84 protein-coding genes and 1 tRNA gene (1 of these 85 only partly in view) are annotated in these 80,762 nt (G+C 58.3%); 41 read left to right on the forward strand and 44 right to left on the reverse strand.

Going from position 1 to position 80,762, the window contains the following annotated elements; genetic code table 11:
- Positions 1-111: the 5' portion of a type I methionyl aminopeptidase gene (gene map / locus AC2FFP_RS08365; protein ID WP_058274999.1), read on the reverse strand. 702 nt of this gene lie to the left of the window's left edge; 111 of the gene's 813 nt are visible here — the first part of the coding sequence; it begins with the start codon at positions 109-111; its stop codon lies off the left edge, out of view.
- A 200-nt stretch (positions 112-311) separates the two neighbouring features.
- Between map and AC2FFP_RS08370 the strand changes: the two genes are divergently transcribed.
- Positions 312-1,127, forward strand: a complete 816-nt coding sequence (locus tag AC2FFP_RS08370; RefSeq protein ID WP_496880892.1) for a class I SAM-dependent methyltransferase — start codon at positions 312-314, stop codon at positions 1,125-1,127.
- Between the two features lie 26 nt (positions 1,128-1,153).
- Here AC2FFP_RS08370 and sfsA read toward each other — a convergent pair whose 3' ends face one another.
- Together sfsA and AC2FFP_RS08380 are read right to left on the reverse strand one after the other, a co-directional pair.
- Positions 1,154-1,870: a DNA/RNA nuclease SfsA gene (gene sfsA, locus AC2FFP_RS08375; RefSeq protein ID WP_496765537.1), complete on the reverse strand. Its 717-nt coding sequence runs from the start codon at positions 1,868-1,870 to the stop codon at positions 1,154-1,156.
- Positions 1,871-1,909: 39 nt separating this feature from the next.
- On the reverse strand, positions 1,910-2,665 hold the full coding sequence (locus AC2FFP_RS08380) for an SDR family NAD(P)-dependent oxidoreductase (protein ID WP_496765535.1): 756 nt from the start codon (positions 2,663-2,665) through the stop codon (positions 1,910-1,912).
- Between the two features lie 99 nt (positions 2,666-2,764).
- On the opposite strand from AC2FFP_RS08380, the gene AC2FFP_RS08385 reads away from it, so the two are divergent.
- From AC2FFP_RS08385 to AC2FFP_RS08405, 5 genes are all read left to right on the forward strand, one after another.
- Positions 2,765-3,328 carry a TetR/AcrR family transcriptional regulator gene (locus tag AC2FFP_RS08385; protein ID WP_496844959.1) on the forward strand — a complete coding sequence of 188 codons (564 nt, stop codon included), beginning with the start codon at positions 2,765-2,767 and terminating at the stop codon, positions 3,326-3,328.
- Between the two features lie 70 nt (positions 3,329-3,398).
- The gene (locus AC2FFP_RS08390) at positions 3,399-4,121 is read left to right on the forward strand and encodes a competence/damage-inducible protein A (protein WP_496765519.1); all 723 of its coding nucleotides are present in this window, start codon (positions 3,399-3,401) and stop codon (positions 4,119-4,121) included.
- Entirely contained in the window at positions 4,118-4,837 is a 720-nt protein-coding gene (locus tag AC2FFP_RS08395) for a GNAT family N-acetyltransferase (RefSeq protein ID WP_496844961.1), read from the forward strand. Before AC2FFP_RS08390 ends, AC2FFP_RS08395 begins: the two co-directional genes overlap by 4 nt.
- 5 nt (positions 4,838-4,842) lie before the next feature.
- Positions 4,843-5,415 carry a peroxidase-related enzyme gene (locus AC2FFP_RS08400; RefSeq protein ID WP_496844962.1) on the forward strand — a complete coding sequence of 191 codons (573 nt, stop codon included), beginning with the start codon at positions 4,843-4,845 and terminating at the stop codon, positions 5,413-5,415.
- Positions 5,412-6,314 (forward strand): OmpA family protein, encoded by a 903-nt coding sequence (locus AC2FFP_RS08405; RefSeq protein ID WP_496844963.1) that lies wholly within the window; start codon positions 5,412-5,414, stop codon positions 6,312-6,314. The genes AC2FFP_RS08400 and AC2FFP_RS08405 overlap by 4 nt, the downstream gene beginning before the upstream one ends.
- A gap of 82 nt (positions 6,315-6,396) precedes the next feature.
- Here the strand turns inward: AC2FFP_RS08405 and AC2FFP_RS08410 are convergent, their stop codons facing one another.
- Positions 6,397-7,302, reverse strand: a complete 906-nt coding sequence (locus AC2FFP_RS08410; RefSeq protein ID WP_496726385.1) for a LysR family transcriptional regulator — start codon at positions 7,300-7,302, stop codon at positions 6,397-6,399.
- A 228-nt stretch (positions 7,303-7,530) separates the two neighbouring features.
- Between AC2FFP_RS08410 and AC2FFP_RS08415 the strand changes: the two genes are divergently transcribed.
- The gene (locus AC2FFP_RS08415) at positions 7,531-7,971 is read left to right on the forward strand and encodes a DUF4399 domain-containing protein (protein WP_496765511.1); all 441 of its coding nucleotides are present in this window, start codon (positions 7,531-7,533) and stop codon (positions 7,969-7,971) included.
- Positions 7,972-7,997: 26 nt separating this feature from the next.
- On the opposite strand, the gene AC2FFP_RS08420 is transcribed toward AC2FFP_RS08415, so the two are convergent.
- From AC2FFP_RS08420 to AC2FFP_RS08430, 3 genes are all read right to left on the reverse strand, one after another.
- On the reverse strand, positions 7,998-8,375 hold the full coding sequence (locus AC2FFP_RS08420; RefSeq protein WP_496739545.1) for a hypothetical protein: 378 nt from the start codon (positions 8,373-8,375) through the stop codon (positions 7,998-8,000).
- The gene (locus AC2FFP_RS08425) at positions 8,372-8,623 is read right to left on the reverse strand and encodes a hypothetical protein (RefSeq protein WP_496844964.1); all 252 of its coding nucleotides are present in this window, start codon (positions 8,621-8,623) and stop codon (positions 8,372-8,374) included. The genes AC2FFP_RS08420 and AC2FFP_RS08425 overlap by 4 nt, the downstream gene beginning before the upstream one ends.
- A gap of 95 nt (positions 8,624-8,718) precedes the next feature.
- On the reverse strand, positions 8,719-10,746 hold the full coding sequence (locus AC2FFP_RS08430) for a 2,4-dienoyl-CoA reductase FMN-binding domain-containing protein (RefSeq protein ID WP_496765507.1): 2,028 nt from the start codon (positions 10,744-10,746) through the stop codon (positions 8,719-8,721).
- Between the two features lie 138 nt (positions 10,747-10,884).
- Between AC2FFP_RS08430 and AC2FFP_RS08435 the strand changes: the two genes are divergently transcribed.
- The 5 genes from AC2FFP_RS08435 (at position 10,885) to AC2FFP_RS08455 (ending at position 14,973) form a co-directional block, all read left to right on the forward strand.
- On the forward strand, positions 10,885-11,370 hold the full coding sequence (locus AC2FFP_RS08435) for an RNA pyrophosphohydrolase (RefSeq protein WP_496765505.1): 486 nt from the start codon (positions 10,885-10,887) through the stop codon (positions 11,368-11,370).
- A 6-nt stretch (positions 11,371-11,376) separates the two neighbouring features.
- Complete coding sequence (gene sigZ / locus AC2FFP_RS08440; RefSeq protein WP_496765503.1) at positions 11,377-11,916, forward strand: RNA polymerase sigma factor SigZ; 540 nt, start codon at positions 11,377-11,379, stop codon at positions 11,914-11,916.
- Between the two features lie 64 nt (positions 11,917-11,980).
- Positions 11,981-12,691 (forward strand): glutathione S-transferase family protein, encoded by a 711-nt coding sequence (locus tag AC2FFP_RS08445; RefSeq protein ID WP_496765501.1) that lies wholly within the window; start codon positions 11,981-11,983, stop codon positions 12,689-12,691.
- Between the two features lie 72 nt (positions 12,692-12,763).
- The gene (locus AC2FFP_RS08450) at positions 12,764-14,137 is read left to right on the forward strand and encodes a radical SAM protein (RefSeq protein WP_496880893.1); all 1,374 of its coding nucleotides are present in this window, start codon (positions 12,764-12,766) and stop codon (positions 14,135-14,137) included.
- Positions 14,134-14,973 carry a DUF547 domain-containing protein gene (locus AC2FFP_RS08455; protein WP_496880894.1) on the forward strand — a complete coding sequence of 280 codons (840 nt, stop codon included), beginning with the start codon at positions 14,134-14,136 and terminating at the stop codon, positions 14,971-14,973. The genes AC2FFP_RS08450 and AC2FFP_RS08455 overlap by 4 nt, the downstream gene beginning before the upstream one ends.
- Before the next feature lie 8 nt (positions 14,974-14,981).
- On the opposite strand, the gene AC2FFP_RS08460 is transcribed toward AC2FFP_RS08455, so the two are convergent.
- Together AC2FFP_RS08460 and nth are read right to left on the reverse strand one after the other, a co-directional pair.
- Positions 14,982-15,971, reverse strand: coding sequence for an adenosine kinase (locus tag AC2FFP_RS08460; RefSeq protein WP_496880895.1), 990 nt, complete (start codon positions 15,969-15,971; stop codon positions 14,982-14,984).
- Positions 15,968-16,612 carry an endonuclease III gene (gene nth / locus AC2FFP_RS08465; protein WP_496880896.1) on the reverse strand — a complete coding sequence of 215 codons (645 nt, stop codon included), beginning with the start codon at positions 16,610-16,612 and terminating at the stop codon, positions 15,968-15,970. The genes AC2FFP_RS08460 and nth overlap by 4 nt, the downstream gene beginning before the upstream one ends.
- 118 nt (positions 16,613-16,730) lie before the next feature.
- On the opposite strand from nth, the gene AC2FFP_RS08470 reads away from it, so the two are divergent.
- The 3 genes from AC2FFP_RS08470 to AC2FFP_RS08480 all read left to right on the forward strand — a co-directional run bounded on the left by AC2FFP_RS08470 (position 16,731) and on the right by AC2FFP_RS08480 (position 19,140).
- A complete protein-coding gene (locus AC2FFP_RS08470; RefSeq protein WP_496726374.1) occupies positions 16,731-17,582 on the forward strand; it encodes a methylated-DNA--[protein]-cysteine S-methyltransferase in 852 nt (283 codons plus the stop codon).
- A 51-nt stretch (positions 17,583-17,633) separates the two neighbouring features.
- On the forward strand, positions 17,634-18,527 hold the full coding sequence (locus AC2FFP_RS08475) for a cation diffusion facilitator family transporter (protein ID WP_496726373.1): 894 nt from the start codon (positions 17,634-17,636) through the stop codon (positions 18,525-18,527).
- A 178-nt stretch (positions 18,528-18,705) separates the two neighbouring features.
- The gene (locus AC2FFP_RS08480) at positions 18,706-19,140 is read left to right on the forward strand and encodes a glyoxalase superfamily protein (RefSeq protein ID WP_496880897.1); all 435 of its coding nucleotides are present in this window, start codon (positions 18,706-18,708) and stop codon (positions 19,138-19,140) included.
- A 58-nt stretch (positions 19,141-19,198) separates the two neighbouring features.
- On the opposite strand, the gene AC2FFP_RS08485 is transcribed toward AC2FFP_RS08480, so the two are convergent.
- Entirely contained in the window at positions 19,199-20,638 is a 1,440-nt protein-coding gene (locus AC2FFP_RS08485) for an aldehyde dehydrogenase family protein (RefSeq protein ID WP_496880898.1), read from the reverse strand.
- 206 nt (positions 20,639-20,844) lie between these two features.
- On the opposite strand from AC2FFP_RS08485, the gene AC2FFP_RS08490 reads away from it, so the two are divergent.
- The gene (locus AC2FFP_RS08490; protein WP_496880899.1) at positions 20,845-21,495 is read left to right on the forward strand and encodes a peroxiredoxin; all 651 of its coding nucleotides are present in this window, start codon (positions 20,845-20,847) and stop codon (positions 21,493-21,495) included.
- Positions 21,496-21,551: 56 nt separating this feature from the next.
- On the opposite strand, the gene AC2FFP_RS08495 is transcribed toward AC2FFP_RS08490, so the two are convergent.
- The 4 genes from AC2FFP_RS08495 to AC2FFP_RS08510 form a co-directional block, all read right to left on the reverse strand.
- Entirely contained in the window at positions 21,552-22,274 is a 723-nt protein-coding gene (locus AC2FFP_RS08495; protein ID WP_496726370.1) for a glycosyltransferase family 25 protein, read from the reverse strand.
- Positions 22,275-22,344: 70 nt separating this feature from the next.
- A complete protein-coding gene (locus tag AC2FFP_RS08500; protein WP_496765480.1) occupies positions 22,345-23,034 on the reverse strand; it encodes an outer membrane protein in 690 nt (229 codons plus the stop codon).
- A gap of 150 nt (positions 23,035-23,184) precedes the next feature.
- The gene (locus AC2FFP_RS08505) at positions 23,185-23,706 is read right to left on the reverse strand and encodes a helix-turn-helix transcriptional regulator (RefSeq protein WP_109313601.1); all 522 of its coding nucleotides are present in this window, start codon (positions 23,704-23,706) and stop codon (positions 23,185-23,187) included.
- Positions 23,707-23,729: 23 nt separating this feature from the next.
- Positions 23,730-24,002 carry a PepSY domain-containing protein gene (locus AC2FFP_RS08510; RefSeq protein ID WP_496765475.1) on the reverse strand — a complete coding sequence of 91 codons (273 nt, stop codon included), beginning with the start codon at positions 24,000-24,002 and terminating at the stop codon, positions 23,730-23,732.
- A gap of 237 nt (positions 24,003-24,239) precedes the next feature.
- Between AC2FFP_RS08510 and AC2FFP_RS08515 the strand changes: the two genes are divergently transcribed.
- Positions 24,240-24,875, forward strand: a complete 636-nt coding sequence (locus tag AC2FFP_RS08515; protein WP_496880900.1) for a DUF1326 domain-containing protein — start codon at positions 24,240-24,242, stop codon at positions 24,873-24,875.
- Between the two features lie 30 nt (positions 24,876-24,905).
- On the opposite strand, the gene AC2FFP_RS08520 is transcribed toward AC2FFP_RS08515, so the two are convergent.
- The 5 genes from AC2FFP_RS08520 to AC2FFP_RS08540 form a co-directional block, all read right to left on the reverse strand.
- A complete protein-coding gene (locus AC2FFP_RS08520) occupies positions 24,906-25,391 on the reverse strand; it encodes a PACE efflux transporter (protein WP_496880901.1) in 486 nt (161 codons plus the stop codon).
- A gap of 258 nt (positions 25,392-25,649) precedes the next feature.
- Positions 25,650-27,800, reverse strand: a complete 2,151-nt coding sequence (gene pnp / locus AC2FFP_RS08525; protein WP_496765468.1) for a polyribonucleotide nucleotidyltransferase — start codon at positions 27,798-27,800, stop codon at positions 25,650-25,652.
- 231 nt (positions 27,801-28,031) lie between these two features.
- A complete protein-coding gene (locus AC2FFP_RS08530; RefSeq protein ID WP_496726364.1) occupies positions 28,032-28,400 on the reverse strand; it encodes a DUF1761 family protein in 369 nt (122 codons plus the stop codon).
- The gene (locus tag AC2FFP_RS08535) at positions 28,397-28,819 is read right to left on the reverse strand and encodes an SRPBCC family protein (RefSeq protein WP_282152313.1); all 423 of its coding nucleotides are present in this window, start codon (positions 28,817-28,819) and stop codon (positions 28,397-28,399) included. The genes AC2FFP_RS08530 and AC2FFP_RS08535 overlap by 4 nt, the downstream gene beginning before the upstream one ends.
- The gene (locus AC2FFP_RS08540) at positions 28,800-29,153 is read right to left on the reverse strand and encodes an ArsR/SmtB family transcription factor (protein WP_496880902.1); all 354 of its coding nucleotides are present in this window, start codon (positions 29,151-29,153) and stop codon (positions 28,800-28,802) included. Before AC2FFP_RS08540 ends, AC2FFP_RS08535 begins: the two co-directional genes overlap by 20 nt.
- A 292-nt stretch (positions 29,154-29,445) precedes the next feature.
- Between AC2FFP_RS08540 and AC2FFP_RS08545 the strand changes: the two genes are divergently transcribed.
- Entirely contained in the window at positions 29,446-31,047 is a 1,602-nt protein-coding gene (locus AC2FFP_RS08545) for a BCCT family transporter (protein WP_058277077.1), read from the forward strand.
- A gap of 123 nt (positions 31,048-31,170) precedes the next feature.
- On the opposite strand, the gene AC2FFP_RS08550 is transcribed toward AC2FFP_RS08545, so the two are convergent.
- From AC2FFP_RS08550 to AC2FFP_RS08565, 4 genes are read right to left on the reverse strand one after another with little or no spacing between them, the layout of a single operon-like run.
- Complete coding sequence (locus AC2FFP_RS08550; RefSeq protein WP_496765459.1) at positions 31,171-32,496, reverse strand: aspartate aminotransferase family protein; 1,326 nt, start codon at positions 32,494-32,496, stop codon at positions 31,171-31,173.
- Positions 32,493-34,871: a GcvT family protein gene (locus AC2FFP_RS08555; RefSeq protein ID WP_496880903.1), complete on the reverse strand. Its 2,379-nt coding sequence runs from the start codon at positions 34,869-34,871 to the stop codon at positions 32,493-32,495. Before AC2FFP_RS08555 ends, AC2FFP_RS08550 begins: the two co-directional genes overlap by 4 nt.
- Positions 34,868-37,234, reverse strand: coding sequence for a GcvT family protein (locus tag AC2FFP_RS08560; RefSeq protein ID WP_496844979.1), 2,367 nt, complete (start codon positions 37,232-37,234; stop codon positions 34,868-34,870). Before AC2FFP_RS08560 ends, AC2FFP_RS08555 begins: the two co-directional genes overlap by 4 nt.
- Positions 37,234-38,763, reverse strand: coding sequence for a trimethylamine methyltransferase family protein (locus AC2FFP_RS08565; RefSeq protein WP_496844981.1), 1,530 nt, complete (start codon positions 38,761-38,763; stop codon positions 37,234-37,236). The genes AC2FFP_RS08560 and AC2FFP_RS08565 overlap by 1 nt, the downstream gene beginning before the upstream one ends.
- Positions 38,764-38,843: 80 nt before the next feature.
- Here AC2FFP_RS08565 and AC2FFP_RS08570 point away from each other — a divergent pair, with 80 nt between their 5' ends.
- Positions 38,844-39,812 carry a LysR family transcriptional regulator gene (locus AC2FFP_RS08570; RefSeq protein WP_496844983.1) on the forward strand — a complete coding sequence of 323 codons (969 nt, stop codon included), beginning with the start codon at positions 38,844-38,846 and terminating at the stop codon, positions 39,810-39,812.
- Positions 39,813-39,857: 45 nt separating this feature from the next.
- Here the strand turns inward: AC2FFP_RS08570 and AC2FFP_RS08575 are convergent, their stop codons facing one another.
- The 7 genes from AC2FFP_RS08575 to rbfA all read right to left on the reverse strand — a co-directional run bounded on the left by AC2FFP_RS08575 (position 39,858) and on the right by rbfA (position 44,645).
- Positions 39,858-40,283, reverse strand: a complete 426-nt coding sequence (locus AC2FFP_RS08575) for a VOC family protein (protein WP_496844985.1) — start codon at positions 40,281-40,283, stop codon at positions 39,858-39,860.
- Between the two features lie 224 nt (positions 40,284-40,507).
- Entirely contained in the window at positions 40,508-40,777 is a 270-nt protein-coding gene (gene rpsO / locus AC2FFP_RS08580) for a 30S ribosomal protein S15 (RefSeq protein WP_039543122.1), read from the reverse strand.
- A 144-nt stretch (positions 40,778-40,921) separates the two neighbouring features.
- The gene (locus AC2FFP_RS08585; RefSeq protein ID WP_496880904.1) at positions 40,922-41,929 is read right to left on the reverse strand and encodes a calcium-binding protein; all 1,008 of its coding nucleotides are present in this window, start codon (positions 41,927-41,929) and stop codon (positions 40,922-40,924) included.
- Positions 41,930-42,024: 95 nt separating this feature from the next.
- Positions 42,025-42,528 (reverse strand): DUF1643 domain-containing protein, encoded by a 504-nt coding sequence (locus AC2FFP_RS08590; protein WP_058277070.1) that lies wholly within the window; start codon positions 42,526-42,528, stop codon positions 42,025-42,027.
- A gap of 21 nt (positions 42,529-42,549) precedes the next feature.
- Entirely contained in the window at positions 42,550-43,455 is a 906-nt protein-coding gene (gene truB, locus AC2FFP_RS08595; protein WP_496726354.1) for a tRNA pseudouridine(55) synthase TruB, read from the reverse strand.
- 60 nt (positions 43,456-43,515) lie between these two features.
- Entirely contained in the window at positions 43,516-44,253 is a 738-nt protein-coding gene (locus AC2FFP_RS08600) for a phosphodiester glycosidase family protein (RefSeq protein ID WP_496765441.1), read from the reverse strand.
- Positions 44,250-44,645: a 30S ribosome-binding factor RbfA gene (rbfA, locus tag AC2FFP_RS08605; RefSeq protein ID WP_058274960.1), complete on the reverse strand. Its 396-nt coding sequence runs from the start codon at positions 44,643-44,645 to the stop codon at positions 44,250-44,252. The genes AC2FFP_RS08600 and rbfA overlap by 4 nt, the downstream gene beginning before the upstream one ends.
- A gap of 91 nt (positions 44,646-44,736) precedes the next feature.
- Here rbfA and dapB point away from each other — a divergent pair, with 91 nt between their 5' ends.
- Entirely contained in the window at positions 44,737-45,546 is an 810-nt protein-coding gene (gene dapB, locus AC2FFP_RS08610; protein WP_496777335.1) for a 4-hydroxy-tetrahydrodipicolinate reductase, read from the forward strand.
- Between the two features lie 6 nt (positions 45,547-45,552).
- On the opposite strand, the gene AC2FFP_RS08615 is transcribed toward dapB, so the two are convergent.
- The 4 genes from AC2FFP_RS08615 to tmpA form a co-directional block, all read right to left on the reverse strand.
- Positions 45,553-46,410 carry a hypothetical protein gene (locus tag AC2FFP_RS08615; protein WP_496844990.1) on the reverse strand — a complete coding sequence of 286 codons (858 nt, stop codon included), beginning with the start codon at positions 46,408-46,410 and terminating at the stop codon, positions 45,553-45,555.
- Between the two features lie 107 nt (positions 46,411-46,517).
- Positions 46,518-47,186 (reverse strand): ureidoglycolate lyase, encoded by a 669-nt coding sequence (locus AC2FFP_RS08620; RefSeq protein ID WP_496844992.1) that lies wholly within the window; start codon positions 47,184-47,186, stop codon positions 46,518-46,520.
- Positions 47,183-47,773: a (R)-1-hydroxy-2-trimethylaminoethylphosphonate oxygenase gene (gene tmpB / locus AC2FFP_RS08625; protein WP_496765428.1), complete on the reverse strand. Its 591-nt coding sequence runs from the start codon at positions 47,771-47,773 to the stop codon at positions 47,183-47,185. Before tmpB ends, AC2FFP_RS08620 begins: the two co-directional genes overlap by 4 nt.
- Entirely contained in the window at positions 47,770-48,906 is a 1,137-nt protein-coding gene (tmpA, locus tag AC2FFP_RS08630) for a 2-trimethylaminoethylphosphonate dioxygenase (RefSeq protein WP_496765424.1), read from the reverse strand. The genes tmpB and tmpA overlap by 4 nt, the downstream gene beginning before the upstream one ends.
- Positions 48,907-49,005: 99 nt before the next feature.
- Between tmpA and AC2FFP_RS08635 the strand changes: the two genes are divergently transcribed.
- The gene (locus AC2FFP_RS08635) at positions 49,006-49,860 is read left to right on the forward strand and encodes a LysR family transcriptional regulator (RefSeq protein WP_496726346.1); all 855 of its coding nucleotides are present in this window, start codon (positions 49,006-49,008) and stop codon (positions 49,858-49,860) included.
- Between the two features lie 4 nt (positions 49,861-49,864).
- Here the strand turns inward: AC2FFP_RS08635 and AC2FFP_RS08640 are convergent, their stop codons facing one another.
- Positions 49,865-50,047 carry a DUF1674 domain-containing protein gene (locus AC2FFP_RS08640; protein WP_496726345.1) on the reverse strand — a complete coding sequence of 61 codons (183 nt, stop codon included), beginning with the start codon at positions 50,045-50,047 and terminating at the stop codon, positions 49,865-49,867.
- 89 nt (positions 50,048-50,136) lie between these two features.
- Here AC2FFP_RS08640 and AC2FFP_RS08645 point away from each other — a divergent pair, with 89 nt between their 5' ends.
- From AC2FFP_RS08645 to AC2FFP_RS08675, 7 genes are all read left to right on the forward strand, one after another.
- Positions 50,137-51,393 carry an RsmB/NOP family class I SAM-dependent RNA methyltransferase gene (locus AC2FFP_RS08645; RefSeq protein WP_496726344.1) on the forward strand — a complete coding sequence of 419 codons (1,257 nt, stop codon included), beginning with the start codon at positions 50,137-50,139 and terminating at the stop codon, positions 51,391-51,393.
- 90 nt (positions 51,394-51,483) lie between these two features.
- Positions 51,484-53,223, forward strand: coding sequence for a heparinase II/III family protein (locus tag AC2FFP_RS08650; protein ID WP_496844997.1), 1,740 nt, complete (start codon positions 51,484-51,486; stop codon positions 53,221-53,223).
- Positions 53,224-53,245: 22 nt separating this feature from the next.
- The gene (gene purH / locus AC2FFP_RS08655; RefSeq protein ID WP_496880905.1) at positions 53,246-54,835 is read left to right on the forward strand and encodes a bifunctional phosphoribosylaminoimidazolecarboxamide formyltransferase/IMP cyclohydrolase; all 1,590 of its coding nucleotides are present in this window, start codon (positions 53,246-53,248) and stop codon (positions 54,833-54,835) included.
- Positions 54,835-55,305 carry a signal peptidase II gene (gene lspA, locus AC2FFP_RS08660; RefSeq protein WP_496880906.1) on the forward strand — a complete coding sequence of 157 codons (471 nt, stop codon included), beginning with the start codon at positions 54,835-54,837 and terminating at the stop codon, positions 55,303-55,305. The genes purH and lspA overlap by 1 nt, the downstream gene beginning before the upstream one ends.
- Positions 55,306-55,355: 50 nt before the next feature.
- A complete protein-coding gene (locus AC2FFP_RS08665) occupies positions 55,356-55,874 on the forward strand; it encodes a DUF3035 domain-containing protein (protein WP_109313574.1) in 519 nt (172 codons plus the stop codon).
- An 81-nt stretch (positions 55,875-55,955) separates the two neighbouring features.
- Positions 55,956-57,296 carry a M16 family metallopeptidase gene (locus AC2FFP_RS08670; RefSeq protein ID WP_282170221.1) on the forward strand — a complete coding sequence of 447 codons (1,341 nt, stop codon included), beginning with the start codon at positions 55,956-55,958 and terminating at the stop codon, positions 57,294-57,296.
- Entirely contained in the window at positions 57,293-58,597 is a 1,305-nt protein-coding gene (locus AC2FFP_RS08675; RefSeq protein ID WP_496880907.1) for a M16 family metallopeptidase, read from the forward strand. Before AC2FFP_RS08670 ends, AC2FFP_RS08675 begins: the two co-directional genes overlap by 4 nt.
- Positions 58,598-58,603: 6 nt before the next feature.
- On the opposite strand, the gene AC2FFP_RS08680 is transcribed toward AC2FFP_RS08675, so the two are convergent.
- From AC2FFP_RS08680 to deoC, 4 genes are all read right to left on the reverse strand, one after another.
- Positions 58,604-59,335 (reverse strand): cyclic nucleotide-binding domain-containing protein, encoded by a 732-nt coding sequence (locus tag AC2FFP_RS08680; protein WP_496880908.1) that lies wholly within the window; start codon positions 59,333-59,335, stop codon positions 58,604-58,606.
- Positions 59,336-59,422: 87 nt separating this feature from the next.
- Positions 59,423-60,238 (reverse strand): SDR family oxidoreductase, encoded by an 816-nt coding sequence (locus AC2FFP_RS08685; RefSeq protein WP_496880909.1) that lies wholly within the window; start codon positions 60,236-60,238, stop codon positions 59,423-59,425.
- Positions 60,239-60,262: 24 nt separating this feature from the next.
- Positions 60,263-62,596 (reverse strand): aldehyde dehydrogenase family protein, encoded by a 2,334-nt coding sequence (locus AC2FFP_RS08690; RefSeq protein WP_496765403.1) that lies wholly within the window; start codon positions 62,594-62,596, stop codon positions 60,263-60,265.
- An 11-nt stretch (positions 62,597-62,607) separates the two neighbouring features.
- Positions 62,608-63,606 (reverse strand): deoxyribose-phosphate aldolase, encoded by a 999-nt coding sequence (gene deoC, locus AC2FFP_RS08695; RefSeq protein ID WP_496726335.1) that lies wholly within the window; start codon positions 63,604-63,606, stop codon positions 62,608-62,610.
- Between the two features lie 198 nt (positions 63,607-63,804).
- Here deoC and AC2FFP_RS08700 point away from each other — a divergent pair, with 198 nt between their 5' ends.
- The 6 genes from AC2FFP_RS08700 to AC2FFP_RS08725 all read left to right on the forward strand — a co-directional run bounded on the left by AC2FFP_RS08700 (position 63,805) and on the right by AC2FFP_RS08725 (position 71,109).
- Positions 63,805-64,758, forward strand: coding sequence for a metal ABC transporter solute-binding protein, Zn/Mn family (locus AC2FFP_RS08700; RefSeq protein ID WP_496766089.1), 954 nt, complete (start codon positions 63,805-63,807; stop codon positions 64,756-64,758).
- Positions 64,759-64,761: 3 nt separating this feature from the next.
- Positions 64,762-65,565: a metal ABC transporter ATP-binding protein gene (locus AC2FFP_RS08705; RefSeq protein WP_496765399.1), complete on the forward strand. Its 804-nt coding sequence runs from the start codon at positions 64,762-64,764 to the stop codon at positions 65,563-65,565.
- A gap of 3 nt (positions 65,566-65,568) precedes the next feature.
- Entirely contained in the window at positions 65,569-66,774 is a 1,206-nt protein-coding gene (locus tag AC2FFP_RS08710; protein WP_282119542.1) for a metal ABC transporter permease, read from the forward strand.
- Positions 66,771-67,700, forward strand: coding sequence for a metal ABC transporter permease (locus AC2FFP_RS08715; protein WP_496739593.1), 930 nt, complete (start codon positions 66,771-66,773; stop codon positions 67,698-67,700). The genes AC2FFP_RS08710 and AC2FFP_RS08715 overlap by 4 nt, the downstream gene beginning before the upstream one ends.
- A 282-nt stretch (positions 67,701-67,982) precedes the next feature.
- Positions 67,983-69,827, forward strand: coding sequence for a DNA mismatch repair endonuclease MutL (gene mutL, locus AC2FFP_RS08720; RefSeq protein WP_496765397.1), 1,845 nt, complete (start codon positions 67,983-67,985; stop codon positions 69,825-69,827).
- A 52-nt stretch (positions 69,828-69,879) separates the two neighbouring features.
- On the forward strand, positions 69,880-71,109 hold the full coding sequence (locus AC2FFP_RS08725) for a DNA recombination protein RmuC (protein WP_496765394.1): 1,230 nt from the start codon (positions 69,880-69,882) through the stop codon (positions 71,107-71,109).
- Positions 71,110-71,112: 3 nt separating this feature from the next.
- Here the strand turns inward: AC2FFP_RS08725 and AC2FFP_RS08730 are convergent, their stop codons facing one another.
- The 3 genes from AC2FFP_RS08730 to AC2FFP_RS08740 are packed head-to-tail and all read right to left on the reverse strand — an operon-like array spanning position 71,113 to position 72,893.
- The gene (locus tag AC2FFP_RS08730) at positions 71,113-71,517 is read right to left on the reverse strand and encodes a hypothetical protein (RefSeq protein ID WP_496880910.1); all 405 of its coding nucleotides are present in this window, start codon (positions 71,515-71,517) and stop codon (positions 71,113-71,115) included.
- Positions 71,518-71,575: 58 nt separating this feature from the next.
- Positions 71,576-72,226 carry a ChrR family anti-sigma-E factor gene (locus AC2FFP_RS08735; RefSeq protein WP_496880911.1) on the reverse strand — a complete coding sequence of 217 codons (651 nt, stop codon included), beginning with the start codon at positions 72,224-72,226 and terminating at the stop codon, positions 71,576-71,578.
- A 10-nt stretch (positions 72,227-72,236) separates the two neighbouring features.
- Positions 72,237-72,893 carry a sigma-70 family RNA polymerase sigma factor gene (locus AC2FFP_RS08740; protein WP_496845029.1) on the reverse strand — a complete coding sequence of 219 codons (657 nt, stop codon included), beginning with the start codon at positions 72,891-72,893 and terminating at the stop codon, positions 72,237-72,239.
- Positions 72,894-73,042: 149 nt separating this feature from the next.
- Between AC2FFP_RS08740 and AC2FFP_RS08745 the strand changes: the two genes are divergently transcribed.
- The 4 genes from AC2FFP_RS08745 to AC2FFP_RS08760 all read left to right on the forward strand — a co-directional run bounded on the left by AC2FFP_RS08745 (position 73,043) and on the right by AC2FFP_RS08760 (position 75,684).
- Entirely contained in the window at positions 73,043-73,816 is a 774-nt protein-coding gene (locus AC2FFP_RS08745) for a DUF1365 domain-containing protein (protein ID WP_496765383.1), read from the forward strand.
- Between the two features lie 87 nt (positions 73,817-73,903).
- Positions 73,904-74,221 carry a DUF3775 domain-containing protein gene (locus AC2FFP_RS08750; RefSeq protein ID WP_108860111.1) on the forward strand — a complete coding sequence of 106 codons (318 nt, stop codon included), beginning with the start codon at positions 73,904-73,906 and terminating at the stop codon, positions 74,219-74,221.
- A 128-nt stretch (positions 74,222-74,349) separates the two neighbouring features.
- Positions 74,350-75,423, forward strand: a complete 1,074-nt coding sequence (locus tag AC2FFP_RS08755) for a hypothetical protein (RefSeq protein ID WP_496880912.1) — start codon at positions 74,350-74,352, stop codon at positions 75,421-75,423.
- 171 nt (positions 75,424-75,594) lie between these two features.
- Positions 75,595-75,684, forward strand: a tRNA-Ser gene (locus tag AC2FFP_RS08760).
- 101 nt (positions 75,685-75,785) lie between these two features.
- Here AC2FFP_RS08760 and AC2FFP_RS08765 read toward each other — a convergent pair.
- Positions 75,786-76,886, reverse strand: a complete 1,101-nt coding sequence (locus tag AC2FFP_RS08765) for a Hint domain-containing protein (protein WP_496880913.1) — start codon at positions 76,884-76,886, stop codon at positions 75,786-75,788.
- A 286-nt stretch (positions 76,887-77,172) separates the two neighbouring features.
- On the opposite strand from AC2FFP_RS08765, the gene AC2FFP_RS08770 reads away from it, so the two are divergent.
- From AC2FFP_RS08770 to AC2FFP_RS08780, 3 genes are all read left to right on the forward strand, one after another.
- Complete coding sequence (locus tag AC2FFP_RS08770) at positions 77,173-77,337, forward strand: hypothetical protein (protein ID WP_496880914.1); 165 nt, start codon at positions 77,173-77,175, stop codon at positions 77,335-77,337.
- 27 nt (positions 77,338-77,364) lie between these two features.
- On the forward strand, positions 77,365-77,595 hold the full coding sequence (locus tag AC2FFP_RS08775) for a hypothetical protein (RefSeq protein WP_496880915.1): 231 nt from the start codon (positions 77,365-77,367) through the stop codon (positions 77,593-77,595).
- Positions 77,596-77,715: 120 nt separating this feature from the next.
- Positions 77,716-79,353 carry an adenylate/guanylate cyclase domain-containing protein gene (locus AC2FFP_RS08780; protein WP_496880916.1) on the forward strand — a complete coding sequence of 546 codons (1,638 nt, stop codon included), beginning with the start codon at positions 77,716-77,718 and terminating at the stop codon, positions 79,351-79,353.
- Between the two features lie 233 nt (positions 79,354-79,586).
- On the opposite strand, the gene AC2FFP_RS08785 is transcribed toward AC2FFP_RS08780, so the two are convergent.
- The gene (locus tag AC2FFP_RS08785; protein WP_496845024.1) at positions 79,587-80,582 is read right to left on the reverse strand and encodes a helix-turn-helix domain-containing protein; all 996 of its coding nucleotides are present in this window, start codon (positions 80,580-80,582) and stop codon (positions 79,587-79,589) included.
- Positions 80,583-80,762: the final 180 nt, after the last annotated feature.

Here is an 80,762-nt window from a genome sequence, read left to right on the forward strand (position 1 = left end):
ATCGTCGAGTATCCGCGCGGCCAAAGCCCCTGCCGCATGCATGCCGGCAAAGTCACCCTGTTCGTAAATGCGGATGCCGTCCTTGGTCAGGCGGCCACGATGTTCTTTCATCGACGCTAAGCTCCAAATGTTGCGCGCAGCCTGCCTTTTACGCTGCTTGTGCAGAAAGTTCCAGAGGGTGCGCGTTTGCGGGTGTTAGATGGCGCGGAATGCCCTCGGATCAAGGCTGCAAAGTCTGTCAAATTCGCTCAAAATCATAATTTCAGATAGAATGTTGTTTTTTCGCAGTGAGATCGTTTTGGAGGATCGAAATGTCCAGCAATTCTGCCAATTTTATCGGTGAAATTCCACACCATTACGATCAGGGTCTGGGACCGAACATTTTCGTAGACTATGCCGACAGGTTAACCGGGCTGTGTGGCGGTCTTGAAACGGGTCGCGTTCTGGAGCTTGCCGCAGGAACGGGAATTGTCAGCCGTAAGCTGCGCGACGCGTTAAACCCGTCTGTTTCACTGACGGTTACGGACCTTAATCCGCCCATGTTGGAGATTGCAAAAGCCAAGCTCGCCGGCAGTGAGAATGTCGAGTTTGCCCAAGCGAACGCAATGGAACTGCCCTTCGAAGACAATAGTTTTGACCTGATCGTTTGCCAGTTTGGCGTGATGTTCTTTCCGGACAAAACTGCGTCATATCGCGAAGTCGCCCGTGTTCTGAAGCCGGGTGGCCGTTACGTGTTCAATATCTGGAGTGATATGTCCGAAAACCCGTTTTCCGAGACAGCCCACAAAGCGGCGATGACGTTCTTTCCCGAAAACCCACCGGGATTCTACAAGGTCCCGTTCCACTATGGCGACCCCGACATCGTACACGCAGACCTTGCGGCCGCAGGTTGGGGGACCGTTACGCACGAAACCATCAGGTTGAACAAACCAATCGCCGACCTTGAGAAATTTGCGACAGCCCTGGTGTATGGAAATCCGTTGATTGACGAAATCAGAGCGCGCGGAGGTGTCGATCCGGATGCGGTTGTGGCCGAAATGCTGTCGGCGCTGCGGTCCAGATTTGAGGCCAGTGATATGGTGATGCCCCTTTCAGCAACCCAGTTCGAATGCCGAAACAAGGGGTGAACCGGACCTGACGAGGGCAAGTGATATTATCCGGGCAGGTTAAAGTCCCCGAACCGTGTGGTATCCACCCAAACACCGTCGGGCGAAATTTGCGTACCATACACCAATCGCTCGACACCCTTCGCCTGTGCCGTCTCAAATGCCGCCGCATAGGCCGCGTCTATATCCGCCGCCAAACCAAACCGGTCGCAATCGGTGCGTTGCACCAGATACAACATGATCGCGCGATGTCCTTGGGTCACCATAGCCGTCAGCTCTCCTAGATGTTTGGTACCGCGTGCGGTGACGCTGTCGGGGAACTCTGCCAAACATGGTTCACGGGACAAGGTCACGCTTTTGACCTCGACATAGGCGTTGGGCAGGCCAGGTTGCGTCAGCAGAAAATCAATACGGCTGTTTTCGCCGTACTTCACCTCGGGACGGACGGTTTCATAGGCGGCAAGCTCAGGTATTTCACCGGCTTCAAGGGACGCGCGCAGGGCTTTGTTGGGCACCGAGGTGTCAACACCGGTAAAATGCCCGTTCTCATGATCGACCAGACGCCAGCCGTATTTCAGTTTTTTCTTCGGGTCATCGTTGGGTTCCAACCAGATCTTCTCGCCGGGTTCCGCCAGCCCCATCATTGACCCCGGATTGGCGCAATGGGCGGTTACTTCACGCCCGTCCTCCAACTGGCAATCGGCCAGAAAGCGTTTGTAGCGGCGGATCAGGCGGGCGGGGATCAATGGGGTGGCAAACTTCATGCCACCCGGCTTAACGCGCGCCCGCCCGTATGGGAAGTGTCAGACGAGGCCTGCCATTACGCCACCATCCACATCCCAGACTGCCCCGGTGACCCAACCTGCATCATCGGACAGAAGATGGGTGACGGTATGCGCCACATCCTCGGGCCGACCGACGCGGCCGATCGGGTGGAAAGCGTCGAAAGCATCGGTCAAAGTCGCCTCGATCTGGTCCGGTGCGATGAAGGCGCCATAGATGGGGGTCACCACCACCGCCGGAGAAACCGCATTCACTCGGATCTTATGTTCCGCCAGCTCCATTGCCAGATGCTGCGTCAGGGAATGAAGTCCGGCTTTGGCCATCGAATAGGCCGAGGACGGTGTGGCGCGAACTGCCTGTTTTGCCCACATAGAGCCTATGTTGACGATATTGCCACCTCCGTTGGCTTTCATGTTTTCGACCACGGCCTGTGTGATGAAAAAGGTCGCGCGGTTCAGGTCCAGATAGCTGTCGTAATCCTCGGCCGTGTGTTCCATGAACGGTTTTGGCGCGAATGTCCCGGCTGCATTCACCAATCCTTGAATGTGACGCGTGTCCGATTTGATCTGGTTGATCAGCCTTTCGACGTCTGCCGCATCGAGCAGGTTCGCGCGGTATATGTCCGCGGCGCCGCCAAGTTCCGCTTTCGCCGCGTCCAGCTTGCCAGCGGATGACCCGACAAGGGTCACGTGCCCGCCGCTTGCTATGATTTGGCGCGCTGTGGCCAGACCCATTCCGCTGGATCCGCCGACGATAAGTGTTGTTGTCAGAGTCATGATCAGATTTCCTATCTACTGATAGGTAGATATATTGAGCTTGGAAACTGAAATACAACCCCCTATCTAGTGGTAGGTTATTTTTAGATAGATGTGCAGATGCCCAAAACGGAAAAACCCTTGTCAGAAACTGCCAGCCGTATTTTGGATGTGGCCGAGCGTATGGCGCGACAAGGCGGGTATTATGCCTTCAGTTTTCGCGACATCGCGTCTGAAATCGGCATCAAATCGGCCAGCATTCACTACCATTTCCCCACCAAGGAAGCTTTGGGCGAGGCGCTGGTTACCCGTTACACTGATCGGTTCCTGGGGGCGTTGGGGCGGTTGGACGAAGCCACGCCTTTGGAATCTCTGGAACAATATGTGGCGGCATATCGACAAGCATTGATCGAACAGGACCTGATGTGCCTGTGCGGTATGTTTGGTGCTGAAATCGCAAGGTTGCCAGACCCGGTCGCCAGACGGACTCGCGAGTTTTTCGAGCGCAATCTCGTATGGCTGGAAACGGTTTTCCGGGCCGCAGGGGCCGCGAATCCCGAAGCCCGAGCAGGGGAAACGATTGCCCGCCTGGAAGGGGCGATGATTCTGGCGCGGTCGATGAACGATATGGACCTGTTCCAAAGCGTCACTGCGAATTTGCCTGCCCAAGCGCTGCGGGACTGACAAACGGGCCTTGCGAGGTTCAGCAGGAACGATATCTTGCGGCCTGTGCCATATCAGGAAAGGACAGGTCATGCCGAACCCAACCGCAGCAATGCTTGTGATCGGGGATGAAATCCTGTCGGGACGCACCCGGGATGCGAACATGCATTATCTAGCGCAGGAACTGACAAAGCAGGGCATTGACCTTAAAGAGGTCCGGATGGTCAGCGATGACGCCACTGCTATCGAACAAGCCGTTCGAGCGCTGTCTGAGCAGGTTGATCATGTGTTCACCAGCGGCGGAATAGGCCCGACCCATGACGACATCACCGCAGATTGTATCGCCCGGGCTTTTGGTGCGTCGATCGACGTGCGCGCTGACGCCCGAGCGCTGTTAGAGCGGCACTATGAGAATTCGGGGTTGGAACTGAACGCCGCGCGCCTGCGTATGGCGCGTATTCCCGATGGGGCGACATTGATCGATAATCCTGTTTCGACCGCGCCAGGCTTCACGCTTGGGAATGTGCATGTGATGGCGGGTATTCCCACAATCTTTCAGGCCATGGTCGCCAGCGTTCTGCCCAAGCTGACCGGCGGCGATCCCTTGTTGTCGCAAACGCTGCGGATCAACCGGGGTGAAGGTGATATCGCCTCGATCCTCTCGGCTTTGGCTGAGGATTACCCTGATCTCGCCATCGGCAGCTATCCGTTTCAGGTAAATGGTGTATTCGGCTCTAACGTGGTGGTTCGGGGCACGAATGGGTCGCAGGTCGATGCGGCCACGACCCGGTTGGCAAAAGAGCTGGAGCTTTGAGCCCGAACTGGGCCGACGTTGTCGACGGCACATGGCCGGCGGCTCGGTTCGAAACAATTGGCCCTTTTCGCCTGCGGCAGGGGTTGGGTGGTGGCTCGCGCGTTTCCGCGGCCAGCGCTCTGGCATCTGCGATCGACGCGGATATCAAAGCCGCTGAAGGGGCGATGCGCGCGATGGGGCAGCGACCCATATTCTGCCTGCGACCGGGCGACGAAGGGTTGGATCTGCAGCTTGCGGATCAGGGCTATGACATTCTTGATCCCGTCAACATCTACCAATGCCAGGTCGAGGACCTGACCGATACGCCCATCCCTCGGGTCACCGCCTTTACCATCTGGAGTCCGCTGGCGATCATGAACGAGATCTGGGCGCAGGGCGGGATCGGACCAGAACGGCTGGCCATCATGGACCGCGCCGAGGGGCCGAAAACGGGGATATTCCTACGTCATTCCGATCACCCGGCGGGGACCGGATTTGTCGCCATTCACGACGACGTCGCCATGGTTCATGCGCTGGAAATCTTACCGGCCTATCGCCGTCAGGGCTTGGGAAAGTGGGCCATGCGCGCGGCTGCAATCTGGGCGCAGAAGAACGGCGCAAAAACGCTAAGTGTGATCTGCACCAAAGCTAATAACGGGGCAAATGGTCTCTACCATGCGCTCGGGATGGAGATCACCGGCGAATACCACTACCGTCAGCTTGTCCAAGGAGAGTGACCAACGTGACCGATCAAACCCTGCCCACCGCGCTGGACCTGCCGATGGTGGACCCGCTGCCGCCTGAGACGCAGAAGTACTTTGATATATGTGTCGAAAAACTGGGCTTTGTGCCCAATGTGCTGAAGGCATACGCGTTCGATATCGACAAGCTGAATGCGTTTACGGCGAACTACAACGATCTGATGCTGGGCGACAGCGGATTGTCAAAACTGGAACGCGAAATGATTGCGGTGGTCGTGTCCGCGATCAACAAGTGCTTTTACTGTTTGGTGGCCCACGGCGCGGCCGTCCGACAATTGTCGGGCAATCCGCAACTGGGCGAGATGCTGGTCATGAACTACCGCGTGGCCCCTCTGGGCGACCGCCAACGCGCCATGCTGGATTTTGCTGCCAAGATGACGACCGCCAGTACCGAGATCGAAGAACCTGATCGTCAACGTCTGCGCGATGTTGGGTTCAGCGACCGGGACATTTGGGACATTGCCAATGTGACCGGCTTTTTCAACATGTCGAACCGAGTGGCCAGCGCAACTGCGATGGCCCCGAACGACGAATACCACGCGCAGGCCCGATGATCCGAACTGCTGCCCTATTCCTGATGATCATGGCCGGCCAGGGTCTTGCGCAGAACCTGACAATGCCTTCCGGCGCGCGTCTTGTCAGCGAGCGGACCAGTGAACTGGACAGCTACGAGCTGCCAATCGGGCCCTTTGCGGATGGGGCGGTACCGGCGCGAGAAGTCGAAGGAAAAGTCGAGCGGTTTACCTGGCGGTTGCAATCCGGCTCCAGCACGACGCTGCAATTGCTGGCCCCGTTGCGTGACCAGATCGCAGCGCAAGGGTACGAAATATTGCTTGAGTGCCAGGCCAAAACGTGTGGTGGGTTCGACTTCCGTTTTGGCACCGAAGTTGTGCCCACACCAGACATGTACGTGGCTATTCAGGACTATCGTTTTTTGTCTGCCATCCGAGGGGGAAATGTGGTCAGCCTGCTGGTCAGCCGCAATCCGCCTGACGGGTATGTGCAGATGATCCGGGTCACCCCGGTGGGTGCAGAGGCGTCACCACCGCTTGTGATCGACGAACCGGTCACGTCGCCCGGTGATTTGTTAGCCAGTCTGGAACAAAACGGGCATACAATATTGGAAGACCTGCATTTCCGCACCGGAGAGATGACGTTGGGCGAGGGGCCTTTTTCCTCGCTTGAATTGGTAGCGGAGTTTCTGGCCAAAAACCCAAGTACCCGGCTGGCACTTGTGGGCCACACGGATGACACCGGTGCGCTGGATGCCAACATCTCGGTCAGTACCGGCAGGGCTCAGGCTGTACGCGCCCGATTGATCGAGGCGCATGGGGTCGCGGCAGACCGGGTCGAGGCGCGCGGGATCGGCTATCTTGCCCCGCTCACTTCCAATGCCACGCCGGAAGGCCGGGATCTGAATCGCCGGGTTGAGGCGGTTTTGCTGGTCAACTGAACCCTGCAGTCCTGTTCACATCATGGCCGATAAAAAAAGGCCCAAGCAGCAGGCGCGGGCCGTACAGTTTACCGAGGTTAATTCACCAATCCATCGGGCCTTTTTCGTGAAAGGCATCGACGAGAAAATCTATGAATGCCCGAACCTTGGGCTGAGTAAAGCGTCCGGGCGGGTAAACGGCGTAGACGCCCTGAACCTCGTCCGGAAGCGACGGCATAGCGTCCAGTACAGCACCGGATTTCAGCGCATCTGCGTACAGATAGCTGGGCAAATATGCGATCCCCAGACCAGAGATGGCGGCGTTCAACAGGGATTGCCCATCGTTCACGCTCAGCCACCCTGCGGTGCGAACCTGTCTTTTTTCACCCGAAGGCGCGGTCAGCTTCCATACATTGCCAGAGGACTGGCTGGAGTAATGCAGTAGCTTGTGTTCATTCAGTTCGTCAATTTTCTGCGGCCGGCCGAATTTCTCGACATAGCTGGGTGCTGCGACCATCCGCTTGACGGTTTCAGTCAGTTTGCGTGCGCGCAGGGTGCTGTCTTCCAGCTCACCAATCCGGACGGCTACATCGAACCCTTCAGAAATCAGCTCGACGTAGCGGTTGTTCAGCACCATGTTCACAGTGATATCAGGATAGGCCGCCAGAAAATCCGACAGAACCGGAGACAGGTGATTGACGCCGAAATCTGTTGCAACGCTGATCCGAAGCAGACCCGAGGGGGCGGATTGCATCGAAGTCACAAGCGCATCAGCTTCGCCCGCGTCATTCAGAACACGCCGTGCGCGGTCATAATATGCCAGGCCAATTTCGGTCGGCGACACGCGCCGGGTCGTGCGGTTCAGCAGCCGTGCGCCCAGACGGGCCTCGAGGCTCGAAACATGCTTTGATACGGCCGATTTGGAGATGCCCATTTTCTTGGCCGCATCGGTGAAGCCACCTTGGTCCACCACATTGGCAAAGGCTTCCATTTCGGTCAGTCGGTCCATTCTCGTTCCCCAAGTCTTAGTCCTTTGAGCCAACCTGACGTCCAATCTGGGCGGAAACAGGGCGGACATGGGATAATATCAGGGTTTCAAATCGGATCGTTTGCATATGGGAAACGCGGAAACGATGGTTTCCGAGATGGCCACAATGCCTGTAAGCCAAGGGTTTTGGGTGATTTCGGCCGGATATGCTAGGATGACAATGGCAAATTTGTGACCACGGAGGAGATCATGAAAGCCATTTATACCGTCGCAGTCATATGTCTGTCCGCGACCTTCGCATGGGCTGGTGGCGAGACGCCGTCGAACCCGGACGCACGGGTCTATTTTGTAAACCTGTCAGATGGCGACACGGTTTCATCGCCGGTGACCGTGGTCTTTGGGTTAAGCGGGATGGGCGTGGCCCCCGCCGGAACCGAGGCGGAAAACACCGGGCACCACCATTTGCTGATCGACCGCCCGCCGATTGGTGAGGGTGAGGACGGTGCGGATGAGCTCGCCTATGGTCTGCCTTCAGACGACAATCATTTGCATTTCGGTGGTGGTCAGACTGAAGTGACGCTGGAGCTCGCGTCGGGTGATCACACGCTGCAACTGGTTCTGGGGGATGCAGGGCATGTTCCGCACGCAACCCCGATTGTGTCCCAGGTGATCAGGATTTCGGTCGAGTAATCGAGGTGCCTTCACGGCACAGGAGGCTATGCCACGTCAGGCAATAGGAAAATACGGCGCGCCAGCGCCGAATTTAGCCGTTCTTGTGGATACCATTGGCTGAGGGCTGTCTTGGCCATCAAATCGGGGTTTTCCGCAATGAACGCCTCGAAAGCGCTGGTTTTCGAACTGGCAAGACGCTCTGCGATCAGGCTCATGAACGCGTAGGTGATCGTCAGGTTGAACTTATCCGGGGTGCCAGCCTTGGCTGCAAGTGTTCGGATTCCTTTGGCGTAGATCGCTGCAGCATCGATGAAATCATACTTGCGCAGCAGATCGTAGGCGACCTGTACATGTTCGGCATGTCCGAATGTCGTGTTGTCGATGGCATGTGCTTCAAAGGCGTTGGAGATGTCGGTGCTCATTCTCCGTCCTCCTTGAAGCGGTGGCTGTCATTGGCTGTCCAGTCGAGGTCGTAGACACTTTTGAGTTGTTTGATCTTCTCCAGCGATTCCTCGGAAAACGCTGGCTTGTTCTCAAAGCTATGCAGGGCAATCCCCTCGATCAGATCGCCAAGGGTCATGTCCAGCGACTCTGCCAGCCCCTTGAGGACTTTCAGCAGGCGCTTTTCGATTCGAATTCCCGTCTGGGTGCGCTCTATTTTCTGACTCATTGCGTACATATGTATATTGATAACAAGAGAGTCAAGCGGCACAAAAAAGCCGCCTCTTTCGAGACGGCTTCCTTCAGTTCAATTGAGGTGTTGCTTTAGAACGTTGCCGCCAGTCGCGTACCTTGATTGATCGCCCGTTTGGCGTCCAGCTCTGCCGCCACATCGGCTCCGCCGATCACGTGCGGAGTGATGCCGCGTTCGATCAGCGCATCTGCGAGGCTGCGCTCGGACACCTGACCGGAACACAGAACGATTGTGTCCGCCGCGATCACGGTCGGATCAGCACGTTCTTCGCCAAAGCTGACATGCAGGCCGTCCTCATCGATACGCTCGTAGTTCACGCCGCCCACAAAGTTGACGTCCTTCATCTTGAGCGTAGCGCGGTGAATCCACCCGGTTGTCTTGCCCAGACCCTTGCCATGTGCTTGCTTCTTACGCTGCAGCAAGGTGACATCACGCGCAGGTGCCGCAGGCTGAGGGCCTTCTGGTGCCAGGCCCGAGCGATGCTCGGCCGGATCGGTCACGCCCCACTCCTTCATCCAAGCGGGCAGGTCTGTGGTGATGCTGTGGCCGTCTTCCAACAGGAACTCGGATACATCAAACCCGATGCCGCCTGCGCCGATTACGGCGACAGACTTGCCGACCGCGGTCTTCTCGCGCAGCACGTCGATATAGGTGATGACATTGTCCCGATCCTGGCCCGGGATTTTCGGATCGCGCGGAATGACACCAGTAGCGATAACCACTTCGTCAAAGTCGGTCAGGTCGTCAGCGCTGACTTCGCGGTTCAGCTCTACCTTCACACCCAGATCGGTCATCATGGTGTGGTACCAATCGACTAGTCCCCAGAACTCTTCTTTGCCCGGAACCTGCTTGGCCATGTTCAATTGGCCGCCAACCTCCGAGGCGCGATCGAACAGGGTTACGTCGTGTCCGCGCTGCGCTGCAGTCATCGCGGTGGATAATCCCGCGGGGCCGGCGCCGACAATGGCAATCGTCTTTGGCGCTTCAGCTGTGGTGATTTCCAATTCGGTCTCATGGCAGGCGCGTGGGTTCACAAGGCACGAGGTCAGCTTGCCGCTGAAGGTGTGGTCCAGACAGGCCTGGTTGCAGGCGATGCACGGCGCAATCTGTGCTGCGTTACCTGCAATTGCCTTGTTGACGAAATCCGCATCGGCGAGCATCGGACGGGCCAGAGACACCATGTCGGCGCAACCCGTCGACAGGACCTCTTCGGCGACCTCGGGTGTGTTGATCCGGTTCGAGGTGATGACCGGAATCGAAACCTTGCCCATCAGCTTTTTTGTCACCCAGGCAAAGGCCGCGCGCGGAACGCTGGTGGCAATGGTCGGAATGCGTGCTTCGTGCCAGCCGATGCCGGTGTTGATGATCGTGGCACCGGCCTCTTCGATACGCTGGGCCAGTTCAACGACCTCTTCATGGGTCGAGCCATTGGGGATCAGGTCAATCATCGACAGGCGATAGATGATGATGAAATCGGTGCCCACGGCCTCGCGCGTGCGGCGAACGACCTCGATCGGCAGGCGCATGCGGTTCTCATAGGACCCGCCCCAACGGTCGGTGCGCTTGTTGGTGTGTGTCACAATGAACTGGTTGAGGAAATATCCCTCGGACCCCATGATCTCGACCCCGTCATAACCCGCTTTCCGGGCCAGAACGGCAGCGTTCACGATGTCGCTGATCTGTTTCTCGATACCTTCCTCGTCCAGCTCATTCGGCGGGAAGGGCGAGATCGGGGATTTCACCGGGCTGGGGGCCACACATTTCGGACCATAGGCATAGCGACCCGCATGTAGGATCTGCATCGCGATCTTGCCGCCCGCCTCATGAACGCGTTGGGTCACGATAGAGTGGTTCGCGACCTCTTTGTCATTGGTCATCATTGACGCGCCGGGCAGCACCGATCCTTCAAAGTTCGGGCCAATCCCGCCTGTCACCATCAATGCGACACCGCCACGGGCGCGGTCGGCATAGAATTCGGCCACACGGTTCCAGTCGCCGGTTTCCTCAAGCCCTGTGTGCATCGACCCCATCAGGACGCGGTTCTTCAAAGTCGTAAAGCCCAGATCCAGCGGGGCCAGCATATTTGGGTACGCAGTCATGACGAACTCTCCCTCCCGATTTGTCGACGCTAGATTGACCTTCGCGTCAACGTTGTCACGCGAAACCTAACGTCACACCCTTTGCTGGCGCCTTGGGGCTTGATACAGACGTCTCAAAGCACATTCACGAGGCTGCACATGACCCCCGAAGAGATCGCCAAACTGCCCTATCGCCCTTGCGTGGGGCTTATGCTGATGAATGCCGAGGGCAGGATTTTCGTCGGTCAGCGCAATGACCGCCACAAGGATGCATGGCAAATGCCTCAGGGCGGCGTGGACAAGGGCGAAGATCCACGGGATGCAGCCCTGCGTGAGCTGTGGGAGGAAACCGGCGTAACTTCGGACTTGGTCGAGATCGTGGCTGAGACGGACGGCTGGCTGCCTTATGATCTGCCACACGACATCGTGCCGAAAATCTGGAAAGGCCGTTATCGCGGGCAGGAACAGAAATGGTTCTTTCTGCGGTTCACCGGCCGCGACGATCAGATCGACATCCAGACCAAGCATCCGGAATTCACCCGATGGAAATGGCAGGAGCCAGGCAAGCTGATCGACGAGATCGTACCGTTCAAACGTGAGGTTTACCAGCAGGTGGTTGCCGCCTTTGCGGATCACCTGTCATAAAACAGCATGCGCATTGAAGACATCTGGCCCAAGTACCGCGCACGCCTGAAGGCGTTTCTGCATTCGCGTGTGTCCAACGCGGCAGATGTGGAAGACCTGTTGCAAGAGATCTCGGTCAAGGTCTTTACCGGTCTGCCCAACCTGAAAGACCCTGCCAAACTGCAACCGTGGTTGTTTCAAACGGCCGACCGCACGATAATCGACCATTACCGAAAATCAGGCCGTTCCGAGGCGCACCCGGATGATCTTTGGTATCACCGGGATGATCCGGAAACGCGTCAGGACCTTGAGGGGTGCGTCGAACCTTTCATTCGCGGATTGCCGCAGGAAACCGCGGACATGCTGATGGCAATCGACATCAATGGCGTGTCCCAACAGGATTACGCACAGGCGCAAGGACTGGCGTATTCAACGCTCAAATCCCGGGTTCAAAAAGGCCGGGCAGAGCTGCGAAAAGCGTTCGAGGATTGCTGCAATATCTCGATGGATGTGCGGGGTAATATCTCGGACGTTCAGGAAAAACAGAAAACCTGCAAAAAATGTTGATCCGATCGTCGTCTTTTTGATGCGGGCTTCGTCTGACAGATGAAACCAGCAAAAGGAAAGACAAATGATCCGTATCATCAGTTTCAAAATCTGCCCCTTCGTTCAGCGCGTCACTGCGCTGTTGGAAGCCAAGCAGGTGCCCTATCAGATCGACCATATCAGCCTCAGCGACAAGCCGGACTGGTTTCTGGAATTGTCGCCGACAGGTCAGGTGCCAGTTCTGGTGACCGAAGGCGGTACCGCACTGTTCGAGTCGGACGCTATTGCCGAATACCTCGACGAAGTGACCGCCCCGCTGCAGCCCAACCTGACATCTGAACAGCGCGCCCTGAACCGCGCGTGGAGCTATCAGGCCAGCAAGCATTATCTGGTTCAGTGCAGTGCGATGCAAAGCGCGGATCAGGCGATCTTTGCGGATCGGACGACCAAGTTGAACGCCTCGTTCGCGAAAGCCGAGAAGCAGCTTAGCGGTGGCCCATTCTTTGCGGGCGAGGCGCTGGGCAATGTCGATATGGCTTGGTTACCGTTGCTTCACCGGGCTGCAATCGTGGCCGATCACAGCGGGCACGATATGCTGGCTGACTATCCTAAGGTGAAGGCGTGGCAGCAGGCTCTTCTGGCAACAGGCATTCCTGAGAAAACCGTGTCTGATGACTTTGTCACCCGGTTCACTGATTTCTATCTCGCAGAGCGGACGTGGTTGGGGCGGGGTGCGAACCTGAACGAAGCGCCTGCAACCGCTCAGGTGAAACAATCCGGCGGGTGCTGCGGGTGATTCACTCACTAAGCCGCACGTTGGCGTGAGGGGGCGTGGCCGCATCTGATCGACCTGTCTAGCTTGACGGGTATGAAGGACACGGCCCCAACTCTCTCTTCTGTAAAACCCGCCGGACGCAAGTTTACCGGCACCGACCGTCGCGCGCCTTTGCGCGGCGGTCTGCAAGGGTGCGGGGAATATGGCGCAGGGCAGACGGCGGGCCGGTTCTACCCCATCGCCTGCGTCGCGCTTGAGGTCACCCAACGTTGCAATCTGGATTGCACACTGTGTTACCTCTCGGACCGAGCCGAGATGACCTATGACCCACCGCTGTCGGTTCTGTTTGCGCGTCTTGCCACGATCCACAGCCATTATGGCCCCGGTGTCTCGGTTCAACTGACGGGGGGTGATCCGACACTGCGCAAGGTAGAAGACCTTGAGGCACTGTGCCGCGAAATTCGCCGCCTGGGCATGCGGTCGTGCCTGATGACCAACGGCATTCGCGCCAGCCGGGCGTTTCTGACGCGGCTTGCGGCGGCGGGGTTGGATGACGTGGCCTTTCACGTCGACATGACGCAGGAGCGCAAGGGGTTTAACAGCGAGACTGAGTTAAATGTGGTGCGCCGCGCCTATATCCGCCACACGCGCGGACTGGGCTTGCGGGTATTGTTCAACACGACGGTCTTCGGCGGCAATATTGCTGAAATGTCTGCGCTGGCACGATTCATGCGAGACCGTCCCGAGGTGGCTTTTGTGTCCTTCCAGATGCAAGCCGATACCGGGCGCGGGGTCTTGCGCGAACGTCCCGACGCGATCACGCAGGACAGTGTAATGCGTGCCGTCGAGGTCGGATATGAAACGCCCCTGCATTTTGACACGGCCGCCGTGGGCCATGCAAAATGCAATCGCTACGCAAGTGTTGTGACTGCCGGCGGGCGTGCGGTTTCGGTTCTGTCCGCCAAACGCCTGACGCAGAAGGTGATCGCCGCGCTAAGCCGCGTCGATCAGTCGGCAGACGGCCATATCGACACCCGCGACAGCATCTGGCGCATGGTGAGGCGCAACCCGCTGTTGGCGCTGCGGGCCGGGCTACATCTGTTGGGTTGTGTGCTGCGGTTGGGTCGAGGGTTGTTGCAGGGTCCCGTCCGTCGGCAGTCAGTGTTTATCCACAATTTTATGGCCGCCGATGCGCTCGAAGAAGACCGCTGTGCCTCTTGCGTCTTTACGGTCGCAACCGCGAACGGGCCGTTGTCCATGTGTGTTCACAACGCGCAGCGTGACATGCATCTGGCCGCGCCAGAACGGGTTGACGGGCCGTCTGGACCAAGCTGGTGGAATGCCGCCGTTCCCCGCCTGTCGGGTGGACCCGATCTGCCGGATCTGAGCGATCCCGGGCTGGCCCCGCTCAAGCGGCTCAAGGGGCAGTTGCGGGCCACGCGCCGGAACCAAAAGGACGTATCATGAGAAAACTTCTGATCCTGCTGTTGCTTCCGGTTTTGACCGCATGCGCAAGTGTCGAGCGTCTAGCCTTGCCCGCCGCGGAGGCATTGCCAGGGCAGACCCTGACCAGATTTGCGTCCCCACCGGGCGAAAAGGTCGATCACCGCGATTGGACAGCTTTCCTGCACCGCTATGTCGTGACCGACGGGCAGGGCGTGAACCGGGTAACTTATGGGCAGGTGACACAGGCAGACAGGGCGCGCCTGGACGAATATCTGGTCGATCTGCAAGCCATTGACCCTGCGCGGCTGACACGTGATCAGCAACTGGCGTATTGGATCAACCTGTACAATGCGTTGACGGTGGATGTGGTTCTTGAAAACTATCTCGTTTCTTCGATCCGCGACATCAAGAACGGACGATTTTCGATTGGGCCGTGGAATCAACCTCTGGCGCAGGTGGCCGGGCAGGAGTTGACCCTCAATGACATCGAACACCGCATTATCCGGCCCACATTCGGCGAACCGCGCATCCACTATGCGCTGAACTGTGCCGCTGTAGGTTGCCCCAACCTGATGGACCGCGCCTGGCAGGCCGAGACGTTAGAGCGCGATTTTGCCGCCGCCGAGCACGCCTATATCAACGACCCGCGTGGTGTGCAGTTCGACGCGCGTGGCGGATTGATCCTGTCAAAGATCTTTATCTGGTTCCGCGAGGATTTCGGACCGAATGAAAAATCCGTGCTGGCCTATATCGCGACAGCAGCTGAACCCGAGCTGCGCGCCCGTCTTCAGCAGACGCCGCGTGTCAAAGCGTATCAGTATGACTGGGCTTTGAACGACGCGGCGGCTGGATCTTAATCAGCGGATTACAGCAACCCTTCGGCGCGCAGCAGGTCCTGCATGTTCGCCTCGGGGCGCGGGCCGATGTGGCTGATGACCTCGCGGGCGCAGATATTGCCGATCTTGGCGCAGGTTTCGTGATCGCGGCCTGTGGCCATGCCAAACAGGAAGCCGGCGGCAAACTGATCGCCCGCACCGGTTGCATCCACGGGCACAACTTTCTCGACCGGTACGTCGACGCGTTGCCCGTCGCTTAGGACAGTCACGCCGTCGCCGGAGCGGGTGCATACAACAAGCGGGCAGATCGCGGCGGTTTTGGCCAGCGCCTCTTCCAGATCGTCGGTTTCGAACAGGGATTTGATCTCGGCCTCGTTGCCAATGACGAAATCAAGTTCGTTTTCGATCAGCAGCAGGAAATCAACACGGTGGCGTTCCACACAGAAGGGGTCGGAAATGGCGATACCCGCCTTGCCGCCACCTTTGTGGCACGCGCGCGCGGCCTCAAGAAACGCGGCCTTGCCCTTTTCCTTGTCGAACAAATAGCCCTCAAGGAACATGATCTGGCTGTTGCCTGCGACGTCATCCGATACGTCCTGCGACGACAGTTCCGAGGAAATCCCCAGATAGGTATTCATTGACCGTTCCCCATCGGGCGAGACAAAAATCATCGACCGCGACGTTGGCAGCTCGCCACCCGGTACCGGAGGGTTCACGAAATCAACGCCGTCCTCGTTCATCGCGTCGGCATAGAACCGGCCCAGAGCGTCGTCATGAACCCGCCCGATAAACGCTGAATCCAGCCCCAGCGCACCTGCGCCAGCGATCGTGTTGGCAACCGAACCACCCGGCGTCTGAACCCGGCCTTCCATCGAGGCATAGAGGACTTCGCCACGCTCCTGCTCGATCAGTTGCATGATGCCTTTTTCGATGCCCATCAGCTCCAGGAAACTGTCGTCGGCTTGGGAGATCACGTCCACAACGGCGTTTCCGATGCCGGTCAGTTGGTAGGTTTTCATAGGTTCTTGTCCTCAAATTCGCAGAGATCGCGGATGATGCAGGTACCGCACATGGGTTTGCGCGCCTTGCAATGATAGCGGCCATGCAGGATCAGCCAGTGATGCGCATGCAGCTGAAAGTCGGTCGGGATATTGTCTTCGATGGCGCGTTCGACGGCGTCCACATTCTTGCCGGGGCAAATGCCGGTGCGATTGCCGACCCGGAAGATATGCGTGTCCACCGCCTGCGCCGGATATCGCCACCACATGTTCAACACCACATTGGCGGTCTTGCGGCCCACTCCTGGCAGTGACTGCAGGGCTGCGCGGGAATTGGGCACTTCGCCGCCATAATCGTCGACCAGAATACGGCTGAGTTTAATGACGTTCTTCGCCTTTTGCCGAAACAGGCCAATGGTCTTGATGTGCTCGGTTAAACCTTCTTCGCCCAGATCCAGCATCTTTTGCGGTGTGTCGGCGATCTTGAACAACGCACGGGTCGCCTTGTTCACGCCTAAATCGGTGGCCTGCGCAGACAGCGCCACAGCAACGACCAGAGTGTAGACGTTGACATGCTCAAGCTCGCCCTTGGGTTTGGGGTCGGCTTCTTGAAAGCGCGTAAAGATCTCGCGGATCCGGTGATATCCGAGTTGTTCTGCCATCCGCGTCTTAATGCCGTTCGGGGCGCGTCGATACAAGTCCAAAGCCAATGCGCAAGTTCCGGGTCGCGGGGCCGTGACCTGCGCGCTATGGTTTGGTCAAGACAATGAGGTAATAGCCATGAACGTCCAGACCCCGGAAAGCGGATACCACTACAACGTCATGCGCCGCGCGATCGACCTGATTGATCAGGGCGGCGAGGGCCTGAGCCTGGAAGAGCTAGCCCGCCAGATGGATATGAGCCCGGCGCATTTCCAGCGCTTGTTCTCGCGTTGGACCGGGGTGTCGCCGAAACGCTACCAGCAATATCTGACGCTGGGCCATGCCAAGGCATTGTTGCGGGAACGGTTCACCACGTTGGAAACCGCGCATAACGTCGGCCTGTCCGGCAGTGGCCGTCTGCACGATTTGTTCCTGAAATGGGAATCCATGAGTCCCGGCGAATACGCGCGCAGGGGCATCGGGCTGACCATCTATTGGGGCTGGTTCGAATGCCCATTTGGCCCGGCACTGGTGATGGGAACCGACAAGGGCATTTGCGGCATGGCTTTTGGTGCTGAAACCGGTGAAGAGGCCGCGATGGAGGATATGATCTCGCGTTGGCCAAAAGCGGATTTCATTGAGGATCCGATGCGTCTGCGCCCTTGGGTGCTGAGTGCTTTTGGTGCGGCAAGTGACCGGCTGGAACCTACGCCGCTGTACCTTATTGGTTCGCCCCTGCAAATCAAGGTTTGGGAGGCGCTGATGCACATCCCGTCGGGTCAGGTCACCACCTATTCCGAAATCGCGCAGCGTGTGGGATCGCCACAAGCCGTCCGCGCCGTGGGTACTGCGGTTGGTCGCAACCCGGTTAGCTGGCTGATCCCTTGCCATCGGGCGTTGCGCAAATCCGGTGGGCTGGGTGGCTATCATTGGGGCTTGCCGGTCAAACGCGCAATGCTGGCATTCGAGGCCGCTCAGGCCGACGCATAGTCACGTCAAAAACAAACATTGCGCTGCTGCATCCTGTGATAGTGAGATTCTATGAAGCAGGACAGCAGGCAGATCACACAGACATTCGCGGCGTGGGCCATTCCGGTTTCAGTGGCGGTTTTGCTGCTGAAACTGCTGGCCTGGTGGGTGACGGGCTCGGTCGCCCTGCTCTCGGACGCCTTGGAATCGGTGGTGAATGTGGCGGCTGCTCTGCTTGCATTTTTCGCGGTGCGGATATCTGGCATGCCGCCAGACAAGAAACACCCGTTCGGGCATAAGAAGGCCGAGTATCTGTCGGCCGTGGCCGAAGGGACGCTGATTGTTCTGGCCGCGCTGCTGATCATTCGTGAAGCTGTTTTCGCATTACCTGATCCGCATCTGGCCGGGGAACCGTTCCTGGGCATTGCCATAAATGTGGGCGCGACGTGCCTGAATGGTATCTGGGCGTTTCTGCTGTTGCGGGTTGGGCGACGAGAATCCTCGCCAGCGTTAGAGGCAAGCGGAAAGCACATATTAACCGACATTATGACCTCGGTCGGTGTTGTTGTCGGGTTGCTGATTGCGATGGCGACAGGTTGGTTGATCCTTGATCCCATTATCGCGATTCTGGTGGCCGTTAACATTTTGTGGGAAGGTTGGAAGGTCATCCGTAGCTCGGTCGACGGGTTGATGGATGCTTCGCTGATCGACGGAGAATTGACGTCTGTCCGCGAAACAATCGAAGCCAATTTAGGCCCGGCGCTTGAGTATCATGATCTGCGCGGTCGCAGGTCAGCCAACATGATTTTCGTTGAGTTTCACCTTGTCGTCGACGGTGCCATGTCGGTCGCGGCCGCGCACGACATCTGCGACGATATCGAGGCGGCCCTGAACAGGAAGTTTCCGGGGTCAGTCTTTGTCATCCATCTGGAACCGGACAGCGAGTTGAAAAGTGCCAGCGCCTGATTGACAGATACACTCGCCGGTGCCAAAGGTTTCCTTCAGGTTTGGGTCCCCTGCCGTTCGCAGCCATTTGGCATTGGTGAAACCCGATTAATGAACATCTGTTGCCCTTTTCTGGCGCGCGGATGGTAATGCGAACCCCGTCCTGACTTGGCGCCCGTTTAAGGAAACGAGGCAAGAAATGACACGTTCAAATAGTATTGCTCCACTTGAGGAGCTAAAAGCGCAGGCAAAACGACTGCGCGACAGGCTGCGCGGAGCGGGGGTTACGCTCTCGCATAGTGAATCGCTGGAATTGCTGGCGCATCAACATGGGGTGCGCGATTGGAATACGTTGCACGCAATGGCCGGAAATCGCATGCATTTGCGTGTTGGTGATCGCGTTAAAGGGTTCTATCTGGGGCAGCCGTTCAGGGCGGAGATCCGTGGTATGACCCTGTTGGGTGACGGGTCGCATCGGCGCGTTACCTTACACTTTGACACCCCCGTGGATGTCGTTCAATTCGACAGCTTCTCGGCCTATCGGCAACGCGTAACCGGTGAGATTGGTTGGGATGGCCGATCCACGCGACATACCTCGGACGGCCAACCGCAACTGATCGTGCGACCCAGGTAAAGAAAAAGGCGCGGCGGGTAACCACCGCCGCGCCCTTTTGTTAAGTTCTAGTCTGGCGTCACTCTGCTGCCCAGCCACCGACGGCTTTGACCTCAAGGAAGTCCTCCAACCCCCACAAGCCGCCCTCGCGCCCGTTTCCGGACTGTTTCATGCCGCCAAACGGTGAACCTGCACTGCGCGACTGGCCATTCATTTCAACCATGCCGGACCGCAGTACCCGCGCCATTCGATTGGCCCGCGCGCCGTCTTGTGTCTGAACGTAATTGGTCAGGCCGTATGGCGTGTCGTTGGCAATCTCGACCGCTTCTTCTTCGGTGTCGAAGGGGATCATGGTCAGGACCGGGCCAAAGATCTCTTCGCGCGCGACGGTCATCTGGTTATTGGCATCGGCAAAGACGGTTGGACGTACATAATAGCCCTTGTTCAGCCCCTCGGGCCGACCGGTGCCGCCTGTTACCAGCCGGGCGCCTTCATCGATGCCCTTCTGGATCAGGTCCTGGATTTTGTTCCACTGCACCTCGTTCACGACGGGACCGATATGGCGGCCTTCTTCCTGCGCGCTGCCCACCGAAACCATGCTGGCCACTTCAGCCGCCGTTTCCACGGCCTGATCGTAGATCGGGCGCTGCACCAGCATGCGGCTGGGCGCATTACAGCTTTGGCCGGTGTTGTTCATCATGTGCAGAACGCCACGTTTGACGGCCTTTTCATCGGCATCGGCAAAGACCACGTTTGCACCCTTGCCGCCCAGCTCCAGATGTACCTTCTTCAAGGTGTCTGCAGCACTTTTCGAGATCGCGGTCCCGGCACGGGTCGAGCCGGTAAAGCTGACCATATCCACATCCGGATGCGCGGAAAGCTGGGAACCGACGCCCACGCCATCGCCGTTCACCAGATTGAACACACCGGCGGGGAAGCCGGCCTCATCCATCATCTCGGCAAAAATCATCGCGTTCAGCGGGCTTTGTTCGGAGGGTTTCAGAACCATGGTGCAGCCTGCAATCGCCGCCGCGCCAACCTTGAGCGTGACTTGGTTCATCGGCCAGTTCCATGGCGTGATCAGGGCGGCAACACCGACGGCCTCATAGATGATCCTGTCATTGGGCGCGTGATCGCCCAGCGGGCGGTCGAATTGGAACGCTTTGGCTGCGCGCACAAAGTTCGCAAGGTGATACATGCCCGCGCCAGATTGCTGGGTGCGCGCCATGTCGATTGGAGCGCCCATCTCAAGCGACATTGCCTGTGCCAAGTCCTCGGACCGGGATTGGTAAATCCCGATCAGTTTCTCGACGAGCGCGATGCGATCTTCGACCGGTGTGGCCATCCAGCCGGGCAGGGCGGCCTTTGCGGCAGCAACTGCGGCGTCGGTATCAGCTTGCGCGCCCAGTGAGATCACCGCGCAGGGTTCCTCGGTCGAGGGGTTGATCACCTCGAAATCATTCGCTGCAGATGGGGCGACCCATGTTCCGTCAATGTAGAAATTGCGTTTCTCGATCATCACGTATCCTCCTGATCCCGTGGCCCGGATGGCGGGAATTTGCGCCACTCTGGCACCGGCATATCGGTGTGGCAAGGCGCAATTTGATCAAATTAATTTCCTCAAAAATGAATACCCTTTCAAGCAGCTAATGGTTTAACAATGGCGCAGAGTTATTAGGTTTCCAGCAACCGACTCGGTTTGTTTCACAAAAAAGGAGATGCCCCATGAGTTTGCGCATCAATGACACCGTTCCGAATTTCACCGCAGAAACGGATCAGGGCACTGTTCAGTTCCATGACTGGATCGGTGACAGCTGGGCGATCCTGTTCTCACACCCCAAGGATTTCACGCCGGTTTGCACTACCGAGTTCTCGGCCGTTGCGCAGCTGAACGACGAATGGGCAGCCCGCAACACCAAGGTGATGGGCGTCTCAGTCGATGGCGTCGAGGACCACAAGAAGTGGAAGAAGGACATCGAGGCGTATGGCAACGCCAACCCCGGTTTTCCGATCATCGCTGATGACGGTCTGGCCGTGTCCAAGGCGTTCGACATGCTGCCCGCCGAGGCATACCTGCCCGATGGCCGCACGCCTGCCGACAGTGCAACCGTGCGTTCGGTGTTCATCATCGGCCCTGACAAACAGTTGAAACTGTCGATGACCTACCCGATGACCGTGGGCCGAAATTTTGCCGAAATCCTGCGCGCGCTGGATGGTCTGCAGATGAGTGCCAAGGGCGTGGCCACCCCCGCGAACTGGGTGCCGGGCGAAGACGTGATCATCCCGCCGGCCGTGTCGAATGATGAGGCAAAAGAAAAGTTCGGTGAGTTCGAAACCATCTTTCCGTATCTGCGCAAAACCAAAGCGCCCAGCTAAAGTAGCTCGGGCAGGGCGATAAGCTCTGCCCGATTCCAATCCGCCTTCAAGGGTGACTAAGCTGCGTATCGTTGAGGGTGCTGATACAGTTTCCGACGGTAGGCAGCGCGTTTGAACTCACGCGTTAGCTTGTCGGCCAGCGGCGGGCTTGCCTGTATGGTCGAACCGCCGATTTCTTGTGCGACTTCCTGATTGCCGCTTCCTTGCAAGGAAAGGATCGGCTGCCCAGTCACCCAGTGCATTTGCAGGAACGTGTCGACCGGTCGGTCAATCTGGTCGGTTACGGCAAGCAACCGCTCAGCCGCACGCCGCCCGACCACCTGGCAGACGCATTGCAAGCCAATGACTTTTGGCAGGATCAGACGCAATCCATTTTGCTTTATAAGCGTTCGTGCCGCATCCTCGCGTTGTTTCACGGGAATTCGGATATAATGATCCGGGGTTGCAAGCGGATCCAACATCTCTAACGCATAGGCCATACGACACGGATCTATGCGCAAATCATCCTCGGTAATGATAGCGCGGTCGATCTTTTCATCAACGAGCTTGCGCCAGATTCGCCGATGGCTCGCGAAAATTCCGATCTCCGCAGGGCGTAGCGGAAAAGGGTATCTGGGGCGATACAAATCGCCCGGAAACAATTGTACATCTGCGATCTGAGCGGGGTCCTTCCCATTGACGGCCTCGAACAGTTCCGCATCGGGCAGACTGGCACACAGCCTTTCGGCATTGGGTCGCCGCGCTGTGCTTGCTGTCATATGGATGACAAAAGTCCTCATGCCACAGTGCATAGAACACGATAACGAAAGGGGGAAGAGAAACCCGAAAGAAACACTTCCCCGTGATCCATCAGAAACCGTAACGCAGTCCGACATTGACGCTGAAGGCGTCGATATCATCCTCGACCGTACCCGTAGACGCACCGTTTGGTGCCAAACGTGCCGAGGATACGTCGAATACGCGGGCATATCGGGTGTCCAGGGTCAGAGAGGTATTTGGGCTGATCTCATAGGCTACACCGGCAATAATTTGCGCAGCAAAGGTGGTGTCGGTGTCGTTAAGTTTAACGCCCGGCCCGTAGACAAAGTCCAGATCAGAATAGGTGGCACCCAGACCCAGACCGACATAGGGCGTGAAGGCCCCTGCCTGTTTGAAATCGACCAGCACATTGGCGAACAGCGATGTCTGCGACACGTCACCCGAAATGTTGCCTTCTGCGCCGGGTCCGTTGCCTGAAAAATTGACGCCATCCACGTCGTTGTCGCGGTAGGACAGCTCCAGCTCGATCCGGGCGCCAAACTGATCGTTCGACCACTGCGGGATCTCTTTGCCGACCGCGATGCCCAGCCCATAGCCGCCATCGAAATCGGTATCCACCGACTGCGACGATCCATTGATTGTGCCGCTAAAGTCGCTGTCCTGCAGCTGGCTGTACCCGGCAAAGCCCTGAAGATAGAGATCATCCGACAGGCTCTGCGCGGCCAGCGCGGACGCGCTGATCGTCAAAGCTGTCGAGGCGAGAAGAAGACGCGTAACCATGACCATGTCCTTTGTTCCACATTTGTTATGGCGCACATGTGGGCAGTAGAGGCAGGAATGAAAGGCAACAGCCCTTCACTTCAATTCACAGGATCTTGGGCGTGTGTGAGTGAATAAGATCAGTACCGAGCTAACACTTTGATTCACGGTCTATGTGGTCGAATTCGACCTTTCAGAACTGTTTGTAAGCAAAGGTTCGGAAAGCAACTCATCGATGAAGTAGCTCAGCAATTGCACGCGTCCCGTAACTCCTGCCTTGCGATACACCGCCGCGCATTGCGCTTTGACCGTGCCTTCCTTGGTTTGCCGCAATGTCGCGATGTCCGCGATTGACAGACCCTTGATAGAAAGCAGGGCAACGTCGCGCTCAGCATCACTCAGGTTCCACTCAGTGAATTGAGAGGCAATGAGTTGAGCAAACGCGCCCTGCGCGACGCTCAGCTGTCGCTGCATGTCGCGCACACGCCTGTTCTGGGACCGGATCAATGCAATCGTCGCGGCAAGACCGCCGATCAATGCCAGGGCCAGAACCAGTTCGAAACTATGCAGGTGGCGAAAGCCCGCGCTTTCCCCGCCGGTCCAGTCCAGCATCGCGTCCGTCACGAAAAAGGCGGCGCAGACGGCCTGCACCACCAGAAGGAGCCAAAGCAATGACGTTTGTGAAAGCTTCATGAGGCTCCTGTGATTTTATCCGATCAATCGTCGTCCCCTTCGAGTTCGATGGCAGTTACCATGCCGTCCGTCTCGGACAGGACGAGTTCAGTTTCCACGCCATCCTTGATGAGTTCAACCTCGATCTCGCCATCTTCGAATTCGATCTCTTCGATTTCGTATCCCTGCGCCTCCAGGGCCGTGCGGATATCGGACTCGGTGGTGCCCAGTTTGTCGCCCAGCCCGACATTGGCCAGTGCAAGAACCGGCGCTGTTGCAATCAATCCGGTCAGTGTCAGCAGTTTCAAGGTTTCCATTTTGCATCTCCTTTTTGCGTTGTGGCGATGTTGTGAAACTGGGAACAGGGCGCGTGCGCTGCGATTGGCTTTTGGTTGAAACGCAAGGAATTGGACCAAAGTTTATCCCGGTAAAATGCGGTTTCAGGCCGCCTGGTTCTGCATTTGCCCGAATTGTGTTAGGTTTAGACCGGGGGAGTTCTACAGGCATATAACCAAGACGTCGGGCGTTCAGACTGTGTAAAACAGGAGAAGACGATGGCATTCACAGATTGGTACGTTGAAGGCGATGCATTCGGGAACTGCAATTGCGGCTATGCCTGCCCTTGCCAGTTCGAAGAATTACCAACCCATGGAAATTGCCGCGGCTTTGAGGTGCTTGAGGTTTCCAAAGGGCATTTTGGCGACACCGACCTTGCTGGCACAAAAGCTGCGCTGATCTACGCTTGGCCCGGCCCGATCTTTGAGGGCGGCGGCCAGATGCAGGTGATCATCGACCCTAGCGCCTCGGAAGCGCAACGGGTCGCATTGGAAAAAGTCTTTCACGGTGAAGAGACCGAGGAAATGGCAACCCACTGGCATGTATTCCGCACGATGTGCGACACCGTTCACGAGACCCTGTATGTGCCGATTGATTTTGAGATGGACATGGATGGGCGCACCGCCAAAGTCTCAATCGGTGAGGTGCTGAGCTCAACCGGCCGTCCCATCGAGGCCCCACATGGTGGTGGCCCGCATCGTGTACGGATCGACATTCCCGGTGGTATAGAATTCACCCTGGCCGAGATTGGCAGTGCATCGACCAAGGCAGATGCGGCGATCAAACTGGATTTGAACGACAGTTATGGGCAGTGGCATGTGATGAAACACGGGCCGTCTGGCGTGGCGCACTGACGTTCTGGGTATTTGACTTGTCAGCAAGGATCAGGCAGCAGCGGTTTCACCAGTCAGATGTTCGCTTTGGCCAGCTTCGTTCTTTTCCAAGCTTGGCTTAATCGGCCGCACGCGATCATAGATGATGTGGAACAGGTAGGTGTAAACCGTATAAGTCAGTGTCAGACCGACATTGAGCGCAAGCGCTGATCCCAGAGAATGCCCACCAACCATCATCAAAAGTGGGCAGGTGATCATGACTGCCGTAACCTCATGCAATGTGGCATGAAGAATACGCACCGATTGGGGGCGTTTGCAGGCCAGCCGGGCCGTTTTGTCCCGCTCAATCAGATCGAAAATAGTATTGAAGATCGGGCACCAGATCATGATCACAATCGATAGCATGGCGATCATAGCGAACCCGTGCACCATCGATGCGCCGGTCAAATAAGCGTATACGGGTGAGACAAATGCGATCCCGATCATCTCGAAGCTGCCGGTCTGGATGACGCGTTCCTTGAAGGTCCTCAGGGTCATGTCACGCCTTTCAAAACAAAGGATTACCGTTCAGCCGAGCGGATTGCCCGGCCGCTGAAATACGGGTGGTCTTAAGGGATGGATTGCTTCCCTAGCGTAACCTTTCATGAAGAAATACATCTGACTGTGAACTCGCACACATTCAGATATTTATGGCAATAATTGACCGATCCGTCCTTGGCTGGGCGGTCATAGCTCGAAACGAAAAAAGGCCCCGGCGTTTCCACCGGGGCCTTGATCAATTGAAAGAAGAACAGATTACTCTGCGCTTTCCTCTTTCTTTTCTTTCTTCTCGGGAACGATCTCTTCGCCGGTTTCCTGATCGACCACTTTCATCGACAGGCGGACCTTGCCGCGGTCGTCAAAGCCCAGCAGCTTGACCTTTACTTCCTGACCTTCCTTCAGAACATCCGACGGATGGTTCAGGCGGCGGTTTTCGATCTGGGACACGTGGACCAGACCGTCGCGCTTGCCAAAGAAGTTCACGAAGGCACCGAAGTCGACGATCTTAACGACTTTACCGGTGTAAACTTGGCCTTCTTCCGGCTCAGCGACGATCGAGTGGATCATCTCATACGCCTTCTTGATCGATTCACCATCGGGCGATGCGATCTTGATCACACCATCGTCGTTGATGTCGACCTTGGCGCCGGACACTTCGACGATTTCGCGGATGACCTTACCGCCCGAGCCGATCACTTCACGGATCTTGTCGGTTGGAATGTTCATGGTCTCGATGCGCGGGGCGTGGACCGAGAAATCGTTGGTCTCGGACAGGGCTTTGCCCATCTCACCCAGGATGTGCATCCGGCCGTCCTTGGCTTGTGCCAGGGCTTTCTCCATTATCTCGGGCGTGATGCCTGCGACCTTGATGTCCATCTGCAGCGAGGTAATGCCGTTTTCGGTGCCCGCAACTTTGAAGTCCATGTCGCCCAGGTGGTCTTCGTCACCCAGAATATCCGACAGGATGGCGTATTCGCCGTCATCTTCCAGGATCAGGCCCATGGCCACACCGGCAACCGGTGCTTTCAGCGGAACGCCCGCATCCATCATCGACAGCGAACCGCCGCAGACCGACGCCATCGAGGACGAGCCGTTGGATTCCGTGATCTCCGACACGATACGGATCGTGTAGGGGAAGTCAGTCGCCGCAGGCAGAACCGCCTGCAGGGCGCGCCATGCCAGCTTGCCGTGGCCGATCTCACGACGGCCCGGGCCACCTACGCGGCCAACTTCACCAACCGAATACGGAGGGAAGTTGTAGTGCAGCAGGAAGTTCGATTTGAAATTGCCATGCAGCGCATCGATGAACTGCTCATCGTCGCCAGTGCCCAGCGTGGTTACAGCCAGCGCCTGCGTTTCACCGCGGGTGAACAGGGCGGAACCGTGGGTCCGGGGCAGCATCGAGGTTTCTGCAACGATCGAACGGATATCGGTGGTCGAACGACCGTCGATCCGCTTGCCGCCTTTGACGACGTCGCCACGCAGAATGCCAGCTTCCAGCTTTTTCATAGCCGAACCGAGGTTGCCGTCTTCCAGCTGCTCTTCGGTCAGCGCTGCTTTGATCGCTTCACGCGCGGCGGCAACAGCGGTGGTGCGCTCTTGCTTGTCGGTGATCGCGAAAGCGGCGCGCATCTGCTCTTCCCCAGCAGCTTTGACTGCGGCGGACAGCTCCGAGTAGTCGGGCGCCTGGAAGTCGAACGGCTCTTTCGCGGCGTCTTCGGCCAGAGAGATGATCAGGTCGATGACCGGCTGAATCTGTTCATGTGCGAATTTGACCGCACCCAGCATTTCGGCCTCGGACAGCTCGTACGCTTCCGATTCAACCATCATTACGGCGTCTTTGGTGCCGGCAACAACCAGGTCCAGGCGCTGTTCAGGGTTCAGGCGCAGGTCCTGCATGTCATCGACGGTCGGGTTCAGAACGTATTCACCGTCCTCAAAACCAACGCGGGCACCGGCGATCGGACCCATGAACGGCGCGCCGGAAATAGTCAGCGCAGCCGAGGCAGCGATCATCGCAACCATGTCAGGGTCGTTGACCAGATCGTGAGACAGCACGGTGCACATCACCAGAACTTCGTTTTTGAAGCCGTCAACGAACAGCGGGCGGATCGGACGGTCGATCAGACGCGCAGTCAGCGTCTCTTTTTCGGTCGGGCGCGCCTCGCGCTTGAAGAAGCCACCCGGAACCTTACCGGCGGCATAGTATTTTTCCTGATAGTGGACGGTCAGAGGGAAAAAGTCCTGACCCGGTTTTTGCTGCCGTGCAAAGGTCACGTTCGCCATGACGCTGGTTTCGCCCAGTGTCGCGATCACGCTGCCGTCGGCCTGACGGGCAACCTTGCCGGTTTCCAGTGTGAGCGTCTCTTCGCCCCACTGCATAGATTTTTTCGTTACATCAAACATATGCGTATCCTAGATGGGAGCACTCCCGCCCCTGCGGGTCTCCCGTTTGCATGGCGGCCCCATTGCCGCCGATCCCATTTTAGCTTTCGTCTGAGTGCCGGGATCAGGGCACAACGTCTCAGATACCGCGCGCATACATGAGATTGGTGTAGAAGGAAAGGGGAACCGCGCAGCGCCGGTGGAGGACTGCGCAGCCTACGCCCGATCCATTTTGGACCGGGCCAGAGCCGTTCAAAAGAGTGCGTGCGCGAGGATCATCACCACGCCGCATCCCAGAGCATAGCCAGTGTCGACCATGATCGCGAACACGCTTTTTTGCGCCCAGGCCCCGACCGAGGCCGTCTGCGCCGCCACTGCAAGGATGGCCAGAAGGGCGACGCCCAGGCTGTTGGTGGTTTCGGTGAGCGCGATCACGGTGGCCAGCAAGATCAGGAACACGATCTGCGCGGCCATCTGAGGCAATGGCGGCGATTCCGGCGGTGTCGGATCGATCCGCGTTCCTTCGGCCCAGCGTTTCTGGAATCCGACCGGTCCATAGACCAGCCATCCCAGCAGAAAGGCCGCGATCACCCCCGCTGCAAGGGCCAGCCAGTTGATCATAGCGCTGTCTCCAGCGCTGCAAGGATCGCAGTCCATCCGCCCTCATGATTGTCGCGGCTTTCCTGTGATGGGAATCGGACGTGATGCAGTCGCAATTCGGTCCCTGCATCGGTTGGCGTGAAATCCAGCGTCACGGTGGAATCATCCTGACTGTACGGAGAGTTCCAAGTAAATTGCAGCCGGTTCGGGCGGTCGATGACCTTGTATTCGCCCTCGTGCGGCAGGTCACCCGCTTCGGGTGCACGCATGATGATCTTGAACCGTCCACCGACCTTTGCATCGGAATGCGCCTCTGGCACCGTCATACCCGGCCCCGGCAGCATGAATTTGGCCAGCATATCCGGGTTCAGCCAGGCGTCGAACACCTTTTCAGGCGGGTGCGGGATTGCGCGTGTGATTTCAAGTGACAGATCCGTCATCTTCTGGGTCCTCCAAAGCAGTTTCCAAAGCGTCCAGCCGAAGCGCCCAGATCGAACGCAAACCGGCAAACCATTCATCCACGGCTGACAAGGGATCCATTTGAACCTCGATCAAATGCTCGCGCCATTCCGTCCGGCGCCGCACCAGTTCGGCGTTTTCCAACACCTTGATGTGCTTGGATACCGAATTGAGGCTCATATCGAATTGCCGCGCGATGTCCGTCACCCGCAAGGGTCCCTGCTGCGCTAGCATCGTCAGGATCGCACGGCGGGTCGGGTCGGACGCGGCCTTCAGTATCGCGCTCAGATCAGGGCGACTCTCTCGTTCAACCATATGGATGAATTACATCCTTCTTCTGCTTCAGTCAACCATTTGGGTGAATAACACGGATAAAGCCCCTTGGCCAGAAGTTGGGACCAATGGTCCCGGTGCCGCCCAAAGTTGTTAATCTAGCCAGATAAATTCACTAACGGGAATGCGTTTGGTGAAATTATGTCGTCAGTGTAAGCTGTTATCACGAAGCCCGCGGTCGAATTGACGGAGAAGCGCCAAGGGACAAAATCTCGTTTCCGTCCGCTGGTCGAATACCTTGGCGTTTGCACTTAACGAACAGAAGGGCAGACGAATGGCACAAACCAAGAAAATGCTGGATCCGGACCCCCGGATTTACGACTTCGAGACCGAATACGAGCTTGGGCAAGACAACGTCCGGCCATTCGGTCTGGACATCCACAACCCGGTCTTTTTGATCTCGAGCATCCTGATCTTTGCGTTCGTTCTGATCGCTTTGGCCAACCAAGAGGGTACCGCGGCACTGTTTGGCTGGCTAAGACCATGGCTCACCAGCACGTTTGACTGGTTCCTGGTCCTGTCGGTCGACGCAATCACATTGTTCTGTCTTGTTCTGATCGTGCTGCCGGTTGGCAAGGTGCGGATCGGTGGCAAGGACGCAAAGCCCGACTATTCCTATGCCGGATGGATTGCGATGATGTTCGCGGCTGGTATCGGCATCGGGCTGTTGTTCTTTGGAGTGATGGAGCCCGTCTATTACAATTTTGCCGAAGACGGCAACGCGGTGCCACTGGGCATCGACATCGCCGTTCCGGGCAATGAATATGCTGGAGTCGTCGGTACAATCCATCACTGGGGGCTGGAAGGCTGGGCGGTCTATGCCGCTGTTGGTCTAAGCCTGGCCATCTTTGCCTATAACCTTGACCTGCCCTTGACCCTGCGTTCGGCTTTCTATCCGATCCTGGGCGAACGCGTCTGGGGTTGGTGGGGCCACATCATCGATACCTTGGCTGTGTTTGCGACGCTCTTTGGCCTGACCACCTCGTTGGGTCTTGGTGCGCAGCAGGTTGCGGCGGGCCTGAATGAGGTGTTCGGCATCGAACCCAGCCCAACCGTCACAGTCCTGCTGATCATCGGTATCACGTTGATTGCGTTGGGTTCGGTCCTGATGGGGATGGATGCTGGCGTCAAACGGTTGAGTGAAATCAACATGATCATGGCCGTCGGCCTGTTTATCTTCGTGATTGTTGTTACTGGCGTCGGCACGGCCATCGCACGGTATTTCAACGTGATGGTGGATTATGTGTACCACCTGCCGGCGCTGTCGAACCCGTTCGGACGCGAAGACACCAGTTACTTCCACGGCTGGACGACCTTCTATTGGGCCTGGTGGATCGCATGGTCGCCTTTTGTGGGCATGTTCATCGCCCGCATCTCAAAAGGTCGCACAGTGCGCGAGTTCATCCTTTGCGCCCTGCTCGCACCAACGGCTGTTTGTGCCTTGTGGATGTCGACCTTTGGCGGTGCCGCCATCGACATGTTGAACGCAGGTGGAGCCGAAGGTGTGCGTGCCACAGTGATCGACAGCTACGCCCCTGAAGGTGCCCTGTTCGGATTCCTCAAGGAGCTGCCGCTTTACAGTATTGTTGCGCCAATCGCCCTGGTCCTGATCGTGGTGTTCTTTGTCACCTCGTCGGATTCCGGTTCGCTGGTGATCGACACGATTACTGCGGGTGGCAAGATGGACGCACCGGTGGTTCAGCGGGTGTTCTGGTGCACTTTGGAAGGTCTGGTCGCCATTGCGCTGTTGCTTGGCGGGGGCCTCTCTGCACTGCAAGGTGCTGCGGTTTCGACAGGTATCCCGTTCACCTTGGTGGTTCTGATCATGTGCTACTGCTTGTGGCTGGCGCTGAAATCAGAAAAAGCTAAGATGTAGGGCCTTGATCCGATACATTCTGGACGCCCGCCTTTTGGCGGGCGTTCTTTTGCCGCCGGACAACCGAAAACGCCCGGAAACTTCGCGGAGAAAAAGCAAGGCACAGGCTAGAGGCCCTGAAGCTTAAACTTCTGCGACACTCACAGCAGTTTCGAGCGCTTGATCAAGACTGTTCGCCACCTGATCCACGTCGTCCAACGACAAACACAGCGGTGGCACCATCCGTAGGCATTGTTGAAACGGGCCGGACTTTGACAGGATAATTCCTTGTGCGCGGCAGGCTTCGAAAACTTCTGTGGTCATGTCCTTGTCCGGCGTTTTGCTATCCCGGTCTTTCACGAATTCCAGCGCAAGCATAAGGCCTTTCCCGCGAACATCGCCGATGACCTGATACTTGTCTTTCAAGCCATGCAGCCTTTCCAGCAAGGCGGCCCCTACAACGCGGGCGTTTTCCTGCAACCCTTCGTCCCGCATGACAGCAAGAACCGTACGGGCTGCGGCAGCCGAGGTCGGGTTGGCCCCATAGGTGTGGAACATGAACCTTTCCGCCATCGGTTCCGCAATATGTTTCTTGGCCACAACCGCCCCGATCGGGAAGCCATTTCCCAGACCTTTTGCCATGACGACGATATCGGGCACGACGCCGTCCGCTTCGAACCCCCAGAAGTTTTCGCCAGTGCGGCCAAAGCCGGATTGCACCTCATCCGCGATGTAGAGACCTCCTGCCGCGCGCACGCGCTCGGCTGCGCCGGACATATAGCCGGGGGGCATTTCGATGATGCCGCCATAGCCCTGCACGCTTTCGACAAATATGCCCGCTACATTGCCGGATGTGGCTGTGGCGATTGTGTGATCAATCTCATCCAGATAGGGCTGGGTCCCCTGTCCAAAGATGCCGCGGTATTGATTGGGTTCCGGCACAAAGGCCACGTTGCCGGGCATGCCCGGGTGACGCCAGCCCGAGATACCGGTAATCGACTGCGCCGCAGCCGTTGGCCCGTGATATGCGGTGCGCAGCGCAAGTAAATCCAGATTGCCTGTGTAAGTGCGCGCCATGGTCATCGCCAGATCAACCGCTTCGGATCCGGAGTTGGTCAGATGCACCACCCAGTCATGTCCTTTGGGCATCGTCGCGGCCAGTTCTTCGGCCAGATGTGCTGGTGTCGGGTGGTAGAACATTGTCGTGCAGTGGGTCAGTTCCTGCGCCTGTGCTGCTGCCGCCGCCACCACGCGCGGGTGCGAGTGCCCGACCGAGATACAGACATTCATGCCCAGCAGATCGGTGTATTTCCGACCATCCGTATCCCAAAGGTATTGTCCCTGACCTTTCTTGAAAACGATAGGTTCGCGAAACGGTGTGAACCGCGTTAGTGAGGCAGCATAGTACTGGTCCCGTCGCGCGGCGGTGTTCGAAAAGTCCCAGTCGGTGTGAAGGGCGTGGTCGGTCATTCGGAACCTCCGGTTTTCAAGCGTGAGTTTTCGGGGTCAAAGGGAGCCTTTGGCAGGATGGTTGCCGCACGATGCTGGTCCAGTATTGAGATGGTCAGCCCGTCTCGCGCGGTCTGGTCGCGCAGATAGGCCAGGGCCAGAACTTTTCCGGTCCGGTGGCCATAGGCACCCGAGGTGGCGATCCCAACGGGCAGATCGTCTTTCCAGATCGTGTGGGAGTAGAACGGGTCAATCTCACCGGCCTCGACCTCAAGCAGCACCATATCCCACGTGTTGTCTCGGCCCAGTCCGTGGCGCAGGTCCTTGCGGACAAACGGGGTCAGACCGGCCTCAAGCGGGCTGCGTTCGGTCGTCAGGTCACTGCCCCAACCGCGATACCCTTTTTCAAGGCGCATGGAGTTTGCTGCATAGGCCCCATAGAACCCAAGACCAAGCGGTTTGGCGACCTCTTCCAGCGTCGTGAAAAGCTGCACGGCATTTTCTTTGGCCACATGCAATTCCCAGCCACATTCGCCCAGATAAGACACCCGCAGAGCGCGCAGGGAAATCCCGCCTACATGGGTCTCTTGCGCGGTGAGCCAGGGCATATGGTTCAACTCGGGCAACACATCGGCGGATTTGGGTCCCATGACGCCGATAACTGCCAGATCCTCAGACACGTTTCGAACGGTGACGTCAAAGCCTTTGGCAACCTGTGTCAGAAGATCCTGGTCGATCTGCTCGGCCGCGGCGGCGCTGGTCAGATAGGCGTGATCCTCGGCCAAGCGTGTGACGGTGAATTCCGACAATACGCCGCCTTTGGGTGTCAGCGCATGGGTCAGACCGATCCGGCCCGGCTGGATGGCGCGGTTTGCGCCCAATGCTTGTAGGAAGGCCGCGATATCGGGGCCGGTGACGTCGAATTTCGAAAACACCGACAGGTCGCCCATGGCGACGCGGTTGTGCGCGGCCTCGACCTCTTGCGCCACGGGTTCGAACCAATTGGCGCGACGGAAGGTTTCGTCGGCGACTGCTCCGGGTGTGTCCGAGAACCAGTTTGGACGTTCCCACCCATAGGCCGCACCCATCACCGCGCCGCGTTCGACCATTAGGTCATGCAGTGGAGACAGGCGCAGACCGCGCCCGGCGGGGCGTTCTTCGTGCGGATAGTGCACGCCGAATTGCAGGCCGAAGCACTCGACGGCCTTGGCCACGCGATAATCACGATCAGCCCAGGACCCAAAGCGGCGCGAGTCCACGGCCAGCGCATCCATCGGCGGCGCGCCGTGGGTCATCCAATGCGCAAGGAGCCAGCCCGCGCCGCCGCCTTCCATGACGCCCATCGACGAGCCGGTCAAAAGCCACGCGTTTTGAAGCCCATGCGCAGGCCCGATCAGCGGATTGGCGTCGGGCGTGAACGTGATCGGGCCGTTGATCACCGATTTTACACCACCGGTTTCCAGCGCCGGAATCCGATCCATCGCGGCCATGATGATATGTTCCACACTGTCCAGATCCGGCGGCATCAGATCCGCGCCAAACTCCGGTGGCACACCATCAACGGACCAGACCTTGGCGTCCTTTTCATACGGCCCAAGGATCAGCCCATCGCGTTCCTGCCGCACATACCAGCTTTCTTCGGGGTCGCGGATGATCGGCAGCTCTGGCAATCCCTCTTTGATCCGCGATGACACGGCTTCCACCGTGTCCGTCACCAGATATTGGTGCAGCACCGGAACAGACGGGATGTTGAGGCCCATCATATGTCCGATTTCCCAACCCCAGGTGCCTGCAGCGTTGACCATGTGGGTGGTTTCGATGATCTCTTTCGCAGTCGCAATCCGCCAATGGTCCTGCTGACGCTCAATCGCGGTGACTGCGCAATTGCGTATGATCCGAGCCCCGCCACGCCGAGCAACCTCAGCCATTGCGTGGGTTGCCAGCGTAGGGTCTACATGGCCGTCATCGGGTTCATAGATCCCCCCGATCAGCCCATCCAGTTTGGCCAGAGGGAACAGCTCGGCGATGCGCTCGGGCGTCAGCACCTCCAGCGGGTAACCGGTGAATTCGGACAGGCCGGCCACATGGCGGAACTCGTCCATTCGGTCGGGGTTGCGTGTGATCCGCATCGCACCCGAGCGGTGAAAGCCGCAATCGCGTCCTGTTTCCTGCGGAAGTATATCGCGGTAAAGCCGAACAGAGGTAGCACGCAATTCCTGAATGGTGGGATTATGCGCGAAATGAGTACACAGTCCCGCCGCATGCCAGGTCGATCCGTGGGTCAGGTCGTTTTTCTCGACCAGCAGAACATCGGACCAGCCAGCCTTGACCAGATGATACATCAGCGACACGCCCATGGCCCCGCCGCCGATGATAGTAACCTGCGCCTTGATCATGCGCGCATCCTTTCGCCTGAGGGATCAAAGGGTGGGCGTCGCAAGGGCTGAGCGGGATAGTCCTGCCCGGCGACCCGAACCGTGAATTTTCGATCGCATGTCTGGGCCAACGTCTCGCCCGGTTGGACCGCGACCATGGCAAAACACAGGTTCAGCCCCGTACGCGGCCCGCGCCCGCCCGAGGTTGTCAGCCCCACATGGGTGCCATGCTCGAACACCGGTTCGTCATGCAGCATCAGGGCATTGCCGTGAACCTGCAGAAGGATCAGGCGCTGTTGCAAGCCGTTGGACTTTTGCTGTTCCAGCGCCGCTTTGCCCTGAAACTCCTTGTCCCAGTCGATGGTGAACCCCAGGCCGGCTTCCAGCGGAGTGATCTTGGGGCCAAGTTCATGCCCCCAGTGTTTGAAACCCTTCTCCAACCGGCAGGCATCCACCGCATAGTGACCCAGCGGGCGCGCGTCTGCCTTGTGGAGGGTGTCGAACAGCTGAGGGGCCTGCGCGTTGGGTACGGTTAGTTCCCAGCCCAATTCTCCGACAAAACTAACGCGCGTGCCGCGGCAAGTAATGCCTGCCATTTCGGCGGTGGCGGTATAGCCAAATGCCATTTCTGGTAGGCTGCCAAGACCCTGTAGCAGCGTCCGGCTGCCACCTCCCATTACACCGATTGTGCAGAATGCTTCGGTCAAATCCTCGACAGACACATCGCCCTTCAAATGCCTGCGCAGGAACATCAGATCGCGCATCCGCGTGGCGGCGCCCGAGGTCAGATGAAATGCATCCCGACCCAACCGCGTGATGGTCACATCCATTTCGATCCCACCTCGCGCGTTGAGTATCTGCGTATAGACAGCCCGACCAATGGGCACGTCCATCTGCGCGGTCGTCAGGCGGTTCAGCGTTGCAAGAGCATCCGGCCCGGTGATGTCAAGTTTGGTAAACGGACTCAGGTCAATCAGCGCAGTGCCCTGATCCAAGATTGCCGCTTCGGTCTCAGCCAGCGACCACCACCCCTGATCTGTTGTCGAATAGGGCTGTGCCGGGCCGTAATACAGCCCGCGTTCCCACCCGGCCGTCAGGCCAAAATGCGCCCCAGCCTCAGCCCAGAAATCGTGCAGTGCTGTGGTGCGCAGACCTCGGCCGGCGTTGGGCTGTTTATATGGCCAATGCAAAGCGAAAAGATCCGCGACGGCCTCTTCCATGCGGTCGGCCATATGTTCAGCGCTGGCTGTGTGCGGGTCGACCCGGGCGACATCGACCTCCCACATGTCCATCGGGGGGTGGCCGTCGACCATCCAATCCGCCAGCGCCCGCCCAATCCCCGCCGAAGACATGACCCCGACCGAGTTCATACCCGCAGCCACAAACAATCCATCGACCGTGGTTTCACCAACAAGCGGCCTTGTGTCTGCGGTAAAGCTTTCTGGGCCATTCATGAAATGCTGGATGCCGACCGTTTCAAGGCTGGGGCACAGCTCTAATGCGGCCTTCATGAAAGGGGCAAATTGATCCCAATCCTCGGCCAGTTCAAGAAAGGGTCGGTCGCCTTCGGGGCCGTATGCGTCCCAGCATTTGGCGTTGGGTTCAAAGCCGCCGATCACAAGCTTGCCCGCATCGCCCTTGATGTAGATGCCCCGGTCCAGATCTCGGATCACCGGGAACGGGTTGGGCAGGTCGAGCATGGGTTCGGTGACAACATACATGTGCTCGACCGCCTGTAACGGAAGCGCGACGCCAACATTGGCGGCCAGCTCACGTGACCAAGCGCCGGTGGCAAGAACGACCTGATCGGCGTCCAGTTTCGTCCCATCGGTCAGGGTTACACCCGTGATCCGCTGACCCTTTTTCCGCAGGGACTGAACCCCGGTATGTTCGCGGATTGAAACGCCACGATCCCGTGCACCTTTGGCGTATGCCATGCACAAATCGACCGGATTCACATTGGCGTCTTCCGGCACATGCAGCGCACCGAAATGGTTCCTCAGATCAAGGTGTGACAGGGGCACGTCCGAGGCCTCGATCATGCGTGGTGTCAATCCCAGGGTCTGGCCCAGATCCGCAATCCGGCGCAGCTCGTCCAAACGGGCAGGGTCGCGGGCCAGCCAATAGCCAGAGGTTTGGCGATATCCAGTGGACATGCCAGTCTCGGCCTCAAGGGTCGGAAAAACCTCAAGTGCGGCCATTGCCAATCGGGTCATGTTTGGCGTTGCACGCAGTGGACCGACAATCCCCGCCGCATGCCAGGACGTGCCCGAGGTCAGCTGATTGCGCTCCAGAACAGTGACGTCATTCGAACCGCGTTTGGCCAGATGGTAGGCCAGGCTGAGGCCAATGGCGCCACCACCGATAATCAAGAAACGGCTCATCAGAAGTAATCCTGATCTGGCTTCTCGGCCTTACGCTGCGCGATATAGTCCTGCAGCGCGGCGTCGATGCCGGGGTCGAGACCGGGGTCTTGATATGCGTCAAGCCGCTCTTTCCAGATTGCATTGGAGCGGGCTGCGGCATCCAACTCTCCGGCCGCGTGCCATTGTTCGAAAGAATTGTCATCCGGGGTCCAGGGCCGGAACAATGCGGACATGAAATTGGCCTGCGTATGCTCAGAGCCCAGAAAATGCCGCCCCGGTCCAGTCGCGGCAATTGCCTCCATCGCCTGAGCGTTCTCGCTCATGTCGATTCCATCGAAGAACCGTCCGACTTTGCCACAAAGATCATGATCCAAGATCGTTTTTTCGAACGAGGTCACCAACCCACCTTCGAGCCATCCAGTTGCATGGTTGATCAGATTGGCACCCGCGAACATCGACATCATAAGGCCCCATGTGGCCTCTTGCTGGCTCTGGGCGTCCGAAACTTTTGAGGCGCTGAGCGTGCCAACCGTGTGCATCGGCACCCCCAGCCTGCGAGCAAGCTGTCCGGCCGCCAAAACCATCAACCCGGCTTCGGGCGTACCAAAAGTGGGCGCACCGGATTTCATCGACATGGTCGAGGCGAAACTGCCCATCAAGCAGGGTGCCCCGGGGTTCACCAGTTGGGTCAGCGTCATTGCTGCCATGGTTTCAGCCAGCACCTGAGCCAGCGTCCCGGCAACGGTTGACGGCGACATGGCCCCGGTCAGAACCCAGGGGGTGCAAGCGACCGGTTGCCCGGCCCGGGCATAGGTTTTCAGCGCGCCCGACATGTGACTGTCCATCACCAACGGCGCGTTTGTATTCGAGACACAATACAGGGCGGCGTTTTCCGCCACGAAGTCTTCGCCGAACACAATTCGTGCCATGTCGATTGCGTGGCCCGCGCGTTCGGCCCCGATAAAGGCACCCATGAAGGCTCGATCAGAATAGCGAATATGGCCATAGAGCATGTCGAGATGGCGCTTGTTGGCAGGCAAATCCACCGGTTCGCAGACCACGCCGCCCGAATGGTGCAGCCAGGGCAGGCTGTGATGCAGCTTAATCAGGTCGACGAAATCCTGATGCGAGGCATAGCGCCGCCCGCTGTCCAGATCGTGCACAAAGGGCGGACCCCAAGCCGGGCATAACACGCTGGCGTCGCCGCCCAGCTGAACGTTGTTGGCCGGGTTTCGGGCATGTTGAACGAACTGTGCTGGCGCGGTTGCCATGATCGTATTACGGCAGAACCCCGGCGCGAACCGAACGCGAGAGCCGTCGACGTCACAGCCTGCATCGGCAAAAATGCTCAGGATTTCCGGGTCGTCCTGAAACTCCATCCCGGTTTCGGCAAGGATGGTATCAGCATTGGCCTCGATCTGTTGCAGGCCGGCCTCGCTGAGGACATTGAAAGTCGAAAGCTTGCGCAGAATATACGGCGCGCGCGCCTCGGGAAGAGTGCGAGGTCCAGCGGCCCTACGGCGTCGAGATGAGCGCGAACGTGTCATGGCCAAAGGGTTGACCGAGTGCTTGACGTAAACCAAGAAAATTCCAACAGTATAAAGATTATTTATACTAAGGATGAGCAATGCTGGGTCATCGTAAACTCTCACCAAGTCTGATGCGTTCACTTGAGGTTTTCGTCGCCGTTGCGGAAACGGGTCAGATGCGGGCGGGCGCAAAACTTCTGAATCTGTCGCAGCCGGCGGCTTCCCAGCACGTCACAGCGCTGGAAAAGGCCTTCGGCACTGTGCTTCTGGATCGCAGTACACGTCCGGCGCGGCTGACCTATGCGGGTGCGCGTTTGCATGGAAGAGCGCAGAAAATTCTGGATGCACTTTCCGACATGGAAACGGAGCTGCGCCACGTTGGCCAGAAATCCCTGACGCTGCTGCGGGTCGGCATTCAAGCCTCGATCGCCACGACGCTGACGCCCTCTTTGGTCGATTTCGCGCAGCGTGAGTTCAATGTCGAAGATATTACCCTGCATGCTGGCCAAAGCGGCAACCATGAACACCTGCTGCGGACGAAACAAGCGGACCTCGCGATCACATCTAACCCGTTTCTGGATATGGATGGCTTGGAGCGTCATCACGTTCTGACCGAAAGATACCTTCTGGTTCTTCCCGAAGCATATGACGGCCCGACAGACAGCCTGGAGGCGATCCAAACGCGGCTTCCTCTGGTGCGGTTCGGAGATACAACCAACGCGGGCCGCCAGATTGCGCAGCATCTGCGCCGATTGCGGTTTGAGCCCGACAAGGTCATCCAGGCGGACCGCTCCAGCATGGTTACGTCCTGTGTTTCTGCAGGTCAGGGGTTCAGCCTTTTGACGCCAACACTGCTGATCGATGGTCTGGTTGAGAATATGAGCCTGCAGTTGAAAGATCTTCCGGTCTCGGGCCTTTCGCGCACTTTGACAGTTGTCGCCAGAAAGGAAGAGCTTCAGAGCTTTCCGGAGGCGCTTGCAGATATGTCCAGGCAGAAATTGGTGCAGCGCATCACCGGCCACATGGGCGACATCGGAGCAAAAAGCGTAGAGTACGATATGGTCTAGCGCGCCGTCACAAGCTGAACAGCGCGGGGAACTTCGGGCTCAGGTTCAGCCTAAAGTTGCTACCTGTTGGTGAACTTCGACAACATTGCCTTCGGGGTCGCGAAAGAACACTTGGTGCCACTCTTTCGAAAAGGCAGTGCCATAGTCCGAATAAGGAACCGCGTTTTCATCAAGTATCCTCAGGACAGCGGCAAGATCATCCGTTCGGAACGCAATGTGTCCGCGGCTCACTGGATTGATGAACTGATCATTTTTGAAAGCGACGTCAAAGTCCCGTTCCGCCAGATGCATCTGCATGCTGCCGTCCGTTGCAAAGCGGATCTGGCCGTCATAACCGGCGTCTTCGGTTGCTTCAGAGCGCGGGAAATTCTGCTGCGGAATATCACCCAAACCCAAGACGTTTGTATAAAAGTCGTGTAGGCGGTCAACGTCGTCTGCCACCAGGTTAATATGATGAAATTCCAGCTTCATTTGGTTCCATTTTACTTGTCGTCACACACTGGATGTGTGCTTGGGGGACTGAGGTATTGAGCAGCTGTTGATCAGGTCCCGGGATAGTGCCGACAGAGTTAGTGAACTGCAAGCCGGATTGAGCCCCACCATACCGCTACTCCGAGCGCGCGTTCCCTGATCCAACAAAAAACGCCCGCCAATTAGGGCGGGCGTCCGAAATCCAAAAGCGGTAAGATCCGAAATTAACGACGGATGCCCAGCTTTTTGATCAGGTCCTGATAGCGCGCTTCTTCTTTGCCCTTCAGGTAGTCCAGCAGCTTACGGCGCTGGGCGACCATTTTCAGCAGACCACGACGACCGTGGTTGTCTTTTTTGTGGGTCTTGAAGTGCTCGGTCAGGGTGGTGATGCGCGAGGTCAGGATGGCAACCTGGACTTCTGGCGAACCGGTGTCGCCGTCCTTGGTGCCGAATTCTTTCATGACGCGTGCTTTTTCAGCGGCAGTAATCGACATCGGGGTCTCCTTTAAAAGGTTAGAGTTGATGGCGCAGGCCGGGATGTCGTCCAGCACAGGCCCATGGAGAAAACCGCACTGATTCCGATGCGGATGGGCGCGTATAAGCGGATTTCAAGCAAATGGCAAAGGGATTCTATTGCTTCAACTCAGCGCATTGAGCTGCGATAGTTCCTGACCGTTGATCAGTTGGATATCGTCCAGGGTCAACCCTTTGGCACCCAGCAGTTGGGCGACGTCTTGTCCGTCGACCATGATACGGGTCAGGTTTTCGTTTTCAGCGTCTGTTTCAATGTTGATCTCCGGATATTCCTCGCCTTCCCACGAGATCAACAGCTTGTCCTGCCCGGGTTCAAAATCCATGACCTTGACGGCATCGTCATCCTCCTCGGGGTTCAGGTGGATGCTGTCAGCGCCTTCGCCTCCGGTCACGATGTCACCGCTATGGGCAGCTATAATGTCGTCGCCGGCACCGCCATTCAGAAAATCCACGGAGTCTTCGTTTTCGCCGTCCTCACCGGTCAGCACGTCGTCACCGTCGCCGCCAAACAAGACGTCTTCACCTGCGCCACCAGCAAGCTCATCGTCGCCATAGCCCCCATGCAGCGCATCCTCGCCCGCGCCTCCTGTCAGCGTGTCGTTGTCCTGACCGCCGTACAAATCGTCATCCCCATCGCCGCCGTCCAGCCTGTCGTCGCCGAAATGACCAAAAATCTTGTCGTCGCCATCATCACCGGACAGGACGTCATCGTTACTTTCGCCATGCAAAACATCATCGCCTTCGCCGCCCTGGATTGTATCAACGCCAACGCCGCCATGCAGAGTGTCATCGCCCATGCCCCCCAGCACAGTGTCGTCGCCACCGTAGCCGTTGATCTGGTCGTCGCCATCTTGCCCGGTCAGAATGTTTGTGTCGTCGTCCCCGGCCACAACCAAATCGCCTTCGAATTCTGAGACTATGGTCCCAGTCGAGGCCTCTTCGACTTTGTCGATGGTTTCATCAATCTCGAGATAACTGCCGTCAGAGATCTCTTGCGGTTCATCTTCGATGATCTCGTCTTCTTCGGTGTCGTCGTCAGCCTCGATAATACAGCCCATCGCATAGGCTGCTCCGCCCATTGCGGCCAGGCTCAGCAATCCGAACAGAAACATGGCAACCCTCCGAGAACGCACTGCTCCGAGGGTGAAATATCCCATATGATCAGTCAGTTGGTCAAAGCCAAGCTGAACTTGTGGTTAACCGTTGATCACCAAGGTTCGGGCTGTTGGGTATAGGCGATGTAAAGCGGGTGTTTGGGATGCCCGCCCTTGGTCAGCCCCAGATGAAACAGCGGCTGCCTGGTGTCGCGCAGAAGGGTTTCAACTGCAGGGCCACGGTCCAGATGCGCGCCATGGGTGCCCCAGGCGGCGATGACTTGATCGGCCCATTGCACGCCGTCCAGAATAGCCGCGTCGTTCTCGGGTCCTACCGGGTCGGCAGCAGCGCGCATCTTGCGCGGGTCCGTGTCGCGCCATGCGAAGATGTTGGTTACCTGAAACGCTCCGAACCCCAGCGCCCGCGCTCGGCGCTCGCAGCGTTCCACCGTCGGGTCGTTCTGAACTTCGGTCGCGGTTGACGGGTTCAGCATCACGAACAGAGCTTTGCGCCCCGCAGGATCCCAGATACGGGTCAGGCTATAGCGATATTTCTCGCAGTCGGAATAGATGGCGGTCGAGGGCGCGTCGCCCTTGGTGTGCGTTCGGGTAATCATGCCCTTCGCCTAGCACGTGGCTTAGGTAACGAACACCCGGCTGGGGTGCAATTCGCCCGATTTGTAGATCCCTACCGCCACGGCCTTGCCGTCCAGCGAAGCCCAGGCTTCATCGCCGTATTCCACGTCCGAGGCCAGAACCATGCCCGGGTTTCCGTTGCGCAGGCGGGTTGCGCCTTCGGGTGTGCATTTCAATTCAGGCAGATCGGCGAGGCCGGTTTCCAGCGGGTGCAGGTAGTCGTCCAGCGCAGTGGTCTTTGCCATCTCGTCGATCTTTTCGATGCTCAACCCGTCTTCGACATCGAATGGGCCGGACCAGATGCGGCGCAGTTCCCGAACGTGTCCGTGGCATCCCAGCGCCGCGCCCAGATCGCGGGCGATTGAGCGGACATAGCCGCCCTTGCCGCAGGTCATTTCCAGCGTCACGTGGTCTTCGTCGGGGCGGTCGACCAAAATCAACTCCTCAACCCATAGCGGACGTGCGGCCAATTCCACATCTTCGCCATCGCGGGCCAGCTTGTAGGCGCGCTGGCCGTCGATTTTCACGGCCGAGAACTTGGGTGGGACCTGCATGATATCACCCAAAAACGGGGCCAGTGCTTGTTTGATATCGTCATCCGATGGGCGCGCATCGCTGCTCGCAATCACTTCGCCTTCGGCATCATCGGTATTGGTGGCCTGACCCAAACGCACGGTGAATGTGTAGGCTTTCAACGCATCGGTGATGTAGGGAACGGTCTTGGTCGCCTCACCTAGTGCCACGGCCAGTACGCCAGTCGCTTCGGGGTCCAGTGTGCCCGCATGGCCCGCCTTCTTGGCATCCATCGCCCAGCGTACCTTGTTGACTACTGCAGTCGAGGTCATGCCCGCGGGCTTGTCCACCACCAGCCAACCGGAAATGTCGCGACCCTTGCGTTTGCGTCCCATTCTACACCCTGAATCTTGCCGAGGCGCGCGACCTAGCGGATCGCTCTGCTACTGTCAATTTCAGGGCGTATCTTCGACCACGCCCACAATCGGGCCAAGCGAAAACCCGACATCCGACCGATTGCCTGCGCGTTCATACATCCGGGAGATATTGCCGTCGAAGAACAGAGCATTCGGCGTTTCAAGGACATCGCGGAACAGGCTGCCGAATTCGTGGAAGGTGACATAGTCATCCGAGATTGCGAATACTGCCCGTGTCCCATCTGCGCTGGTACCAACACCGTTGCGCACATAACGCGAGGTCGAATCGGGCAGGAAGCGCGGGTGCAGTTCACCATCTATGACCAGCATCGGGCCGGATTGCGTGGCGAAACGGCACTGCGGGGCCTGATCCACATAATCCAAGGTTTCAAACACGTCGGCGCGGCCTTCGCGGATACAAAACACTCCGTTCGGCAGCAACCCGAAATTGCCCGGCCCTGCATTGGGGATCACGCGCATCTGTTCCTGACCGCCTTCGACATAATGCCCGACGGGCGAGCGGTCGTCATGATACATGCCCGCGTTCATGGCAAATGCCAGTCGCTTTCCCTGTGGAGCCAGTGCCTCGTTCACAGATGAGAAATGGCCCAGCACGTCGCCTTCTTCATCATTGAGAAATAAACGCAGCTCTTCGCCTGCGGCATCCACCTCACATACGGTGTACCGCTTGTCCTCATGGGTCACCTTCTCGCATGTGACCGCCGAAGCCTGCGCGGCCCAGAAGGCCGCGCCCAAAATGACAAATGCGCGGATCACTCGTCCAGATCGCGGCGCACCGCGTCCTGATCGAACATGCGGCGGGTGTCATCCATTCGGTCAAACGTGTCATCCAGCCGGAACCGCAGATCGGGAGAGAATTTCAGACCGACCTTCTTGCCGACCGCCCGCCGCAATTCACCCTTGTTGCGCGCCAGCAGCGCGATCACATCCTCCTGCCCCTTGCCGCCCAAGGGAAGCACATAGGCGGTGGCAATCTTCAGATCGGGTGAGGTGCGCACCTCACCTACGGTAATCGACATGCGGTTCAGGTCGGGGTCGTGGACATCTCCGCGTGCCAGAACTTCGGACAGGGTGCGGCGGATCAGTTCGCCGACGCGCAGCTGTCGTTGGGACGGGCCGGGGCCATCGTGAAATTTGTTCTTTGCCATATCCCCGATCTAAGCGCAAAGCAGGGCTTTGCCAAGCGGGCGCGAACCGGGTAGGAGGCTTTGAGCCGAATTCAACAAAAGGACCAGCGCAATGACCCATATTCCGGGGATCGTCATCACAGGGGCTTCGGGCCGTATGGGGCAGATGCTGATCAAGACAGTGACCGACAGCGATCAGGCGCGTCTGGTGGGCGTGGTCGAGCGGACGGGTCATGACTGGATCGGTCAGGATGTGGGCGAGGCGATGGGCGGTCAGGCGCTGGGTGTGAATGTCACCGATGATCCGCTGGAGGCGTTTGCGCAGGCGCAAGCCGTAATCGATTTCACCGCGCCCGAGGCGACGCTGGAGTTTGCGGCACTGGCCGCGCAAGCCCGCTGCGTGCATGTGATCGGCACCACTGGCATGTCGGATGAACAGATCGCCGCGCTGGAACCAGCCTCACGCCATGCAGTCATCGTGCGCGCGGGGAACATGAGTCTTGGCGTCAATCTGCTGGTGCAACTGACCAAGAAAGTCGCGGCTGCACTGGATGAGGATTTCGACATCGAAGTGATCGAAGGGCACCATCACCACAAGGTCGACGCCCCGTCGGGCACAGCATTGATGCTGGGCGAGGCCGCTGCCGAAGGGCGCGGCGTGAAGCTGGAAGATGTGTCTGACCGGGGCCGCGACGGCATCACCGGCGCGCGCAAGCGGGGCGACATCGGCTTCCACGCCATTCGCGGCGGCGACATTGTGGGTGAGCACGACGTCCTGTTCGCCGCCCCCGGAGAGCGCATCGTCCTGCGCCATTTGGCCACCGACCGCGCCATCTTTGCCCGTGGCGCTTTGAAGGCGGCACTGTGGGGGCAGGGCAAAGTGCCTGGTCAGTATGACATGGTGGATGTGCTGGGACTTTAAGCGCCTCTAACGGAACGCCGCAAGACCGGGCGGTTCGGCGCCCTCGTCCTCGATCCTGGAAAACAGTGCGCCTAGTCGCTGATCCCAGGTCGGGTATTGGCCTGTACGCGCATAAGTCAGGCGTTCGGCCCCTATGGATATGCCAAGGGGTGCTGCCTGCCCGCCAATCACAACCTCACCGATTTCGGTCCAGTTGTCCGACGGCGGGTAAGCGGTGGGGGCCGTTTCATCCGTGCCGCCCAGCCGATAGTAGACGCCCATTGTCACAAGGTACTCATCACCAAATGGGTCGGGGAAGAAAAAGCCCGAGGCATCGCGTGCAGCCAATGCCTCGGCCTCATCGCGCAACAGAACCTTTTCGGTGAATGGCAAGCCTAACGCGTCCAGCACCGGGCGCATGTCATCGGCTTGCGGCACACTGACAAATGCGATGCGGGACGGGTCGAGGCCAAAGCTCTGAGTCAGAATTTGCATCATCAGCCGGGTCATGGCTTGCCCATCAGCATCAGCGGGATGACAGCCGACCTCGTGAAACATCGGCAACACGTCTGCGCGTGATTTTTCATCAACGTCCGCGACGCGCGCCAGCGGCTGAATCACATAAGCGCCCGAAGGCAGAACGGACTGATCGAAATCATGTCGCAACCCGCCGTTATAGTCGTCGACCCCCGAGGCCAGCGACAGGGACTCAGCCTCATTAAAACCAAGCTCGGAGAACGCGGTTCTCAGTTGATTGAGCGTGTTTGCGAACTCCTGTTCGAACGTGTCATTCTGGTCAGTGGCAGCAGCCCCGACGCCCGGAAACAGCGTTCCGACCGTTGCTGCGGTTCCAAGCTGAACCACTCGACGCCTATTCAATCCCATCAGAGCCCTCCCCTTTTGAGTTGGACACTGTCGAGCGTATCACAGATGTGGCCGCCAACGGTTAAGGGATTGTGAAAATGCGCGATACTGGCGTTTTGCCCAGTAATTCATAGGTCCTTGATTTTGTCGGCCTGGAGCGGGCAGGCGAGATACACGCCAAATTCAGTCCCGATATCGGCACTGACACGGGCGTGAACCTTGCCTTGCCGGTCGAGGAAACGCTGATTGTCTTCGACCGGGAAAATCCCCTCGTGCCAGATACCGGGATGAATATAGAGGCCACGCGTACCATCACACCAGAAAGCCACCACCTTATCTGGCGTCAGGTTATCGCCGGGCAGCGCGACAGGCACGATGAAGGGCTTGTTGTCCAATGGCCAGAACATCTGTCCGCCATCGGGGTGATAGTTCATGTGCCATAGCAGAACCTGATCGCGCTGTACCGTCTGCAGTCCGGTCTGCGCCTGTTGCGGATCAGCGGACCAACCCAGAACATAGTGGCCCTTGACGGCCTCGTTCTCACCATAGAGCACGTCACCCCGCCAGTCGCATTTGAACGTGCCTTCGACCCAGCCGCCTTCGTCGCCTGTTCCCTCGTCAATCGGTCGCCAGCCTTGTTGCGGCCAACGGGTGATTTCAATCTCGAAGATATCGGGATCGTCGACCAAACAGCCATAGCCTTTGACCGACGTGTCCGTGGCCCGGATCAGCGGAACCTCGTGCCACGGCAGTGACGGTTTCGAGCTGGCCTCGAAGATGTATTCCGGTGCACTCATGACGCCCCCAGATGCCTGTCGACCATGCGCTGCACCATCGGTGCGAAATGGGTGAAATCGGGGGTTTCCATGTCAGCCCGTTTGCCCGCCTCGTCCAAATAGCGCACCTGGATGATCTCTTTCAGGTTTGGGTTGCTCTCGAATTCAGCGACCTCTTCAGCGCTCATCGGCCCGCCCTGCAATTCCAGCGTATGGACCGAGGCGGCGGAGAGACGGTTGAAATACTCAGGCTTGGTCGCGCAGAGATACCGTTTGGCCGCCACGTGATAGCGGCAGCAATCGGTGATGACCGAGGGGAAGAACTGTTCCAGCACTTCGGCACCCGCATCCTCATGGTGGCGGTCTTCGGTATCGTCCGGGTGGTAGGTGCCGAACTCGGACGTGAAATGTCCGATATCGTGCAGCAATGCACCGACGATGATTTCCTCGGGCTGGCCGTTCTGCTCGGCGATCGTTGCACCTTGCAACATGTGTTCAGCCATGGTGACGGGCTCACCCAGATATTCCTCACCGCCGCGGCGGTCGAAGATATCGCCGATGAAAGCCACGATATTTTCCCGGCTCAGGGTCGAGAAATCGGGCTTCATTCTGCGGCCTCCGGTTGACTCATTTCCATCGCGGCCAATGTGGACAGCAACCCGTCCTTGTCGGCATAGCAGCCCTGTAACCAGCGCGAACCCGCGCCGGAATAGCCCAGACGGGCATGCAGAACGCGGGTGTTGTCGACGATGAAGCTTTCACCCGGTTCCAGTTTGAACGACACGCCCATGGCGGGGTCGTCGATGATCTCGCCCAATTGGCGATAGGCGGCGTAGTAGGCCTCCATCTGATCAAAGGGCACGTCGACGAACGGCGCGGATGAGCGATTGTTGAACCGGATACCGACCAATTCACCATCTGGCGATAGCTCGATCATCGGGCGGCGTGAGCGCAGGCAGATACCGTCCGAGCCCTTGTATTCGAACCGGGCGGGATAGCCTGCCAGCAAGGCAAAACCTTCCGGGTTCTGTTCGTGCAGTTTTTCAGCGGCGCGGAAGCCGTCAACCACGATGGAATCACCACCCTCGGCACTGTTTTCCAGGCAATACAGAATTTGCAGCGTCGGAACCGGATCACGATAGGGGTTGTCGGTATGCGCCTGCAGACCAAGGCCGGTATAGGCGAGGTTGGTCGGGTTCACCTCGGTCCGGACCTCAAAATAGGGGCCGTAGTTGGTTTGGCGGACATAGCCGAACAGATCAGCGACTTTCAGCAGGGATTCCGGCTCGGTCGGTCCGCGGGTCAACTTGGCAAAGCCGTATTCGGCCACCGCAGCCAGCCAGCCACGCTTGGCGACGGGATTGGCGTGGACCTCGTCCCAATCTGCGCTGGGCGCGTCGATGCCGCGTCCCCAGGTGGTGATGCCGGGAGCCGTCCGACCCATGGGGCGGTTTTGATCGCGGTCATAGCTGTGCTCGGCCAGCCAGTCGGCGGGAAAGGTGACAATCTTGCCTTCTGGCTGAAAGGTGACTGTCAGATCACCATTGCTGATTTCGGCGGCGCTGACCGAAATGTCTGAGGGGATATCGCCGATGGTGATCAGACGTTGGCCATTGCCGGGCGCGCGGGTTTCGGGGTCCAGCGCGTTGTCGCGTAGCCAGATGGCGTGAAAGCGAGCCTTTGTGCCGGTGTCGAATTCTACGGTCACAACCGAGGCGTCATGGGTGGCAAAGCGCAGCATGGGGGGTCTCCTGTTCAGCGCGGGCTTTGGTTGAGGAGATACGCCCCTTGTGGCATTACGACAATTAATCCTTCTTTCTGCTGAGGCTTGGAAAAACTTATGGCTAAGAAAAAGATCGGGTTGCCACCCTTGGACTGGCTGCGCGTTTTTGAGGCGGCGGGGCGTCTGGGCGGGTTTTCCGCAGCGGCGAGGGAATTTGGTCTGACACAAGCGGCCGTAAGCCAGCGGATCGGCAACCTTGAAGCCTGGCTGGGTCGAACATTGTTTGTGCGTGAGGCGCGTGGCGTGTCACTGACTGTCGAAGGCGAAAGCTACCTACCACTGGTGCAAGACAGTTTGCAGGCGCTTGAACGCAATACCGAGGATCTGTTTGGAAAATCCCCGCGCGAATTGCGGGTGGCCGGTTTGTCATCGCACATCCATGCGCTTGTGGTGCCAAGTCTTGCCCGGTTTCAGGAGATGCAGCCGAAGGTGCGTGTTCTGACCGATTCCGTGGCGCGGCGGTCGTCGCTGGATGAAGAGCGGACATGGCTACAGATCCGTTATGGTCGGGGCGCTTGGCCGGGGCGGGATTCCGAATTGATTGCAGCTGAAGTGCTGGTGCCTATGGCGGCACCGGGCGTGGAATGGGGCGCGCCTTTGATTGATCTGCGCGGAGAACGACCGGGGTGGCGAGATTGGGCGCGAAAGGCAGATCAGGGCGATGTGACTACGTCGAACATCAGCTTCGATTCAATGGAACACGCGTTGTCTGCGGCACGTCAGGGCATGGGCGTAGCGTTGGGGTCGGTGCCCTTGGCCAAGGCGGATCTGCAGGACGGACGGTTGCGCCGGTTACGCCTACCAGAGCTGAAAACGAAGGATGGGTATTGGCTGACCTGGCCCGAGGAACGGGCGAAATCCAAGAAACAGCGCGCTCTGATCGCGGATTTTCTGGAAGCTTTGCGGGGATAGGCGATCAGAAATCGATCGCTATGCCCTTCTTCTCCCAATCACCGTACCGGGCCGGATCGGGGCCGTCGCGACCGCCCAGTTCCTTGGGCATATCTTTTGCCTCAGCCTCGGCTTTGCGGCGCCGCTCTTCAGCTTCGGCAAGGGCGCGCTGGGCAGCAGGCGGCAGGTCTTTGCGGTCGTTACTCATGACATCGGGTTCCTTTCCGTGCATGGGCTTGATATACGCCCGCGTCCGCTATTGGCAATGCGGGCGAGGATTAATTCAAAGGCGATTCCATGTCCGACAACGCAACAGCGGCCCGACGCAGCGCGATCTATCTGCTGGATCAGATACTGGGCGAAGGGCGCCTGCTGTCCGAATGTCTGGCCGCAGGCGCGCTGGACCGGTTGGCCCCTGAAGATCGCGCGCGGGCGCAACGCCTGACGCTGGAAACCCTGCGCGGATTGGAGCGTGCGGATCGTCTGCTGGAAAACCACCTGAACCGCACGCCGGCTTTGACCGTGCATAACGCCCTGCGCCTTGGCGCGGTCGAGCTGTGCCACGGTGAAGCGGCACATGGTGTTGTGAATTCAATGGTCGACATCGTAGGGCGTTCACGCAAGCACGGGCGGCTGAAAGGCCTAGTGAATGCCGTGTTGCGCAAAGTGGCCGCCGAAGGCCCCGATGCATGGCCCAAAATGCGCGTGCCGCGTTTGCCCGAATGGCTGCGTGATCCGCTGATCATGGCATGGGGTGAGGATGCAATCGTGGGAATGGAAAAGGCGCAATTTGCTGGCGCACCGCTTGACCTGTCTGTGAAGCCGGGCGCCAGCGGACCGGGTGAGGCCCTGCCTACCGGTTCGATGCGGCTGCACGATGCCGGTCAGGTCACCGCCCTTCCGGGCTATGGCAAAGGTGATTGGTGGGTGCAGGACGCGGCGGCCGCTATTCCAGTGCGCATACTTGCTCCGAAATCGGGCGAAAAAATCCTCGACCTTTGTGCCGCTCCGGGTGGAAAAACACTGCAACTGGCGGCGGCTGGGGCCGATGTTACGGCGCTCGACGTCTCTGAATCGCGATTGGCGCGGGTGCATGAGAACCTCAAACGCACCGGACTGACTGCCACTGTCGTCGCGGGCGACGCGCTTGAACATCAGGGCCAGTATGACGCCATCCTTTTGGACGCGCCGTGTTCTGCCACGGGAACGATCCGCAGGCACCCTGACTTGCCTTTTGCCAAAGACGGATCGGAATTCGGTGAGCTGATCGAGCTGCAGGCCCGGATGCTGGCCCACGCCTGGAGCTTGCTGAAACCCGGCGGGCGGCTGGTCTATTGCACTTGCTCTCTCCTGCCGGATGAGGGCGAGGTGCAGGTCGAAGAAGCGCTGGACCAACACCCCGATATGTCGGTGGATCGGGCGGCTTTGAACATTGCCGGAATCGAGTCCGAATGGATCACCGAGGAAGGCGGCCTGCGTCTGCGGCCCGATTACTGGGCTGATCTTGGTGGAATGGATGGGTTCTACATCGCGCGCCTGAACAAATCGGCGTAGTTGCATGCTTTTCGATGACTTGACGATCGCCCCGGTCTATCGTTGGGTCTCAGGCGCCAGCAGAGCGCAAGGGGCAGAGTAACGAGCGTCATGTCGAAGACAGATACCATGACCAATCAGTGGACACGGTTTCAGAACCGTCTCTACGCGCGGCTCAGTCAGCGACGCAAAGCGGTCTCGGGGTTTGTTGGCGATCCGGAGCCACGCACGGTCGGCTCATTTGCGCGCGGGCGTCAGTTGGTCGCCGGAAATCTGCTGTTCGCAGGCTATCTGGTCGAAGCTCAGGATACCGAGCTGTGGGATGTGACCGCGCCCAGTACCGGGTTTGACAATGAACGCCACGGCTTTGCCTGGCTCGACGATCTGGCGGCTGTTGGCGATATGCGCGCGCGTGAAAAGGCCCAGCGGTGGGTCTGGGGCTGGATTAACGCGCATGGCCGCGGTCAGGGGCCGGGCTGGGCACCTGATCTGACCGGTCGACGCGTTATACGCTGGATCAACCATGCGATTTTCCTGTTGCGCGGCGCAGATGAACACCAAAGCAGGATGTTTTTTCGTTCGTTGGCCCAACAGACATGGTTTTTGTCCAAGCGCTGGAAGGCAGCGACTCCCGGTCTTCCCCGGTTTGAGGCGCTTGCCGGGCTGGTGCAGGCTGGTCTGGCGCTGGAGGGGTTGGAGCAAATGGCTGATCCTGCCCTTCGTGCTTTGGCACGCGAGTGTGACAGTCAGGTAGACGAACAGGGCAGTATCCCAACCCGCAACCCCGAAGAGCTGCTTGAGGTCTTTATGCTGCTTTCATGGACCTCGGCTGCGCTCAGCGCGTTGGGCCGGGGCACGCCCGGGGCGCAGGCAAGTGCCATCAAACGCATGGCCCCCACCTTGCGCAGCCTGCGCCATGCGGACGGGGCTTTGGCCCGGTTTCACGGCGGTGGGCGCGGTGTCGAAGGGCGTTTGGATCAGGCACTGGCGCAAAGCGGTGTCAGGCCACATCACACCACGGGGCTGTCCATGGGATTTGCCCGACTTTATGCGGCCAGAACCAGCGTGATTGTGGATGCCGCCACTCCACCCAAGGGGGCGGCGTCATACAACGCCCATGCTTCGACCCTCGCTTTCGAACTGACGTCGGGCCGCAGACCACTGGTGGTCAATTGCGGATCGGGCGAAAGCTTTGGGACGGAATGGCGGCGTGCGGGTCGGGCGACACCGTCGCATTCGACACTGTGCCTTGATGGGTATTCAAGCGCTCGGCTGGCGCCACCGACGCAGGGAGTCGAACGCGAGGCACTGGTGGATGCGCCGCATGAGGTTCCCATTGATTTCGAGGATGCCTTTGAAGGCACGCGATTCATGGCCGGGCATGACGGGTATACCAAGGTCTTCGGATTGACTCATGCGCGTACCTTTGAGCTGCGCTTTGATGGGCGTGAGCTGGCCTGCGAGGATATTCTGCTGACGGCCACCGACAAGGCGAAGCGCCAATTTGACAAGGCGATGGACGCCTCGGGCCTGAAGGGCATCGCCTTTGACATCCGGTTTCACCTGCATCCGGACGTGGATGCGGCACTGGATCTGGGGGGCGCTGCGGTGTCGATGGCGCTGAAAAGTGGTGAGATCTGGGTTTTTCGCCATGACGGCGTCGGAAAATTGTCTGTAGAACCAAGCGTTTATTTGGAAAACGGGCGTTTAAAACCACGCGCGACAAAACAGATCGTTCTATCTGGCCGCGCAATGGAGTATGCGACGCGCATCCGGTGGACGCTGAGCAAGGCCCAGGACACAGCCTATGCCGTGCGGGATATACACCGGGACGAGCCCGAGTTTGACTGACGCCAAAAGGACCTTTGACCCCATGACCGATCTTCACCCCGTGCGCCGCGCGTTGCTTTCCGTTTCCGACAAGACCGGGCTGATCGAGCTGGGAAAGGCACTGGCCGAGCGTGGGGTCGAATTGCTGTCTACCGGAGGTACAGCCAAGGCGCTGCGCGATGCAGGGCTTGCGGTTAAGGATGTCAGCGAGATTACCGGCTTCCCCGAGATGATGGATGGCCGCGTGAAAACGCTGCATCCGATGGTGCATGGCGGGCTGCTGGCCCTGCGCGACAATGACAGCCACGTGGCGGCGATGGACGAACATGGCATCGGCGCGATCGACCTGCTGGTGGTGAACCTCTATCCGTTCGAGGCCACGGTAGCCAAAGGTGCGGGTTACGACGAATGCATCGAAAACATCGATATCGGTGGCCCGGCGATGATCCGCGCGGCCTCGAAAAACCACGCTTTTGTGAATGTGGTTGTGGATGTTCAGGATTACGACCTGCTGCTGGCTGAGCTGGCGGCTAACGATGGGCAGACATCCTATGCGTTCCGTCAGAACCTGGCGCAGACGGCCTATGCTCGTACCGCTGCCTATGACGCGGCCGTGTCGAATTGGATGGCCGATGCGCTGGCCGCCGAGGCCCCGCGCCGTCGCGCTTTTGCCGGTGAGTTGAAACAGACCCTGCGCTATGGCGAAAACAGCCATCAGCAGGCAGCATTTTATACTGATGGCACCAACCGCCCCGGCGTCGCGACCGCCGTACAGCACCAGGGCAAGGAACTGAGCTACAACAACATCAACGACACGGACGCGGCATTCGAGCTGGTTGCCGAGTTCGATCCGCCGCAAGGCGCAGCCTGCGCGATCATCAAGCATGCCAACCCCTGCGGTGTTGCCAAGGGCGCGACATTGATCGAGGCCTATAAGGCCGCGTTTGATTGTGACCGCACTTCGGCCTTTGGCGGGATCATTGCGCTGAACCAGCCGCTGGATGCCGAAACCGCGCAGGAAATCACCGGAATTTTCACCGAAGTTGTGATCGCTCCGGGTGCGTCGGATGAGGCCAAGGCAATCTTTGCCGCCAAAAAGAACCTGCGTCTGCTGACAACCGATGGTCTGCCGGACGTGACCGCAGGTGGCAAAACCGTCCGTCAGGTAGCTGGTGGCCTTCTGGTGCAGGATAAGGACAACGGATTTGTCGGCCTGGATGACCTGAAGGTCGTCACCAAGAAAGCCCCGACCGAGGAACAGATGCGCGATCTTCTGTTTGCGTGGAAAGTGGCGAAACACGTCAAATCCAATGCCATCGTCTATGTCAAAGACGGAGCAACCGTGGGTGTGGGTGCCGGACAGATGAGCCGCCTGGACTCGGCGATGATTGCAGCCAAGAAAGCCGAGCGCATGGCCGATGCTCTGGGCTTGGCCCAACCACTGACAATCGGTTCCGCCGTGGCGTCGGATGCGTTTTTCCCGTTCCCGGACGGTTTGATGGAAGCCGCCGAGGCCGGCGCGACCTGTGTTATCCAGCCGGGTGGCTCGATGCGCGATGACGAGGTGATCGCAGCCGCGGATGAGGCCGGTCTGGCCATGGTCTTTACCGGCATGCGCCACTTCCGCCACTGATGCGCTTTCGTCTGCTTCTCTGGGCCGCACTGGCTGCGTTACTGATCGACCAGATCAGCAAGAATCTGGTCGTTCACGTGATGCGCGTAGCCGAAGGGAATATTGATGTCCTACCGCCGCTGCTGGTGTTCAAATACGGTGAGAATCGGGGCATCAATTTCGGCTTGTTTCAGGGCAATACCGATGCTGCCCGATGGGCGTTGATCGGTGTTTCCATGGTCATCGCAATCGGTGTGCTGATCTGGCTTATGCGCACAGCCCCGTCGAAACTGATGCTGGTTTGCGGCGGGTTGCTGATTGGAGGGGCGCTGGGCAACGTCGTGGATCGCCTGCTTTATGGTTATGTTCTGGACTTCCTGAACATGTCCTGTTGCGGCATCAACAACCCTTTCGTGTTCAACCTTGCTGATGTGTTCATTTTCGCGGGAGCGATTGGTCTGGTGCTGTTCGAAGGCAAAAAGGCCTCGTGACGTGTCATTTGAAATGCGATAAAAGCGCCTGAAACAGGCTGGAGACTCTGATGCGGCTGCCGCGTTCCATATTTGCTTTGACATTGGCCTTTGCGGCTGCGGGCTGTTCCGATATCGGATTGCGCCACTTGGAAGCGCCCGGGCAGGGGCCGGACGAATTCTCGGTCCTGCCTGTCAAACCACTGACTCAGCCCAAGGATTACGCTTTTCTGCCTGCGCCCACGCTGGGTGGTGAGAACCTGACCGATCCGAACCCTAAGGCCGAAGCTGTCGTTGCCCTTGGCGGAAACGAATCTTCGCTGAACGCAAATACGGCCATCCCGTCCACGGACGCGGCCCTTGTGACGGCCTCCAGCCGGTATGGGGTTCCGGCAAATGCCCGGCAGGTGGTTGATGCCGAGGATGCAGAATTCCGCAGAAAGCAGAGCCGCCTGACGCGCTTGCGCTTGTTCAACGTGGATCGGTATTCGCAGGTCTACCGCCGCGAAACGTTGAACCCCGACCGTCAGAATGAGGCTGCACGCCAAGCCGGGATCGAAACACCATCGGCGCCACCGGTAGATGAATAATCTTTAACTTTTCGTCATTGGCCTTGAACCCGCGTGGTGCCACCGTAGTTTGAACAGCATAAATCAAACGGAGGACGCCCTATGGTTCGGGCCCTGGCATTGTCGGCAGCCCTGATGGCCGCAACCCCTCTTGCTGCAAGCGAGGGGCACGAAGCGGTCACGACCTTTACGCTGGACAACGGCATGGATGTCGTCGTGATCGAAGATCACCGCGCACCGGTTGTGCAGCATATGGTCTGGTATCGCGCAGGGTCAGCAGATGAGCCCGTGGGATCATCGGGCGTGGCGCATTTCCTGGAACACCTGCTGTTTAAAGGCACTGACACTTTGGCCCCGGGCGAATTTTCGGCCACCGTTGCGGCCAATGGCGGTACCGACAACGCGTTCACTTCGTATGATTATACCGCGTATTTCCAACGCGTTGCCGCCGACCGGCTGGAACTGATGATGCGGATGGAAGCGGATCGGATGCGCAATATTCGCCTGAGCGAAAATGATATTGTCACCGAACGCGACGTGATCCTTGAGGAACGCAACCAGCGCACGGACAACAGCCCGCGTGCCCTGTTCGGTGAACAGATGAGCGCGTCGCAATACCTCAACCATCGCTACGGCGTGCCAATCATCGGCTGGCGGCACGAGATGGAAACGCTGGACATGGAGGACGCGCTGTCCTTCTACCAGACCCACTACGCGCCCAATAACGCCATTCTGGTCGTCACCGGTGATGTCGAACCTGACGAGGTCAAATCGCTGGCCGAGCAGTATTACGGCGTGATCCCCGCCAACCCTGACCTGCCAGAACGGGTCCGGTCGCAGGAACCGCCGCAAACGGCAGAACGCCGTCTGACATACAAAGACGCGCGCGTGTCGCAGCCCTATGTGCAGCGCAGCTATCTGGCACCCGAGCGTGATCCGGGCGAACAGGAAAAAGCGGCTGCTCTGTTTTTGTTGGCAGAACTGTTGGGCGGAAGCACGACATCCTACCTGAACGAAAAGCTGCAGTTCGAGCAGCAGAAGGTTGTCTACACCGGGGCGTTCTATCGGGGTGTCTCGCTGGATGATACGACCTTTGACCTGATCGTCGTCCCGGCTGCAGGCGTTTCCCTGCAAGAGGCCGAAGATGCAATGGATCAGGTGGTTGCCGACTTCATTGCTGAGGGTGTGAACGAAGAAGACCTTGACCGGATCAAGATGCAGCTGCGGGCGTCGCAGACCTATGCGCGCGACAATGTGGATGGGATTGGCAACCGCTATGGCCGCGCACTGACCAGCGGCCTGACAGTTGAGGACGTGCAGGCCTGGCCCGATATTCTGCAAGCTGTCACTGGGGATGAGATCATCGCCGCTGCCCGCGAGGTAATACAACCGGAAACATCGGTCACCGGCTGGCTAATGCGCGATGACGAGGTGACGCAATGAAACGGATATTCGCAACCCTGATCGCGTTCGTTGTCGCTCTGCCCGTGTGGGCCGATATCGAGATCGAAGAGGTTACTTCTCCTGGTGGTATCACCGCCTGGCTGGTCGAGGATCACTCGATCCCCTTCACCGCGCTGGAGCTGCGTTTTCGCGGCGGCACATCGCTGGATGACGCGGACAAACGCGGTGCGGTCTACCTGATGAGCGGCCTGATTGAGGAAGGCGCAGGCGACATGGATGCCCGCACCTATGCGCGTGAGCTGGAATCGCTGGCGGCCTCGTTCCGGTACGGTGCAACCGATGACTCGGTGTCGATCACCGCGCAGTTCCTGACCGAGAACCGGGACGACGTGATCGACTTGCTGCGCACCACCATTCACGAGCCGCGCTTTGATCAGGATGCAGTGGACCGGGTAAAGGCGCAGGTGTTGTCCGGCCTTAAATCCGATCAAACCGACCCGAATGACATTGCGGGTCGTAACTTTGCCCAAATGGCCTACGGCGATCACCCTTACGGCACCGAAGGTAAGGGTACGATCGAAAGCGTGACCGCCCTGACGCGCGATGACGTGGTCACCGCCTATGAGGATGTCTTTGTCCAAGACCGGATGTATGTCGGCGCAGTGGGTGACATCACCCCCGAAGAGCTGGGCGCGTTGCTGGATAAACTGCTGGCCGACCTACCGGAAACAGGCAAGCCGATCCCTGAACGTGCCGATGTGTCCATTCCTGGTGGCGTGAGCGTGGTCGAGTTCGACACGCCGCAATCTGTGGCCCTGTTCGGACATGCGGGCATTGACCGCGATGATCCCGATTTCTTTGCCGCCTTTATCCTGAACCACATCCTTGGCGGGGGCGGGTTTGAAAGCCGCCTGATGCAGGAGGTAAGAGAGAAGCGCGGCTTGACCTATGGCGTCGGCACTTACCTGGTGCCCAAGGATCTGGCCTCGGTCTATCTGGGATCCGTTTCATCCAGCAATGATCGCATTGCCGAAGCGGTCGAAGTGATCCGCGCCGAGTGGGCACGGGCCGCGTCCGAAGGTGTGACCCAGAAAGAACTGGACGATGCCAAAACCTACCTGACGGGCGCTTACCCGCTGAGGTTTGATGGGAATGGCCAGATTGCGGGGATCATGGTCGGGATGCAGATGGAAGACCTGCCCATCGACTATATCGCCACCCGCAACGACAAGGTGAATGCGATCACGCTGGAAGAGATCAACCGGGTCGCCAGCGAATTGCTGGACCCTGATGGGCTCCACTTCACCATTGTCGGCAAGCCCGAGGGTCTGGACGGCTAAACCCGTTCAGGCCGCGACGGGCTGTTTCTGTGCCCGAATCGTATGCTTGTTGCTGCTCAGAAGCTTTTGCCGCGCGTGCCTGAAATGTGCGGCTTTAAGCGCGTCGTCGATATGCCGGTTGCGGCGTAGCAGGCGGGACAGACGGAAATTGTCGAACACCAAGCAAGTTGTCGGCTCTGAGGCGATAACGGTGGCCGTTGCGGGTAGGCCAATGCCGAATGTCAGCTCTCCTAGTGTCTCGTCCGAGCCGCAAATATTGATGACCTGACCATTTTGCAGGATGGTTGTTCGCCCGCTCAGGACATAGCCAAGGAAATCTGTTGTTTTGGCTTCTTCGATCAGAATGTCGCCTTTGGCGAACTCCTGAACCGACGCAGTGTTCAATAGCTTTCGGGCATGATGCGGTTTCAGTGACCCAAGATGATGCGAGATGAACTGGCGCTCGGCTGCGGAAAAGCGAATGAGATGCCGCGAAAGGTATCCGCGCAGCAATCCGATGACCGAGATCGCGATATAGGCCATCTGTATGATCGAACCGGCAAGATTGAATTCTTCAACCATGCTGATCAGAACGCAGGTTGCTGCAACGATAACCAGAACCGGGTAGAGCACGCCATTGCCGCGGACTATGCCGATTTGCAGTAAAAAGTAGTTCAGAATGTAAAGGCCAGCCCCGGCTACGCCGATCATGGTGGCCAATTCGACAAACTCGGTAAATTCAAATGGACTATTCAGCATGTAAGGACCCACCCTCGCAATGAATGGGTCTTACGCTGTGCCAATTACGTGAAGCCGTAAATGAACAACCTCACAGGTTAATGGGTCTTATGAGCGTGCTTTCGCCTGCGCGCGCAACATTTGCCCCATCATCTGGCCGAACTTGCCCGAGCCACGCTGGTACAGCGCGCCGTCTACGGCCAATACCGTGCCGCTGATATAACTGGCCAGGTCGGAGCTTAGGAACATACAGGCGTTCGCCACGTCCTGCGGCTGACCCCAACGGCCCAAGGGGACGTCCTTGCGCAACGCTTCTCCGGCATCTGGCGTAGGGGCCAGACGCTTGGCCCCTTCAGTGCCCTCGATAAAACCCGGCACGACCGAGTTCACACGGATACCCTCGACACCCCATTCCATCGACAGGGTGCGGGTGATTTGATCCACGCCTGCCTTTGCGGCGCAGACGTGGGACTGACCTTCATAGGGCAGATAGGATTGCGGGGCCGAGATGTTGATGATGCTGGCACCCGGACGCTTGAGGAAAGGATAGGCCCCCTTCATCACGTGGATCGTGCCCATTAGGTCGATATCGATCACGGTCTTAAACGCATTGACCGACATCTCTGCCGCCAATGCCGGGAAGTTGCCCGCCGCGCCCGATACCAGCACGTCGAAGTCACCGAACGCGTCGTGGAACTGTTTCAGCCCGTTTGCCACGGCCTCCGGGTCACGTACATCGAACGCCGCGCCGATGGCGTCCTGTGCGCCCGCTTCTTTCAGCGCGGCAACAGTGTCATCGACCTTTTCCTGCGACCGGCTGGCGACGGCCAGTTTGGCACCCGAGGTCGCAAAGGCCTCGGCAATGCCGCGATTGATACCGCTGGTTCCGCCAATGACGATGACGGTTTTTCCTGAAAAGTCCATGTAGGCCTCCCTTGGCGGGGAGCCCTACTCGCCGTAGGGCACCCAGATGTTTTTGACTTCGGTCGCAGCCTGCAGGAAGCGGCGAGAATGGTCCACGCCCCAATCGATTGCCGTCGCGTTATTCACCCAGGTCCGTTTCAGGTTCCCGGCCGAAACGACCTCGATCTCTTTCGACAGGTCGGTGGATGAGAACGACCAGACTGCATCGACGTTCAGGTGCGAGGCCAGCGGTTTCGCCAGTTCCGCGTGGCTGCCGGTCAGGATGTTGACCGCGCCAGCGGGGACGTCCGACGTCTCGAGAATCTGGTAGAAATCAGTCGCTGCCAGCGGGTAGGGCTCCGAAGCCACCAGGACTGTCCGGTTCCCCATCGCAATCGCCGGGGCCATGGCCGAGACCAGACCCAACAGAGGTGCCTCATCCGCGCACAGCGCGCCGATGACACCCACGGATTCCTTCATGGCAATCGCCACGCCACGGATCGGAACGCCGTGCACCTGACCGTCGTACTTGTCGGCCCAGGCTGCGGCTGTGAACAGACGCTGGATTGAAGCCTCGACCTCTTTCGCGCCGTCCTTCTTGCCGGTCATTGCGTCGATGCGCGCGGCGAATTCATCGGCACGGGCCGAGAGGTTTTCGCCGATGTAATACAGGATCTGTGCCCGCAGATGGCCGGTGGTCTTGGACCATCCATTGGCCCCTGCCGCAGCTTCAACTGCATTGCGGACGTCCTTGCGATTGGCGAGGCCCACGTGGCCCAACAGCCCGGATTTACCCCAGACGGGTTTCGAATAGCCGCTATCAGGCCGCGCCTGCTTGCCTCCGACATACATCTTGGCGGTACGGTCAATCGGATCGACCGGAGCGCCTTCGCCGGTCCCCGCTTCGACCTTCGCCAATGGCTTAGCTTTGCCTTTGGGCTTGGTGTACGCGGTCAAACCTTCCCAGCCGCCTTCACGGCCAAAGCCGCTTTCGCGCACGCCACCGAATCCGGCTGCCGCGTCGAACAGGTTGGTGGCATTCACCCAAACCACGCCCGCGACCAACTTAGGTGCGATATCCAGCGCCAGGTTCACATTCTCGGTCCAGACCGTCGCGGCCAGCCCGTAACGGGTGTTGTTGGCCAGTTCGACCGCCTCTTCCGGTGTACGGAAGGTTGAGGACACCAGCACGGGGCCAAAGATCTCTTCCTGCATTAGCGGGTCGGAAGTTTCGAGGCCCGAGATCAGCGTCGGGGGGTAATAACACCCGTTCGCCGGCAGATCGCACGCGGCTTGGTGCACGTGACCAGCGGTGTTGCTTTCGACCATGCTTTTGATGGTTTGCAGTTGGACCGGGTCTACAACCGCGCCCACATCAATGCATTTATCCAGCGGATCGCCGATGCGCAGCTTGTCCATCCGTGCGCGCAACTTGTCATGGAAACGATCAGCGATGCCTTCCTGCACCAACAGGCGTGAGCCGGCACAGCAGACCTGCCCCTGATTGAACCAGATCGCGTCGACCAGACCTTCGATGGCACTGTCGATATCGGCATCATCAAAGACGACGTAGGCCGACTTGCCGCCCAGCTCCAATGTCAGTTCCTTGCCGGAACCCGCGGTTGCTTCACGGATGCGGCGGCCCACAACTGTCGAGCCGGTAAAGGCGATCTTGTCCACATCCGCGTTCACGATCATCTCGCCCACTGCGCCGTCACCAGTGACGATGTTGACCACGCCATTGGGCAGCCCGGCCTGCGTGCAAATGTCAGCAAACAAAAGTGCGGTCAGCGAAGTGTACTCGGCTGGTTTCAGAACCACGGTGTTGCCCATCGCAAGTGCCGGGGCAATCTTCCACGCCAGCATCAGCAAGGGGAAGTTCCACGGGATGATCTGCCCGCAGACACCCAACGCCTCGGCATCGGGCAGTTCGCTTTCCATCAGCTGCGCCATGCCCGCGTGATAGTAAAAATGCCGCTGCGCCAGCGGGATGTCGATATCACGTGACTCCCGGATCGGTTTGCCGTTGTCGAGGCTTTCCAGCACGGCAAACAAACGCGAATGCTTCTGCAACAGGCGCGCGATGGCATAGAGGTACCTAGCGCGGCCTGCGCCGCCCTGCTTCTCCCATTTCGGCTGCGCTTTACGTGCGGCAGTAACGGCGGCATCCACATCGGCTTGTTTCGCCTGTGTCAGCTTAGCCAGCACCTCTCCGGTCGCTGGGTTGCGGCTCTCAAACCCCTTACCCGGCTTGGTAAAGGCACCGTCGATGTAGTGACCGAACTTGTCGCCCTGATCGACTAGCCAGGCCAGCGCTTCAGCCGCGCTTTCGGGGGCGGGGCCATAGTCCATGGTTTCGAAAATCTCTTTGACTGTCATTGTTCTTGTCCTCAGCCCATAGAGTGACGGTAACCGGCGGAATACGCGCCCGTTACATAATGTTCCAATTGCCGTTCGATATCGCCCAGCAGCGATGACGCGCCAAAGCGGAACAGGTCAGGTTCCAGCCAGCGGTCGCCCAGTTCGTCCTTGATCAGCGACAGATAAACCAGCGCGTCCTTGGCTTTCGAGATGCCGCCTGCCGGTTTATAGCCGACCCGGTATCCGGTTCGGTCATAATAGTCGCGGATCGCGCGGATCATGACCAGCGAAACAGGCAAGGTGGCGTTGACGCTTTCCTTGCCGGTTGAAGTCTTGATGAAATCCGCCCCGGCCATCATGCAGACCAGCGAGGCGCGCGCGACGTTGCGCAGGCTGCCCAGCTCTCCGGTGGCGAGGATGGCTTTGACATGCGCATCGCCGCAGGCGACGCGGAAGGCCTTCATCTCGTCATACAAAGCTTGCCAGTCGCCAGACAGGACGTGACGGCGCGAGATCACGATGTCAATTTCCTCGGCACCGGCCTTCACGCTTTCTTCGATCTCGGCCACGCGCAGATGGAATGGCGACAAACCTGCCGGGAAGCCGGTGGAAACCGCAGCAACAGGGATGCCGGTGCCATGCAGAGCGTCCACGGCGGTTTCGATCATGTCGTGATAGACGCAAACGGCCCCGGTTGTGATAGGCGGCATATCCAGCGCTTTCAGAACCGAAGGTGCAACGGGTTGCCGTGCCTTGGCACACAGACGGCGCACACGTCCGACCGTATCGTCACCCGACAGGGTGGTCAGGTCGATCATCGTGACCGCCTTCAACAGCCATGCGGCCTGATACTCTTTTTTGACAGACCGACGACCGGGCAGGGTCGCGGCGCGGCGTTCAATGGCCGAAGTATTGACCTGCACGGCGCGTACCCAGTCCAGATCCAATTCCATTCCAGGGTTTCTAGGCTCGGTCACTTGCGGCAGATGCGCGGTGCGCACGGGGCTTTCTGAGCTCTGCGTTTCCATCTTCACATCCTTTGGGAGGTTTGCGCCAAATTCGCACGGCTTGGCGCTAATTGGAAGGCACGGCGGCCTTGCGCGTGCAATTTTTTTGACCAAATGGACAAATTTAATGTTTTCTTGCGAATAATTCGCAATGACGTTGACTTAGTTGCGAATGGTTCGCATATTCATTCTCAAGAGGATACCTAAATGGGGTCAGAAATGATTCGTCGTAGTTTTCTTGCGGCTTTGGCTTTTGCCGCCGCTTTGCCGGTCACAGCCTGGGCCGAGGCACCGCTGAAAGTGGTTGCAACCACAGGCATGATCGCTGATGCGGCGCGTCAGATCGGTGGGGAACGGGTGGAGGTCAAAGGCCTGATGGGCCCGGGCGTCGACCCGCATGCTTACCGTCAGACCCGCAGCGATATCGTGGCTATGACCCGGGCGGATTTGATCCTGTGGCACGGTCTTTACCTTGAAGCGCAGATGGAAAACTTTTTCCATGATCTTGGGCGCAAACGTCCGGTCGTGGCTGTTGCCGAGGGTGTCGATAAGTCCAAGCTGCGCGCACATGACGATTATGCCGACAAGTATGACCCGCATGTATGGATGAGCCCGGCCGTCTGGCGCGATGTGGTGGTCGAAGTTCAAAAAGCCCTGACAGACGCGCGCCCCGAAGCTGCTGATTTTTTCGCCGCGAACGCGCAGACACATCTGGCCGAGATTGATCAGTTGGAAGCCTACGGCAAACAAGTGCTGGCCGACGTGCCGGAAAACAACCGTGTGCTTGTAACGGCGCATGACGCCTTTGGCTATTTCGGTGAGGAATACGGCTATGAAGTGCTTGGCATTCAGGGCATCTCGACCCAGTCCGAGGCCGGTTTGAACCGGATCGGCGAACTGGTCGATACCTTGGTAGATCAACAGCTGACGGCGGTGTTTGTCGAAAGCTCGGTTTCTGATCGGTCCATGCGCGCGCTGATCGAAGGGGCCGCGGCCAAAGGCCATGATGTTGGCATCGGTGGAGAGCTGTATTCCGACGCGATGGGTGAACCGGGCACGTACGAGGGTACGTATATCGGGATGCTGGATCACAACATCTCTGTGATTGCCGGGGCGTTGGGCGCAGACGTGCCCGAGCATGGCATGAACGGCAAATTGTCGGCGGGGTCCTGAACGATGCTGTCGCTGGCTGCGCATCAGGGTGCTTCGGTTGCTGAGAAAACTACAAAGGACTGCCCTCTGGTCATTCGCGGTCTGACTGTTTCTTACGGTCAGAAACCCGCCGTGTTTTCGGTGGATATGACCGTGCAGCCCGGCGCGATGACGGCGATCATCGGACCAAACGGGGCGGGGAAGTCTACGCTTCTGAAGGCGGCGCTGGGTATTGTCTCACCCCTGTCCGGGCAGGTTTCGGTTTTTGGTGAACCGCTTGAGAAACAGCGTGCCAGGATCGCGTATGTACCACAACGCGCCAGCGTCGACTGGGATTTCCCGACGCGTGTGATTGACGTTGTGTTGATGGGCCTGTCCCGCGAGCTGGGGTTGTTGGGCCGCGTCCGTGCTCGGCATATGTCCCGGGCTATGGACTGCCTGAACCGGGTCGGGATGCGCGATTTTGCCGACCGCCAAATTGGTCAGCTTTCAGGCGGCCAGCAACAGCGCGTTTTCCTTGCGCGTGCTCTGGCGCAGGATGCCGATCTTTATCTGCTGGATGAGCCCTTTGCCGGTGTCGATGCCGCGACAGAAAAAGCAATAATCGCAGTGTTGAAGTCGCTGAAAGAGGCTGGCAAGACCGTTGTCGTCGTACATCACGATCTGGCCACGGTGACTGATTATTTCGACCATGTATTCCTGATCAATACCCGCAAAGTGGCTGAGGGAACTGTGGCCGAGGCCTTTACCGCTGAAACCCTGCAATCGGCGTATGGCGGCCGTTTGGCCACAGCCCAAATCGACCAGATTTCACGCGCATTGGGGTAAATCATGCTTTGGGATGCTCTGACCCTTCAGCTGGGCTATAACGCCACGCTGGTCGCGATTGGTGCGACCTTGCTGGGTATATCCGCTGGTGTGACCGGCACGTTCCTGTTCCTGCGCAAACGCGCGCTGGTCAGCGACGCCATCAGCCACGCGACGCTGCCCGGCGTCTGCCTTGGGTTCATGGTTTTGGTCGCCCTTGGCGGCGATGGGCGCAATCTGATCGGTCTGCTGGCCGGATCGGCGGTGTCGGCTTGGGTCGGTTTGCTTTGCATGAACTGGCTGACTCGCCACACGCGACTGGCCGAGGATGCCGCCATTGGTGCCATCCTGTCGGTGTTTTTCGGTCTCGGCATCGTTCTGCTGACCGTGATCCAGACCATGGGCGTCGGTCGTCAGGCCGGGCTGGAAGGGTTCCTGCTGGGCTCAACCGCAGGGATGTTGTGGGCGGATGCGCTGGTCATCGCAATCGGTGGGGCAGCGACGCTGTTGCTCGTCATGATCATTCGCCGACCTATGACCATGGTCGCCTTCGACCCTGAATACGCTGCTGCCCGGGGCCTGCCGGTGCACCGGATTGATCTGGCGATGATGGGGCTGGTCATGGCAGTTACTGTGGTGGGCCTGAAAATTGTCGGGCTGATCCTGATTGTGGCGCTGCTGATTATCCCACCTGTCACGGCGCGTTTCTGGACGGACCGTTCGGACCGCGTGGTGCTGCTGGCTGGACTGGCCGGAGGGTTGGCGGGCTATCTGGGTGCGGCGATGTCAGCCTCGGCCCCCAATCTGCCCACCGGCCCGATCATTGTACTGGTCAGCTTTGGCTTTTTCGCACTGTCACTGTTACTTGCGCCTGTCCGTGGAGTTCTGGCAGCGGTTCTGCGGCACCTGCGGTTCCAGCGCCGGGTTCATATTCGGCAGGGTCTGCTGGCACTGGCGCAAGGGCAAAAGATCTATGAGCCACTGACCTTGCGTCTCTTGCGGCGTGCCGGTTTGGCGCGGGCGGATGGCGTGGCCACCGAAACAGGCAAGGCGCGCGCGGCCAAGGCGTTGCGCGATGAAAGGCGCTGGGAAATCGTCAGGGCTGATCAGATGCATGAGGCAACGGCTGCGCTCTATGACGGGTTGCGGGACATCGAAACCGTCCTGACCCAAGATCAGATCGCTGAGATCGACCGCCAGATCGGCGGCCCGCAGGAGGTTCCGGCATGAGCGGTGAAGAATTCGTACCCCTGTCTTTGACACCCTTGCTGATCGGCACGTTTGCCGCCATCGCCTGCGCTTTGCCCGGGAACTTCCTGGTCCTGCGCAAACAGGCCTTGATCGGGGATGCGATCAGCCATGTGGTGCTGCCGGGTATTGTCGTGGCCTTTCTGCTGACCGGAACGATTTCGACCTGGCCAATGATGCTGGGCGCCGCGGGCGCGGCAGTGGTGGCTGTGGTTCTGATCGAAGCTGTCAGGCGGCTGGGGCAGATCGAGGCGGGTGCCGCGATGGGGGTGGTTTTCACCACGATGTTTGCAGCCGGTGTGCTGCTGCTCGAACAAACCGATACTTCGACCGTACACTTGGATGTTGAACATGCGCTCTATGGCAATCTGGAAAGCCTGATCTGGTTGGACGCTGTGGGCTGGTCTTCGGTGTTGGATCCTGTGGCGCTGGCGGGGTTGCCGCCGGAATTGCCTCGGATTGCGCTGACTTTGCTGGCGGTATCTGTCTTTGTATGGCTGTTCTGGCGGCCGCTGAAGATTTCCACCTTTGACGAAGGGTTTGCGCGTACCATTGGTGTTCGGACCGGAGTTCTGGGTATGGCTTTGGTGATCACGGCAGCTATTGCCGCCGTGGCGGCATTTGACGCCGTGGGTTCGATCATTGTGATTGCCATGTTCATTTGCCCACCCGCAGCGGCGCGCATGATGACCAACCGGCTGGAAACCCAGATCGCATGGAGCATCGTCTTTGCCATCCTGTCGGCCGTCTCCGGGTATGTGCTGGCCGGATATGGTCCGCTCTGGCTGGGGGCGGCGGACGCGGTCAGTGCTGCGGGCATGATCGCAACAATGTCCGGCCTGATCCTTGCGCTTACGGCTTTGTGGGGGCCGTGCCGGACCCGGGCGGGTGCACCCGGAACCGCGTGACCCGGCATTTTCTCGCCGCTGGGTCCTGCGTGGTATCGGCCAAACTTCGCCACCCGACTTGAGGCCCAGAGAGTCTTCGCATCGTGAAACCGTATTCGTGGTATGAAATGACCCGTTGATTATTGGATGACCACCACTCACTCCGGATCGTTCGAGCAATCGCGCCCAGACTGACCGCAAGTCTAGGCTGGCACCGTGCGATTGTTCGAACGCCCCCTCCTCACATTAAATGCAAGCCAAAGCGGTGGCAGAATCGCGCGCGTATGTGCTAGGTCTGGTGGTATGGCGCAGGCACACCCCAATATCAGCGAAAATCGACCGGTCATCCGGCAACTTGACGACGCAGCAATCAACCGTATTGCCGCAGGCGAGGTTGTTGAACGTCCGGCTTCTGCAGTCAAGGAATTGGTGGAAAATGCCATCGACGCTGGCGCAACCCGCGTCGCGATCGACATTGCCGATGGGGGTAAGACGCTGATTCGCGTCACCGATGATGGCTGTGGGATTGCCGCTGAGGATCTGCCATTGGCCCTGTCGCGCCACGCGACCTCGAAAATTGATGGGTCCGATTTGTTGAATATCCACACCTTCGGGTTTCGGGGTGAGGCGCTGCCATCGCTCGGCGCCGTCGGGCGCCTGACCATTACCAGCCGGGTGCCGGGGGGCGAGGCGGCCTCGGTCCATGTGGCGGGTGGTCGGATCGAGGCGGTGAAACCTGCCGCCTTACGTGCTGGCACGGTGGTTGAACTGCGCGATCTCTTTTTCGCCACGCCTGCGCGATTGAAATTTATGCGCACCGACCGGGCTGAAGCGCAGGCGATTTCCGATACAGTCAAACGTCTTGCCATGGCCGAACCTGCGGTAACTTTCACTCTGCGTGACGTCTCTGGTGGTGGAGAGGGGCGCGTGACCTTCCGCGCCGACCGCGAAAATGGTGATCTGTTTGACGCGCTTCACGCCCGACTGGCCCGCGTGATCGGGCGCGAGTTTGCTGAAAATGCCCTGCAGATCGATGCCACGCGCGAGGGGATCCGGTTGTACGGTTACGCCGCCTTGCCGACCTATTCGCGCGGTGCGGCGGTGGAGCAGTATCTGTTCGTCAATGGTCGTCCTGTGCGCGACAAGATGCTGACGGGCGCGCTGCGGGCGGCCTATTTCGATTTCCTCAGCCGGGATCGTCATCCGGCAGCAGCATTGTTCATCGACTGCGATCCGACGTTGGTCGACGTGAATGTGCATCCGGCAAAGTCCGAGGTCCGGTTCCGCGATCCGGGCGTCGCGCGCGGGTTGATCGTCTCGGCCTTGAGGCACGCGCTGGCCGAGGCCGGGCACAGGGCCTCCTCCTCAGTGGCGAATGCGACTTTGGGCGCTATGCGTCCGGAACCGGCACAACCTGCGCCGGCACGCGTCTATCAGATGGACCGTCCCTCGCCAGCTGCTCGAAAAGTGGCGTATCAGGCACAGGCACCGGGATTTGCCGAACTGTCTCAGGACTACAGCGGCAGCATTGTCGAACCGGCTTCGGTCCCAGAAACACCGGTCGAAGACCTGCCTTTGGGGGCGGCGCGCGGGCAGGTGCATGAGAACTACATCATCGCCCAAACTGCAGACGGCATGGTGATCGTAGATCAACATGCGGCACATGAGCGGCTGGTTTATGAAAGGCTCAAAAACCAGATGGCCGAGAACGGCGTCGCAGCGCAGGCGCTTCTGATCCCGGAAATTGTTGAACTGTCCGATAGCGATTGCGCGCGCCTGATGCAGGTTGCGGATGACCTGACAAAGCTGGGTCTGACGATTGAACCCTTTGGGGGCGGTGCGGTCGCTGTGCGTGAAACGCCCGCCATTCTGGGCGAGGTGGACGCGCGGGCGATGATCCTTGATATATTGGATGAACTGGCCGATCAGGGCGAAAGCCAGATGGTACAAGCGCGGATTGAGGCGATCCTCAGCCGGGTGGCCTGTCACGGCTCGGTCCGGTCGGGTCGCCGTATGCGGGCCGAAGAAATGAACGCCCTACTACGGGAAATGGAGGCCACGCCCCATTCCGGTCAGTGCAACCACGGGCGGCCGACTTATGTGGAATTGAAGCTGAGCGATATCGAGCGATTGTTCGGCCGCAGTTGATCCATTGGCTTGGTTGGGCTATGGAGAATAAAACAAGAACACCCGAGGCGACATGATCGAGATTGCAGGAACACAATATGCACTGAACGACCCCGTGATCCTGACCGTGGGTGGGGTTGTTACGCTGATCTTGTTGTTGCTGTTCCTGTCGCTACGCGCAGCCAACCGGTCGGCCCGGATGGCGGAACCTCTGTCCCGCCAGATGGCGCACCTGGGCCAGCATGTGCAGCAGTTGGGGCAAGGGCAGGAACAATTGCGCGGCGGATTGCAACATGTTTCGGACACACAGGCCAATGCGCAGGTGCAGGTGATCCAAACGGTTGAATCCCGCCTGTCCTCGGTCCAGCAGCAGATGAATGACCGACTGGCGGATAACGCGATTAAATCGGCACGTGCCTTGGGCGAGATGCAGGAGCGGATGAAGGAATCCCTGCATGGATCATCCAAACAAACCGCGACATCGCTGACACAACTGCAGGAACGTCTGGCCGCCATCGACAAGGCGCAGGACAATATCACAAAACTGTCGGGCGACGTGCTGTCTTTGCAGGATATCCTGTCGAACAAGCAAACGCGTGGTGCTTTCGGAGAGATTCAGCTGAATGATATCGTCTCTAAGGCGCTGCCTTCGGATAGTTTCCAGCTGCAGGCAACCCTGTCGAATGGACGGCGCGCAGATTGCCTGATCAACCTCCCGAACCCTCCAGGACCGATTGTCATCGACAGCAAGTTCCCGTTGGAGGCCTATGAGGCGCTGATCGGTTCGACCAATGACATGGAGTTGAAGGCGGCGGTTCAGATGTTCCGCAGCACGGTGCGTAAGCACATTACAGATATTTCCGAGAAGTACATTCTGGACGGTGAAACGGCAGATGGAGCACTGATGTTCCTACCGTCCGAGGCGGTCTATGCCGAACTTCATGCCAAATTTCCTGAACTGGTGCAGGAGAGTTTCACCAAACGCGTGTGGATCGTCTCGCCCACCACCTGCATGGCGACACTGAACACGATGCGTGCGATCCTCAAAGACGCGCGGATGCGGGAACAAGCTGGGGCGATCCGCAAAGAACTGGGTTTGCTGCACAAGGATGTTGAGCGTTTGGGTGATCGGGTCGGCAATCTGGACCGCCATTTTGGGCAAGCGGCCAAGGATATCTCGGAAATCAAGATCAGCGCGGAAAAGGCTGGCCGCCGGGCACAGAGGTTGGATAACTTCGATTTCGAGGAGTTGGCACCGGACGATCAGACCAACGTTGTGCCTCTGGGCCAGTCCGAAGGCTAGGCATTACTGGATTGACAGATCCAGATTGTAGCCGACCGTCTTGTCCGTATCGCGGTCATTGCCCATCAGGTAGACCCGGATCGTGTAGTCTCCATCCTCGGGCAGTTCGATGCGCGCAGTATTTCCGTCGATCGAGCCGTTGTAGATCGCGAAACCATCACTGTCCGGCGGCAGGATGTTGAAGTAGATCACGCCATTGCCATTTGTGTCGCTTACCTTCAGGTCGGCGAACATCTCTTGCCCGGCTTTTGCACCCAACTTGTAGTCGAAGTACTCGTTTCCAGTGACGGTACCATTGACCATTGTCCCGAAATTGCCAGGTTCGAACTTCACGTCAGCGACCAGCTGGGCCGAAGCGACAGATGAAAAACCCATAAGGGCAACGATAAACAACATAGTCCGGATCATTTCAAATGCCTCCACCACTCAGCTTGCAGGGCAGGGTACCACATGAGCGCTGATTGCGTCAGATCTTCAGGAACGGTTGGAACAGACGCGGCATCAACTTGTTGAATTTCAGCGGCGCGTCAGTAACAGCCAGACAAATGCAATCTCCGCTGATGTCGGCTGTCGGCGTATGGTGCAGGTCTTCATCTGCAATCTCCACATCACCACGGGCAAAACGGTCGACCTCATCCGAAAACGCGCCCTGCAGAACCATTGTCAGCTCTACACCATTATGGCTGTGGTCGGGAACTGCGGTGCCCGCCGGAATGAACAGCAACCGAGCTGTTGCATCACCGGTCGTCGGCAGGATCGCCTGCTTGACCCCCATGCCGATTGGTCGCCAGCGGATGTCATTTACGTCACCGCCCACGTAGTCCTGCAACGGGCTTGGCAAAACCGAGCAGCCGGGTCGCCTGGGTTTGGCAATCGGCGCACCGTTTGAGATCAAAGCCATCGTTTCCGCAAGTGCCTTGTCGTTCATCGCAACGGTCTCGTCCTGTTCTTCCAGGACATATCCGCCAACGGCGTCAAAGCTTTCGGCCTGCGCACGACATTGATTGCACAGGGAAAGATGTGTCGCGACCATCAGGTCGAAAGCCTCGGGCAGAGTGCCTGCGGCGTAAGCCATCAGCAGGTCGTCTGTCAGGTGATGTTTGATCTTATTGCTCATATCCGTCATCTCAATTCATCGCATGGCGCAAGCGGTCCAGCGCCAACCGTATCCGTGATTTGATCGTCCCCAGTGGCAATCCGGTCTGAGAAGCAATTTCTCGATGGCTCAGATCGCCGAAATAGGCTTTCTCGATCAGTTGTCTTTGCGCTTCTGGCAGCGCGGTCAGGGCGTTGCGCAGCTGCGCGGTTTCCTGTTGCAGAACAAGTATGTCGTCCTGTTCCGGCTCAGCCTCGGGTCCCCATCCCAGTTCTTCGGGCTCGGGGCGGCGTTGTTTGCGCAGGACGTCGATGCGTTTGTTCCGGGCGATCGTGAACACCCATGTGGCCACGGTCGCCCGCGCAGGATCGAATAAATGCGACTTGTGCCACAGAGTGGCCATCACTTCCTGCGCGCACTCTTCGGCCATGGCCGCGTCCGAACCCGACTTGATCAGGAACGCCTTGATCCGCGGCGCGAAATGCTGAAACAACTCAGCAAAGGCGACCTGGTCCTGCGTGTCCCTTATACGTCTGACGTGGTCCACCCACTCAGCTCGTTTGTCACAACTGTCTTGCGCTCGGTTCACCGGTTTTCCCTTGATGCGTTTCTTTGCGCGCCACGGTTTCTGTGAAGGCCTGCTGGCCACCGGTTCATCCAAGGTCGCGGTATCGATCTCGGTAAACATAACAACAATACGCAGCGACACCCAAGCTGGATCACATTGTGATGCGAAATTAATCCAAACCGGACCATGTTTCGTATGATAAGTATGTACATGACGAAAAAAACAGCGCCACTTGAACAGCTTACAGGAAAACTGGAACACAGCCGAGAATGAACAGGATCGACCATATTTCAGGCCATACTTACCACGGTCGAAAAGGCAGGATCGAGAATGCGTTTCGGTATTCCATTGATTACATCCTGCTGGACCCCGAAGCCCGGCCTGACACACCGCTTTTGTTTTCGATGAACCGCGCCAATGCGATGTATTGGCGAGACCGTGACCACGGCGGTGAACCCGGCAAAGGGCAGAGTGCGGCGTGGTTGCGAGTTAAATTCGACGAAATGGGTGTGACGCAACCTGCAAGGCTTGAGTTGCTGACGCAGCCACGGGTGCTGGGGCATGTTTTCAATCCGGTCAGCTTCTGGTTCTGCTTCGATGCCGGTGAACAGCTATATGCGGTGGTAGCCGAGGTTACGAACACCTACGGCACGCGCCACAGCTATCTGTGCAACAATCCCGGGTTTGCGCCGATCCAGCCGACGGATCGCATCGTTGCGGACAAGCTGATGCATGTCTCACCGTTTCAAAAGATCGAAGGGACGTATGAGTTTCGCTTTGACCATCGCCCCGAGCGTATCGGCGTCTGGATTGACTATGGTCGAAAAGCGGGTGGATTGATTGCCACCCTGACCGGGCCGCGCGCGCCGCTGACCAACCGGGCGATCCTGTGGTCGTTGCTGCGGCGCCCCTTCGGTGCGCGACGTGCGTTTTTCCTTATTGTGTGGCAGGCGATCAAACTTAAGATCAAGAAGGCACGGTTTGTCCCGTTCCGAACCGCCCCTGTGCCCGATCAGCCGATATCCCGCAGTCGCAAGCCTTAGCCCTTAGGTCTTTGCTTAAGATCAAAGACTCAGCCCCTTCCTCATGGTTGTGGTACTATTGAAACCGCGAATACGAGGAGTTGGGTCATGATGGAAATTTCGCCAAGGAAAATTGCTCAGGTTGCAATGATGGGGCGCGAATTGGGTCGTGCCGAGGGCGAATTGCGCGCCTTTATTGACCGGATGAGCGAGGACGAACAGGCCGAACTGGTGGCTGTCATGTGGGTTGGGCGAGAAAGCTTTTTCGCCGAAGATCTGCCTGAGGCTATTGCAACCGCCAAGTCCGAAGCTTCGACCCCTTGCGCAGACTACCTGATCGGTACGCCGCATATGTCGGATCATCTTGAAAATGGCTTGGATGCACTGGGCATCTCAGCAGAGGATGTGGAAAACGACCTGATGTAAGTGCACCAACTATGTGCAACCGTTGCAGCCTGCAATACATTCGCTGAATACCCGGTTTTCGGATAACATGGTCAGGAAACCCGAAAGCCCGCATTCAGGCTGGGGTGCTATTAGACGGAGCGTGATCCATGTGGCGCGTCTTGCAATTGTTTGCGGTGTTCGCGCTTTGCGTGGGCTTCCATTCCCGCCCTGCCCAAGCCTGCGGCGTCTGCGTTGAGCTTCCGGAATATTCTCTGGCGGACCGGATTCTTTCGGCGCGTGTTATCGTGCTGGCGGCACCATCGCCAGACAACCCTTTCAGGTTCTCCCCCGTTTCGGTTTTGAAAGGCACGCCGGAACAGGTTGGGGCGTTGCCCGAAATACCTTTCCTGGTCGACAGCGTTACGCGATCCGCCTTTCGTGCGAATCCGGACAGAACGGTTTTGATGGTCTACGGGACGAGGTTTCAGGACAAGGCCGGTCGCAGCCTGCCCAGTGGTTGGACCAAAGGGTTCCTGATGACACCGGACAGGGCCCACTTCCTTAAAACACTGCGTGCCGAGGGGCAGGGCTGGGCCAGTGGCGCGCCGGATCGCGCGGCGCAGGTTGCCTTTTTCAGTGCCTATCTCACACATGAAGATCGCCTGTTGCGCAACACGGCGCTGATCGAAATCCACCGCGCGCCCTATTGGCTTTTGACCCACCTGACCGATGCTGTGCCAACCGCACAATTATTGCAGGATCTTCGCAATCCCAATCGTTTAGCCTACGCGCCGGCACTTATCCGATTGTTGGGTCTTCAGTCGGATCCGAAGGCTAAAGAACGCGTAAGGCTTGGCTATCAAAGCGCGCTTCGCAGCGGAAACCTCAACCTATACGACTGGGGGCTGGCGGGAATCACAGTTGATGGGGATCGGGCAATCCTTGAAATCGAAAAGTCGCTGCAGCGGCCCGAACGCTCCGTCGACGAAAAGCGCATCCTGATCCGCAGTCTGGCCGATGGCGGAACGACCTATCCCGAGTTGCGGCCCCGGATCCTGGATGTGTTTAGGCGTCAGTTGGACAAAGACAGCACTGTTGCGATCTGGATTGCCCTGGCTGTACGACCTTGGGGCACCTACGCACTGAACCCCAACTTTGAGGCTATCATGGCCCAAAGCGAACTAGATCCGGCGACTCTGTTCCTCATGCGGGCCGCAATCGAAGCTGAGGAACCGGGTTAACACTGTAGTGACGCTCCTCATAGTTCCAAATCGCACTAGGAAACAGATGGGGCAGCACTTTCGCCAAGCAAATGCATCTTAGCAGCCCCGGCGCATTCGAATTCAGAAAAATATCGCGCTTGATCAAAATCGTCTTGTATCTGGTCGACATGCAAGGATATACCGGCCAGCGGAGACGTGGCCGAGTGGTCGAAGGCGCTCCCCTGCTAAGGGAGTAGGCCCGGAAGGGTCTCGAGGGTTCGAATCCCTTCGTCTCCGCCACCTACCATTTCCGTTTAATTGGAAAAGATGCTTTTCAGCCCCTTATGGGGTTGTTTTGCCTAACACAATTAAGGTCGCTGTTGCTCTTCAATTGTATTCGATTACTCGATCAAAGATCGGTTGTTCTTGATGTGGCGTTGCACCATATGCCGAACCTGCTTGCCTTTGGCCGGGATCGGACGCGCTGATGGTGGTACGAAATCCTCTGTGGCCAAGGCGGGAAACAGTTCCAGCATTTCTGCCCGTGCCGCAGCCGGCACCGTCCTGAGGGCCTCGGCACCAGCAAACAGACTTTCCGATGGGGCACCTTCGGCAAAGACGATCTCATGCTGTTCGAACAGCATGTGATAATACTCGACGGTTTGAGTGTTTTCCTCGACCGAGATACCGGAAATTCCAACCAGCGCGTGCGCGGCCACGAGGATTTCGCTGGTTTCGAACATTCGGATTGCGATGGCGGACCGCACCAGCATCCGGTGTTGCGGGGAAACAAGTAAGTCGCGCTGAGGCAGTCCGCTGCCTAATGCACCGGCGGCGATGCGGATCGGGCGCAGTTTGGGCTTTTCCGACAGCTCTTGACTGGTCAGCGTACGCGCACCGGTCCAGCGGATACGCTGCGGACCCCGGTCCATCGTCTCAACCAAATCGCCTACACTCAGACGTTCGATCGCAATATCTCCACCCGGTGTCCGGATCAATGTGCCAGCCGTAAAGCAGGGCACGTCAACGATGGATGTGGGGTCGGTTGTATCAGGCGCATTGCCTGGCGTGACGTTGACATTCGTCATCGAATAGGCAGTGCCGGGTTCCAAAGGCTCTGACGTAATATAGCCTGCCAGGTCACTCTCGACCTCGACCCGGTAGACGGTGATGGTGCCACCGTCCGGATCGGTCAGAATATAGGATTCTTCAAGGTAAATATCACCACTGAAAAATGTTGTGGACCCGTCCAGATTGGTGACCGTACCGGTCTGTGTTAAGTCATCGCCGCTTTCGTTGCTGTTGAAGTCGCCGTTAAAGACAGTGCCGGTATCGGGCAGAGTTGGATTCCCGGGGCGTGACAGAATGTCACCGCCTGCTGCATCCTCGACATTGAAAACGTGCCGGTCAGTGGCCGGGTCAAAATCGGTGTCCAAAATGACCTGGCCCGACCCCACCGTGATGACGTCGGGATCATATCCAATGTAGGAATAGTTTGCCATTTACAACTCACCACCTTTTTTGCGCGCGCCGTTCATTTCAGCCAGAACTTTTGGCACGTAAACCACCATTCAATAGGTATTTTCAGCAACAGTCGCCAATCAATCCCCTTATTTCAAGGCAATACCACGGCATTTTTTTGAACTCATGAATGTGGCTGGCCTTTTTACCATAACGCTACTCTGCCATGGGCCTGACTTTCGTTAAGGCAGTGCGGTGGGCCGCGCTGGGTACCGATCTCACTAGCTAAACTGTGCAACGGTGATCGCGTTGCGCAATATCATGACAATGAGCATGGCGCTAACACGGGTAGAAGCCATATTGGCCTGTGTAGTGATGCACCTTCCCAACCCGGTTTTTTTGTCCCTGATGCGCGAAGACCCTGAGATTGGCGTATCGATCCTGACTTCGACCTTTACCCATCTGCATTCGCTGGTCGCACAGCTTGAATAACTCAAGGCCCAGACTGGCGCGCAGCAGGTGGCCAAATTTTTGATGAACCTGTCCGACAAGGTGGCCGACGGCAGTGAGGTTGAGCCGCCTTATGACAAGATGCTGATTGTAGGACGCTTGGGCATGAAGCCCGATAGCCTGAGCCGGGCGTTCTCGCAGCTCAAGCCGGAGGGCGTGAAAATCAACCGTAATCACGCGGTTGCCGCGGATACCCAATGCCTGTGCGACTACGCCGAAAACAGCCCGTCCGAAAAGTAGCGCAAACTCTGCTAGAGCAGTGCAATTTGCACAGACATTTTGATCTATTTGCTAGCGTTTTTTCGCATATTTGTGTACAATGACGCTAGTTCTGCCGCGTATTTCGGCGGGGGGTGCAGCATGACACACGACCGCAACGGTGGCCCTGACAGGCCGCCCTTGGTTGCGCTCAGCGTCGCCAAGGTCGCTCTTTCGGTTCGGGCCAAGCTGCTAGTGGCATTTTTGGGAATAACCGGTCTGCTGGTTTGCTTGGTGTTGTTTGGTCTTTATGCCTTGCATCAGGCCAATCTCCGGTCCGAGACGATGATGCGCGATCAGGAACGTATTGCGTTCTTTAATGACACCCACACAACGATCTCGAACCTGAACACACATCTACTGTCCTTGTTCGTTCCGCAGAACCTGAAAGGCCGTCCACGTCAGAACGGAATTCTGGGGGCTTCTACGCGTTCGATACTTCACGTCTCGGCAGCACTAGAGCGAAACCTTGCCCTTGGTTTTCGCAGTTTCGGACAGTCGGGAATGCCAGATGAGCAGGCGATCGCGAACCTTCGATCTGACCTTCAGGACATATTACCGGCAATCACTGAACTGCGCCGTCTGAACCGCGAAGGCGATCTGTTAGCCGCAGCGCAACACGGTATCGACCACATGTTCGAGCCGCTCCAAGCCATGCAGCGCGAGGCGTATACCGTGGCGCAGAATGTCGAACAGGAAGTGCGCGAACTGGCGCGGACTACAGAACAGGCATATTTGACTTCACGCCTAAGCATCACGGCTGCGGCGATCGCGGCGATTGGGATTGCCCTTTTGTTGGGATATTCGATTTCGTCGTCCCTGTTGTGGCCGATCGAACGTATCCATGCGGTGCTCAGCAAGCTGTCGCGGGGTGGGTTCGACAACCGGATTACGGTTCCCAATCGGGACGAACTGGGCGAGCTGGCAAACCACGTGAACCAGACCAGCGAAAAACTGGGTGCGCTTTACGGGCAAGTCGAAGTGCAAAAAGCCCAACTAGCTGATTTGAATGCAGCGCTGGAAACTCGGGTCGCCAACCAGATAGAAGAGATCGAGCGCACCAATCGTCTGAAACGCTTCCTGCCGTCTCAGGTGGCAGCGATGATTGTCGGCGCGACGGATGAGGAGGATGTCTTGAGGACCCGTAAGGCCGAGATCACAGTTCTTTTTGCCGATCTGCGCGGTTTCACGGCCTTCGCCACCGTTGCCAATGCGGATCAGGTCGTCGCGGCGCTCAACGCATTTCATGGCACTTGTGGACCGCTTGTCGAAGCCTGCGGGGGAACGTTGGAACGGTTTCTCGGCGACGGTTTGATGGTTTTGTTCGGCGCGCCAGTGCCGCTGGATGATGCTGCGCAGAGAGCCGTTGATCTGGCCCAGAAAATGCAAGTGGATGTCCGAAAGGCGATGGTCCCGTACAGGGCTGGTATCGCTCAGCACGGTCTTGGTCTCGGCATTGGGATCGCAACGGGCGCAGCAACCTTGGGTCGGATTGGTTTTGAGGGTCGTTTGGATTACTCGGCAATTGGGCCTGCACCCAATCTGGCGGCACGCCTGTGTGAAATCGCCAAGGACGGTCAGGTGCTTGTCTCAAATGCGACTGCGCGTCAGGTCCGGATAGATATGACCCCGGCGGGACCGTTCGATCTGAAAGGCATAGGAACCCGCGTTTCGGCCTATGAACTGGCGCGTCTGGTCGAAAGCCGGACGGCGCCTCACGTATGTGCCCCCTATCCCTGACAAATGCAGGGAGTTGCGCTCGTCGTAACTTCAAAAGGAGGGGTCGGGCGGTCATTTGCCAGCGATGAGCGCGCCTGCAATCTACAAGACTGAGCCAACCAAAACAGCTTCAGTGCGCACGCTGATGACGGCCCGATGGGACGGCAACTCACTTGATGCGTGGGTCAGCGAGTGTGTTTGACTTGTTGTGGGGGGACGAACCGACTGTTAACCCGGGCGCGGTCCTTTTCGTCCTACCTGGCAGATAACTGTCCCGCAAAGCGTTGATTTCGGATGTCGTCCGGGGATGTCTTGTAATGGGCGCGAAAGGCGCGCCCCAAAGCGACGGCAGAAGAAAACCCGGTGGCTGCCGAAATCTCTCGCTGCGACAAATCCGTTGTCCGAAGCAACGTGTCAGCCCGTTCCAGACGCAACTCTCTGTACGTTGTCAAAAGCTTTGTCCCGGTTCTGTTTAGGAATCGACGCTGCAACTGTCGGGTGGACGTACCCAGCATTTGCGCCAGATCCGAGATCCGCAATGGCTCCTCAAGATTATTACTCATCGTTTCGATGGCTCGTCGCACTTGTGGATCGGCCTCGGACCGTTGGAAAAGCCGGATTGCAAGATGGCTCTTGGCGGTCCTTTTAGGCTCGGACAGTCCGATGTATCCGCGCAGAGTGTCTGCGAGGTGCTCTCCGTGATCGATCGAAACGAAATTGGACAACAACCGTAAAGCGCTTAATCGGGTCGATGCGCTGTGCAAACGGTTATCATTGGCCATGTGGATACCCGATCCATCTTCGATCAGTCCGATTTCCTGCGCTGCGGCCGTGAAGTTGGGGTGCACCGCGGCGACTGTTTTTTCCGCCCGCCCGATCTGAGCAAGCAGCAAAACGGCGCTGCCGACAAATATTGTGCGCGACGACAGGTTCACAACCTGTGAGGTCCATGATTTCTCAGAGTCATCCAACCGCCAGTTTTCGTGGATATCCCCCCAAAAAAGTGCCGTTCGCCCAGACCAGTACAGCGGCCCTTCGACCGGATCTTTAGCCAACCTGCGAATGTTGATGATGTAAGAATGATGTTCGACCAGCCTGTTCAAAGCATCAAAGAAATCCAGGACGATCTGTGCAGATGCTTCGGTGTCCTCGCCAGAGAGGACAACATCGACGTGATGATTTCTGTTGGCTGTTTGCCTGGCAACGCAGGTTTGGCGTGAACGGGCATTCTTGAGGACATAGTGTTTCATTGTTCCTCCACCTAATGGTCTTCGGCTTTGCCCTTCGGGGCACCGCTCATTTCTTATGGCCGACCCCCGCTTTTGGCGGGGGTCGACCGTAATTTGCAGCCCGTTTACTCAGCGGCTTCTTCGTATGCGTCCATTGGGGGGCATGTGCAGATTAGGTTTCTGTCGCCATATGCGTTGTCG

The sequence above is a fragment of the Ruegeria sp. YTSC004 genome (assembly GCF_059609805.1).

What these genes read in the sequence shown, in the direction of transcription:
- AC2FFP_RS08370 (WP_496880892.1), top strand. Translation starts at nt 312, where the DNA reads ATGTCCAGCAATTCTGCCAATTTTATCGGTGAAATTCCACACCATTAC.
- sfsA (WP_496765537.1), bottom strand. Translation starts at nt 1,870, where the DNA reads ATGAAGTTTGCCACCCCATTGATCCCCGCCCGCCTGATCCGCCGCTAC.
- AC2FFP_RS08380 (WP_496765535.1), bottom strand. Translation starts at nt 2,665, where the DNA reads ATGACTCTGACAACAACACTTATCGTCGGCGGATCCAGCGGAATGGGT.
- AC2FFP_RS08385 (WP_496844959.1), top strand. Translation starts at nt 2,765, where the DNA reads ATGCCCAAAACGGAAAAACCCTTGTCAGAAACTGCCAGCCGTATTTTG.
- AC2FFP_RS08390 (WP_496765519.1), top strand. Translation starts at nt 3,399, where the DNA reads ATGCCGAACCCAACCGCAGCAATGCTTGTGATCGGGGATGAAATCCTG.
- AC2FFP_RS08405 (WP_496844963.1), top strand. Translation starts at nt 5,412, where the DNA reads ATGATCCGAACTGCTGCCCTATTCCTGATGATCATGGCCGGCCAGGGT.
- AC2FFP_RS08410 (WP_496726385.1), bottom strand. Translation starts at nt 7,302, where the DNA reads ATGGACCGACTGACCGAAATGGAAGCCTTTGCCAATGTGGTGGACCAA.
- AC2FFP_RS08415 (WP_496765511.1), top strand. Translation starts at nt 7,531, where the DNA reads ATGAAAGCCATTTATACCGTCGCAGTCATATGTCTGTCCGCGACCTTC.
- AC2FFP_RS08420 (WP_496739545.1), bottom strand. Translation starts at nt 8,375, where the DNA reads ATGAGCACCGACATCTCCAACGCCTTTGAAGCACATGCCATCGACAAC.
- AC2FFP_RS08425 (WP_496844964.1), bottom strand. Translation starts at nt 8,623, where the DNA reads ATGAGTCAGAAAATAGAGCGCACCCAGACGGGAATTCGAATCGAAAAG.
- AC2FFP_RS08430 (WP_496765507.1), bottom strand. Translation starts at nt 10,746, where the DNA reads ATGACTGCGTACCCAAATATGCTGGCCCCGCTGGATCTGGGCTTTACG.
- AC2FFP_RS08435 (WP_496765505.1), top strand. Translation starts at nt 10,885, where the DNA reads ATGACCCCCGAAGAGATCGCCAAACTGCCCTATCGCCCTTGCGTGGGG.
- sigZ (WP_496765503.1), top strand. Translation starts at nt 11,377, where the DNA reads ATGCGCATTGAAGACATCTGGCCCAAGTACCGCGCACGCCTGAAGGCG.
- AC2FFP_RS08445 (WP_496765501.1), top strand. Translation starts at nt 11,981, where the DNA reads ATGATCCGTATCATCAGTTTCAAAATCTGCCCCTTCGTTCAGCGCGTC.
- AC2FFP_RS08450 (WP_496880893.1), top strand. Translation starts at nt 12,764, where the DNA reads ATGAAGGACACGGCCCCAACTCTCTCTTCTGTAAAACCCGCCGGACGC.
- AC2FFP_RS08455 (WP_496880894.1), top strand. Translation starts at nt 14,134, where the DNA reads ATGAGAAAACTTCTGATCCTGCTGTTGCTTCCGGTTTTGACCGCATGC.
- AC2FFP_RS08460 (WP_496880895.1), bottom strand. Translation starts at nt 15,971, where the DNA reads ATGAAAACCTACCAACTGACCGGCATCGGAAACGCCGTTGTGGACGTG.
- nth (WP_496880896.1), bottom strand. Translation starts at nt 16,612, where the DNA reads ATGGCAGAACAACTCGGATATCACCGGATCCGCGAGATCTTTACGCGC.
- AC2FFP_RS08470 (WP_496726374.1), top strand. Translation starts at nt 16,731, where the DNA reads ATGAACGTCCAGACCCCGGAAAGCGGATACCACTACAACGTCATGCGC.
- AC2FFP_RS08475 (WP_496726373.1), top strand. Translation starts at nt 17,634, where the DNA reads ATGAAGCAGGACAGCAGGCAGATCACACAGACATTCGCGGCGTGGGCC.
- AC2FFP_RS08480 (WP_496880897.1), top strand. Translation starts at nt 18,706, where the DNA reads ATGACACGTTCAAATAGTATTGCTCCACTTGAGGAGCTAAAAGCGCAG.
- AC2FFP_RS08485 (WP_496880898.1), bottom strand. Translation starts at nt 20,638, where the DNA reads ATGATCGAGAAACGCAATTTCTACATTGACGGAACATGGGTCGCCCCA.
- AC2FFP_RS08490 (WP_496880899.1), top strand. Translation starts at nt 20,845, where the DNA reads ATGAGTTTGCGCATCAATGACACCGTTCCGAATTTCACCGCAGAAACG.
- AC2FFP_RS08495 (WP_496726370.1), bottom strand. Translation starts at nt 22,274, where the DNA reads ATGAGGACTTTTGTCATCCATATGACAGCAAGCACAGCGCGGCGACCC.
- AC2FFP_RS08500 (WP_496765480.1), bottom strand. Translation starts at nt 23,034, where the DNA reads ATGGTTACGCGTCTTCTTCTCGCCTCGACAGCTTTGACGATCAGCGCG.
- AC2FFP_RS08505 (WP_109313601.1), bottom strand. Translation starts at nt 23,706, where the DNA reads ATGAAGCTTTCACAAACGTCATTGCTTTGGCTCCTTCTGGTGGTGCAG.
- AC2FFP_RS08510 (WP_496765475.1), bottom strand. Translation starts at nt 24,002, where the DNA reads ATGGAAACCTTGAAACTGCTGACACTGACCGGATTGATTGCAACAGCG.
- AC2FFP_RS08515 (WP_496880900.1), top strand. Translation starts at nt 24,240, where the DNA reads ATGGCATTCACAGATTGGTACGTTGAAGGCGATGCATTCGGGAACTGC.
- AC2FFP_RS08520 (WP_496880901.1), bottom strand. Translation starts at nt 25,391, where the DNA reads ATGACCCTGAGGACCTTCAAGGAACGCGTCATCCAGACCGGCAGCTTC.
- pnp (WP_496765468.1), bottom strand. Translation starts at nt 27,800, where the DNA reads ATGTTTGATGTAACGAAAAAATCTATGCAGTGGGGCGAAGAGACGCTC.
- AC2FFP_RS08530 (WP_496726364.1), bottom strand. Translation starts at nt 28,400, where the DNA reads ATGATCAACTGGCTGGCCCTTGCAGCGGGGGTGATCGCGGCCTTTCTG.
- AC2FFP_RS08535 (WP_282152313.1), bottom strand. Translation starts at nt 28,819, where the DNA reads ATGACGGATCTGTCACTTGAAATCACACGCGCAATCCCGCACCCGCCT.
- AC2FFP_RS08540 (WP_496880902.1), bottom strand. Translation starts at nt 29,153, where the DNA reads ATGGTTGAACGAGAGAGTCGCCCTGATCTGAGCGCGATACTGAAGGCC.
- AC2FFP_RS08545 (WP_058277077.1), top strand. Translation starts at nt 29,446, where the DNA reads ATGGCACAAACCAAGAAAATGCTGGATCCGGACCCCCGGATTTACGAC.
- AC2FFP_RS08550 (WP_496765459.1), bottom strand. Translation starts at nt 32,496, where the DNA reads ATGACCGACCACGCCCTTCACACCGACTGGGACTTTTCGAACACCGCC.
- AC2FFP_RS08555 (WP_496880903.1), bottom strand. Translation starts at nt 34,871, where the DNA reads ATGATCAAGGCGCAGGTTACTATCATCGGCGGCGGGGCCATGGGCGTG.
- AC2FFP_RS08560 (WP_496844979.1), bottom strand. Translation starts at nt 37,234, where the DNA reads ATGAGCCGTTTCTTGATTATCGGTGGTGGCGCCATTGGCCTCAGCCTG.
- AC2FFP_RS08565 (WP_496844981.1), bottom strand. Translation starts at nt 38,763, where the DNA reads ATGACACGTTCGCGCTCATCTCGACGCCGTAGGGCCGCTGGACCTCGC.
- AC2FFP_RS08570 (WP_496844983.1), top strand. Translation starts at nt 38,844, where the DNA reads ATGCTGGGTCATCGTAAACTCTCACCAAGTCTGATGCGTTCACTTGAG.
- AC2FFP_RS08575 (WP_496844985.1), bottom strand. Translation starts at nt 40,283, where the DNA reads ATGAAGCTGGAATTTCATCATATTAACCTGGTGGCAGACGACGTTGAC.
- rpsO (WP_039543122.1), bottom strand. Translation starts at nt 40,777, where the DNA reads ATGTCGATTACTGCCGCTGAAAAAGCACGCGTCATGAAAGAATTCGGC.
- AC2FFP_RS08585 (WP_496880904.1), bottom strand. Translation starts at nt 41,929, where the DNA reads ATGTTTCTGTTCGGATTGCTGAGCCTGGCCGCAATGGGCGGAGCAGCC.
- AC2FFP_RS08590 (WP_058277070.1), bottom strand. Translation starts at nt 42,528, where the DNA reads ATGATTACCCGAACGCACACCAAGGGCGACGCGCCCTCGACCGCCATC.
- truB (WP_496726354.1), bottom strand. Translation starts at nt 43,455, where the DNA reads ATGGGACGCAAACGCAAGGGTCGCGACATTTCCGGTTGGCTGGTGGTG.
- rbfA (WP_058274960.1), bottom strand. Translation starts at nt 44,645, where the DNA reads ATGGCAAAGAACAAATTTCACGATGGCCCCGGCCCGTCCCAACGACAG.
- dapB (WP_496777335.1), top strand. Translation starts at nt 44,737, where the DNA reads ATGACCCATATTCCGGGGATCGTCATCACAGGGGCTTCGGGCCGTATG.
- AC2FFP_RS08615 (WP_496844990.1), bottom strand. Translation starts at nt 46,410, where the DNA reads ATGGGATTGAATAGGCGTCGAGTGGTTCAGCTTGGAACCGCAGCAACG.
- AC2FFP_RS08620 (WP_496844992.1), bottom strand. Translation starts at nt 47,186, where the DNA reads ATGAGTGCACCGGAATACATCTTCGAGGCCAGCTCGAAACCGTCACTG.
- tmpB (WP_496765428.1), bottom strand. Translation starts at nt 47,773, where the DNA reads ATGAAGCCCGATTTCTCGACCCTGAGCCGGGAAAATATCGTGGCTTTC.
- tmpA (WP_496765424.1), bottom strand. Translation starts at nt 48,906, where the DNA reads ATGCTGCGCTTTGCCACCCATGACGCCTCGGTTGTGACCGTAGAATTC.
- AC2FFP_RS08635 (WP_496726346.1), top strand. Translation starts at nt 49,006, where the DNA reads ATGGCTAAGAAAAAGATCGGGTTGCCACCCTTGGACTGGCTGCGCGTT.
- AC2FFP_RS08640 (WP_496726345.1), bottom strand. Translation starts at nt 50,047, where the DNA reads ATGAGTAACGACCGCAAAGACCTGCCGCCTGCTGCCCAGCGCGCCCTT.
- AC2FFP_RS08645 (WP_496726344.1), top strand. Translation starts at nt 50,137, where the DNA reads ATGTCCGACAACGCAACAGCGGCCCGACGCAGCGCGATCTATCTGCTG.
- AC2FFP_RS08650 (WP_496844997.1), top strand. Translation starts at nt 51,484, where the DNA reads ATGTCGAAGACAGATACCATGACCAATCAGTGGACACGGTTTCAGAAC.
- purH (WP_496880905.1), top strand. Translation starts at nt 53,246, where the DNA reads ATGACCGATCTTCACCCCGTGCGCCGCGCGTTGCTTTCCGTTTCCGAC.
- lspA (WP_496880906.1), top strand. Translation starts at nt 54,835, where the DNA reads ATGCGCTTTCGTCTGCTTCTCTGGGCCGCACTGGCTGCGTTACTGATC.
- AC2FFP_RS08665 (WP_109313574.1), top strand. Translation starts at nt 55,356, where the DNA reads ATGCGGCTGCCGCGTTCCATATTTGCTTTGACATTGGCCTTTGCGGCT.
- AC2FFP_RS08670 (WP_282170221.1), top strand. Translation starts at nt 55,956, where the DNA reads ATGGTTCGGGCCCTGGCATTGTCGGCAGCCCTGATGGCCGCAACCCCT.
- AC2FFP_RS08675 (WP_496880907.1), top strand. Translation starts at nt 57,293, where the DNA reads ATGAAACGGATATTCGCAACCCTGATCGCGTTCGTTGTCGCTCTGCCC.
- AC2FFP_RS08680 (WP_496880908.1), bottom strand. Translation starts at nt 59,335, where the DNA reads ATGCTGAATAGTCCATTTGAATTTACCGAGTTTGTCGAATTGGCCACC.
- AC2FFP_RS08685 (WP_496880909.1), bottom strand. Translation starts at nt 60,238, where the DNA reads ATGGACTTTTCAGGAAAAACCGTCATCGTCATTGGCGGAACCAGCGGT.
- AC2FFP_RS08690 (WP_496765403.1), bottom strand. Translation starts at nt 62,596, where the DNA reads ATGACAGTCAAAGAGATTTTCGAAACCATGGACTATGGCCCCGCCCCC.
- deoC (WP_496726335.1), bottom strand. Translation starts at nt 63,606, where the DNA reads ATGGAAACGCAGAGCTCAGAAAGCCCCGTGCGCACCGCGCATCTGCCG.
- AC2FFP_RS08700 (WP_496766089.1), top strand. Translation starts at nt 63,805, where the DNA reads ATGATTCGTCGTAGTTTTCTTGCGGCTTTGGCTTTTGCCGCCGCTTTG.
- AC2FFP_RS08705 (WP_496765399.1), top strand. Translation starts at nt 64,762, where the DNA reads ATGCTGTCGCTGGCTGCGCATCAGGGTGCTTCGGTTGCTGAGAAAACT.
- AC2FFP_RS08710 (WP_282119542.1), top strand. Translation starts at nt 65,569, where the DNA reads ATGCTTTGGGATGCTCTGACCCTTCAGCTGGGCTATAACGCCACGCTG.
- AC2FFP_RS08715 (WP_496739593.1), top strand. Translation starts at nt 66,771, where the DNA reads ATGAGCGGTGAAGAATTCGTACCCCTGTCTTTGACACCCTTGCTGATC.
- mutL (WP_496765397.1), top strand. Translation starts at nt 67,983, where the DNA reads ATGGCGCAGGCACACCCCAATATCAGCGAAAATCGACCGGTCATCCGG.
- AC2FFP_RS08725 (WP_496765394.1), top strand. Translation starts at nt 69,880, where the DNA reads ATGATCGAGATTGCAGGAACACAATATGCACTGAACGACCCCGTGATC.
- AC2FFP_RS08730 (WP_496880910.1), bottom strand. Translation starts at nt 71,517, where the DNA reads ATGATCCGGACTATGTTGTTTATCGTTGCCCTTATGGGTTTTTCATCT.
- AC2FFP_RS08735 (WP_496880911.1), bottom strand. Translation starts at nt 72,226, where the DNA reads ATGAGCAATAAGATCAAACATCACCTGACAGACGACCTGCTGATGGCT.
- AC2FFP_RS08740 (WP_496845029.1), bottom strand. Translation starts at nt 72,893, where the DNA reads ATGTTTACCGAGATCGATACCGCGACCTTGGATGAACCGGTGGCCAGC.
- AC2FFP_RS08745 (WP_496765383.1), top strand. Translation starts at nt 73,043, where the DNA reads ATGAACAGGATCGACCATATTTCAGGCCATACTTACCACGGTCGAAAA.
- AC2FFP_RS08750 (WP_108860111.1), top strand. Translation starts at nt 73,904, where the DNA reads ATGATGGAAATTTCGCCAAGGAAAATTGCTCAGGTTGCAATGATGGGG.
- AC2FFP_RS08755 (WP_496880912.1), top strand. Translation starts at nt 74,350, where the DNA reads ATGTGGCGCGTCTTGCAATTGTTTGCGGTGTTCGCGCTTTGCGTGGGC.
- AC2FFP_RS08765 (WP_496880913.1), bottom strand. Translation starts at nt 76,886, where the DNA reads ATGGCAAACTATTCCTACATTGGATATGATCCCGACGTCATCACGGTG.
- AC2FFP_RS08770 (WP_496880914.1), top strand. Translation starts at nt 77,173, where the DNA reads ATGAGCATGGCGCTAACACGGGTAGAAGCCATATTGGCCTGTGTAGTG.
- AC2FFP_RS08780 (WP_496880916.1), top strand. Translation starts at nt 77,716, where the DNA reads ATGACACACGACCGCAACGGTGGCCCTGACAGGCCGCCCTTGGTTGCG.
- AC2FFP_RS08785 (WP_496845024.1), bottom strand. Translation starts at nt 80,582, where the DNA reads ATGAAACACTATGTCCTCAAGAATGCCCGTTCACGCCAAACCTGCGTT.